At 68.9% G+C, this 113364-nt stretch carries 95 protein-coding genes, 1 tRNA gene, 2 other RNA genes and 19 pseudogenes (2 of these 117 cut by a window edge); 78 read left to right on the forward strand and 39 right to left on the reverse strand.

Annotation, left to right across the window (positions count from 1 at the left end):
- From FU658_RS03780 to FU658_RS03795, 4 genes are all read left to right on the forward strand, one after another.
- Positions 1 to 513: the end of a DUF1302 domain-containing protein gene (locus FU658_RS03780; RefSeq protein WP_187265898.1), read on the forward strand. The gene continues 1440 nt to the left of window position 1, outside the view; 513 of the gene's 1953 nt are visible here — the last part of the coding sequence; the start codon falls outside the window, past its left edge; its stop codon occupies positions 511 to 513.
- 29 nt (positions 514 to 542) lie between these two features.
- Positions 543 to 1898 (forward strand): DUF1329 domain-containing protein, encoded by a 1356-nt coding sequence (locus FU658_RS03785; RefSeq protein ID WP_147890870.1) that lies wholly within the window; start codon positions 543 to 545, stop codon positions 1896 to 1898.
- Between the two features lie 153 nt (positions 1899 to 2051).
- Positions 2052 to 3182 (forward strand): WD40/YVTN/BNR-like repeat-containing protein, encoded by a 1131-nt coding sequence (locus FU658_RS03790; RefSeq protein WP_147890871.1) that lies wholly within the window; start codon positions 2052 to 2054, stop codon positions 3180 to 3182.
- A gap of 10 nt (positions 3183 to 3192) precedes the next feature.
- Entirely contained in the window at positions 3193 to 5691 is a 2499-nt protein-coding gene (locus FU658_RS03795) for an efflux RND transporter permease subunit (RefSeq protein WP_147890872.1), read from the forward strand.
- Positions 5692 to 5754: 63 nt separating this feature from the next.
- On the opposite strand, the gene FU658_RS03800 is transcribed toward FU658_RS03795, so the two are convergent.
- From FU658_RS03800 to FU658_RS03810, 3 genes are all read right to left on the reverse strand, one after another.
- Positions 5755 to 6642 carry a DMT family transporter gene (locus FU658_RS03800; RefSeq protein ID WP_147890873.1) on the reverse strand — a complete coding sequence of 296 codons (888 nt, stop codon included), beginning with the start codon at positions 6640 to 6642 and terminating at the stop codon, positions 5755 to 5757.
- A 63-nt stretch (positions 6643 to 6705) separates the two neighbouring features.
- Positions 6706 to 7182 carry an Mpo1 family 2-hydroxy fatty acid dioxygenase gene (locus FU658_RS03805; RefSeq protein ID WP_147890874.1) on the reverse strand — a complete coding sequence of 159 codons (477 nt, stop codon included), beginning with the start codon at positions 7180 to 7182 and terminating at the stop codon, positions 6706 to 6708.
- A gap of 13 nt (positions 7183 to 7195) precedes the next feature.
- The gene (locus tag FU658_RS03810) at positions 7196 to 8092 is read right to left on the reverse strand and encodes a phosphoribosylaminoimidazolesuccinocarboxamide synthase (RefSeq protein WP_187265899.1); all 897 of its coding nucleotides are present in this window, start codon (positions 8090 to 8092) and stop codon (positions 7196 to 7198) included.
- A 108-nt stretch (positions 8093 to 8200) separates the two neighbouring features.
- Here FU658_RS03810 and FU658_RS03815 point away from each other — a divergent pair, with 108 nt between their 5' ends.
- The 3 genes from FU658_RS03815 to rpe are packed head-to-tail and all read left to right on the forward strand — an operon-like array spanning position 8201 to position 9599.
- Positions 8201 to 8587: a c-type cytochrome gene (locus tag FU658_RS03815; protein ID WP_147890876.1), complete on the forward strand. Its 387-nt coding sequence runs from the start codon at positions 8201 to 8203 to the stop codon at positions 8585 to 8587.
- Positions 8587 to 8922 carry a J domain-containing protein gene (locus FU658_RS03820; protein WP_147890877.1) on the forward strand — a complete coding sequence of 112 codons (336 nt, stop codon included), beginning with the start codon at positions 8587 to 8589 and terminating at the stop codon, positions 8920 to 8922. Before FU658_RS03815 ends, FU658_RS03820 begins: the two co-directional genes overlap by 1 nt.
- Before the next feature lie 2 nt (positions 8923 to 8924).
- The gene (rpe, locus tag FU658_RS03825; protein WP_147890878.1) at positions 8925 to 9599 is read left to right on the forward strand and encodes a ribulose-phosphate 3-epimerase; all 675 of its coding nucleotides are present in this window, start codon (positions 8925 to 8927) and stop codon (positions 9597 to 9599) included.
- Between the two features lie 33 nt (positions 9600 to 9632).
- Here the strand turns inward: rpe and FU658_RS03830 are convergent, their stop codons facing one another.
- Both FU658_RS03830 and FU658_RS15020 read right to left on the reverse strand, forming a co-directional pair.
- Positions 9633 to 9839 (reverse strand): hypothetical protein, encoded by a 207-nt coding sequence (locus tag FU658_RS03830; protein WP_147890879.1) that lies wholly within the window; start codon positions 9837 to 9839, stop codon positions 9633 to 9635.
- 20 nt (positions 9840 to 9859) lie between these two features.
- Entirely contained in the window at positions 9860 to 9988 is a 129-nt protein-coding gene (locus FU658_RS15020) for a hypothetical protein (protein ID WP_255505393.1), read from the reverse strand.
- A gap of 392 nt (positions 9989 to 10380) precedes the next feature.
- Here FU658_RS15020 and FU658_RS03835 point away from each other — a divergent pair, with 392 nt between their 5' ends.
- The 8 genes and pseudogenes from FU658_RS03835 to trpC all read left to right on the forward strand — a co-directional run bounded on the left by FU658_RS03835 (position 10381) and on the right by trpC (position 19194).
- Entirely contained in the window at positions 10381 to 10857 is a 477-nt protein-coding gene (locus FU658_RS03835) for a response regulator transcription factor (protein WP_255505394.1), read from the forward strand.
- Positions 10821 to 11069, forward strand: a complete 249-nt coding sequence (locus FU658_RS15025; protein WP_255505395.1) for a winged helix-turn-helix domain-containing protein — start codon at positions 10821 to 10823, stop codon at positions 11067 to 11069. Before FU658_RS03835 ends, FU658_RS15025 begins: the two co-directional genes overlap by 37 nt.
- Positions 11070 to 11118: 49 nt before the next feature.
- A complete protein-coding gene (locus FU658_RS03840; protein ID WP_147890880.1) occupies positions 11119 to 13158 on the forward strand; it encodes an ATP-binding protein in 2040 nt (679 codons plus the stop codon).
- Between the two features lie 159 nt (positions 13159 to 13317).
- Positions 13318 to 14807, forward strand: a pseudogene (gene trpE, locus FU658_RS03845) (anthranilate synthase component I).
- Between the two features lie 99 nt (positions 14808 to 14906).
- Positions 14907 to 16646 carry a sensor domain-containing diguanylate cyclase gene (locus tag FU658_RS03850; protein WP_147890881.1) on the forward strand — a complete coding sequence of 580 codons (1740 nt, stop codon included), beginning with the start codon at positions 14907 to 14909 and terminating at the stop codon, positions 16644 to 16646.
- Between the two features lie 88 nt (positions 16647 to 16734).
- Positions 16735 to 17313 (forward strand): anthranilate synthase component II, encoded by a 579-nt coding sequence (locus tag FU658_RS03855; protein ID WP_147890882.1) that lies wholly within the window; start codon positions 16735 to 16737, stop codon positions 17311 to 17313.
- Between the two features lie 38 nt (positions 17314 to 17351).
- Positions 17352 to 18401, forward strand: a complete 1050-nt coding sequence (trpD, locus tag FU658_RS03860) for an anthranilate phosphoribosyltransferase (RefSeq protein WP_147890883.1) — start codon at positions 17352 to 17354, stop codon at positions 18399 to 18401.
- 4 nt (positions 18402 to 18405) lie between these two features.
- On the forward strand, positions 18406 to 19194 hold the full coding sequence (gene trpC / locus FU658_RS03865; protein ID WP_147890884.1) for an indole-3-glycerol phosphate synthase TrpC: 789 nt from the start codon (positions 18406 to 18408) through the stop codon (positions 19192 to 19194).
- A 6-nt stretch (positions 19195 to 19200) separates the two neighbouring features.
- Here the strand turns inward: trpC and FU658_RS15030 are convergent, their stop codons facing one another.
- Positions 19201 to 19473 carry a GNAT family N-acetyltransferase gene (locus FU658_RS15030; protein ID WP_255505396.1) on the reverse strand — a complete coding sequence of 91 codons (273 nt, stop codon included), beginning with the start codon at positions 19471 to 19473 and terminating at the stop codon, positions 19201 to 19203.
- 194 nt (positions 19474 to 19667) lie between these two features.
- On the reverse strand, positions 19668 to 20312 hold the full coding sequence (gene crp / locus FU658_RS03875; RefSeq protein WP_255505397.1) for a cAMP-activated global transcriptional regulator CRP: 645 nt from the start codon (positions 20310 to 20312) through the stop codon (positions 19668 to 19670).
- Between the two features lie 196 nt (positions 20313 to 20508).
- On the opposite strand from crp, the gene speD reads away from it, so the two are divergent.
- On the forward strand, positions 20509 to 21348 hold the full coding sequence (speD, locus tag FU658_RS03880; protein ID WP_147890886.1) for an adenosylmethionine decarboxylase: 840 nt from the start codon (positions 20509 to 20511) through the stop codon (positions 21346 to 21348).
- 74 nt (positions 21349 to 21422) lie between these two features.
- Here speD and coq7 read toward each other — a convergent pair whose 3' ends face one another.
- Together coq7 and FU658_RS03890 are read right to left on the reverse strand one after the other, a co-directional pair.
- On the reverse strand, positions 21423 to 22067 hold the full coding sequence (gene coq7 / locus FU658_RS03885) for a 2-polyprenyl-3-methyl-6-methoxy-1,4-benzoquinone monooxygenase (RefSeq protein WP_147890887.1): 645 nt from the start codon (positions 22065 to 22067) through the stop codon (positions 21423 to 21425).
- Positions 22064 to 23287, reverse strand: coding sequence for a (Fe-S)-binding protein (locus FU658_RS03890; protein WP_187265900.1), 1224 nt, complete (start codon positions 23285 to 23287; stop codon positions 22064 to 22066). Before FU658_RS03890 ends, coq7 begins: the two co-directional genes overlap by 4 nt.
- 41 nt (positions 23288 to 23328) lie before the next feature.
- Between FU658_RS03890 and rplM the strand changes: the two genes are divergently transcribed.
- From rplM to FU658_RS03905, 3 genes are all read left to right on the forward strand, one after another.
- A complete protein-coding gene (rplM, locus tag FU658_RS03895) occupies positions 23329 to 23757 on the forward strand; it encodes a 50S ribosomal protein L13 (protein ID WP_147890889.1) in 429 nt (142 codons plus the stop codon).
- A gap of 15 nt (positions 23758 to 23772) precedes the next feature.
- The gene (gene rpsI / locus FU658_RS03900; RefSeq protein ID WP_147890890.1) at positions 23773 to 24165 is read left to right on the forward strand and encodes a 30S ribosomal protein S9; all 393 of its coding nucleotides are present in this window, start codon (positions 23773 to 23775) and stop codon (positions 24163 to 24165) included.
- A gap of 54 nt (positions 24166 to 24219) precedes the next feature.
- Positions 24220 to 24293, forward strand: a tRNA-Gln gene (locus FU658_RS03905).
- A gap of 84 nt (positions 24294 to 24377) precedes the next feature.
- Here the strand turns inward: FU658_RS03905 and nqrM are convergent.
- The 8 genes and pseudogenes from nqrM to FU658_RS03945 all read right to left on the reverse strand — a co-directional run bounded on the left by nqrM (position 24378) and on the right by FU658_RS03945 (position 31555).
- The gene (gene nqrM / locus FU658_RS03910) at positions 24378 to 24599 is read right to left on the reverse strand and encodes a (Na+)-NQR maturation NqrM (RefSeq protein ID WP_147890891.1); all 222 of its coding nucleotides are present in this window, start codon (positions 24597 to 24599) and stop codon (positions 24378 to 24380) included.
- Positions 24599 to 25420: an FAD:protein FMN transferase gene (locus FU658_RS03915; protein ID WP_147890892.1), complete on the reverse strand. Its 822-nt coding sequence runs from the start codon at positions 25418 to 25420 to the stop codon at positions 24599 to 24601. Before FU658_RS03915 ends, nqrM begins: the two co-directional genes overlap by 1 nt.
- Before the next feature lie 218 nt (positions 25421 to 25638).
- Positions 25639 to 26871 (reverse strand): NADH:ubiquinone reductase (Na(+)-transporting) subunit F, encoded by a 1233-nt coding sequence (nqrF, locus tag FU658_RS03920; protein WP_147890893.1) that lies wholly within the window; start codon positions 26869 to 26871, stop codon positions 25639 to 25641.
- The gene (nqrE, locus tag FU658_RS03925; protein ID WP_147890894.1) at positions 26871 to 27491 is read right to left on the reverse strand and encodes an NADH:ubiquinone reductase (Na(+)-transporting) subunit E; all 621 of its coding nucleotides are present in this window, start codon (positions 27489 to 27491) and stop codon (positions 26871 to 26873) included. Before nqrE ends, nqrF begins: the two co-directional genes overlap by 1 nt.
- Positions 27492 to 27506: 15 nt before the next feature.
- Positions 27507 to 28174, reverse strand: a pseudogene (locus FU658_RS15935) (NADH:ubiquinone reductase (Na(+)-transporting) subunit D).
- Positions 28175 to 28184: 10 nt separating this feature from the next.
- Complete coding sequence (locus FU658_RS03935; protein WP_147890895.1) at positions 28185 to 28970, reverse strand: Na(+)-translocating NADH-quinone reductase subunit C; 786 nt, start codon at positions 28968 to 28970, stop codon at positions 28185 to 28187.
- The gene (locus tag FU658_RS03940; RefSeq protein ID WP_147890896.1) at positions 28960 to 30213 is read right to left on the reverse strand and encodes an NADH:ubiquinone reductase (Na(+)-transporting) subunit B; all 1254 of its coding nucleotides are present in this window, start codon (positions 30211 to 30213) and stop codon (positions 28960 to 28962) included. Before FU658_RS03940 ends, FU658_RS03935 begins: the two co-directional genes overlap by 11 nt.
- Position 30214: 1 nt before the next feature.
- Complete coding sequence (locus tag FU658_RS03945) at positions 30215 to 31555, reverse strand: Na(+)-translocating NADH-quinone reductase subunit A (RefSeq protein ID WP_147890897.1); 1341 nt, start codon at positions 31553 to 31555, stop codon at positions 30215 to 30217.
- Positions 31556 to 31740: 185 nt separating this feature from the next.
- On the opposite strand from FU658_RS03945, the gene FU658_RS03950 reads away from it, so the two are divergent.
- A complete protein-coding gene (locus FU658_RS03950) occupies positions 31741 to 32196 on the forward strand; it encodes a CBS domain-containing protein (protein WP_187265902.1) in 456 nt (151 codons plus the stop codon).
- A gap of 13 nt (positions 32197 to 32209) precedes the next feature.
- Positions 32210 to 32704 (forward strand): flavin reductase family protein, encoded by a 495-nt coding sequence (locus FU658_RS03955; RefSeq protein ID WP_147890899.1) that lies wholly within the window; start codon positions 32210 to 32212, stop codon positions 32702 to 32704.
- A 30-nt stretch (positions 32705 to 32734) separates the two neighbouring features.
- Here the strand turns inward: FU658_RS03955 and rpiA are convergent, their stop codons facing one another.
- The 8 genes and pseudogenes from rpiA to FU658_RS03995 all read right to left on the reverse strand — a co-directional run bounded on the left by rpiA (position 32735) and on the right by FU658_RS03995 (position 39816).
- Positions 32735 to 33391, reverse strand: coding sequence for a ribose-5-phosphate isomerase RpiA (gene rpiA / locus FU658_RS03960; protein ID WP_147890900.1), 657 nt, complete (start codon positions 33389 to 33391; stop codon positions 32735 to 32737).
- Positions 33388 to 33867 carry an EVE domain-containing protein gene (locus FU658_RS03965; RefSeq protein ID WP_147891082.1) on the reverse strand — a complete coding sequence of 160 codons (480 nt, stop codon included), beginning with the start codon at positions 33865 to 33867 and terminating at the stop codon, positions 33388 to 33390. Before FU658_RS03965 ends, rpiA begins: the two co-directional genes overlap by 4 nt.
- 57 nt (positions 33868 to 33924) lie before the next feature.
- Positions 33925 to 34446: pseudogene (locus tag FU658_RS03970) on the reverse strand (5-formyltetrahydrofolate cyclo-ligase); the annotation flags it as partial.
- 31 nt (positions 34447 to 34477) lie between these two features.
- Positions 34478 to 34664: non-coding RNA, 6S RNA (gene ssrS, locus FU658_RS03975), on the reverse strand.
- Between the two features lie 62 nt (positions 34665 to 34726).
- On the reverse strand, positions 34727 to 35026 hold the full coding sequence (locus FU658_RS03980) for a cell division protein ZapA (protein ID WP_147890901.1): 300 nt from the start codon (positions 35024 to 35026) through the stop codon (positions 34727 to 34729).
- The gene (locus FU658_RS03985; RefSeq protein WP_147890902.1) at positions 35023 to 35241 is read right to left on the reverse strand and encodes a TIGR02449 family protein; all 219 of its coding nucleotides are present in this window, start codon (positions 35239 to 35241) and stop codon (positions 35023 to 35025) included. The genes FU658_RS03980 and FU658_RS03985 overlap by 4 nt, the downstream gene beginning before the upstream one ends.
- Positions 35242 to 35311: 70 nt before the next feature.
- Positions 35312 to 37516 (reverse strand): putative bifunctional diguanylate cyclase/phosphodiesterase, encoded by a 2205-nt coding sequence (locus FU658_RS03990; protein ID WP_147890903.1) that lies wholly within the window; start codon positions 37514 to 37516, stop codon positions 35312 to 35314.
- A 62-nt stretch (positions 37517 to 37578) separates the two neighbouring features.
- Positions 37579 to 39816, reverse strand: a complete 2238-nt coding sequence (locus FU658_RS03995; protein WP_187265903.1) for a ligand-binding sensor domain-containing protein — start codon at positions 39814 to 39816, stop codon at positions 37579 to 37581.
- Positions 39817 to 40014: 198 nt separating this feature from the next.
- On the opposite strand from FU658_RS03995, the gene FU658_RS04000 reads away from it, so the two are divergent.
- Positions 40015 to 40581: a UPF0149 family protein gene (locus tag FU658_RS04000; protein ID WP_255505399.1), complete on the forward strand. Its 567-nt coding sequence runs from the start codon at positions 40015 to 40017 to the stop codon at positions 40579 to 40581.
- Positions 40582 to 40589: 8 nt separating this feature from the next.
- Positions 40590 to 41936 (forward strand): annotated as a pseudogene (locus tag FU658_RS04005) (aminopeptidase P N-terminal domain-containing protein).
- 36 nt (positions 41937 to 41972) lie between these two features.
- Here FU658_RS04005 and FU658_RS04010 read toward each other — a convergent pair.
- Positions 41973 to 42398, reverse strand: a complete 426-nt coding sequence (locus FU658_RS04010; RefSeq protein WP_147890905.1) for a DNA polymerase III subunit chi — start codon at positions 42396 to 42398, stop codon at positions 41973 to 41975.
- Between the two features lie 10 nt (positions 42399 to 42408).
- The gene (locus FU658_RS04015; protein WP_147890906.1) at positions 42409 to 43884 is read right to left on the reverse strand and encodes a leucyl aminopeptidase; all 1476 of its coding nucleotides are present in this window, start codon (positions 43882 to 43884) and stop codon (positions 42409 to 42411) included.
- 180 nt (positions 43885 to 44064) lie between these two features.
- Between FU658_RS04015 and lptF the strand changes: the two are divergent.
- Both lptF and lptG read left to right on the forward strand, forming a co-directional pair.
- Positions 44065 to 45141, forward strand: a pseudogene (gene lptF, locus FU658_RS15045) (LPS export ABC transporter permease LptF); the annotation flags it as partial.
- Between the two features lie 36 nt (positions 45142 to 45177).
- Positions 45178 to 46239 (forward strand): annotated as a pseudogene (gene lptG, locus FU658_RS15050) (LPS export ABC transporter permease LptG); the annotation flags it as partial.
- Here the strand turns inward: lptG and FU658_RS04025 are convergent.
- Positions 46236 to 46727, reverse strand: coding sequence for an RDD family protein (locus tag FU658_RS04025; RefSeq protein ID WP_147890907.1), 492 nt, complete (start codon positions 46725 to 46727; stop codon positions 46236 to 46238). The pseudogene lptG and the gene FU658_RS04025 overlap by 4 nt on opposite strands.
- A gap of 30 nt (positions 46728 to 46757) precedes the next feature.
- Here FU658_RS04025 and xerD point away from each other — a divergent pair, with 30 nt between their 5' ends.
- The 16 genes and pseudogenes from xerD to FU658_RS04105 form a co-directional block, all read left to right on the forward strand.
- A complete protein-coding gene (xerD, locus tag FU658_RS04030; RefSeq protein WP_147890908.1) occupies positions 46758 to 47714 on the forward strand; it encodes a site-specific tyrosine recombinase XerD in 957 nt (318 codons plus the stop codon).
- 223 nt (positions 47715 to 47937) lie between these two features.
- Entirely contained in the window at positions 47938 to 48636 is a 699-nt protein-coding gene (locus tag FU658_RS04035) for a DsbC family protein (RefSeq protein WP_187265905.1), read from the forward strand.
- Positions 48637 to 48764: 128 nt separating this feature from the next.
- A pseudogene (purL, locus tag FU658_RS04040) lies at positions 48765 to 52627 on the forward strand (phosphoribosylformylglycinamidine synthase).
- Between the two features lie 107 nt (positions 52628 to 52734).
- Complete coding sequence (gene gspE / locus FU658_RS04045) at positions 52735 to 54450, forward strand: type II secretion system ATPase GspE (protein ID WP_255505400.1); 1716 nt, start codon at positions 52735 to 52737, stop codon at positions 54448 to 54450.
- A 4-nt stretch (positions 54451 to 54454) separates the two neighbouring features.
- A complete protein-coding gene (locus FU658_RS04050) occupies positions 54455 to 55660 on the forward strand; it encodes a type II secretion system F family protein (RefSeq protein ID WP_147890911.1) in 1206 nt (401 codons plus the stop codon).
- A 46-nt stretch (positions 55661 to 55706) separates the two neighbouring features.
- Positions 55707 to 56087 (forward strand): type II secretion system major pseudopilin GspG, encoded by a 381-nt coding sequence (gspG, locus tag FU658_RS04055; protein WP_425477572.1) that lies wholly within the window; start codon positions 55707 to 55709, stop codon positions 56085 to 56087.
- 24 nt (positions 56088 to 56111) lie between these two features.
- Positions 56112 to 56558 carry a GspH/FimT family pseudopilin gene (locus FU658_RS04060; protein ID WP_147890913.1) on the forward strand — a complete coding sequence of 149 codons (447 nt, stop codon included), beginning with the start codon at positions 56112 to 56114 and terminating at the stop codon, positions 56556 to 56558.
- The gene (locus FU658_RS04065) at positions 56555 to 57004 is read left to right on the forward strand and encodes a type IV pilus modification PilV family protein (protein ID WP_147890914.1); all 450 of its coding nucleotides are present in this window, start codon (positions 56555 to 56557) and stop codon (positions 57002 to 57004) included. The genes FU658_RS04060 and FU658_RS04065 overlap by 4 nt, the downstream gene beginning before the upstream one ends.
- Positions 57001 to 57708, forward strand: coding sequence for a prepilin-type N-terminal cleavage/methylation domain-containing protein (locus tag FU658_RS04070; RefSeq protein ID WP_147890915.1), 708 nt, complete (start codon positions 57001 to 57003; stop codon positions 57706 to 57708). The genes FU658_RS04065 and FU658_RS04070 overlap by 4 nt, the downstream gene beginning before the upstream one ends.
- Positions 57705 to 58586, forward strand: a complete 882-nt coding sequence (locus FU658_RS04075; protein WP_147890916.1) for a type II secretion system minor pseudopilin — start codon at positions 57705 to 57707, stop codon at positions 58584 to 58586. Before FU658_RS04070 ends, FU658_RS04075 begins: the two co-directional genes overlap by 4 nt.
- A gap of 4 nt (positions 58587 to 58590) precedes the next feature.
- Positions 58591 to 59688: a PilN domain-containing protein gene (locus tag FU658_RS04080; RefSeq protein ID WP_147890917.1), complete on the forward strand. Its 1098-nt coding sequence runs from the start codon at positions 58591 to 58593 to the stop codon at positions 59686 to 59688.
- On the forward strand, positions 59688 to 60287 hold the full coding sequence (gene gspM / locus FU658_RS04085) for a type II secretion system protein GspM (RefSeq protein ID WP_147890918.1): 600 nt from the start codon (positions 59688 to 59690) through the stop codon (positions 60285 to 60287). The genes FU658_RS04080 and gspM overlap by 1 nt, the downstream gene beginning before the upstream one ends.
- Entirely contained in the window at positions 60287 to 61141 is an 855-nt protein-coding gene (locus tag FU658_RS04090; protein ID WP_147890919.1) for a hypothetical protein, read from the forward strand. The genes gspM and FU658_RS04090 overlap by 1 nt, the downstream gene beginning before the upstream one ends.
- A 5-nt stretch (positions 61142 to 61146) precedes the next feature.
- Positions 61147 to 63331 (forward strand): annotated as a pseudogene (gene gspD, locus FU658_RS04095) (type II secretion system secretin GspD).
- On the forward strand, positions 63315 to 64154 hold the full coding sequence (locus FU658_RS04100; protein WP_147890920.1) for a glycosyltransferase: 840 nt from the start codon (positions 63315 to 63317) through the stop codon (positions 64152 to 64154). Before gspD ends, FU658_RS04100 begins: the two are co-directional and overlap by 17 nt.
- Positions 64151 to 64956 (forward strand): annotated as a pseudogene (locus FU658_RS04105) (glycosyltransferase family 2 protein); the annotation flags it as partial. The gene FU658_RS04100 and the pseudogene FU658_RS04105, both read left to right, overlap by 4 nt.
- 68 nt (positions 64957 to 65024) lie before the next feature.
- On the opposite strand, the gene pyrF reads toward FU658_RS04105, so the two are convergent.
- Together pyrF and ettA are read right to left on the reverse strand one after the other, a co-directional pair.
- Positions 65025 to 65843 (reverse strand): orotidine-5'-phosphate decarboxylase, encoded by an 819-nt coding sequence (pyrF, locus tag FU658_RS04110; protein WP_147891084.1) that lies wholly within the window; start codon positions 65841 to 65843, stop codon positions 65025 to 65027.
- 53 nt (positions 65844 to 65896) lie between these two features.
- A complete protein-coding gene (gene ettA / locus FU658_RS04115; RefSeq protein WP_147890921.1) occupies positions 65897 to 67558 on the reverse strand; it encodes an energy-dependent translational throttle protein EttA in 1662 nt (553 codons plus the stop codon).
- A gap of 208 nt (positions 67559 to 67766) precedes the next feature.
- On the opposite strand from ettA, the gene creD reads away from it, so the two are divergent.
- The 10 genes and pseudogenes from creD to FU658_RS04165 all read left to right on the forward strand — a co-directional run bounded on the left by creD (position 67767) and on the right by FU658_RS04165 (position 76330).
- Positions 67767 to 69092 carry a cell envelope integrity protein CreD gene (creD, locus tag FU658_RS04120; protein WP_187265906.1) on the forward strand — a complete coding sequence of 442 codons (1326 nt, stop codon included), beginning with the start codon at positions 67767 to 67769 and terminating at the stop codon, positions 69090 to 69092.
- 70 nt (positions 69093 to 69162) lie between these two features.
- Complete coding sequence (gene glyA, locus FU658_RS04125; protein WP_147890923.1) at positions 69163 to 70413, forward strand: serine hydroxymethyltransferase; 1251 nt, start codon at positions 69163 to 69165, stop codon at positions 70411 to 70413.
- A gap of 10 nt (positions 70414 to 70423) precedes the next feature.
- Positions 70424 to 70975 (forward strand): transcriptional regulator NrdR, encoded by a 552-nt coding sequence (gene nrdR, locus FU658_RS04130; RefSeq protein ID WP_147890924.1) that lies wholly within the window; start codon positions 70424 to 70426, stop codon positions 70973 to 70975.
- 47 nt (positions 70976 to 71022) lie between these two features.
- Positions 71023 to 72101 (forward strand): annotated as a pseudogene (gene ribD, locus FU658_RS04135) (bifunctional diaminohydroxyphosphoribosylaminopyrimidine deaminase/5-amino-6-(5-phosphoribosylamino)uracil reductase RibD).
- A 17-nt stretch (positions 72102 to 72118) separates the two neighbouring features.
- The gene (locus tag FU658_RS04140; protein WP_147890925.1) at positions 72119 to 72736 is read left to right on the forward strand and encodes a riboflavin synthase; all 618 of its coding nucleotides are present in this window, start codon (positions 72119 to 72121) and stop codon (positions 72734 to 72736) included.
- Positions 72733 to 73837 (forward strand): annotated as a pseudogene (gene ribB / locus FU658_RS04145) (3,4-dihydroxy-2-butanone-4-phosphate synthase). Before FU658_RS04140 ends, ribB begins: the two are co-directional and overlap by 4 nt.
- Before the next feature lie 30 nt (positions 73838 to 73867).
- The gene (gene ribH, locus FU658_RS04150) at positions 73868 to 74362 is read left to right on the forward strand and encodes a 6,7-dimethyl-8-ribityllumazine synthase (RefSeq protein ID WP_147890926.1); all 495 of its coding nucleotides are present in this window, start codon (positions 73868 to 73870) and stop codon (positions 74360 to 74362) included.
- A complete protein-coding gene (gene nusB / locus FU658_RS04155; RefSeq protein WP_147890927.1) occupies positions 74359 to 74820 on the forward strand; it encodes a transcription antitermination factor NusB in 462 nt (153 codons plus the stop codon). The genes ribH and nusB overlap by 4 nt, the downstream gene beginning before the upstream one ends.
- 6 nt (positions 74821 to 74826) lie before the next feature.
- Positions 74827 to 75809, forward strand: a pseudogene (gene thiL / locus FU658_RS04160) (thiamine-phosphate kinase).
- Positions 75806 to 76330: a phosphatidylglycerophosphatase A family protein gene (locus FU658_RS04165; RefSeq protein ID WP_147890928.1), complete on the forward strand. Its 525-nt coding sequence runs from the start codon at positions 75806 to 75808 to the stop codon at positions 76328 to 76330. The pseudogene thiL and the gene FU658_RS04165 overlap by 4 nt, the downstream one beginning before the upstream one ends.
- Before the next feature lie 16 nt (positions 76331 to 76346).
- On the opposite strand, the gene FU658_RS04170 is transcribed toward FU658_RS04165, so the two are convergent.
- The 4 genes and pseudogenes from FU658_RS04170 to FU658_RS04180 all read right to left on the reverse strand — a co-directional run.
- The gene (locus tag FU658_RS04170) at positions 76347 to 77756 is read right to left on the reverse strand and encodes an FAD-binding oxidoreductase (RefSeq protein ID WP_425477573.1); all 1410 of its coding nucleotides are present in this window, start codon (positions 77754 to 77756) and stop codon (positions 76347 to 76349) included.
- A gap of 12 nt (positions 77757 to 77768) precedes the next feature.
- Entirely contained in the window at positions 77769 to 78146 is a 378-nt protein-coding gene (locus FU658_RS04175) for a YraN family protein (RefSeq protein WP_147890929.1), read from the reverse strand.
- Entirely contained in the window at positions 78133 to 78558 is a 426-nt protein-coding gene (locus FU658_RS15940; protein WP_425477581.1) for a penicillin-binding protein activator, read from the reverse strand. Before FU658_RS15940 ends, FU658_RS04175 begins: the two co-directional genes overlap by 14 nt.
- A 59-nt stretch (positions 78559 to 78617) precedes the next feature.
- Positions 78618 to 79829 (reverse strand): annotated as a pseudogene (locus tag FU658_RS04180) (penicillin-binding protein activator); the annotation flags it as partial.
- Between FU658_RS04180 and rsmI the strand changes: the two are divergent.
- The 18 genes and pseudogenes from rsmI to lpxC all read left to right on the forward strand — a co-directional run bounded on the left by rsmI (position 79785) and on the right by lpxC (position 98085).
- Positions 79785 to 80626: pseudogene (rsmI, locus tag FU658_RS04185) on the forward strand (16S rRNA (cytidine(1402)-2'-O)-methyltransferase). The pseudogenes FU658_RS04180 and rsmI overlap by 45 nt on opposite strands.
- Positions 80627 to 80702: 76 nt before the next feature.
- An RNA gene (rnpB, locus tag FU658_RS04190) (RNase P RNA component class A) lies at positions 80703 to 81061 on the forward strand.
- 365 nt (positions 81062 to 81426) lie between these two features.
- Positions 81427 to 81873 carry a division/cell wall cluster transcriptional repressor MraZ gene (mraZ, locus tag FU658_RS04195; protein ID WP_147890931.1) on the forward strand — a complete coding sequence of 149 codons (447 nt, stop codon included), beginning with the start codon at positions 81427 to 81429 and terminating at the stop codon, positions 81871 to 81873.
- Between the two features lie 14 nt (positions 81874 to 81887).
- Entirely contained in the window at positions 81888 to 82820 is a 933-nt protein-coding gene (gene rsmH / locus FU658_RS04200; RefSeq protein WP_147890932.1) for a 16S rRNA (cytosine(1402)-N(4))-methyltransferase RsmH, read from the forward strand.
- A 41-nt stretch (positions 82821 to 82861) separates the two neighbouring features.
- Entirely contained in the window at positions 82862 to 83086 is a 225-nt protein-coding gene (gene ftsL, locus FU658_RS04205) for a cell division protein FtsL (protein WP_484476958.1), read from the forward strand.
- Positions 83083 to 84856 (forward strand): annotated as a pseudogene (locus tag FU658_RS16155) (peptidoglycan D,D-transpeptidase FtsI family protein). Before ftsL ends, FU658_RS16155 begins: the two are co-directional and overlap by 4 nt.
- A complete protein-coding gene (locus tag FU658_RS04215; RefSeq protein ID WP_147890933.1) occupies positions 84853 to 86328 on the forward strand; it encodes a UDP-N-acetylmuramoyl-L-alanyl-D-glutamate--2,6-diaminopimelate ligase in 1476 nt (491 codons plus the stop codon). The pseudogene FU658_RS16155 and the gene FU658_RS04215 overlap by 4 nt, the downstream one beginning before the upstream one ends.
- A complete protein-coding gene (locus FU658_RS04220) occupies positions 86325 to 87704 on the forward strand; it encodes a UDP-N-acetylmuramoyl-tripeptide--D-alanyl-D-alanine ligase (RefSeq protein ID WP_147890934.1) in 1380 nt (459 codons plus the stop codon). The genes FU658_RS04215 and FU658_RS04220 overlap by 4 nt, the downstream gene beginning before the upstream one ends.
- Entirely contained in the window at positions 87694 to 88779 is a 1086-nt protein-coding gene (gene mraY, locus FU658_RS04225) for a phospho-N-acetylmuramoyl-pentapeptide-transferase (RefSeq protein ID WP_147890935.1), read from the forward strand. Before FU658_RS04220 ends, mraY begins: the two co-directional genes overlap by 11 nt.
- A gap of 1 nt (position 88780) precedes the next feature.
- Positions 88781 to 90094 (forward strand): putative lipid II flippase FtsW, encoded by a 1314-nt coding sequence (ftsW, locus tag FU658_RS04230; RefSeq protein WP_147890936.1) that lies wholly within the window; start codon positions 88781 to 88783, stop codon positions 90092 to 90094.
- A pseudogene (murG, locus tag FU658_RS04235) lies at positions 90091 to 91163 on the forward strand (undecaprenyldiphospho-muramoylpentapeptide beta-N-acetylglucosaminyltransferase). The gene ftsW and the pseudogene murG overlap by 4 nt, the downstream one beginning before the upstream one ends.
- Positions 91160 to 92596 carry a UDP-N-acetylmuramate--L-alanine ligase gene (murC, locus tag FU658_RS04240; RefSeq protein ID WP_147890937.1) on the forward strand — a complete coding sequence of 479 codons (1437 nt, stop codon included), beginning with the start codon at positions 91160 to 91162 and terminating at the stop codon, positions 92594 to 92596. The pseudogene murG and the gene murC overlap by 4 nt, the downstream one beginning before the upstream one ends.
- A 59-nt stretch (positions 92597 to 92655) precedes the next feature.
- A complete protein-coding gene (locus tag FU658_RS04245; protein ID WP_147891087.1) occupies positions 92656 to 93549 on the forward strand; it encodes a D-alanine--D-alanine ligase in 894 nt (297 codons plus the stop codon).
- On the forward strand, positions 93546 to 94301 hold the full coding sequence (locus tag FU658_RS04250) for a cell division protein FtsQ/DivIB (RefSeq protein WP_147890938.1): 756 nt from the start codon (positions 93546 to 93548) through the stop codon (positions 94299 to 94301). The genes FU658_RS04245 and FU658_RS04250 overlap by 4 nt, the downstream gene beginning before the upstream one ends.
- Positions 94298 to 95533, forward strand: coding sequence for a cell division protein FtsA (gene ftsA, locus FU658_RS04255; RefSeq protein WP_147890939.1), 1236 nt, complete (start codon positions 94298 to 94300; stop codon positions 95531 to 95533). The genes FU658_RS04250 and ftsA overlap by 4 nt, the downstream gene beginning before the upstream one ends.
- Positions 95534 to 95755: 222 nt before the next feature.
- Positions 95756 to 96122: pseudogene (locus FU658_RS15790) on the forward strand (cell division protein FtsZ); the annotation flags it as partial.
- A gap of 255 nt (positions 96123 to 96377) precedes the next feature.
- Positions 96378 to 96884: a hypothetical protein gene (locus tag FU658_RS15795; protein WP_343195870.1), complete on the forward strand. Its 507-nt coding sequence runs from the start codon at positions 96378 to 96380 to the stop codon at positions 96882 to 96884.
- A gap of 289 nt (positions 96885 to 97173) precedes the next feature.
- Positions 97174 to 98085 (forward strand): UDP-3-O-acyl-N-acetylglucosamine deacetylase, encoded by a 912-nt coding sequence (lpxC, locus tag FU658_RS04265; RefSeq protein ID WP_147890940.1) that lies wholly within the window; start codon positions 97174 to 97176, stop codon positions 98083 to 98085.
- Between the two features lie 249 nt (positions 98086 to 98334).
- On the opposite strand, the gene FU658_RS04270 is transcribed toward lpxC, so the two are convergent.
- A complete protein-coding gene (locus FU658_RS04270; RefSeq protein WP_321167728.1) occupies positions 98335 to 98928 on the reverse strand; it encodes a DciA family protein in 594 nt (197 codons plus the stop codon).
- On the opposite strand from FU658_RS04270, the gene FU658_RS04275 reads away from it, so the two are divergent.
- The 4 genes and pseudogenes from FU658_RS04275 to FU658_RS15715 all read left to right on the forward strand — a co-directional run bounded on the left by FU658_RS04275 (position 98915) and on the right by FU658_RS15715 (position 103770).
- Positions 98915 to 99835: a M23 family metallopeptidase gene (locus FU658_RS04275; protein WP_147890941.1), complete on the forward strand. Its 921-nt coding sequence runs from the start codon at positions 98915 to 98917 to the stop codon at positions 99833 to 99835. The genes FU658_RS04270 and FU658_RS04275 overlap by 14 nt on opposite strands.
- A gap of 221 nt (positions 99836 to 100056) precedes the next feature.
- Positions 100057 to 102810 carry a preprotein translocase subunit SecA gene (gene secA, locus FU658_RS04280; RefSeq protein ID WP_147890942.1) on the forward strand — a complete coding sequence of 918 codons (2754 nt, stop codon included), beginning with the start codon at positions 100057 to 100059 and terminating at the stop codon, positions 102808 to 102810.
- A gap of 68 nt (positions 102811 to 102878) precedes the next feature.
- Positions 102879 to 103130: pseudogene (locus FU658_RS15710) on the forward strand (NUDIX domain-containing protein); the annotation flags it as partial.
- A gap of 172 nt (positions 103131 to 103302) precedes the next feature.
- Positions 103303 to 103770, forward strand: a complete 468-nt coding sequence (locus FU658_RS15715; protein WP_321167729.1) for a thiamine phosphate synthase — start codon at positions 103303 to 103305, stop codon at positions 103768 to 103770.
- 13 nt (positions 103771 to 103783) lie between these two features.
- Here the strand turns inward: FU658_RS15715 and coaE are convergent, their stop codons facing one another.
- The gene (coaE, locus tag FU658_RS04290) at positions 103784 to 104413 is read right to left on the reverse strand and encodes a dephospho-CoA kinase (protein WP_147890943.1); all 630 of its coding nucleotides are present in this window, start codon (positions 104411 to 104413) and stop codon (positions 103784 to 103786) included.
- Between the two features lie 137 nt (positions 104414 to 104550).
- On the opposite strand from coaE, the gene FU658_RS04295 reads away from it, so the two are divergent.
- Positions 104551 to 106260 (forward strand): GGDEF domain-containing protein, encoded by a 1710-nt coding sequence (locus tag FU658_RS04295; RefSeq protein ID WP_147890944.1) that lies wholly within the window; start codon positions 104551 to 104553, stop codon positions 106258 to 106260.
- On the opposite strand, the gene FU658_RS04300 is transcribed toward FU658_RS04295, so the two are convergent.
- The 3 genes and pseudogenes from FU658_RS04300 to pilB form a co-directional block, all read right to left on the reverse strand.
- Positions 106233 to 107114, reverse strand: a complete 882-nt coding sequence (locus tag FU658_RS04300) for a prepilin peptidase (protein ID WP_255505425.1) — start codon at positions 107112 to 107114, stop codon at positions 106233 to 106235. The genes FU658_RS04295 and FU658_RS04300 overlap by 28 nt on opposite strands.
- Before the next feature lie 22 nt (positions 107115 to 107136).
- Positions 107137 to 108402, reverse strand: a complete 1266-nt coding sequence (locus FU658_RS04305) for a type II secretion system F family protein (protein WP_147890945.1) — start codon at positions 108400 to 108402, stop codon at positions 107137 to 107139.
- A gap of 3 nt (positions 108403 to 108405) precedes the next feature.
- Positions 108406 to 110126: pseudogene (gene pilB / locus FU658_RS04310) on the reverse strand (type IV-A pilus assembly ATPase PilB).
- A 132-nt stretch (positions 110127 to 110258) separates the two neighbouring features.
- Here pilB and FU658_RS04315 point away from each other — a divergent pair.
- The 4 genes from FU658_RS04315 to FU658_RS04330 form a co-directional block, all read left to right on the forward strand.
- Positions 110259 to 111116, forward strand: a complete 858-nt coding sequence (locus tag FU658_RS04315) for a glycosyltransferase family 2 protein (protein WP_147890946.1) — start codon at positions 110259 to 110261, stop codon at positions 111114 to 111116.
- An 18-nt stretch (positions 111117 to 111134) separates the two neighbouring features.
- Positions 111135 to 111878, forward strand: coding sequence for a class I SAM-dependent methyltransferase (locus FU658_RS04320; protein ID WP_187265908.1), 744 nt, complete (start codon positions 111135 to 111137; stop codon positions 111876 to 111878).
- Positions 111871 to 112638 (forward strand): class I SAM-dependent methyltransferase, encoded by a 768-nt coding sequence (locus tag FU658_RS04325; protein WP_147890948.1) that lies wholly within the window; start codon positions 111871 to 111873, stop codon positions 112636 to 112638. The genes FU658_RS04320 and FU658_RS04325 overlap by 8 nt, the downstream gene beginning before the upstream one ends.
- Positions 112639 to 112717: 79 nt before the next feature.
- A protein-coding gene (locus tag FU658_RS04330) for a hypothetical protein (protein WP_147890949.1) crosses the window boundary here: on the forward strand, positions 112718 to 113364 show its 5' portion. 256 nt of this gene lie beyond the right edge of the window; 647 of the gene's 903 nt are visible here — the first part of the coding sequence; its start codon is at positions 112718 to 112720; its stop codon lies beyond the right edge, outside the window.

Raw genomic sequence — 113364 nt, forward strand, 5'->3', positions numbered from 1 at the left:
ACCCAGGTGCAGAACACGTTCACCAAGCTGTTCGGGCCGGGCAACTTCATGCGTGCCAGCCAGATCGCGACCGTCCTCGAGGTGGGTGCGACCAAGGTGTGGGACCTCCCCGACCAGAGCGTGCTGCGCTACGAAGGCGAGGGTACCGACACCGGCGGTGGTCCAGACTTCACCTCCGGCGGCCTGCGCAACCCGGTCACGCAGGTGGGCGGCTTCCCGACCAGCTTCTCCTGGGGCTATCGCGTGGCGGCGCGCGCCGACTACAACAATGCGTTCGGCACCCCGTTCGTGGTCTCGCCACGCATCGCGTTCAACCACGACGTGAACGGAATCACACCGGGGCCGGGCGGGAACTTCCTGGAGGGGCGGAAGTCTGGAACGATAGGTGTCGAGGCGACCTACCTCAACCGTTGGGGCTTCGACCTGAGCTACACCGTGTTCACCGGTGGCAAGCCGTTCAACCAGATCCACGACCGCGACTTCGCATCGTTCCTGGTCCGTTACTCGTTCTGACCCACGCTGAGCTTCGGAGGGATTCACACATGTACAACCTGAAAAAGACCGCGATCGCGGTCCTGATAGGTGCCGGGGTCTTCGCTGTGGGCGCGCCGCTCGCAGTGGCGGACTCCAGCCGCCTCGGCAACGACCTCACGCCGGTCGGCGCCGAGCGGGCCGGCAATGCCGATGGCACCATCCCCGCGTGGGATGGTGGCATCACCCAGCCGCCGTCGGGCTACCGCGTGGGCCAGTTCCATCCGGACCCGTTCGCAAACGACCAAGTGCGCTTCCAGATCACCCCGCAGAACTATCGCGAGCATGCCGACAAGCTCAGCGAAGGCCAGAAGGGGATGTTCGAGCGCTACGACACGTATCGCATGGACGTCTACCCGACCCGTCGCTCGGCCTCGTTCCCGGAGCGCACCTACGAGTTCACCAAGCGCTATGCCGACCAGTGCCAGCTGGTGGCCAACGGCGAGGGCGTGGCGAACTGTGCCGAGGGCATCCCGTTCCCGATCCCGAGCAACGGCCAGGAAGTGATCTGGAACCACAAGCTCAAGTACAAGGGCGTGGCAATCCAGCGTTACTCCAACCAGGCGGCGGTGACCGCCAGCGGGCAGTTCAACATGGTCCGCCTGCGCGAGGAGCTGCTGGGCCTGTACTACCGCCCGGGGGCGACGTCGGAAAGCATCAACAACATCCTCCTGTATTTCTACCAGGAGGTGCTGGGTCCGGCGCGTCTGGCCGGCCAGGTGTTGCTGGTGCACGAGACGATGAACTCCTCGGAGTCCCCGCGCCAGGCGTGGGTGTACAACCCGGGCCAGCGTCGCGTGCGCCGTGCACCCAACGTCGCCTACGACAACCCGGGCACCGCGTCGGACGGTCTGCGCACCAATGACATGACCGACATGTTCAACGGCGCCCTGGACCGTTTCGACTGGGAGCTGGTGGGCAAGCGCGAGATGTACGTGCCCTACAACGCCTACAAGGCCCACGGCCCGCAGGTCAGCCCGCGTGACCTGATCCAGCGCGGCCACCTCAACCCCGACTACATGCGCTACGAACTGCACCGCGTGTGGGTGGTCGATGCCACGTTGAAGTCGGGCGCGCGTCACATCAACAGCCGTCGCACGTTCTACGTCGACGAGGACAGCTGGCAGATCCTGATGATCGACCACTACGACGGCCAGGGGAACCTGTGGCGTCATTCCGAGGCGGCGGTCATCAACTACTACGAGATGCCGACGATCATGCCGACCCTCGAGACCCACTACGACCTGCGCAGCGGTCGCTACATCGTGGGCCTGGTCGACAACGACGAGTCGCCGTTCGACTTCGGCTTCCAGACCTCGCCGGAGAACTTCTCGCCGCAGAACCTTCGCAACCGCGGCGTGCGCTGATGCATCCGGACCGGCCGCCCGGGGGGCGGCGTCCTTTTCCAAGAACGAGATTTGTCGCGGCGGCCTGAGCTGGTGCCTGCGTCCGCTGCGACGGGGAGTGAGGCTCGATGCCCAAGGCCGCTTTGACGCCGGTCCTCAGAAGGACTGCTTGCCATGCTCTGCATGGCCGTGACCGCCACCGCGGCGCATGCCCGGCAACCCGATGACTTCGGCGAGGGCGTGGCGAAGGACGACCCGGCGCTGCTCGATGCAGAGCTGATGCCGAGGGCGGCGCAGAGCCTGCTGCTCGACATCGTCGATGGCGGCGGCCTTTTCGTCGCCGTGGGCGAGCGCGGGCACGTGCTGCACTCCTCCGACGGCATCGAGTGGACCCAGGCCGAGCACGTGCCGACGCGCAGTACGCTGACGGCCGTGGCCCATGTGGACGGGCGCTACTGGGCGGTCGGCCACGACGGCGTCATCCTGCATGCGCCGTCGGGCCCTTCGCACTGGGAGCGCCAGCGGGCCGAACCCCTGGTCATCGGTGGCTTCGATCCCGAGGCCGGCGTGCCCCTGCTCGACGTGCTGTTCCTGGACACCGGGCGCGGCTTCGCGATCGGCGCGTTCAGCCTGCTGCTGGAGACCACCGATGGTGGTGCGAGCTGGACCAGCCGCTTCCTGTCCGAAGAGGCCGAAGACATCGGTGGTGACATCGCGGCCGGGGCACCGGTCGACGAGGAAGACCCGGGCTCGGACGAGGACGATTTCATCGTCGACGACGATGACGATTGGAACTTCTCCGCCGACGACCTGATGCTCGATGCCGAGGACGATCCGCATCTGAATGCGATCGTGCGCACCGGCAGCGGAGCGCTGATGATCGCCGCCGAGCGCGGCACGATGTTCCGTTCGCGCGACGAGGGCCAAAGCTGGGAGAGGTTCCGCCTGCCCTACGAGGGTTCGATGTTCGGCGTGCTGTCCTGGGAGGACGACCACGTCATGGTGCTGGGGCTGCGCGGGAACGTGTTCGAGAGTTTCGACCTGGGTGACAGCTGGCAACGCGTCGACACCGGTACCGAGGCCAGCCTGATGGGCGGACTGGCACTGCCCGGCGGCGGTGCGCTGCTCGTGGGCAATGAGGGCAGGATGCTGTGGCGCCCGTCGGGCGACCAGCCCTTCACCGCGCTGACGTACACCAACGAGGAGGGCGAGACGCCGGTACTGGCGGCCCCCGCCGCCCGCGACGATGGCAGCTTCATCCTGGTCGGCGAGCGCGGTGTCGACCGCACCCGACGCCTGGACTGACGGAGACACCATGGAACACCAACGCCAGGGCCAGGGCCCCTTCCAGCGGATTGCCGGGACGATCGTGTTCGGCAACCGGATGCTCGTGCTGATCGTCTTCGCGCTGTTGACCGCGGTGATGTTGTTCTTCGCGAGCCAGTTGCGCGTCGATGCGGGGTTCAAGAAGCAGATCCCGCTCGAGCATGAGTACATGCAGACATTCCTGGACTACGAGCAGGAGTTCGGCGGTGCCAACCGCGTGCTCATCGCCGTGGTCAAGCGCGAAGGCGACATGTTCGACCAGTCGTTCTTCCAGGTGTTCGAGAACGTCTCGCGCGACGTGATCAACATCAGCGAGGTGGACGACGCCCGTACCCGCTCCCTGTTCACCCCCAACGTCCGCTTCGTCGAGGTCGTCGAGGACGGTTTCGCCGGCGGCAACGTGATCCCCGACACCTTTGCGCCGAACCTGCCCGGTGTGGAGCTGACCGAGGACGATTTCGACACGGTCCGCAGCAACATCGTCAAGGCCAACATCCTGGGCCGGCTGGTCGCGCGCGACTGGTCGGGGGCGATGATCTGGGCCGACCTGATTCCCGAGGATTCGGTCCCGGGAGGCCTGGACTACCAGAAGGTGGCCGGCGAGCTCGAGGCGATCCGCCAGCAGTACGAGGATGACGAGCACACCATCCACATCATCGGTTTCGCCAAGGTGGTGGGCGACATCGCCGACGGCGCGCGCTCGGTGGTCGTGTTCTTCGCCGTCACGGTGCTGCTGACCTTCCTGCTGCTGTGGGGATACACGCGGTCGGCGCGGCACGCGGCGATCGGCATCTTCGCGGCGGTCATCGCGGTGATCTGGACGCTGGGCACGCTGCGCATGCTCGGCTTCGGCATCGACCCGATGAACATCCTGACGCCGTTCCTGGTGTTCGCGATCGGCGTCTCGCACGGCGTCCAGATGATCAACGCCTGGATCAACGAACGGCTGTTTGGCGGCGAGATCATCGATGCCAGCCATGCCGGCGAAGGACGGGACAAGCTCAGCGCCGCGAAGGGCGCCTTCGCGAAACTGTTGCTCCCGGGTTCGGTGGCGCTGGCCTCGGACATCGTCGGCTTCCTGACCATCCTGCTGATCCCGATCCAGATCATCCGCGAGCTGGCGATCACCGCGTCCATCGGCGTGGCCTTGATCATCCTGACCAACCTGGTGCTGTTGCCGGTGCTGCTGTCCTTCATCGACTTCGCCCACCCGGCGCGCTCGCGCGAAAAGGCGCTGTTGCGGATCGGCCACTTCGATCGTTTCTGGCACTTCCTGACCCGCATCTCGCAGCCGGGGCCGGCCCTGATCGCGATCGTGATCGCTCTGGCGCTGGGTGGTTTCGGCGCGATCTACGGCCAGAAGATGACCGTGGGCGATTCCGAGGCTGGCGTGCCGGAGCTGCGGCCTGAAGCGCGCTTCAACCAGGACGCCGAGGCCATCACCGAACGCTTCGCCCTGGGCGTGGATTCGATCACGATCGTCGCCGAGGCGCGCCCGGACGCGTGCACGCTGAGCTATCCGGCGATGGAGCTGATCGACCGGCTCGGCTGGCACCTGCGCAACGTCGAGGGCGTCCAGCAGGTGCTGCACCTGCCGATGGCGGCAAAGATCGTCAACGCCGGCTGGAACGACGGCTCGATCCGCTGGCGGGTGCTGCCGCGCAACCCGGACAACCTGCGCGTGGCGACCCAGGGCTTCGAGACCGACTCGGGCCTGCTCAATGCCGACTGTTCGGCGATCCCGGTGACCGCGTTCCTGGCCGACCACAAGGCCGAGACGATCACCCGGGTGGTCGATGCGGTGAAGGAGTTCCGCGATGCCAACGAGGCCTGGTATCCCGGCGTGAACCTGCGAGAGCAGTTGGCCGAACAGGCCGCCGAAGAGGGACAGTTCTTCGAATCCGACGCGGTCAACCTGCGACTGGCCACCGGCAACGCGGGCGTGATGGCGGCCACCAACGAGCGCGTGAGTGCGGCGCGCTGGCCGATGATGGGCTACGTATACGGTGCCGTGGTGCTGCTTTGCCTGCTGGCGTTCCGCTCCGGTGGCGCGACGTTGGCGATCATCGTGCCGCTGGTCGTCGTTTCGCTGCTCGCCAATGCACTGATGGCCTTCATGAGCATCGGCCTGAAGGTCAACACGCTGCCGGTGGCGGCGCTGGGAGTCGGCATCGGCGTGGATTACGCGATCTACATCTACAGCCGCATGAAGGAGTTCCTCGATCGCGGCATGAGCCTGACCGAGTCCTACTTCCGCGCGCTGAAGCTCACCGGTACCGCAGTGATCTTCACCGGCCTGACCCTGGCGGTCGGCGTGGGCACGTGGATCTTCTCGGCACTGCAGTTCCAGGCCGACATGGGCGTGTTGCTGAGCTTCTTCTTCCTGATGAACATGGTCGGCGCGATCATCCTGCTGCCAGCGCTGCTGCGCTGGCTGGTTCGCCCCAAGCGGATCGGCGCGCACGCCCACGATGCACCGCCGCACTAACGCTTCCATCGCGTGATTCCGCACGGGCCCTTCGGGGCCCGTGTGCGTTCCGGGGCGATGGGTTCATGCGTCCTCGGCAGGTGGCAGCGGACGCGCCTTGGCGCGGGCGCGCATGGCGACGAACAACACGCCGCCAAGCACCAGCGCACCGCCCAGGTACAGGCGCGGCCCTGGCCGGTCGCCCCAGAAGGCGATGCCCAGCCCCACCGCCATGACCGGCGCCAGCAGCAGCCATGGCGTCACGTCGGCCACCTTGTGGCGAAGCAGCAGGCGGTAGTACAGGCCGTGGCCCAGCAGCGACGACAGCAGGGCGGAATAGGCCACGCCACCCCAGCCGATCCAACTGGCCCCGTCGAAGGCCGCGCGTGCGCCGGGTTCGAACATGAAGCCGATCAACAGCAGTGGCCCGACGCCCAGGACCGCCGTCCAGCCCTGCAGGCTGAACAGGCTTTGGCCGACCAGCCCGCGCATCAGCACCGTGCCGACCGCCAGGAACGCCGCGGCAGCGAGCATGACCACCAGCGATGCGGGCGCCTGGAGCACCAGTGGATCCAGTCCGAGGACCAGGATCCCGGCGAAACTGGCGCCGATGCCCGCCGCCGTGCGCCAGCCAAAGCGTTCGCCCAGCGCGAACCACGCCAGCAGCGCGGCCATCGGCACGTAGCTCTGCATGACGATGGCGGGGGAGGCCAGGTTGCCGGCCAGCTGGAGCCCCCAGAAGCTGAAGCCGAAATGCAGCACGCCCATGACCAGTGCGATCGCGACCAGGCGTGGCCATTGCCCGGGCGCGGCCGGCTTCAGGAAGGGCACCAGGATCACGGCCAGCAGCGCCATGCGCAGTCCGGTGAACAGGAACGGCGGGAACTCCCGCAGCGAGTAGGCCGACGTCAGGAAGTTACCCGCCCAGACCACGCAGATGAGGAGCAGGATGGCGATGTCGCGCGCGGGCATGGGCGGTGGTCCGGAAGCAGGATCGCGGCAGCCTGTCCGCGGGAGCCCTGGGCGGGGCGGGTGCTACCAGCGGATGCGCAGGACCCTGAACAGCTTGGAGAGGGTCCACAGTGGACCAATCAGCAGGTACTGCAGGTCGGTCAGGAAGCTGGGCCGGCGGCCCTCGAACATGTGGCCGATGAACTGGCCGATCCAGGCCACGACGAACACGCCCAGTGCCATCCACAGCAGCCACATTCCCAGCAGCTCGAACAGCGCATGGGTGAGAAGCCCCAGGACGATGTAGGCCACCAGCATGCCCAGGCCGAGCGGACGGCTCAGCCGCCAGTAGTACAGCAGGCTCAGGAACATCGCCATCCCGGCCCAAAAGCCCGGCCGCCCAAGCATCGACGGCACCGGGATGGTCCACAGCACCGCCAGCACCGACCATACGATCAGGGGGACGCACACCAGGTGGATGACCTGGTTGACCGGGTCGCGATGGTCCCCGGAATAGCTGCCCAGCCAGCGATCGATCGGTCGGGGGTGTGTCGTGTCCATGCGCTCTCCGGGCTCAGTCGAGGCTGATGTCGGCCAGGCGTCGCAGCGCCTCGGCGTACTTGCGGCGCGTGCCCTGGATCACCTCGCCGGGCAGCGAGGGCCCCGGCGCGGTCTTGTCCCAGTCCAGCGTCTCGAGATAGTCGCGCACATACTGCTTGTCGAAGCTCGGCGGGCTGGTGTCCAGGCGCCACTCGTCGGCGGGCCAGAAACGCGAGGAGTCGGGCGTGAGCAGCTCGTCCATGACCCGCAGCTGGCCGTCCGCATCGAGGCCGAACTCCAGCTTGGTGTCGGCGATGAGGATTCCACGTGTCGCGGCATATTGCGCGGCGAAGCGGTAGATGGCCAGCGTCGCGGTGCGCACGCGATCGGCCAGGTCCTGGCCGATGAGTCCGACGACATGGTCGAAGCTGACGTTCTCGTCGTGGTCGCCCACCGACGCCTTGGTCGACGGGGTGAAGATCGGCTGCGGCAACTGCTGCGCCTGGCGCAGCCCCGGCGCCAGCCGGATGCCGCACAGTTCGCCGGTGGCCTGGTAGTCCTTCCAGCCCGAACCGATCAGGAACCCGCGGGCGATCGCCTCGACCGGCAGCGGCTTCAGGCGCATCGCCACGACGGATCGATTCACGTACAGGGCGGGATCGACGCCTTCGGGCAGCACCGATTCGACCGGTTCGCCGGTCAGGTGGTTGGGCAGCAGGTGCCGGGTCTTGTCGAACCAGAAGTTCGACATCTGGCACAGCATTTCGCCCTTGCCGGGGATCGGGTCGGGCAGCACCACGTCGAAGGCCGACAGCCTGTCGGTGGCCACCATCAGCAGCCGTTCGCCGGGTAGTGCGTAGACGTCGCGGACCTTTCCGCGGTGCAGCAGTTCCAGGCCGGGAAGGTTCGAAGTGTGCAGCACGGTCGACAATTCAGCGCTCCGGAAGGCGTGTCCGGGGCATTGTAGCGGGCCGGATGCCCCTGCTTCACGGGCGCCCGCTAAACTGTGGGGATGAAAACAACGATTGCAGCGGTCGCAATGGCCGCATCCGTGCTGGCGGGGTGTTCCGCCCCGGTGCCCGGCGACACATCCAGCAGCCCCGCGCTGGCCGCCGAGCGACCCGCCAAGCTGGGCCTGTGCATGGGCTGCCATGGCGAGTCGGGCATCAGCCGGATCCCGGGGACGCCCCACATCGCCGGCCAGGACGAAGCCTACATGCGGCGTTCGCTGACCCACTATCGCGACAACCGCCGCCAGGGCGGTGCGATGAATGCCGCGGCGGGCAGCCTGTCGGATGGCGACATCCGCGAACTGGCGGCCTGGTACGCCCGCTATCCGTGGCTGGGCCAGGGCCATGACGAGGCCGACAGCGGTGGGCCCGCGGCGCCGGCCACCGAGAACGACACCGCCGGAGGAGACGCCTGATGCGCTGGTATGGAAAAGTGCTGGGCTTCATTGCCGGCTGGCTGTTGATGCGCCACCCGGCGGGGGGCCTGATCGGTCTGGCGATCGGCCATGCCTTCGACGCGGGCTGGTTCTTCCGCAAGGGACCCGACCCCTACAAGGAGCTGGGCGTGAGCGAGACCGCCAGCGACGCCGAGGTCGAGCGCGCCTACCGGCGCCTGATCACGCAATACCATCCCGATCGACTCGAGGGGGTGGCCGAGGAACTGCGCAAGCAGGCCCAGGAGCGCGCCAGCAGCATCAACCGCGCCTACGAAACGATCCAGAAAGAACGCCGCAAGCCGAGCAAGGACTGAGCATGTCGAACTGCATCATCGCCCCCTCCATCCTCTCCGCCGACTTCGCCCGCCTGGGGGAGGAGGTCGGCAAGGTCCTCGCCGACGGCGCCGACTGGGTGCATTTCGACGTCATGGACAATCATTACGTGCCCAACCTGACGATCGGGCCGATGGTCTGCGAGGCGCTGCGCAAGTACGGCATCACCGCACCGATCGACGTGCACCTGATGGTCCGCCCCGTCGACCGCATCATCCCCGACTTCGCCCGGGCCGGTGCCAGCCTGATCAGCTTCCACCCCGAAGCCAGCGAGCACGTGCACCGCACGATCCAGCTGATCAAGTCCGAGGGCTGCCAGGCCGGCCTCGTGCTCAACCCCGGGACGCCGCTGGACGTGCTCGACTGGGTGCTCGATGAACTCGACCTGGTGCTGCTCATGTCGGTCAACCCGGGTTTCGGCGGCCAGGCGTTCATCCCGTCGACGCTGGAAAAGCTGCGGGAGGTGCGCAAGCGCATCGATGCCAGCGGCCGTCCGATCCGGCTCGAAGTGGACGGTGGCGTCAAGGCCGACAACATCGGAGAGATCGCCGCCGCGGGAGCCGACACCTTCGTCGCGGGCTCGGCGATCTTCAACGCCCCCGACTACGCCGAAGTGATCTCGCGGATGCGTTCGGCCGTCGAGGCCGCGCGCAGCTGATCGGCAGCCGCCGGGACAGGACCCGGCGAGGCGTCAGATCGGAGCCCACTCCGGGGCCGCTGCATCGGGGCGACGGGTGGGCACCGCCGGCGTGGGCCTGTGGGTGCCCGGACCCGGTGCGGCCAGGGCGTGGCGGAAGTCCATGCGCTGCAGCCCCAGATGGACCGAGCGTGGCCGGGGCTGTTCGAAGCAGTCCGGCCGGGCCTGGGCGTCGGGAAGCTGGTCGGGGATGAGGATCATGGTGTTCTCCTTGGCGTGGGTCAGCGCCTCGCCGGCGCCAGGTGCAGCAGCAGTCCGATTGCGGTGTAGGCCATCGCGACACACAGTCTCAGGCCGAGGTTGGCGGGCCTGGTGTCGACGCGACGTGCACTTGCGGTGTGCTCGTTCATCATTCGTTCTCCCTCGGGACCCGGGTCCGGTCCCGGCCTGCCACCCGTGTGCCGCAATCGACGGGAACAGTGTGGCGCCGGGCCGTTTCACTTCCGCGACCCGAGCCATCGGCCGGGGGCGCGACGCCTTCGCGGGGCGGCCTGCAAAAACCGAATCGCACCGCCCGGGTCACCCGCTCATGGGGAGGCGTGGGGTTCGGCGGGCGGACGGGCAATGCGTCGGTGTGCTTCATCTGGATTCCCTGGATGACGCCGCCGGGAGGGCGGCTTCAGTGCCATTGCACCGTGCGGCAGGGTGCGTGGCGTGGCGATCCGGGGCACCGCGGCGACGACTTGTGGCCGTTGTCGGGCAATCGATTGCCTGGCCCGGGTCGGCTGCCTATGCTCGGCCCATGACCAGAACCGTTGCGATCGTGGAAGATGAGCCCGACCTGCGCGAGAACTACGCCCAGGCCCTGCGCCGGTACGGCCACGCCGTGCTGGCCTTCGCCGACCGGCCCAGTGCGCGGGATGCCTTTTCCTTGCGGCTTCCCGACCTGGTGATCATCGACATCGGCCTGGGTGACGAGCCCGAGGGCGGCTTCGAACTGTGCCGCGAGCTGCGGGCGCGCTCGGCCACGCTGCCGATCCTGTTCCTGACCGCACGCGATTCCGACCTCGACGTGATCTCGGGCCTGAGGCTCGGTGCCGACGACTACCTGGGCAAGGACATCAGCCTGCCGCAGCTCACCGCACGGGTGCAGGCGCTGTTCCGGCGCCTGGAGGCGATGCGAGCGCGACTTCGCGGGAGCAGGTGTTCGAACTCCGTGGCACGCGCCTGGAGCTCGAGCGCATGCGCGTGGCCCGGCTCGGGCATGACGTGCCGCTGACGGTGACCGAGTTCTGGATGGTGCATGCGCTGCTGCGTCATCCGGGCCACGTGAAATCACGCGAGCAGCTCATGCGCGAGGCACAGGTGGTCGTCGACGACGCAACGGTGACATCGCACGTGAAGCGGATCCGCCGCAAGTTCGAGCAGGTCGACCCGGCGTTCGACGAGATCGATACGGTCCACGGCGCCGGATACCGGTGGCGGCCCTGAAGGCCGCTCCGGTGCTGGACCGGGCCCGCCCGGGCCCGGAGGCGGGCCGATGAGGTTGCGCGCGAAGCTGTTGCTGGTGTCCCTGTCCCTGCTGGTGCTGCCGGTCACGGGCTGGCTTTTCGTGCGCCAGATGGAGGGGCTGATGCGCGCGGGCGAGGCCCAGGCCCTGTCGGCCTCCGCCGAAGCACTGTCGCGCGCGGTCGCCCAGCGGCCCGATGGCCTGCCCCCGGCCGGTCCGGCCCTGTTCGTCCAGTCGATGCCGTCGGCACCGCGACTCGACGGCCATGCCGACGGGGCCTGGCGGGCCCTGCTGCTGCCGGCCTACCGCTTCGCCGGCGCCGGAGGCCAGCTCGACGACAGCGTGCCCGACGCATTGCAACTCACCCTGGGGCGCCACGAGGACCAGCTTTACCTGTTTGCGAGGGTGGCCGACGGCGACAGGCAACCGGCCGAGGCGCACTGGCCCATTGCCGGGCAACGCGATCACCTGCTGCTGGACGTGCACGGTCCCCAGGGCCGCGTATCGCTGCGCATCGCCAATGTCGGCAGTGGGCCGGTGAACCTGGTCGATGGCGGCGGCGGCCCCCCGCCATTGCGGGTGGAGGGTTTCTGGCGCGAGACGGCCGAGGGCTACGTCGTGGAAATGGCATTGCCGCAAGGCTACGCGCCACAGGCGCTGGCCCTGCGCGTGGTGGATGCGGGTTCCGACGGAACCTTGCGCCAATGGGGCATGGGTGGGGATGTCGCCCGGACCTGGCCGCTGCTCGCCGACCGACCGGGATTGTCGGCGCCACTGGCGGAACTGCTTGCCCCGGGCGTGCGTGGCCGGATCGTCGACTCCGCCGGATGGGTGATGGCGCAGGCGGGCGACCCGATGCTGCCGGAGGGCGCTCGCGAGGTGCCCTGGTGGCGGCGTCATCTCTATCGCATCCTTCTGAGCTCGGCCGACGCCTCCCGCGATCCCGTCGCCGATGCCTCGCCGCGCAGCGCTCCAGATGAAGTGCGTGAGGCCCTGGCCGGACGAGCCTCGAGCACCTGGCGACGCGATGCCACCGGAGAGCGCCAGTGGCTGTCCGTGGCGGTGCCGCTCCGCCGGGAAGGGGAGTCGCAGGCGCGCGGTGCACTGGTGCTGGAGCGCGAGAACCCGAGCGTGCTGTTGCTCGCCGACCAGGCACTCCTGCGCCTGCTGGGCTTGAGCCTGCTCGCCTTCGTTGGCTCGGCGGGGGTGATCTTCCTCTTCGCCGGGCGACTGAGCTGGCGCATCCGGCGACTGCGCGACGTGGCGGAAACCGCCCTGGACCGGGATGGCCGCGTCAGCGCGCGGGGCGCACGCGAGCTGCGTTCGGAGAGCCGCGACGAAGTGGGCGACCTGGCCAGGAGCTTCGCGCGCCTGCTGGACGAGGTGGCCGGCTACGGCGACTACCTGCAGGGCCTGGCGGGCAAGCTGTCGCACGAGATCAACACGCCGCTGGCCATCGTGCGCGGATCGCTGGACAACATCGATGCGGCGCAGTTGCCCGAGGCCGACCGCGCCTGCGTCGCGCGCGCGCGCAGCGGGGTCGACCGGTTGGGCACGCTGGTGCGGCAGATGAGCGAGGCGACGCGCATCGAGCGCGCGGTCGGTGATGCCGACGCCGAGCTCGTCGACGTGGGTGCACTGGTGCGTGATTGCGCCGAGGGCTACCGCGCGCTGCTCGAACCCCGGGCACTGCAGGTCAGCGTGCCCACGTCGCCGCTGCCGATGCGCGTGGCCCCGGACCTGGTCGCGCAGGCGCTCGACAAGCTGGTGGACAATGCGCGCGGGTTCACCCCCGAAGACGGCTGGGTGCGCATCAGCCTGGAACCGGTGCCCGGCGGCGTGTGCCTGGCCGTGGCGAACCAGGGGCCGCCGCTGCCCGGGCGCATGCATGGCAAGTTGTTCGACTCGCTGGTCAGCGTACGCGAGGGCCGTGGCGAGGGCAGCCACCTGGGGCTGGGCCTGTACGTGGTCCGCCTGGTGGCGGCGCTTCATCGCGGTCGCGCCGAGGCCTCCAACCTGCGCGGGGGAGAAGGCGTGGAGTTCCGCATGATCCTGCAGGAGCTGGTGTAGCCCGCGCCGGGTCGGGGTCGTCCCTGACCCCTCGTTTCTTCCCTGCCCATGCGCGGTTCCCGGAGGACGGGTGCAGTATCGCGCCGGGATGTGACAGTCGTTCGTACGCGCCTGCTGGCATACTCGGGGGCTCGCCGCACCCACCCCAGGACGACTCGCGTGATCGATGCCGAACGCTTCGGGCAGTTCGCCCACCAGGGCTACAACCGCATTCCGGTGGTGCGGGAGGTGCTGTCCGACCTCGACACGCCCCTGTCGGTCTACCTGAAACTGGCCGATGGCCCGAACGCCTACCTGTTCGAGTCGGTCGAGGGGGGCGAGACCTGGGGCCGCTACTCGATCATCGGCTTGCCGGCCAGCCGCAGCTACAGCTTCCGCGGCCACGTGCTGGAAGTGCGGGACTGCGGGGAGCTCGTCGAACGGCGCCAGGTGGCCGATCCGCTGGGCGAGGTCGAGAAGATCCGCGCCGAGTACCGCGTCCCGGTCATCCCGGGCCTGCCGGACTTCACCGGCGGGCTGGTGGGTTACTTCGGCTTCGAAAGCATCGGCTACGTCGAGCCGCGGCTGGCGGGTGACGCGCCGGGTCAGGCGGCCAAGCCCGACCAGCTCGGCACACCCGACATCCTGCTGCTGCTCAGCGAGGAAGTGGCGGTGTTCGACAACCTCAAGGGGCGGCTGTACCTGGTGGTGCACGCCGACCCGGAGCAGCCGCGCGCATGGGCGCGCGCCCAGCGCCGACTCGATGCGCTGGTCCATCGCCTGCGCCAGGGCGGGGTCGGCTATCCGGAGCTGCTCTCGCCGCAACGGGTGGGCGAGGAGGACTTCGTCTCCGGCTTCACCCGCGAGGGCTTCATCGCCGCGGTCGAGAGGAGCAAGGAGTACATCCGCGCCGGCGATGTGTTCCAGGTCGTGCTCAGCCAGCGCATGAGCCTGCCGTTCCTGGCCCGGCCGGTCGATGTCTACCGTGCCCTGCGCGCGCTCAATCCGTCGCCCTACATGTTCTTCATGGATTTCGGCGACACCCAGGTGGTCGGCTCCTCGCCGGAAATCCTGGTTCGCCAGAAGGCGGGCAAGGTGACGGTGCGGCCGATCGCCGGGACCCGCCCGCGCGGCGACACCCCGGAGGCCGATGTCGCGCTCGAGGCCGAGCTGCTGGCCGACCCCAAGGAGCGCGCCGAACACCTGATGCTGATCGACCTGGGGCGCAACGACGTCGGCCGGGTCAGCACGCCGGGCACCGTCGAGGTCGGCGAGCGTTTCGTCATCGAGCGCTACAGCCACGTCATGCACATCGTCAGCGAGGTCACCGGCAACCTGCAGCCCGGACTGAGCTATGCCGACGTGCTCAAGGCGACGTTCCCGGCCGCACCGTGAGCGGTGCGCCGAAGATCCGTGCACTGGAAATCATCCGCGAGCTCGAGCCGATCAAGCGCAACATCTACTCGGGAGCCGTGGGCTACATCGGCTTCAACGGCGATGCGGACACGGCGATCGCCATCCGCACGGCGGTGATCCAGGACGGGCGCCTGCATGTGCAGGCCGGTGCCGGCATCGTCCACGATTCCGACCCTCTCAAGGAGTGGGAGGAAACGATGAACAAGGGGCGCGCGCTGTTCCGGGCGGTGGCCGAGGCCGCCGGCGGGTTGTAGGTCGGCCACGGCCTGCCGTTCAGCTTTCGATGGCCGCCCATCGGCGGGCTTGCTAGCCTGCGGCGAGGAGTGTTCCGCCTCCTTATCGGGAGACTTGGCATGGAGCCACAGGGCAATCGAAACCGCTATGCGCCGGGCCTGCGCTTCTGGCTCGGCCTGAGCTACGGCGGGCTGGCCGTGATGCTGGTGCTCGTGGTCAGCGTGCTGGTCGAGCGCATGGCCGCCCGGCACCTCCAGGAAGGCGTGGCCGCGACATTGTCGCTGTCGGCCGCGGACCTCTCCGGCAGGCTTGAAGATGGCCTGCGCGAGCGGCTCGACGACATGCGGGCGCTGTCGGTGCTGCCATTGTTCGACCTGCAGGCGATCGACCCGGGTGCGCTCCAGGAGCATTTCCAGCAACTCGCGCGCAGCTTCCCGGACTACGCGTGGATTGGACTGGTCGATGCCCAGGGTCGCGTCGTGGTGGCCAAGGACGGGCTTCTCGAAGGCGTGGATGTCTCCGGCCGACCCTGGTTCGCCGGCGCGTTGCAGGGCCCCTACCTGGGCGATCTGCACGAAGCCGTGCTGCTGGAGCAGTTGTTGCAGGCACACGACGACGAACCGCTGCGTTTCCTGGACGTTGCGGCCCCGGTGCGCAATCCCTCCGGCGACGTGGACGGGGTCGTCGCCGCGCACCTATCATGGGCCTGGGCGCGACGCCTGGCACGGCAGCTGGATCCGACGCTGCTGGGGCTGGACGGCGCCGAGCTGATCGTCATGTCCGCCGAGGGCGTGGTGATCCTGGGTCCAGGGGACATGGCGGGGCGCCACCTGCCGGTCGCGCTGGAGCACGTGAGCCGCGACCGGAACGACGGCTGGTTCAGGGCGCACTGGAGCGATGGCGGGGAATACATCACTGGCTTCGCCAGGCCTTCCGGCGCCATCGAGGACATGGGGCTGGGTTGGATCACGCTGGTGCGACAGCCGGTCGGCGAGGCACTGGCACCCCTGCGGGAGCTTCGCAGCACCGTGGCGGTGCTGGCGATCGTCCTCGGCTTGCTTGGCGTGGGCGCAGCGGTGATCCTCGGGCGCTGGATCGGCCGGCCACTGCGGGAGCTCGCCCGCGAGGCGCGCCGGATCCGCGAGCGCAGGGGTGGGGCGGTGCTGGCCGACCCCGGCGGCTACCGCGAGGCGCGCGACCTGGCCCGGAGCCTGCAGCAACTGGTCGGCGACCTGACCGGCCGCGAAGCGGAACTGCTGCGGCTCGCCGAAACCCTCGAGCAACGCGTTTCCGAACGCACCGCCGAGCTGAGCTCGCTCAACGTGCAGCTCGAGGCGATGGCCTTGAGCGATTCGCTGACCGGCCTTGCCAACCGCCGCCGCTTCAACGACGAACTCGACGAGGCGGTGCAGCGGGCCACCGAACAGGGCCTGCCCCTGTCGCTGCTGATCCTGGACGTGGACCATTTCAAGGTGGTCAACGATGCCCATGGCCACCCCGCGGGCGACGTGGTCTTGCGTTGGCTGGCCGAAGTGGCGACCAGCCAGGTGCGCGGCACGGACTTGCTGGCACGCACCGGCGGCGAAGAGTTCGCGGTGCTGGCCATCGACACGCCAGGGGACGAGGCGGTCGCCCTGGCCGAAAGGCTCAGGGCCGCGATCCAGGAACGGGGCCCGGTCAGCGTGGGCCGCGTCGCCATCCCGTTGACGGTCAGCGTCGGCGTCGCTTCGATCGAATACCTTGCCGACGAGATGCTGCTGATGGATCCCGCCACGATCGCCGCCAAGCTGGTGGCGGACGCCGACGGGGCGCTGTATCGGGCCAAGCAGCGCGGCCGCAACCGCGTGCAGAACGCCTGAGTCCCGGCACGGGTGCCCGCTCCTCCTCGCGGGGGCCGCTATACTCGCCCGTTGCCCGCCCCGCGCTGACCAGGCCCCGGATGCAGCCATGCTGCTGATGATCGACAACTACGACAGTTTCACGTTCAACCTCGTTCAGTACTTCGGCGAGCTCGGGCAGGAGGTGCACGTGATCCGCAACGACGACCTCGACGTCGCCGGGATCCGCGCACTGGGCCCCCGGCGCATCGTCATCTCGCCCGGGCCGTGCACGCCCAACGAAGCCGGCGTGTCGGTCGACGTGGTGCGCGAACTGGGCCGCGACATCCCGCTGCTGGGCGTGTGCCTGGGCCACCAGAGCATCGGCCAGGCCTTCGGTGGCGAGGTCGTGCGTGCGAAGCGGATCATGCACGGCAAGACGTCGATGCTCAGGCATTCCGGCACCAGCGTCTTCGCCGGGCTTCCCGACCCGTTCGAAGCCACCCGCTACCACTCGCTTGTGGTGCGCCGCGAAAGCCTGCCGGACTGCCTGGAGGTGACCGCATGGACCGAGGGCGAGGACGGGGGGTTCGACGAGATCATGGGCCTGCGCCACCGCGAGCTGCCGATCCACGGGGTGCAGTTCCATCCCGAATCGATCCTCACCCAGCACGGGCATGCCCTGCTGCAGAATTTCCTCGACAGCTGACCTGACGCCGGGTCGCCGCCGCGCCCAAGGAGCCCATCATGCCCATCACGCCCCAGGAAGCGCTTCAGCGCACGATCGAACACCGCGAGATCTTCCATGACGAGATGGTCGAGTTGATGCGAATGATCATGCGCGGCGAGGTGTCGCCGGTCATGAGCGCGGCGATCCTGACCGGGCTGCGGGTGAAGAAGGAGACGATCGGCGAGATCGCCGGTGCCGCCCAGGTGATGCGCGAGTTCTCCGCCCGCGTGGAGGTGCCCGACAGCGAGCACTTCGTCGACATCGTCGGCACCGGTGGTGATGGCGCGCACAGCTTCAACATCTCCACCGCATCGATGTTCGTCGTCGCCGCGGCCGGGGCCAAGGTCGCCAAGCACGGCAATCGCAGCGTGTCCTCGAAGTCGGGAAGTGCCGACGTGCTCGAGGCGCTGGGCGCGGCGATCGAACTGCAACCCGACCAGGTGGCCGAGTGCATCGCCGAGACCGGCCTGGGTTTCATGTACGCGCCGATCCACCATCCGGCGATGAAGAACATCGCCCCGGTCCGCCGCGAGATGGGCGTGCGCACGATCTTCAACATCCTCGGGCCGCTGACCAATCCCGCGGCCGCACCGAACATCCTGATGGGCGTGTTCCACCCCGACCTGGTCGGTATCCAGGTGCGCGCGCTGCGCAAGCTCGGGGCCAAACGCGCGCTGGTGGTATGGGGACGCGACGGCATGGACGAGATCTCGCTGGGCGCGGCCACGCTGGTCGGCGAACTGCGTGACGGGGAAGTGCGCGAGTACGAGATCCACCCGGAGGACTTCGGCATCCAGATGGCTGCCAGCCGCAATCTCGAAGTGGCCGACGCCGAGCAGTCGCGGCGGATGTTGATCCAGGCGCTGGACAACGTCGAGGGGCTGCCGCGCGAGATCGTCGCGCTCAACGCCGGTGCCGCGTTGTACGTGGCCGGCCGCGCCGATACGATCGCGACGGGCATCGAGCTGGCACGCGCCACGCTGGCCTCGGGCGCGGCCCTGGCGAAGATGGAGGAGTTCGTGGGCGTCACCCGGCAACTGGCCGGGCAACCGGTCGGCGGGGGCTGAGCAGGTGTCGGACATCCTGGAGAAGATCGTGGCGCGCAAGCGCGAGGAAGTGGCCGAGCGCAGCACCCGCGTGCCCCTTGCCGACCTCGAACGGAAGCTCGAAGGCGCACCGTTGGTGCGTGGATTCACCCGGGCCCTGCTCTCACGCATATCGTCCGGCGATCCCGCGGTCATCGCCGAAATAAAGAAGGCCAGCCCCTCCAAGGGCGTCATCCGACCGGATTTCCGGCCGGGAGACATCGCCCGCAGCTATGCCGCTGGCGGTGCCGCCTGCCTCTCGGTGCTGACCGATGTCGATTTCTTCCAGGGCGCCGACGCCTACCTGGCCGAGGCCAGGGCCGCCTGCGAGCTTCCCGTGCTGCGCAAGGACTTCACCGTCGACCCCTACCAGGTGGTCGAGGCGCGGGTGCTCGGTGCGGACTGCATCCTGCTGATCGTCGCCGCGCTCGACGATCCGGCGCTGGCCCGGCTCTCGCACCTCGCCATGGAGCTGGGCATGGACGTGCTGGTCGAGGTCCATGACATCGACGAGCTCGAACGCGCGCTGCAGCTGGCGGTGCCGCTGGTCGGGATCAACAACCGCAACCTGCGTACCTTCGAGGTGTCGCTGGACACCACGCTGTCGATGAAGGCCGCGGTACCGCCGGACCGCCTGCTGGTCACCGAAAGCGGCATCGTCACGCCCGCGGACGTGGCGCGCATGCGCGGGGAAGGCGTGAACGCCTTCCTGGTGGGCGAGAGCTTCATGCGCGCGCCGGACCCGGGCACGGAACTGCGACGCCTGTTCGGCTGATGCGGCTCAGGCGTCGCCGAAGCGCTTGACCAGGCGCACCGAGCCGTCCTCGAAGCCGCACTCACGGTAGAGCTTGTGGGCATCCTTGCGATGCCCGGCGCTGGACACCTCGATGCGCGTCGCGCCCGCCGTCCGGGCACGGCGCTCGGCCTCGCCCACCAGCCAGCGGCCCAGGCCGCGGCCGCGGCAGTGGTCGCCACGACCAGCGCGGAGATCCGGCAGCTGGCCCGGCCCAGCGGCAGCGAGTACATGAAGTCCAGCGCCAACAGCCCGCAGCAACGACCCTGCACCTCCAGCAGCAGGAGCTCGTGGCCGGGGTGGTCCTCGAGGTGGGCGATGCGGTCGCCGGCGTCGTCCAGGGAGCAGGGATAGCCCAGCTCGCCCAGCAGGTCCGCCACCATCGCGGCGTCCACCAGCTCCGCCGGCCGCAGCAGCGGCTGGTCCGGATCCGGCGGAAACACCGTGGCCATCGCTCAGCGCGTGCCGTAGATGACGATCGTCTTGCCGCGGGCGTGCAGGACGCCCTGTTCCATGAGCTGCTTGAGCACGCGGCCGGCCATCTCCCGCGAGCAGCCCACGATCCGCGCCAGTTCCTGTCGCGACACCTTGATCTGGGTCCCGTCGGGATGGGTCATCGCGTCGGGTTCCTCGCAAAGGTCCAGCAGCGTGCGCACGATGCGGCCGGTCACGTCGAGGAAGGCCAGGCGGCTGGCCTTGCGGCTGGTGTCGAGCAGGCGCTTGGACAGCTGCGCGCCGATCGCATAGAGGATCTTCGGGCATTCAGCCGCCAACGTGCCCTGGAACAGGCTGTGCAGGCGGTCGAAGCTGATCTCGGCAAGCTCGCAGGCGGTCCGGGTGCGCAGCAGGACCTCGCGGCGCTCGGCGCGCACGAACAGGCCCATTTCACCGATGAAATCGCCGGCGTTCACGTAGCCCAGCACCAGCTCGCGGCCGTCGGACTCCTCGCTGATGATGCTCAGCGAGCCATTGATCACGTAATACAGCGTGCCGGTGGGGTCGCCCGGGCGGAAGATCTCCGATCGCGAGGGGTGGCGGCGGCGGTGGCAGTGGGCCAGGAAGCGGTCGATGGTCGGACGGTCCAGGGTCAGGCCAGTCATCGGCGGTTCCTGGTGCAGCGGCGCATTGGCCATCTGAAGCAGTGTCGGCATCGTGGCGAACCCACTATTCGGTTGAACCGCAGCTTAGGCCCTAGTGGGCTTTCGGGCAATCTGTGACCGGTAGAGGTGGTTGCCGGCGCCGGAATGGACGATAATCCCGCTCTTGTCTTCTTTTCCCGCCCCGGGGGTAGCCACGGTGGTCAAGCCGATCCCGCGTTTGAAGCTGCAGGGCTTCAACAACCTGACGAAAGCCCTGAGCTTCAACATCTACGACATCTGTTATGCGGTCAGCGATGACCAGCGCCAGCGCTACATCGAGTACATCGATGAGGCCTACAACGCCGATCGCCTCACCGACATACTCACCGAGGTCGCGCACATCATCGGCGCCAACATCCTCAACGTGGCCCGCCAGGACTACGACCCGCAGGGTGCGTCGGTGACGATCCTGATTTCCGAAGAGCCGATCATCGACAAGAAGCAGGCCGGAAAGGAAGTGCTGTCGGGCGCGGTGCGCGAGCACGAGGATGCCCAGGACGAGGCACGCGACGCCAGCGTCGTGGCCCACCTCGACAAGAGCCACATCACCGTCCACACGTACCCGGAAACGCATCCGCACAACGGCATCGCGACCTTCCGCGCCGACATCGACGTGGCCACCTGCGGCGTGATCTCGCCACTGAAGGCGCTGAACTACCTGATCGAGAGCCTCGAGTCGGACATCGTCGTGATGGACTACCGGGTCCGCGGCTTCACCCGCGACGTGAAGGGCAAGAAGCACTACATCGACCACAAGATCAACTCGATCCAGGACTACCTCTCGCGCCAGATCAAGAAGCGCTACGAGATGTTCGACGTCAACGTCTACCAGGAAAACATCTTCCACACGAAGATGCATGTGAAGGACTTCGACCTCGACACCTACCTGTTCGAGGAGAAGGCGAAGAACCTCAGCTTCAAGGAGCGCATGCGCATCGAGCAGCAGCTCAAGCGCGAGATCGAGGAGCTCTTCCACGGCCGCAACCTGGTCGACTGAGTCGACGGCAGGGTCGTTTCGCATCAGGGGCCGGCATTGCGCCGGCCTTTTGCGTTTGGCGATCGGACCCGCGGCTACAGCCGGTAGGCAACGGCCTTCATCACCGCCGAGGCCAGTGCCATGACCTGGGGAATCGGGCGGGGCAGCACCCGGGCACCGGCCTGCTCGGCATGGTCGGCGTGGCGGGCCTCGTCCTCCTTCATGACCCTGAGGATCGCCCGGCTGCGTTCGTCGCCGGCAGGCAGCGTTTCCAGGTGGTGGTCCAGATGGGCCTCGACCTGGCGCTCGGTTTCCACCACGAAGCCCAGGTTCCAGCCGTCTCCGCGCAGGCCCGCGGCCAGCCCGATGCCGTAGGCACCGGCGTACCACAGCGGGTTGAACAGGCTGGGACGGCTGTCGAGCTCGCGCAGGCGGTCCGCACACCAGGCCAGATGGTCGGTTTCCTCGGCGGCGGCTGCCATCAGGTGGGCTTTCGTGTCCGGATCGCGGGCAACGGCGGCCTGGCCGAAATACAGGGCCTGGGCGCAGACCTCGCCAACATGGTTGATGCGCATCAGGCCGGCCGCGTGGCGGCGACCCGGGTCATCGAGCTCCGCGGCCGGCACGCCGGCGCCGGGATTGGGCCGCTGCGCGGCCGGGTCGCCCAGCGCGGTGGTCAGGGCGTGCCCGGCCTCGATCAGCACCCGGTCGATCAGCGTGTATCGGCGTTGCGTATTCATTGCAGGTGCTCGGCAAGGAATTCCAGGGGGTGTCGCACCGGCACCGGGCTGGCGTTGCCCAGGTGCAGGCGGCAGCCGACATTGGCCGACAACAGTGTATCCGCGCCGCTGGAATCCAGCGCGGCCAGCAGTGGCTCGCGGAATCCGGCTGCGCGTCCGGGGTCGGTGACCATCTGCACGCCCGCCGCGCCACAACAGGCGGGGTCGAGAAGGACCACGTCGAGTTCCGGTATGCGCTGCAGCAGGGCGCGCAGTGCGGCGACGCTGCCGTCCACCCGCTGCTGGGTGCATGGCAGGTGCAGCGCCACGCGCCGGCGCGCGGGACGGAATGCCAGTTCCGGCGCCACCCGGGCCAGCAGCACGAAGGGATCCTCCGCATGCGCCGGGCTGCCCTCCAGGGACCGGGCAAGCGCGTGCTGGCAGCCGCTGGCCGTCGCACAGACCGTGTCCGACCGGGCGAAGGCCGACCGGTTGCCGGCGGCCAGGCGCGTGGCGGTGGCCAGGTCCCCGGCGTGGGCATGCAGCGCACCGCAACAGGTCTGGCCGCCGGGTTCGACCGTTGCGATGCCCGCGGCATCGAGCAGGCGGGACAGCGCCAGGCGCGCTGGTTCGTCGTATGGCCGGCCCACGCAGCCGCCAAACAGGGACACCGACGCGGAGGGGGAGGGGCCGGTGGGGCGTGGGGTCGCAGGCGCGGTCCGTGCCGGTGGCGCCGGCAGGGGTCGCAGCCGGGCGGGCAGGGCCGGGTGGAGCCTCCGGTAGAGTCCGAGCAGCGGGGCCAGCCACCGTGGGCGCGCGGCCAGCCATTCAACCAGGAACTGCCGCGGCGACGGGCGCCGTCGTTCGCGCTGCAGCGCGCGCCCGGCCACCAGGAGCTCCCCGTAACGCACTCCAGCCGGGCAGGCCGACTCGCAGGCGCGGCAGCCCAGGCAATGGTCGAGGTGGGCATCGGTGGCCGCCGAGGCGGCCAGTTGCCCGCTGGCGAGCCCACGCCAGAGCGCGATGCGGCCACGCGGTGACTCCGCCTCGTTGCGGTCGTGCTGGTATGTGGGGCAGTGGGGCAGGCATAATCCGCACTGCACGCAGCGATCGGCCAGGGCCAGCAGCCCGTCCGGGCGGCCCGGAGCCTTGGAGTCAGGGTTGGGGGCGACAGCCATCGCCAGCGATGCTAGCATGCCGGGCTCGGCGGGCTTGCAGTCCCCCTGGCGGCGGGATATCATTCCGCTTCTCATTTGTCGCAATTTTCCGTTTCGGAACTCTTATGAAGACTTTCAGCGCCAAGCCGGAAACCGTGCAGCGCGACTGGTACGTGGTTGATGCGGAGGGCAAGACCCTCGGTCGCCTGTGCTCGGAGCTCGCGCGCCGTCTCCGCGGCAAGCACAAGCCGGTGTACACCCCGCACGTCGATACCGGTGACTACCTCGTGGTCATCAACGCAGAGAAGATTGCCGTCACCGGCAACAAGCTGCGCGACAAGATGTACCACCGGTTCACCGGCTACATCGGCAACCTCAAGACCGAGTCGCTCGGCCAGATGCTCGAGAAGCACCCCGAGCGTGTGATCGAGATCGGTGTGAAGGGCATGCTGCCGAAGAATCCGCTCGGTCGCGCCATGTACCGCAAGCTCAAGGTCTACAAGGGCTCCGAGCACCCGCACATCGCCCAGCAGCCGCAGCCGCTGGACATCTAAGCAACGGAATTGACTATGGCTTCGCAGCAGTTCTACGGCACCGGCCGTCGCAAGTCCTCCACCGCGCGCGTGTTCCTGCGCAACGGCGGCGGTCAGATCTCTGTCAATGGTCGCCCGCTGGAGGAGTTCTTCGGCCGCGAGACCTCCCGGATGATCGTCCGTCAGCCGCTTGAGCTGACCGAGATGACCGAGAAGTTCGACATCAAGGTCACGGTCGAGGGCGGTGGCAACACCGGCCAGGCCGGCGCCATCCGCCTGGGCATCTCCCGCGCGCTGGTGGAGTACGACGAAAACCTGAAGACGGACCTGCGTCGCGCCGGCTTCATGACCCGCGATGCCCGCGAGGTCGAGCGCAAGAAGGTCGGTCTCCACAAGGCCCGCCGCGCCACCCAGTTCTCGAAGCGCTGATCGCGCTTCTCCGCGCCACGCCGGTCAGAGACCGTGGCGCGTAGGGACACCATTAGGGGAATCGTCTAATGGTAGGACAACGGACTCTGACTCCGTCAATCTAGGTTCGAATCCTAGTTCCCCTGCCACATTGAAAAACCCCGCCATTGGCGGGGTTTTTTTTGTGCTGCCGCTTTGCAGTCCTGCCGGGCGGCGGGGGCGCCCGGCTCCGGCTAGCGGCGCTCGTTGCGCGCGCCGTCGTCGGGCAGGCTCTCGCCCTTGGCACAGGCTTCGCCGGCCTTGCGGCCGCACATGCCGCAGTCGCCCGTCACGCCGACCGAGCCCAGGCCGCCACAGGAACCCTGCACCGGCTTGCGGCCCATCATCACGCCGATGGTCATGCCGGCGAACAGCAGTCCCACCAGGACGATCGCGGCCAGGAAAGTCATCAACATCAGTTGCCGAACTCCTCGAGATAGGGGGCGAAGGCCGGCGTCATCCGTTCCTGGACGCCGTCTTCAGTATTCACCAACCACAGTACCGCCAGGCCCCGCTCGCGGGCAAATGCCATGCCTTCCTCTTCGTTCAGCACCGTGAGCACCGTGGCCAGGCCGTCCGCCATCGCGCAGCGTTCGTGCAGCACCGTGACCGAGACGATGTCGTGGGTGATCGGCCAGCCCGTGCGCGGATCGATGGTGTGCGAGTAGGTGCGGCCCTGGTCGCGGAAATAGTTGCGGTAGCTCCCCGACGTGGCCAGCGCCATGTCGCCGGGTTCGATGACGCTGTGGATCGCGCGCTCACCCGGCTGCGGCCGCTCCACCGCAATCCGCCAGCCCCGGCCGTCGGGCCGGGTGCCGAGGGTGCGCAGGTCTCCACCGATATCGACGACGAACCCGGAGACGCCACGCGCGACGAGGTGGTCGGCGATGCGGTCGACCGCGTGGCCCTTCGCGATCGCGGAAAAGTCGAGGTACATGCCCCCTGTCTGTTCCAGCACGCCCTCGACCGCGTCGTAGTGCAGCTTTTCCCAGCCGATGCGGGCCCGCGCGGCGGCGATATCGTCCCCGGCCGGCGGTTCGCTGCGATCGCCCTCCGGTCCGAAGCCCCACAGGTTCACCAGCGGGCCCACGGTGGGGTCGAAAGCGCCGCCCGAATCCTCGGCCAGGGCCAGCGAATCGAGCAGCACGATGTCGAAGTCATGGGGCAGTTCGAAGCGGGTGCCCGCTTCGGCACGGTTGAAGCGGGAGATCAGCGCATCCTCGCGGTAGGTGCTCATCTCGGCATTGATCGTTTCAAGGATCGCCTCGATCTCGCCGCGCAGCTCCCGGACGTCTACCTGTTCGGGGGGGGGAGGCGAGGCGCACCGACCAGGTGGTGCCCATCGTCGGACCACCCAGCGTGATGGGCTCGGGCGGCCGGCTGCAGGCCGCCACCAGCAAAACGACAAGGCCGGCGAGGAGGCCGGCCCTGTGGGCAATGCGGATGCGCGGCACGTCAGCCACCGAAATCATCGAGCAGGATGTTCTCCGGCTCCACGCCGAGGTCTTCCAGCATCCGGATCACCGCGGCGTTCATCATCGGTGGACCGCACAGGTAGTACTCGCAGTCCTCCGGTGCGGGATGGTCCTTGAGGTAGTTCTCGTAGGCCACCTTGTGGATGAATCCGGTATAGCCCTCCCAGTTGTCCTCCGGCTGCGGGTCGGACAAGGCCAGGTGCCACTCGAAGTTGTCGTGCTGCTCGGCCAGTTCGTCGAAGTCTTCGACGTAGAAGGCCTCGCGCAGCGAACGCGCGCCGTACCAGAAGGTGATCTTGCGCTTGGAGTTCAGGCGACGCAGCTGGTCGAAGATGTGCGATCGCAGCGGTGCCATGCCGGCGCCACCACCGATGAAGACCATCTCCGCCTCAGTGTCCTTGGCGAAGAACTCGCCGAACGGCCCGAACACCGTGACCTTGTCGCCGGGCTTGAGGTTGAAGACGTAGCTGGAGACGACGCCGGGCGGCACGTTCTGGGTCTTGGGCGGCGGCGCGGCGATGCGGATGTTGAACTTCAGGACACCCTTTTCCTCGGGGTAGTTCGCCATCGAGTAGGCGCGGATCGTCTCCTCCGCATCGTTCTTCAATTCCAGGTTGAACATCTTGAAGTGGTCCCAGTCCCCGCGGTACTCCTCGGGAATGTCGAAGTCGCTGAACTTCGCATGGAACTTGGGCACCTCGATCTGCATGAAGCCACCGGCGCGGAAGTCGACGTCCACGCCCTCGGGCAGCTTCAACACCAGCTCCTTGATGAAGGTGGCGACGTTCTCGTTGGACACCACGGTGCACTCGAGCTTCTTGACCCCGAAGAACTCCTCGGGCACCTCGATCTTCATGTCCTGCTTGACCGAGACCTGGCACGACAGGCGCCAGCCTTCGCGGATCTCCCGGCGCGAGAGCTTCTCCGCCTCGGTCGGCAGCGCGTCGCCACCGCCCTCGAGCACGACGCACTTGCACTGGCCGCAGGTGCCGCCGCCGCCGCAGGCCGAGGACAGGAACACGCCCTGCTCGGCGAGCGCGCCGAGCAGCTTGCGGCCACCCGTCGTCTCGATGCGCTTCTCGGGGTCGTCGTTGACGTCGATGGTGATCTTGCCGGTGCTCACCAGCTTGGAGCGCGCGAACAGGATGACCAGCACCAGCACCAGCACGGTGACGGTGAACATGCCCACGCCGAACAGGATCTCGAAGGCCATTACAGCTGCACTCCGGCGAAGGACATGAAGCCCAGCGACATCAGGCCGACCACGACGAAGACGATTCCGAGGCCCTTGAGGCCTTCCGGCACGTCGGAATACTTGAGCTTCTCGCGGATCGCGGCCAGCAACACGATGGCCAGGGCCCAGCCGACGCCGGCACCGACGCCGAACACCACCGACTCACCGAAGTCGTAGTGGCGCTCGACCATGAACAGGCTGGCGCCGAGGATCGCGCAGTTCACCGTGATCAGCGGCAGGAAGATGCCCAGCGCGTTGTAGAGCGCTGGAACGTACTTGTCCAGGACCATCTCCAGGATCTGCACCAGCGCGGCGATGATGCCGATGTAGCTGAGCAGGCCGAGGAAGCGCAGGTCGAGCTGCTGCAGCGCCGGGATGCCGGTCCAGGCCAGCGCACCCTCGTCGAGCAGGTTGTGCAGCACCAGGTTGTTCAGTGGCACGGTCAGCGCCAGCACGACGGTGACGGCGATGCCCAGGCCGAGCGCGGTCATGACCTTCTTGGAGATCGCCAGGAAGGTGCACATTCCCAGGAAGAAGGCGAGGGCCATGTTCTCGACGAACACGGCGCGTATGAAAAGGCTGAGGTAATGTTCGAACACGTGGCGCTCCCGGCCTCAGAATGCTTCGCTGGTGCGTGAATTGGGCTTGATGACGAACTCGTCGGGCTCGACCTGTTCGGTGCGCCATACGCGCAGCACCCAGATGAAGCCGCCGATCAGGAAGAACGCGCTGGGCGGCAGCAGCATCAGGCCGTTGGGCAGGTACCAGCCGCCTTCGGTCGTGGTCTGCAGCACCTGCCAGCCGAGGATGCTGCCCGAGCCGAACAGCTCGCGGCAGAAGCCCACGAACACCAGCACCACCGAGTAGCCGATCGCGTTGCCCAGGCCGTCCAGCGCCGAGAGCACCGGCGGCTGCTGCATCGCGAACGCTCGGCACGACCCATGACGATGCAGTTGGTGATGATCAGGCCGACGAACACCGACAGCTCGCGGCTGAGCTGGTAGGCGTAGGCCTGCAGCACCTGGTCGACCACGATCACCAGCGAGGTGATGATCGTCATCTGCACGATGATGCGGATGTTCGACGGGATCACCCGCCGGATCGTGGACACGAACAGGTTCGAGAACGTGATGACGAAGGCCACGGCCAGGCACATCGTCAGCGTCGTATCGAGCTTGGTCGTGATCGCCAGCGCCGAACAGATGCCGAGGATCTGCAGCGCGATCGGGTTGTTGCTGAAGATCGGCTCGAACAGTACGTCTTTTTTCGTGAGCGTTGCCATATTCGTCTCCTCAGCCCTGTCCCGCCTGATCGAACTCACCGGCGTCGATGCGGTCGCGCAACTGGTCCAGGAAGGGGCCGAAGCCCTCCTCGCCCATCCAGAAGCGCATCAGGTTGTTGACCCCGCGAGCGGTCAGCGTGGCCCCCGAGAGGCCGTCGATCTGGTGGTCCGAACCCGCTGGCGCCTGGCCCTTGAGCACCTCGATGGCCAGGTTGCCGCCCTCGTCGAAGAGTTCCTTGCCTTCCCAGCTCGCCAGCCAGCGCGGGTTCTCGATTTCGCCTCCCAGGCCCGGCGTCTCGCCGTGCTCGTAGAAGCGCAGGCCGGAAATCGTGTCCAGGTCGCGCTCCAGGGCGATGAATCCGTACATCGTCGACCACAGTCCGTAGCCGTGGACGGGAAGGACCACGCTTTGCAGTCGCCCGTCCTCGCCCCGCGCCAGGTAGACCTCGGCCACCAGGGCCTGGCGGCGGATGCCGGCCGGGTCATGCTCCAGCGCGCGGCTTTGTTCCGGGTCGCGCGATGCCTGCTGCTGGTCGTAGCTCTGGTCGCGTTCGACGAACTCGCCGGTTTGCAGATCGACGAAGCGGCGCTCGATGCGCTCGAACACGGCCGACACATCGGTGCCGGGCTCGTACATTCCGGCGGTCTGCAGGATATTCACCTGCCGGAACTGCATCCGGTTGGCCTCCTGCGCCGGGCGCAGCGTGACGGCGGCCGTGGAGACCACCACCGCACACACAAGGCAGACACCGAAGGCCACCCTCAGGGTATTGCCGATCGATTCGTTAACCGCCATGGCTGCCCTCCCGCAGGCGCCGCATGCGCCGGCCGATGTTGGCGCGCATCACGAAGAAGTCGATCAGGGGCGCGCACAGGTTTCCGAACAGGATCGCCAGCATGACGCCTTCCGGGAATGCCGGATTGACGACCCGGATCAGCACCACCATCACGCCGATCAAGATGCCGAAGATCCACTTGCCGGTATTGGTCATCGAGGCCGAGACCGGGTCGGTGGCCATGTAGACCATACCGAATGCGAAGCCGCCCAGTGTGAGGTGCCAGTACCAGGGCATCGCGAACATCGGGTTGGTCTCGCTGCCGACCCAGTTGAACAGCGTCGCCAGCGCGGCCATGCCCAGCAGCATCGACAGCATGATGCGCCACGACGCGATCTTGGTGACCAGCAGCACGAAGGCGCCCAGCGCGATCATCAGCGTGGAGGTCTCGCCGATCGAGCCCTGGATGCCGCCCAGGGCGGTCTGCATCCAGGTCAGGTCCATCTGCTGCCCGATCGCGGCATTGGCCGTCAGGCCGACGCTGTAGTCCAGGCCGCCATCGGCGGCGAGCGCCAGCGCGGTGGCACCGGTGAAGTTGTCCACCGCCGTCCACACGTCGCCCGACAGCTGCGCCGGATAGGCAAAGAACAGGAACGCGCGGCCGACCAGGGCCGGGTTGAGGAAGTTCTTGCCGGTGCCGCCGAAGATCTCCTTGCCGACCACGACGCCGAACGAGATGCCAAGGAACACCTGCCACAGCGGGATCGTGGGCGGCAGGATCAGCGTGAACAGGATGCCGGTGACGAAGAAGCCCTCGTTCACCTCGTGCCCGCGCTTCCACGCGAACAGGCCTTCCCAGATGAACCCGCCGATGTACACCACGATGAAGATCGGGATGTAGTACACGGCGCCATGAAGGAAATTGGACCACCACGAGGCGGGGTCGAACCCGGCCCACTGCGCGACCAGGTCGGTGCGCCAGCCGGGGATCGCGCTGTAGCCGAAGTCGGCGATCTGCAGGTTGGCCTGGTAGCCGACGTTGACCATGCCGAAGATCAGCGCCGGCAACGCCGCGAACCACACCGTCATCATGACCCGCTTGAGGTCGATGCCGTCGCGCACGTGCGCGGTGGTCTTGGTCGTGTCCGACGGGCTGTAGAGCATCGTGTCGAACATTTCGTAGAACACGTAGAAACGTTCGAAGCGGCCGCCCTTGTGGAAGTGCGGCGAAATGCGTGAGTCGATGAAGGCGCGCAGTCCCACCTCAGCCCTCCTTCTCGATGCGGTCGAGGTTGTCGCGCAGGATCGGGCCGTACTCGTACTTGCCCACGCACACGTAGGTGCACAGCGCGAGGTCTTCCTCGACCAGCTCCAGCGCGCCCAGCGCCTGGGCCATCTCGGTGTCGCCCACCACCAGCGAGCGCAGCAGCTGGGTCGGCAGGATGTCCAGCGGCATCACGGTTTCGTACTGGCCCAGCGGCACCATCGCGCGTTCACTTCCGTTGGTGGTGGTGGTGAAACCGAAGCGCTTCCACGGCATCAGCTTCGACAGGTAGATGTTGAGCACCGAGTGGCGCTCCAGTCCCGGGGACAGGTAGCCGAACATCGGGCGGTCGTTGCCCTCGCGCAGCACGCTGACCTGGTTGGCCAGCCGTCCGAGGTAGCCGGTCGGGCCCTCGGCCTGGTGTCCGTTGAACACCGAGCCGGAAATGATGCGGTTCTCGCCGCCCTTCATCTGGCCGGCGGTGAGCTCGTCGAGGCAGGCACCGACGCGGGTGCGCAGCAGCCGTGGCTGCTCGACCTGCGGGCCGGCCAGTGCGACCACGCGGTCGCTGTACAGGCGGCCGGTCCTGAACAGGTGGCCGACCGCGATGACGTCCTGGTAGCCCATCACCCAGGCCGTGCGCTTGGCGTCTACCGGCGACAGGAAATGGATGTGGGTGCTGGGGTTGCCGGCGGGGTGCGGCCCGGCGAAGGCCTCCTCGCGGATGCGGCCCCTGGCGAAGGAGGGTAGCTCGGAGCCGTCGGCCCGGCAGACCCAGACCGTGCCGTCGGTCAGGTGGCCGAGCACCTCCAGGCCGTCGCGGAACGCATCGAGCTGATCGCCGATGACCACGTCCGGATCGGGGGCCAGCGGCTGCGTGTCGATGGCCGGAACGAAGATCGCGTGCGGGGCGCTGCCCGGTGCCGGCACCTTGCCGAACGGGCGCGTGCGCAGCGCGGTCCACTCTCCGGATTCCACCAGCAGCGCCTGCACCTTGTCGCGATCGAGGCCGGAGAGGCCGTCGACGCGGTTTTCGAAGCTCTGCTCGGCGTCGCCGTCGATCTCGATGACCACGGACTGCATGAAACGCTTCCGGCCACGGTTGACCGCCGTGACGGTGCCGGCTGCCGGCGCGGTATAGCGCACGCCGGGCGTCTTCTTGTCCTCGAAGATGAGCTGGCCGCGGCTGACCCGGTCACCCGGCTTCACGTGCAGGGTGGGGCGCATGCCGGGATAGTCGGCGCCAAGAGTGGCCACGGAGCGAACCCGGGGGCCGTCAGTGATCTCCTGGCGCGGCGCGCCGTCGATCGGAAGGTCGAGACCCCGCTTGATCCTGATCATGGTCCAGCCAGCAACTCCCCTGAAGGTGGTTCGGATACGGGAACGGAAAACTTCGTGACTTTATCATGAAGGCCGCGGACCCCGTGAGGTCGGATCGCGCGCCGGGCGCCCCGGGCTCCGGCCGCGACGACCCGGCCGAAAGGGGTATGCTGATGGCCACTGCTGTTGCTGGAGGGAAGGCATCGATGGAGACCATTCTTCACACCGTGCTGCAGGAAAAGGAGGCCTTGATGGCCGAGCGGGGCAGCGTGCTCTACCGGGTCTCGCCCGAGGATTCGATCGGCGAGGCCGTGCGCCTGATGAACGAGGCGAACGTCGGCTGCGTCCTGGTCATGGAGGGTGAGCAGCTGGTCGGGATCTTCAGCGAGCGCGACGTCATGCGCCTGTTCACCGAGAACGAGCCCGGCCTGACCGACCGACCGGTCAGGGACCGCATGACCAGCAAGCCGATCACGGTGCCGCCGTCGCTGAGCGTCGAGAAGGCCCTGCTGGAGTGCACCGACCGGCGCGTGCGCCATCTGCCGGTGGTCGAGGAGGGCCAGCTGCTGGGGCTGCTGTCGATCGGCGACCTGGTGCGCTTCGTGGTCAAGGACAAGGAAGGCGTCATTTCCGAGCTGATGGACTACATCCACGGTCCGTGAGCAGGGGCTGCGCTTGAGCATTTCCGGGCTCCCCCCCGACGAGGGGCGGGCATTGCGCGACGCGCTGGGGGACTGGGCCACCGGTGTCGCCGTCGCGACCACGCTCGACCCGGCCGGGCAACCGGTCGGCATGACGGTCAACAGCTTCGCGGCGGTTTCGCTGCAGCCACCGCTGGTGCTGTGGAGTGCCCGCCACGGGGTGCCGCCGTTCGACGCCTTCGAGTTGGCCGACCATTTCGCGATCCATGTGCTGTCGGACCGGCAGCAACCGCTGTCGGACCGCTTCGCCCGGGTCGGGGGCGACAAGTTCGCCGGCCTGGACTGGCAGCCCGGACACGCCGGCCTGCCACTGCTCGATGGCGCGCTGGCGCGCTTCCAGTGCCGGGTCGCCCACCGCTACCCCGGGGGCGACCACCTGATCCTGGTCGGCGAGGTGCTCGACATCGCGCGTGGCGCGGGTGCGCCATTGCTGTTCCAGGGCGGCGCCTACCGCACGCTCGCCCGCTGAGCCACGCGGCCCGGCACCCGTCGCCGGGCCTCAGCCCTGGCGGACGTTGGCCCCGACGATCACCACGTCGGCCGCGCGCGCGGCGAACAGGCCGACGCAGACCACGCCGGCCAGCTGGTTGAGCTCGCGCTCCAGCGCCACCGGGTCGGTGATCGACCAGTTGTGCACGTCCAGGATCACGTTGCCGTTGTCGGTGGTGAACCCGTCGCGCCACACGGGTTGACCGCCGCGGGCGACGATCTCGCGTGCCACGTAGCTGCGCGCCATCGGGATCACCTCGATCGGCAGCGGGAAGCGGCCCAGGACGTCGACCTCCTTGCTCGGGTCGACGATGCACACGAAGCGCCTGCTGGCCGCGGCGATGATCTTCTCGCGCGTCAGCGCGCCGCCGCCGCCCTTGATCAGCCGGCCATGCGGGTCGCACTCGTCGGCACCGTCCACGTACAGCGGCAGGGTGCCGGCATGGTTGAGGTCGAACACCTCGATTCCCGCCTTCTCGAGAAGGCGCGTGCTCTGTTCGGAGCTCGAGACCGCCCCCTTGATGCGCGACTTCATGTCCGCCAGGCCCTCGATGAAGAAGGCGACGGTCGAACCGGTGCCGACACCCACGATGCTGCCGTCCTCGACGAACTCCAGCGCCTTGAGCGCGGAGAGCCGCTTGCCTTCGTTGCGGGGGTCTTGGCTCATCGTTTGCTCCTCTTGGATTTTGGCTTGAGCGCCAGGATGCGCTTGTAGTGGCGCTCGGCCACCGGCATGACCGACAGGCGGTTGCCCCGGCGTACCAGCGCGAACTCATCGAGCTCGTCGGCGATCGACTTGATCTCCTCCAGTGAAACCACGTCGTCGAACTTCTCCACGAAGCTCACGTCGACCATCATCCAGCGCGGTTCCTCCCGCGTGGCCTTCGGGTCGTGGTAGTCGCTCCTGGGGTCGAACTGGGTCGGGTCGGGGTAGGCCGTGGAGGCCACCTCGGCGATGCCCGCCACCCCGGGCACCTTGGTGTTGGAGTGGTAGAAGAGGATCCGGTCACCCGGCTTCATGCCGTCGCGCATGAAATTGCGCGCCTGGTAGTTGCGCACGCCCGTCCACGGCTCGGTGCCGACGCGCTCGAGGTCGTGGATCGAGAACTCGTCGGGTTCGGACTTCATCAGCCAGTAACGCATGCACTCACTCCAGCCGCCGCGCGGCGCGCAGTCGATCAGTTCGGATTCGGTGGCCACCAGGTCCATCGGCACGTCCCAGGCCTGGGCCTGGATCGCATCGAGCTCCTGCATCGCGTAGCCCACGCCGACCAGCAGGGGCGGGGCGGGTGCGTGCTTGCGGAAGGCGAAGCTGCGGTCGTAGTAGCCGCCGCCGGTGCCCAGGCGATGCCCGGCACGGTCGAAGCCGACCAATGGCGCCAGCACGACACCCATGTCCTCGGGGGCCAGGCAGGACGACGGGGCCAGGTCGGGCTCGGGAATGCCGAAGCGGTTCGCGACCAGCGCGTCGCCCGCCCGCCAGGGTGCGAACAGCAGCCGCTTGCCGTCCACCAGTCGGGGCAGGCACCACACCACGCCGTCGGCCAGGCGCGGCATCACCGCGTGCAGCGGTATCTCGCCGTCCATCGCCCAGTAGCCCGCCACGTGGCCGCGGCGGGAGAGTTCGGGAAGCGCGGCCAGTTGCCGGGCCAGTCCTTCGGCGGCGGCGATGCGCTCGCGTGCGCCCAGGGCCTGCCGGGCGGCCTTCAACTCGCGGCGCATGGCACTCCCGCGCTGACCAGGGAAAAAGAAAGCATCCTCCGCCTTTACCGATGCCTACGAAACGACCTTGATCCCGAGGATCAGGTGGGGGCGTCGATCCTCGCGTCAGGCTTTCCGCTCGGTGGCGGACATGCACACGGCGATGGACTTCAACCCCCGGGGTCGTATTAAGGGACAAGGCGAATGTTAGCGTACGCTGTCGCGTAAGGCAGAGGACGCAGGGGAAGTATAGCGTCGGGGCCTTGATGCAAGGTGAAGCAGGTCGCCCGCGGACCCGGGTTCAGCGTGCGGATTCCGACTCCAGGAGGCCGTCGAGCTTGCGATTGAGCTCGGCCAGGCCGCGACGCAACTCGCGGTCGCGCTCGCCGTCCGTGCTGCGGTTGTCCAGCAGCTCGGAAGCCAGGTTCAGGGCGGCCAGCACGGCGATGCGGTCGATCCCGGCCATGCGGTTGTTGCCTCGGATCTCGCGCATGCGCGCGTCCAGCAGCTTCGCTGCCGCAAGCAGGCCGTCGCGCTCCTCCGGCGGGCAGCCCACCAGGTATTCACGGTCCAGGATGCGGACGCTGACCGGCTCGCTCACGCGTTGTGCTCCATCGACTTGAGGCGGTTGATCATCGCCTCCACCCGCGAGCGGGCCTGTTCGTTCTTGGCCAGCAGCTGGGCGCGCTCGACCATCAGCTGCTCCTGGCTGTGGCGAAGGCTGCGGTTCTCGTCGCCAAGTCGACGGCACAGGGCCACCAGGCGCTCGATGCGCTCGGTCAGGGCCTGCAATTGCTCGATGCTGTCGTCGTTCATGGCTGGCGCTGAAGATAGGCCCGTCCCACGGGCCGGTCAACAACCGGCTGGGTCGCTGCGGGGTTGGCGTTCATGGCATCACCTCGGGAACGATGGATGGCTGCCAGGTGCGCATGAACGCCAGGCAGTGGTGGCTGTCGAGCGGCGGCGAGAGCCAGTAGCCCTGGATCTCGTCGCAGCCCTGTTCGCGCAGGTAGTCCATCTGGGCCTGGGTCTCCACGCCCTCGGCGACCACATTGAGGCCCAGTGAATGCGCCATCGTGATGACGGTGGCGGTGATCGCCTCGTCGTCGGGGTCGCGGGTCAGGTCGCCGACGAACTCCTTGTCGATCTTCAGCGTGTCGATCGGCAGGCGCTTGAGGTAGACGAGCGAGGAGTAGCCGGTGCCGAAATCGTCGATCGCGATCGACACGCCGATGTCGCGCAGGTGGTTAAGCACCGCGGTGGTCTGCTCGGCATTGGCCATGACCATGCTTTCGGTGACCTCCAGCTCGATGCGCTCGGCGGGCACGTCGGCCTCGATGAGCACCCGCTCCAGCACTTCGGGCAGGTTGCCACGCAGCAGTTGCAGCACCGACACATTCACCGCCATCGCCACGTCCACCAGGCCATTGCGGCGCCAGCGGCGCAGGGTCAGGCAGGCTTCGCGCAGCACCCATTCACCGATCTTGAGGATCAGGCCGGTTTCCTCGGCCAGCGGGATGAACACATCCGGCGGCACCTCGCCGATGTCGGCGCTGTGCCAGCGCAGCAGCGCCTCCACGCCGGTGATCTTTCCATCGGTCAACGACAGGCGCGGCTGGTAGAGCAGGCGGAACTCGCCGCGGTCGAGCGCACGGCGCAGCGCGGCAGCCATCAGCGCCCGCTTGCGCGTCTCCGCGTCCATCTCCTCGGTGTAGATCTGGAACGTGTTGCGGCCGATCGACTTGGCCTGGTACATCGCGGTGTCGGCGAACTTCAACAGGTCGGTCGGCACCAGCGCGTGGTCGGGGTAGAGGCTGATGCCGATTGACGGGCTGATCGTCACGTCATGGCGGTCATCGATATCCAGCGGCTCGGCGAACGCGGCGAGGATCTCGCGCGCGACCCGGTCGACCATCGCCAGGCTGTCGACGTCCTCAAGGACGACGGTGAACTCGTCGCCACTCAGGCGCGCCACGGTGTCCTGCGAGCTCACCGTCGCCAGCAGGCGCGAGGCCGTGGCCTTTAGGATGCGATCGCCGGCGGCGTGGCCCAGCGAGTCGTTGATGTCCTTGAACCGGTCCAGGTCGAGGAAGAGCACGGCCACGCGGGTGTCCTGCCGGCGCGCCCGCACGATCGCCCGCGCCAGCCGCTCCGACAGCAGCGCGCGGTTGGGCAGGCCGGTCAGCGTGTCGTAGTTGGCGAGGTAGCGCAGCTCCTGCTCGGCGCGCTTCTTGTCGGTCACGTCGGTCACGACGATGACGAAATGGCTGCGCTCGCCGAATTCGTCGCGCACTTCGGAGCATTCCAGCCAGCCCAGGAACTCCTCGCCGTCCTTTCTCTTCTGCCACATCTCGCCGGCCCAGTGGCCCGTGTCGAGCATGATCCGGCGCACCTTGTCGTAGAACGTGCCGTCATGCTGGGCGCTGTCGAGCAGGCTGGCATCCGCCCCGGTGACCTCCTCGGCCGCATAGCCGGTGATGCGCGAGAAGGCCGGATTGACGGAGACGAACTTGAAGTCGAGGTCGACGACGCCGACCGCCTCGGCCATCGAACGGATGACCTCGCTGGCGATGCGGCGGTCGTGTTCGGCATCACGGCGTGCGGTGATGTCGTGCGCGGTCCCGGCGATGCGCAACGGATGCCCTTCGGCGTCGCGCTCGACCACCTTGCCGCGCGAGCGAACCCACAGCCAGCCACCCTCGGCGCTGCGGATGCGGTGCTCGGACTCGAAGGCCTCGCTCTCGCCGAGGATGTGGTCCTGGAGGATCTTCTGCACCCGGGGCAGGTCGTCGGCGTGGATCGCCTGGCTGCGCCATGCATTGGTCGACAACGGCGAGGTGCCGCCCCAGCTGAACAACTGCTCCCCGCCCATGCGGTAGATCGTGTTGTCGCTGATGCTCCAGTCCCAGAACTCGTCGCCGGAGCCCCACAGCGCCAGCTTCAGGCGCTCGTCGCGCTCGCGGATCTCGGCCAGCAGCACCTTCTCCTGCCGCCGCCGGTGCCGCACCAGCTGCCAAGCGCCCCAGCCAGCCAGGCCCAGCAACAACAGGTAGATGATCTGTGCCGCCGGCGTCGCCCACCATGGGGGCATCACCCGCAGCGGGAGCTGCAGGGAATGCGGACTCCAGACGCCGTCACGGTTCGTGGCCTCGGCTACGAAGCGGTAGTCGCCACGGCGCAGGTTGGTGTAGGTGGCCTCGGCCGCCCGGATGTCTCGATCCAGTCGTCGTCGAAGCCCTCCAGGCGGTAGCGGTAGCGCACGGCCCCGGGCGAGGCGAAGTCCAACGCGCCGAACTGCAGCCGCAGCATGCGCGCCTGCAAGGGCAGTTCCAGGCGATCCGGCGGCACCAGCCCGACCACGTTCTCCGCGGCGCTGCCAAAGCGCGCACCCAGCAGCCGCACCTCGGGCAGGTAGTCGCTGTCCTGCAGGCCGGTCGGGTCGAACAGGTTCAGGCCCCGGATTCCGCCCAGCATCACCCGGCCGTCGTCGAGCAGCAGTTGCGCCCCGCCATTGAACTCAAGGTCCTGCAGGCCATCGCGCATGTCGAACTGCCGGAAGCGCCGGGTCTGCGGATCGAAGGACAGGATGCCTTCGTTGGTGCCCAGCCACAGCACGCCGTCTTCATCCTCCACGAGGTTGAAGACGGTGAATCCACGCTCGTCGTCGCCATCGATGCGGACGAACCGCTCGAAGCCCGGGCTGCCGTCATCGCGCTGGTAGAGGCGGTTGAGGCCGCTGTGCGTGCCGACCCAGAGCGTGCCGTCCCGGGCCTGCAGCAGCGCCCGTACCCGGTCGCCGGAGAGGCTGGCCGGGTCGCCGGGCTCGTTGGCCAGGCGCATCACGTGGCCCGAGCCGGGCTCGAGCAGGTTCAGGCCCGCGTTGGTGCAGACCCAGACCCGGCCGTCATCCAGCTCGAGCACGCAGTGCACGAGGTCGTCGCTGAGCGAGTACGGGTCGGTGGGATCATGCCGGAACTGGCGCACTCGATCGCTTTCGGGGTCAAAGTGCAGGAGGCCGGCAGTGGAGGTGCCGATCCACAGCCCGCCGTCGGCGGCGGGATCGGCGCGCCGCAGGGCGGGCATGCCGCCGCCCGCGCCATCGAACGCCAATTCGACCCGGCGCGCCGAGCGCTCGGGCACGTCGAGGTGGAACAGGCCCTGGTGGGCACTGACCCACAGGTGCTCGTCGCCATCGGGCACCAGGCCCAGCACACGCAGCGCCTGCTGGTCGTAGGGCGGGTCGAGCTGCGAGACGATCGGGGCGCTGAAGTCTTCGAACTCGCCGGTGTCCAGCGTCACGCGCTTGAGGCCGTCGCTGTCGGTGCCCACCCACACCTGCTCCGGGGCGGCCTGCAGCAGTACCCGGGCGCTGTTGCCGTAGACCCAGGTGCGCTGTGTATCCAGGTCGGCGAGGTAGTGGAAGCGTGCGCCGTCCGGGTCGGCCACCGACGTGCCTCGGATCTGGCCGCCGGCCCACAACAGGCCGCTGCGGTCGATCAGCAGGGCATTGATGACATCCTCCGGCAGCGACGCCGGGATGCCCGGGACTTCCTCCACATGGCGGGTCTGCCCGCTGCCGGGGTCCAGCCGGACCAGGCCGTTCCCGGGAAAGCTCAGCCACAGCCGGCCGCGCCTGTCTTCGACCATCGCGCGAAGCGCCAGCCCGGGTTCCCGCCCCAGGCGGTCGCGATGGCGATAGACCAGTTCGTGGCGGCCGTCGGCATCGAGTCGATACAGGGCATCGCCTCCCAGCCACACCGTGCCGTCAGCCGACACCAGCAGGGAGGCCCCGCCAGGTGCCCCGGCCACGCGCTGTGGTTCGCCGCCGCCGGGGAGGCGGTACAGGCCGGCGGTCGTCGCCACCCAGCCATCCCCGTCGGCATCGAACACGATGTCGCGCGCCGTCTCGCCGGGTGCAAGCTCCAGCACGGCGCTGCCCACGTCGGAGCCGTCGTCGAAGCGCTCCACCCCGGCATGGCTGGCCACCCACACGGCCCCGTCGTGGTGCCGAAGGGCACGCACGTACTGGTGGCGCTCGTCATGCGCGAAGGCGGTGCTCGGCATGCGGAGGGCCGTGCCGGTGGCCAGGTCGAGGCGGGCGAGGTGGCCGGTGTTGGTGCCAACCCACAGTTCGCCCTCGCGCCCTTCCGCCAGGGCAGTGACGAAGCTGTCGGGCAGGCTTCCGGGGTCGTCGGACAGGTGGCGGAAAAGGCGCACGCCCTGGCCGTCGTAGCGGTGCAGGCCGCCCTGGGTGCCGATCCACACGTATCCGTCGCGATCCTGGATCATCGCGGTCACGGTGTTCTGCAGCAGTCCGCGTTCCACGGCCAGCGGCTCGAAATAGAAGTCGCGGCGTGCGGAGTCCGCGGTCGGAGACGCGCACGCGAGCACTGCGCCAACCGACAGCGTCCAGAACCAGCTTGCCCGCCCCCGTCCCGATGCTGCAATGCTCGCGGCTGTCACCGCTAGGCGCTCCGATGGGACTCGTATGATGCGGTCAGTGTAGGCACGGCCATAGCAGGCCCACAAGCCTGAGGAGTGGCGTCGGTTGCTACAATTCCGACCCCAGACTCGAAAGAGGCGAACCCGGTGAGTGATGTTCACGGCCAGATCCAGGATCTTCCAGCCCACGAGGCGGTAGCCGAGGACGTGCGGCGCAAGGGGCTGGGCGTCGATGCCAGCGAGTTGCATGGGCTGCTGGCCGGCTACGTGTGTGGCGGCGGGCAAGTGACCGGGAGCGACTGGCTGGGTACGGTGATGCTGGACGAGCAGGCCCCGCGGCCGGCAGAGGGCGAGGCGCTCGACACGGTGTTCAAGGCGACGACGGGTCAGCTTGCGGACGCGGATTTCGGCTTCGCCCTGCTGTTGCCCCACGAGTCGCAGTCGCTGGAACAGCGCGCGGCCGGCCTGCTGGGCTGGTGCCGCGGGTTCCTGGGTGGCTTCGGCCTCGCGGCCGGCGCCAAGCCACCGCTGTCGGAGGAGTCCGCCGAGGCGCTGGAGGACTTGGGCAAGATCGCCGGCTCCCAGCTCAGCTACGACGACCCGGAGGGCGATGAGCAGGCGCTCGAGGAAGTGGCCGAGTTCGTCCGGGTCGCCGCGCTGCTGCTGCATGGCGACTGCGTGCTGGGTCCGGCCCGGCGCCGTCGCCTGCATTGAATCTGCGCATGGCCACCCGTCCCCAGCGTCCCCCGGCCCCGATCCGTGGCAGCGAGTTCGCCCGCCGGCGGCGCCAGCTCATGCGCATGGCCGGGGACGACGCGATCATGGTGCTGCCCGCCGCGCCGGAGCGGGTGCGCAGCAACGACACGTTCCACCCGTACCGCCAGGACAGCGATTTCTGGTACCTCTCCGGCTTCCCCGAACCCGAGGCGGTGCTGGTGCTGGTGCCGGGTCGCGAGCACGGCGAAAGCCTCCTGTTCTGCCGCGAGCGCGACCCGGAGCGCGAACTGTGGGATGGCGTGCGCGCCGGCACCGAGGGGGCGGTCGCCGACTTCGGCATGGACGACGCCTACCCCTACGAGGACCTCGACGACATCCTGCCGGGCCTGCTCGAGGGGCGCGGCAAGGTCTACTACCACTTCGGCCGCGACGTCGAGTTCGACCTCAAGCTGATCGGCTGGGTCAAGCGCGTGCGCGAGCAGGTGCGGCGCGGTGCCGAGCCGCCGCACGAGTTCCTCGAACTGGGGCACCTGCTGCACGAATCACGCTTGTTCAAGAGCGCCGCGGAGCTGCGCCAGATGCGCCATGCCGCTGCCGTGTCGGCACGCGCACACATCGCGGCCATGCGCGCGGTGCGGCCGGGCATGCACGAGTACGAGCTCGAGGCCGAGTTGCAGTACGAGTTCCGGCGCCACGGCGGGCGCGCGGCCTACGCGCCGATCGTCGGTGCCGGTGCGAACGCCTGCATCCTGCACCATGTCGACAACGACGGCGATCCGCGACGGCGACCTCGTGCTCATCGATGCCGGTGTCGAGCACCAGGGCTATGCGGCAGACATCAGCCGCACGTTCCCGGCCAACGGCGCTTCGGCCGCGAGCAGCGCCAGCTGCACGACCTGGTCTGCCAGGCCCAGCGTGCGGCGCTGGAGCATGCCGTGCCGGGTGCGCCATGGATCGCCACGCACGAGGCGGCGGTGACCACGCTGACCGAGGGCCTGCTGCGGCTGGGCCTGCTCAAGGGCAAGCTGGAGAAGCACCTCAAGGACGGCAGCTACCGGCGCTTCTACATGCACAAGACCGGCCATTGGCTGGGCCTGGACGTGCACGATGTCGGTGACTACCGCATCGACGGCGAGTACCGCGAGCTCGAGCCCGGCATGGTCTTCACGGTGGAACCGGGCCTGTACATCGCTCCGGGCAGCCCGGGCGTGGCGGCGAAGTGGCAGGGCATCGGCATCCGCATCGAGGACGACGTGGTGGTCACCGCGGACGGGCACGAAGTGCTCAGCGACGGCGTGCCCCGGGATGCCGAGGCGATCGAGGCGCTGATGGCCGGGGACGACGCGCGCTGAGGGTGCCGTGGGTGCCGGCGCATCCGCCGGCGTCGCCTACATGTCGTGCTTGTTGAGCTCGAAACCGCGTGAGAGGTACTCGCGCCAACGCGCGCGCAGCGGTTCGCGCGCCGACGGGTCGGCCGGCACCACCTCGAGTACCCGCTCGTAGCTGCCCGGCGCCACTTCGTCGCGCAGGTTGAGCACCAGCGGGCGCGAGGCGGCATCCACGTCCGGCGGCACGATCAGCACCGCGGCCTCCTCCTCGTCCTCTTCCATTCCCGCGATCTGGTGGGGAACGTAGGCGTTCTCGTCGAACGCCCACAACAGGTCGTCCAGCGCCTCGGCCTGGCCCGTGTCGCGGGCCAGCACCAACATCGGCTGGCCCGTGTCGCAGGCCTTGCGCGCCAGTTCGCACACCAGCCGCAACGGCTCCTCGCGGAAGCGCGGCTTGGAGATCAGGTAGAAATCCGCGCGCGGCATCGGCAGTCGCTTACTTCGCGCGCTCGCCCAGCCACTGGCTCAGCAGGCCGACCGGGCGACCGGTGGCCAGCCCCTTGCGACCCATCTCCCAGGCGCTGCCGGCGATGTCCAGGTGGGCCCAGCGCTGCCCCTCGGTGAAGCGCGAGAGGAAGCAGCCGGCGGTGACGGTGCCGGCCCAGCGGCCGCCGATGTTGGCCATGTCGGCGAAGCCCGAATCCAGCATCGGCTGGTACTCGTCCCACAGCGGCAGGCGCCAGGCGCGGTCGAAGACCTGCTCGCCGGCGGCCAGCAGCTCGTCGGCCAGGTCGTCGTGCTTGCTCATCAGGCCCGAGGCGTGCTGGCCCAGCGCCACCACGCAGGCGCCGGTCAGCGTCGCCACGTCGACGATCGCCTTGGGCTCGAACTTCTGCGCGTAGGTCAGTGCGTCGCACAGGATCAGCCGGCCCTCGGCATCGGTGTTGAGCACCTCGATGGTCTTGCCCGACATCGAAGTGATGACATCCGACGGCCGGTAGGCATCGCCGTCGCACATGTTCTCGACCGCGGCCACCACGGTGACCAGGTTGATCGGCAGCTTGCGCTTGACCGTGGCCAGGAACGCGCCCATCACGGTGGCGGCGCCGCACATGTCGAACTTCATCTCCTCCACGCCGCCGGCGACCTTCAGGTTGATGCCGCCGGAATCGAAGGTGATGCCCTTGCCGACCAGCACGTAGGGCTTGGCGTCGCCGGCGCCGGTGTAGCTGAGCACGACGATCTTCGGCGGGTTGGCCGAGCCGCGCGAAACCGCCAGCAGCGCGCCCATGCCCAGCTTCTCCATGTCCTCGCGCTCGAGCACCTCGCAGCTGACGCTGGGGTTCTCCGCCGCCAGGCGCTGGCCCTCCTCGCCGAGGAAGGTCGGGTTGCAGATGTTCGGCGGCAGGTTGCCCAGTTCGCGGGCGAAGGCCACGCCCAGCGCGATGCCGATGCCGTCGTCGAGTGCCGCCTGGTGGCTGGTTTCACCGAGCACGCTGACCTGCGCCAGCTTGGAGCCGTTGTTCTTGTCCGAACGCGTCGCGGTGTAGCGGTAGCTGGCGTGGTCGGCGGCGACCACCGCCTGGGTGATGGACCAGGCGGCGTCCTGGCCCTTCACCGCCACTTCGCCCAGCGTGAGCAGGGCCGATGTGGCTGCGGTCTGGCCGGCCACCTTGACCGATTCGATGACCGCCTTGCGGAAGGCGCCGGCATCGAATTTGGCCGCCTCGCCCAGGCCCACCACCAGTACCCGCGCGCTCTTCACGCCCGGCAGGCCGTGCAGCAGGCCGGTCTTGCCGATCTTGCCGCTGAGATCGCCCCCTTCGAGCAGCGCCGCGAGGCGTCCTTCGCTGGCCTCGTCGATCGCCCGGGCCGAGGGCGTCAGGGACTTGTCGGCGTAGGCGCCGACGATGACGAGGTCGTGGCTGGCCTGGGCGGGGGAAGACTGGTTCAGGTCGAATTCGAGGGGCATGGCTTGGTATTCCGTATCATTCACATGGCGTGCCATTCCGGCACGATCGATCCGCGGCGGCATTCGCGCTTCAAGCGCGGCCCGGGGGAAGCCAGGGGAGGGCCCATGGCGACCCGTGGCGCGCGGTACAACCTGCGGAGTCTAAAGCAAGCCGCCATGAGCTTCATGTCTGCAACCCGACTGGCCCGGATCGAGCGCTACCTGTGGCGCGAGTTCCTGGGCGCCTTCATCGCGACGTTCGTCGTGCTGATGCTGGTGAGCTTCGGCGGCATCGTGGTCGACCTGCTCAGCGAGATCAGCCGTGGCCACATGCCGGCCGGCCTGCTCGTCTCGCAGCTGGGCCTGCGCGTGGTGATCTTCGCCCCGCTGATCCTGCCCCTGGCGCTGTTCCTCGGCCTGCTGATCGGCATCGGGCGGCTGTACCGCGACTCGGAGATGGCGGTGCTGTTCTCGGTCGGCGTGGGGCCGCGCCAGCTGCTGCGGCCGGTCGCGCTGCTGGCCGTGCCGGTGGTGCTGGTCATCGCGCTGGTGTCGCTGTGGGCCGGGCCATTGGCGGAGCGCCGCTCGCAGGCGATGATCGCCGAAGCCAACCGCTCGCTGCTGGTGGCGGGGCTGGAGGCGGGGCGCTTCATCGAGATCCCGGGGGGTGGCGTGCTCTACGTCGGCGACCTCTCGGCGGACGGGACCCGTTTCGGGCGCATGTTCCTCCATTCCGAGGACGCCGACGGCTCGGTCAACGTGATCACCGCCCGCGAGGGCGAGCTCTTCTTCGACGGCGACCTCGACCGCTACATCCGGCTGGACGACGGTTTCCGCGTGGAAGGGATGCCCGGCGGTGCCGAGTTCCGGCTGATGCGTTTCCAGCGCAATGAGATCCAGGCGCCCGACCGGGCGCAGACGCTCGACGCCGACGACGTCCGGCTGGCGCCCAGCGGGGTGTTGCTGCGCAATCGCGACGCGGAGACGCGGGCCGAGCTGCACTGGCGGCTGGCCTCGCCGCTGCTGGCGGCCTTGCTGGCGATCGCGGCGATCCCGCTGGCTCGCACCGAACCCCGGCAGCCGCGCTACGGGCAACTGATGCTGGCCCTGCTGGGTTACCTGCTCTACACCAACCTGATGCTGATCGGACGTTCGTGGCTGGGCGACGGCCTGGTGCCCGCCTGGGCCGGGTTGTGGTGGGTGCACCTGCCGGTCCTGGCCCTGGTGTCGTGGCTGCTGATGAGCGATGGACGCCTGCCGCGGCCACGGGGGGGCGCGGGCATGAGGCGGGCGATCCGGATCTCCGACCTCTACATCGCCCGTGCCGTGGTCATCGGCGTGATGGCGGCGTGGGCGGTACTGCTGATGCTCGACGTGGTGCTGGCCTTTGCCGCGGAGCTGGGGCGCACCGGCGGGGGCTACACGGCGACCCATGCAGTGATCTACACGCTGTACTCGATCCCGAGGCGGCTGTATGCGTTGTTCCCGTCCGCGGCCGTGGTCGGTTCGCTGATCGGCCTGGGCGGCCTGGCGGCCACCTCGGAGCTCACCGCATTGCGGGCCGCGGGGCTGTCGCGGCTGCGCCTGTGCCTGGGTGCGGCCGCGGCGATCGCCGTGCTGACCGCCTCGATGGTGCTCGTCGGCGAAACCGCCGGCCCGATCGGAGAGCAGCGCGCCCAGGCCCTGTCCGCTTCGGCGCGTTCGGACGACATGATCATCGCCAGCTACTCGGGCATCTGGGTGCGCGAGGGCAGCGTGTTCATCAATGTCGGGCAGGGGCTGGCGCGGGGCAGTGGTGCCGATGCCTTCGTGGAACTGAGCAACCTGCGCATGTACGACTTCGACCCCGAGGGGCGGCTGCGCTCGGTCGCCGTCGCCGAGGCTGCCGAATACCGTGCCGAGGGCTGGATGCTCAGCGGCGTGCGCCGAACCCGGTTCGGCGAGCGTTCCGCGGAGCTCGAGGTGGTGGCCCAGGAGCGCTGGAACACCACGCTCGACGCGGAGGTGCTGGCGGCGAGCGTGGTCAGGCCGCGCTACATGACCACCGCGCAGCTGGGCTCGATGGTCGCCTACCTGCGCGCGAACGAATCCGACCCGGGCGAGTTCGCGGTGGCCTATTGGGCGCGCTGGTTCTATCCGGTCAACGTGCTGGCGCTGTGCTTGGCGGCGATGCCGTTCGCATTCGGGCAGTTGCGCTCGGGCGGTTTCGGCAAGCGCCTGTTCGCCGGCATCGTGTTCGGCCTGGCCTTCTTCCTGCTCGACCGCCTGGCCATCAACCTCGCGCAGGTCTATGGCATCGACCTGCGTGCCGCCCACCTGATCGCGCCGGTCAGCGTGCTGGGCGTGTCCTGGCTGCTGTTCTACCGAAGACGCTAGCCCGGCCCCGGCCTGGTCGGCTTGCCCGGCTTGGGGCGTTGCAGCACCCAGGTTCCTGCGGCGATGTCGTGCCAGCCCCGGCGTCGCCGGTCGACCAGGCACCACAGCAGCCCCAGCCCGGCGGCGGCCAGGCCCAGCGTGGCCACGGCGAAGCGAAGCCATAGCCGGCCCCAGCCCACCCGCTGGCCCTGCCCGTCGCGCACCTGCAGCCGCCATGGCCGCATGCCCAGGGTGTGGCCGCCGCCATGCCAGGAAACGACCGCGTAGGCACCGGTGGCCAGCCAGGTCGCCAGGAACGTGAGCGCGGCGGCCGGCGTGCCCGGTGCGATGCGCTCCCCGCCGTTCACCGCGTAGGCGGCGGCACTCACGGCGATCCAGATCGCCATGACCGGCAGGGCGTCGTAGGTCAGCGCCAACAGGCGCCAGCCCAGGTGGGCCGGTCGCGCGAGGAAGCCGGCAGGGGTCGGTGGCAGGGGTCGGTCGGTCATCGCGAAAGCATAGCGGCTAAGCTGGCAGGCATGCCGCAGGACCCTTCCGTCACCCGCCGCCGCCTGGACGCCCGGTCGATGCCGCCCGTTCCCGAGGCCGCGGACATGCAGATCCGCGAGTTCCTCGAGCGCGCCTGGGCCGAGTCGGGCCTGGCGCGGCAAACGCTCGACAGCTATCGCCGCGACCTGGAGGGCCTGGCGCGCTGGCTGGGACCATCCTCGGACGGATTGTCAGGGGTCACGACGGGGACGCTGTTCGACTATCTCGCACGCCGCACCGGCCAGGGCTACTCCGCGCGCAGCAACGCGCGGCTGGTGTCGGCCCTGCGCGCCTTCTACGCCCAGCTGCTGCGCCTGGGCCACATCGCCAGCGACCCCTGCGTGGGGCTGACCCAGCCCAAGTTGCCGCGGTCGCTGCCCAAGGCGTTGTCGGAGAGCGAAGTCGAAGCGCTGCTGCGTGCCCCGGACGTCGGGACCGCGCAGGGCTTGCGCGACCGCGCGATGCTGGAGCTGATGTATGCCACCGGCCTGCGCGTGAGCGAGCTGGTCTCGATTCCGGCCACGGCGATCAACCTGCGCCAGGGCGTCCTGCGGGTCAGCGGCAAGGGGGGAAAGGAGCGCCTGGTGCCCTTGGGCGAGGAGGCGCAGCACTGGGTCGAGCGCTACCTGGCGCAGGCGCGCCAGCTGCTGGCCGGGGGCAAGCCGCGGCAGGCGCTGTTCCTGACCGCGCGCGGCGAGGCACCGAGCCGCCAGCAGTTCTGGCAGGTCGTGAAACGCTGCGCGGCCGGTGCCGGCATCGATCCCGGCCGGGTCAGCCCACACGGCTTGCGCCACAGCTTCGCCACGCACCTGCTCAACCACGGTGCCGACCTGCGCGCGCTGCAGATGTTGCTGGGCCACAGCTCCCTGTCCACCACCCAGATCTACACGCTGGTGGCCCGCGAGGCGCTCAAGCGCATGCACGAGAAGCACCACCCGCGCGGCTGAGGCGCGCCTGGCGGGGCACCTCGACCGGGCGGGTTGGATCGGTGTGGCATCATCGGGAACCCTTGCGCGGGTCCCGGGTCACACCGCCCGCACACACCGTCCGAATCCGAGGAAACCCCATGTTGCGCAGTTCGTTAGTCCTGTTGATGGCCGCCATTCCGTTGGCGCGTGTGCTTCCGAGACCAGCCAGGGAGCCGGCAGCGGCGTTGCAGCCCCGGCGGTGGTGACCGCCAGCGTGGCCAGCAGCCTGTCCTCGGCCGACGAGGCCCGCATCCGGCAGGCACTGGGCGAACTGGTGCCCAACGTGAGCATCGAGGAAATCAACGAGACCCGCCTCCCCGAGCTTTACGAAGTCTTCGTCGGTGGCCAGGTGCTCTACATCAGCCGCGACGGCAACACCCTGGTGCAGGGTGCGATGTACGACATCCCCAGCCGCACCGACCTGTCCGAGCGCAGCAAGGCGCGGCGTCGCGTGCCCCTGCTGGATTCGGTCGGACCCGAGGGCCGGATCATCTTCGGCGACGAGGATGCCGCCCACCGCGTCACCGTGTTCACCGACATCGACTGCGGCTACTGCCGGCGCATGCACGAGGAGATCGCCCAGTACAACGCGCTGGGCATTGCGGTCGAATACCTGTTCTTCCCGCGCGGTGGCCCGAACACGGAGGCCTGGGGCAAGTCGGTGTCGGTGTGGTGCGCCGATGACCAGCTCGACGCGATGACCCGCGCCAAGGCCGGGGAGGCCGTGCCCGAGCGCAGCTGCGAGAACCCGGTGGCCGACGACTACGAGCTGGGCCGCAAGGTCGGCGTGGAGGGCACCCCGGCGGTCTACAACACCGATGGCATCCAGGTCGGTGGTTACCTGCCGCCGCAGCAGATGCTGCAGCGCCTGGAAATGCTCAAGGCCAACAGCGGGTCCTGATCGCAACGGACCCGCCGGGCAGCCTGCCCCCGGGTCCACGGCCTGCCTGCCAGCCCACGGGTGCAGGCACGGCCTGGGGCGATCGGCTATCATTTGCGCCCCGCCTGCCACCTCCAGATGTGCCGGAAATGATCGTCCTCGAGGGCCGTCCGGCCCTGTCCGCTTTTCGTCTCGAGCGCCTCCAGACCCGTCTGGGCGCGCACTTCCCCGGCTTGCGCATCGAGCAGGCGCGCCACGTGTTCCTGGTCGAACCCGTCACCGGCGCGTCGCCCGACCGGGATCGGCTGGCGCGCATCCTCGATGCGGTCGGCACCGACTCGCCCGCTGACGTGCCGGGAAGCGTGATCGTGCTGCCCCGCCTGGGCACCCACTCGCCCTGGGCCACCAAGGCCACCGAGATCGTGCAGGGCGCGGGCCTGGCGGTCCAGCGCGTCGAGCGCGGGCTGTGGTTCACGCTTTCCCCGGCCGGATCGACCGACATCGAGGCGGTGGCCGCCTCCGGGCTGCTGCACGACCCGATGACCCAGTCCCTGGTGGCCCAGTTGTCGGCGGCTTCCGCGCTGTTCGAGGTGCCGCCGCGCGGCGACCTGCAGCGCATCGCGCTCGAGGCGCTCGATGCCGCCAATGCGCGCCTCGGCCTGGCACTGTCCGAAGAGGAACTGGGCTACCTGCGGGAGCAATACGGCGCACTGGGCCGCCAGCCCAGCGATGCCGAGCTGATGATGTTCGCGCAGGCGAATTCCGAGCATTGCCGGCACAAGATCTTCAATGCCGACTTCCGCATCGACGGCGAAGACCAGCCCCGGTCGCTGTTCAAGATGATCCGCAACACCCATGCGGTGACGCCGGAGTACACGCTGACCGCCTATGCCGACAACGCAGCGGTCGTGGAAGGCTTCGCCGGACGCCGCTTCCGGCCCGGCAGCGACGGCGTCTACCGCGCCGAGGACCGCGTCGCGAGTGCGTTCGCGATCAAGGTCGAAACCCACAACCACCCGACCGCGATCTCGCCGTTTCCCGGCGCGGCCACCGGCTCGGGCGGCGAGATCCGCGACGAGGGCGCCACCGGGCGCGGCGGCAAGCCCAAGGCCGGATTGACCGGCTTTTCCGTCAGCCACCTGCGCATCCCGGGGCTGCACCAGCCCTGGGAGCACGCCCGCCCCCTGAACCCGCGGATGGCCTCGGCGCTGGAGATCATGGTCGAGGGTCCGATCGGTGCGGCGGCGTTCAACAACGAGTTCGGTCGCCCGGCGCTGGCGGGATACTTCCGCAGCTTCGAGCTGGCCACCGGCACGCCCGGCACGTGGCGGGGCTACGACAAGCCGATCATGCTGGCCGGCGGGCTGGGTGCGATCGACCGCATCCAGGTCGAGAAGCTCACGCTGTCGCCGGGTGACGCGGTGGTGGTGCTGGGCGGCCCGGCGATGCTGATCGGACTGGGCGGCGGTGCGGCGAGCTCCGTCGACGCCGGCCACAGCGATGCCGGGCTCGACTTCGCCTCGGTGCAGCGTGAAAACCCCGAGATGCAGCGGCGCTGCCAGGAAGTGATCGACCGCTGCGTCGGACTGGGGACGGACAACCCCATCGTCACCGCGCACGACGTCGGCGCCGGTGGGCTGTCCAATGCCATTCCGGAACTGCTGCATGACTCCGGCGTCGGCGGCATCATCGACCTCGACCGCGTGCCCAGCGACGACCCGTCGCTGTCGCCGATGCAGCTGTGGTGCAACGAGTCCCAGGAGCGTTACGTGCTGGGCGTGTCGCGCGCGCGCATCGCCGACTTCCAGGCGCTGTGCGAGCGTGAGCGTTGCCCGTTCGCCGTCGTCGGCCATGCCACCGGGGAAGAGCGCCTGGTCGTGGGCCACGGCGCGAACACCGAATCGGTCCAGGCCGGGGGCGACTGGGCCATCGACATCCCGATGGGCCTGCTGTTCGGCAGCGCGCCGAAGATGCTGCGCGACGTGTCCTCGCAGGCACCGGCGGCGTGGCCACGGCTCGACGCCGGGACGCTGGATCTGCGCGAGGCCGGCTTGCGGGTCCTCTCGCACCCCACCGTGGCGGCAAAGAACTTCCTGGTCACGATCGGCGACCGCAGTGTCGGTGGGTTGTGCGCACGCGACCAGATGGTCGGCCCGTGGCAGCTGCCGCTGGCCGACTGTGCGATCACGCTGACCGATTTCGAGGGGGTGTCCGGCGAGGCGATGGCGATCGGCGAGCGCACGCCGCTGGCGCTGATCGACGCCGCGGCCTCGGCACGCATGGCCGTCGGCGAGGCGATCACCAACCTGCTTGCCGCGCCGCTGGAGACGTTCGAGGAGATCAAGCTGTCGGCGAACTGGATGGCGGCCGCCGGACCCGACGAGGACGCTGCGCTGTACGCCGCCGTCAAGGCGGTTGGCATGGAGCTTTGCCCGGCACTGGGCCTGAGCATCCCGGTGGGCAAGGACTCGCTGTCGATGCGCGCCCAGTGGCAGGCCGAGGAGGGCCCGCAGGCGGTCGTTTCGCCGGTGTCGCTGGTGGTGTCGGCGTTCTCGCGCGTCGCCGACGTGCGTCGCGAGCTGACCCCGGTGCTGCAGCGCGACGCCGGTGCGGGCGTGTGGCTGGTCGGCCTCGATGCCGGGGCCCGGCGCCTCGGGGGTTCGATCCTGGCCCAATGCAGCGAGGCCTTCGGAGGCGATGCCCCGGACCTCGACGACCCGCAGGCGCTCAAGGCGCTGTTCGCGCTCGTGCGCGCGCCCGTGAGGCGGGGTTGCTGGTGGCGTACCACGACCGCAGCGACGGTGGCGCGTTCGCCGCCCTGTGCGAGATGGCCTTCGCCGGCCACGTCGGACTGGACGTGACGATCGATGCAGGTGCCGACCTGGCCGCCACGCTGTTCAACGAAGAGCTTGGCGTCGTGGTGCAGGTGGCGGCGGGACGCGAAGACGAGTTCGAGGCGCTGGCCGGGCGACATGGCCTCGCGGACGCCTCGCAGCGCATCGCCGAGGTACGCCGCGATGACGCGGTCCGCGTGTTGCACGGTGGGGCCGTGGCGGCCGGGTGGGGTTGGCAGGAGCTGTTCGATGCGTGGTGGTCTACCACGCACGCCATCCAGCGCCTGCGCGACGAGCCCGGCAGTGCCGATGCCGAGCGCGACGCGGCGCGCAGCTTCGACGCCCCGGGCCTCGTGCCGACGCTGGGCTTCGATGCGGCCGAGGATGTCGCCGCGCCGTTCATCGGAACCGGGGCTCGCCCACGCGTGGCGGTACTGCGCGAACAGGGCGTCAATGGCCAGGTGGAAATGGCGGCCGCCTTCACACGTGCCGGGTTCGAGGCAGTCGACGTGCACATGTCCGACCTGGTCGCCGGCCGGGTTGCGCTCGACGCCTTCCAGGGCCTCGCCGCCTGCGGCGGGTTCAGTTACGGCGACGTGTTGGGCGCCGGTCGGGGCTGGGCCACGTCGATCCTCGAGCGCGAGGCGGTGCGGGCACAGTTCGCGGCCTTCTTCGAGCGCGAGGACAGCTTCAGCCTCGGCGTGTGCAACGGCTGCCAGATGCTCAGCCAGCTCAAGGCGCTGATCCCCGGTGCACAGCACTGGCCGCAGTTCCTTCGCAACCGTTCCGAACAGTACGAGGCCCGCCTGGCGATGCTCGAGATCCTCGACTCGCCGTCCCTGTTCTTCGACGGCATGGCCGGCTCCCGGATCCCGGTGGCCGTGGCGCATGGCGAGGGGCGCGCGAGCTTTGCCAGCGACGGCGACCGCAAGGCGGTCCTCGCCGCGGCGCGTTATGTCGACGGCCATGGCGCGGCGACCGAGGCGTATCCGGCGAATCCGAACGGATCCCCGGAGGGGCTCACGGCCTTCACCAGCAGCGATGGCCGCGCCACGATCCTGATGCCACACCCGGAGCGCGTGTTCCGCAGCGTCCAGATGAGCTGGCGGCCGGCGCCGTGGGGCGAGGATTCGCCGTGGATGCGGATGTTCCGCAACGCCAGGGCCGCAGTGGGCTGAACCGAGGGGTGCACCGACTCGTGGGGCCGCGTGGTTTGCCGGGCCGCGAAATGCAACACTTCACGTTTGCTACAGTCCTCCCCCTGTGATCCGGGCTGGTGAAAACCGTGAAAGTTGCCGTCGAAGAACTCGCCCCTGCGGACGCGAACGAGCGCATCGCCGCCGAACTCGTGGCGCGTGGTCGCCTCAAGGAGGCCGACCTGGGGCGGGCGCGCAAGCTTCACGAGGAGTCCGGTGGCAACCTGCCGTCGCTGCTGGTGCGCCTGGGGCTGGTGTCGGAACGTGATTTCGCCGAGGCCGCCTCGGTGGTGCTGCAGTTGCCGCTGGTCAGCGCGAAGGACCTTCCCGAGTCGGCCCCGACCGAGGTGCAGGTTTCGTTCAGGTTTTTGAAACAGCACCACGTGTGTCCGGTGGGCGAGGGCGAGGCCCACGTCGACCTGCTGATGGCCGATCCGCAGGACACCTATCCGATGGAGGCGGTGGGCCTGGCCACCGGGCGCGAGGTGCGGCCGATGATCGGCCTGCGCGCCGAGGTCGACGACCTGATCGAGCGCTACTACGGCCAGGGCCGCTCGGCGATGGGCACGATCATCGAGAGCGTGGACTCCGAGGGCGGCGCCGACGAGGACGACGTCGAGCACCTGCGCGACCTGGCCTCCGAGGCCCCGGTCATCCGCCTGGTGAACCTGGTGATCCAGCGCGCGGTCGAGCTGCGCGCGTCGGACATCCACATCGAGCCGTTCGAGAACCGCCTCAAGGTGCGCTACCGCGTCGACGGCGTGCTCGAGGACGGCGAGAGCCCGCCGGCCAACCTGACCGCGGCGGTGATCAGCCGCATCAAGATCATGGCCAAGCTCAACATCGCCGAGCGCCGGCTGCCGCAGGACGGACGCATCATGGTCCGGGTGCAGGGCAAGGAGCTCGACCTGCGCGTGAGCACCGTGCCGACCGCGCACGGCGAGTCGGTCGTGATGCGCCTGCTCGATCGCGAGTCGGTGGTGTTCGACTTCCAGACGCTGGGCTTCACCGACGAATTCCTGCCCAAGTTCATCGACGTGCTGGAGCGGCCCCACGGCATCCTGCTGGTCACCGGCCCCACCGGCTCGGGCAAGACCACGACGCTGTACACCGCGCTGTCGAAGATCAACACCGCCGACGTGAAGATCATCACCGTCGAGGATCCCATCGAGTACCAGATCGAGGGCATCAACCAGATCCAGGCCAAACCGCAGATCGGGCTGGACTTCGCCAATGCGCTGCGCGCGATCGTGCGCCAGGATCCCGACGTCATCATGATCGGCGAGATGCGCGACCTGGAAACCGCGCGCATCGCGATCCAGTCGGCCCTGACCGGCCACCTGGTGCTGTCGACGCTGCACACCAACAACGCCGCCGGCGGCATCACCCGCCTGCTCGACATGGGCGTGGAGGACTACCTGCTGACCTCCACGGTCAACGGCATCCTGGCCCAGCGCCTGGTGCGCAAGCTCGAACCCACCCACGCCGAGCGCTACGAGGCGATGCCGGAGGTGGTCGAGGAATTCAACCTGCGGCGCTTCCAGCCGGAGGGGCCGATCCATCTGTATCGCCCGAAGCCGTCCGAACTCACGCCGACGGGCTATCTGGGACGAACCACGATCAACGAATTCCTGGTCATGACCGACCGCCTGCGGCGCCTGGTCATGCAGCGCGCGGGCATGGGCGAACTCGAGCAGGCCTCCCGCGACGAGGGCATGTTGACGATGTACGAGGACGGCATGCGCAAGGCGATCTCGGGCCTGACGACCATCGAGGAAGTGCTGCGCGTGACCCAGGAGGCCTGAGGCGGTGGCGATGTTCCGCTACAAGGCGCTCAGTGCCGCCGGCGAGCCGATCAACGGGCAGATGGAGGCCGGCACGCCCGACGAGGTGATCCTGAAGCTGCAGGAGGCCGGGCACCTGCCGATCGAGGCGCGCCCGGCCGACGAGGTCCAGGTCGGGGCCGGGCTGGGGCAGCTGCTCGCGCGTCGCGAACTCAACGACAAGCAGGTCCTGCAGTTCACCCAGCAGCTGGCCACGCTGCTCAACGCGGGCCAGCCGCTGGACCGGTCGCTGGGCATCCTCCTGGACCTGCCGGAGACCCCGCAGGCCCGGCGCCTGGTCGCCCGCGTCCGCGAGGGCGTGCGCGGCGGTGCCTCGCTGTCGGCGACGCTGGAGCAGCAGCACGGCGTGTTCTCGCGCCTGTACGTGAACATGGTGCGTGCCGGCGAAGTCGGCGGAAACCTCAACGACACGCTGACCCGCCTCGCCGACTACCTCGAGCGCAGCCAGGGGCTCAAGAGCCGGGTCATCAACGCGCTGATCTATCCGGTGATCCTGGTGGTCATGATCACCGGCGCGATGCTGTTCCTGCTGGGCTACGTGGTGCCGCAGTTCGAGGACATGTACGCCGGACTCGGCGTAGACCTGCCGTGGTACACGCAGATCATCCTGGCCGTGGGTGGTGTCGTGCGCGACTGGTGGTGGCTGATCGTCGGTGGCATCGCCGGCGTGGTGTTCTACCTGAACAGACGCTTCCAGCAACCGGCCGCGCGCCTGCAGCTCGACACCTGGCTGCTCAGGCTGCGCCTGGTGAGTCGACTGGAAATGGCTCGTTTCGCTCGCACCCTTGGAACGCTGCTGACCAATGGCGTGCCACTGTTGCAGTCGCTGTCGATTGCGCGCAACGTGCTGGGGAACCGCGTGCTTGCCGCCGCGGTCGAAACCGCCTCGGAGGAGGTGAAGACCGGAGGCGGCCTGGCACACGCCCTGTCCAAGCACCCCGGCTTTCCGCGCCTGGCCATACAGATGATCCAGGTGGGCGAGGAATCCGGGGAGCTCGACACGATGCTGCTGAAGGTCGCCCACACCTTCGACACCGAAACCGGGCATGCGATCGACCGCATGCTCACCGCGCTGGTGCCGGTGCTGACCGTCGTGATGGCCATCCTGGTCGGCGCCGTGATCCTCGCCATCCTCACCCCGATCTACGATCTCACTTCCGCCATAGGTTGATTCCATGCGATTCCAGGCAGCTCCCGGTTCCGCCCGTGCGAAGGGCATGAGCCTCATCGAAATCATCATCGTCATCGTCCTCATCGGCACCGTGCTGGTGGTCGTCGGGCAGCGCGTGTTCGGTTCGCAGGACCGCGCCAACGTGCGCCTGGCCGAGGTCCAGCTGCAGAACATCGGCAACAACATCGACCAGTTCCAGATGGACGTCGGCCGCCTGCCCAACGACCTCGACGAACTGCGCAACAATCCCGGCGAGGGCCGCTGGCTTGGCCCCTACGTGCGCGAGCAGGACCTGACCGACCCCTGGAACAACCCGATCCAGTTCCAGACGCCCGGCGAGACCGGTCGCTACGCGCTGATCAGCTACGGTGCCGACGGCCGCCCGGGTGGCGAAAGCGTCAACGCCGACATCCGTTTCGAGCCCTGAGCGGGCCGGAGGCCGGAGAATCCCATGCGCCCGCGCGGCATGACCCTGATCGAGATGGTGGTCGTGGTCATGCTGGTCGCGGCGATGAGCGCCGCGCTGGCGGTGTCGATCGGCGGCGGTGGCGAGGGCCGCCAGCTGCGCGAGGCGGCACGCGAGTTGACCGCCCAGCTGCAGTACACCCGCGGCGTGGCAATGCTGCAGGGCGAGCCCCAGGTCTTCGAAGTGGACGTGGACGCGCGCGCCTGGCGGGCACCCGGGAACCGCGCCGGGACATTGCCGCGCGGCCTTGAGGTCGCGGTGCTCAGCGCCCGGGGCGAGTCCACCGATGCGGACACCGCAGGCATCCGGTTCTTTCCCGACGGCTCCTCGACCGGCGGGGTGGTGCGCCTGGGCAGCGGCGAGGCGCAGTGGCGTGTCGAAGTCGCCTGGCTCACCGGCAGCGTGACGCTGGGCCGTGGTGACCCGCCATGAAGACCGCGCGCGGCTTCAGCCTGATCGAGGTGCTGGTGGCCTTCGTGCTGCTGGCCGGGGGCGTGGGCCTGCTGATCGCCATCCTCGCCGGCGGCATGAACCAGGTGCGCTGGGCACAGGGCCAGAGCGAGGCGGTCCAGGTCGCACGCTCGGCACTGGACACTATGGGCACCGTCGACCCGATCGAGCCGGGCCGCTTCACCGGCGAAGCCGTCGACGGGCGCTACCAGTGGGCGTTGCTGGTGGAACCCTACGCCGACCTCCCGGCAGGGGCCCCCGGTGCCTTCGACGACCTGCAGGCGGCCGTGCAGCCCGCGATGGTCTACCGGCTGGAGCTGGAGCTGCGCTGGGACGGCGGCGGGCCGCGGGAGCGCCTGCGGATGAGCACGTTGCGCAGCGTCAACGCGCCGTTGCAGCCCGATGACGCCGGGGACTGGCTGCCATGAGGCGGGCGAACGGCTTCACGCTGATGGAGGTCCTGCTGGCCACGGCGCTGCTGGCGGCGGGCATGGCTCTTGCGTTCACCACGCTGCGCACGGCCACCGGGTCGGTGGCCCGTGCCGAGCAGCTGGCCGCACATACCGAGCAGACGCGCTCGGCGCAGCGCTTCGTGCGGCGCCAGGTGTCCCTGGCCCTTCCGCTGGTGTACGAGCGCAACGAGCGCACCGGGCTGGCGCGGCAGCTGTGGGGCGAGCCGGGCCGGTTGCTGTTCGTGGGCAACATGCCCGGGCACCTGTCCCGGGGTGGGCCGCACCTGCAGATGCTGGCGCTGGTCCCCGACGACGACCGCGGCCGCGAGGGCTATCGGCTGGAGTTCAGCTACCGGCTGCTGATCGGCGAGGTCGTGGTCGAGCCCGAGGATGCACGGCCCCCGGTGATCCTGGTCGACGGCATCGCCGATGCATCGTTCGAGTTCCGCGGCATGCTGGCCGATGGCGAGATGAGCGACTGGGAGCCGGGCTGGGACATGGCGATGCAACTGCCCAGGCTGGTGCGCCTGGACCTGCGCTTCATCGATGAGCGGCGTTTCTGGCCACCGCTGGCCATGGCGCTGAACCTGACCGAATCGGCGCGTTTCCAGGACGAGCTGATCCCGGGGCCCACCCGCACGGTCCCCGACCCGGGCCAGCGGCCGCGGAGGCCCCGGTGAACCGGGGTCGCGGGGTCGCGCTGGTGCTGGTGCTGTGGGTGCTGGTGCTGCTCACGGCATTGCTGTCGAGCTTTGCGATCGTCGCCCGCTCCGAAGCGCAGATGGCGCGGCAGCTGCGCGATGCCACCCAGGCCACCTACGCGGCCGAGGCCGGGGTCGAACTGGCCCTGCTGCGGGTGGCCGACACCGACCCGGACTGGCGCTGGATCCCCGACGGACGGCCCTACGAAGCCGAGTTCGACGGGGCGCGACTGCAGGTCGAGGTGTTGGACGAGACCGCCAAGCTGGACCTGAACCTGGCCGACCCGGCCACGTTGACGCGTTTCTTCCTTGGCATCGGGCTCAACGAGGACGACGCCATGCGTGCCGCGGATGTGATCGTCGATTTCCGCGACGCCGACGACCTGACCCAGCCCATGGGCGCCGAGGCCGAGGACTACCGGGCGGCGGGACTGCCCTACGGCCCGAAGAACGCGCCGTTCGAGCGGGTCGAGGAACTCCAGCAGGTGCTGGGCATGACCCCGGAGCTCTTCCAGCGTTCCGCGCCCCATCTCACCGTGCACACCGGTTCGATGCCCAATCCGGCCTTTGCCTCGGCGCCGGTACTGGCTGCTCTGGGTTTCGATCCGGGCGAGGTCGAGGGCATGATCGAGGAGCGCGCGGCGCTCGGCGAGCTCGGCCGGGGCCTGCCCAGCATGCCCGATCCATCCGGGCTCATGGTTGGCAGTGGCAGTGGAACGTATAGTATCCGCAGCGTGGCCTGGCTGCCCGACGGCGCCAAGGCCGAACTCAACGTGACCCTCCGGGTCGCTCCAGTGGGCGTACCCGGACCAGCCTTTGTGCTGTTGAGTCGACACGAAGGCGAGGCATATCAGTAAACCGATGCAATTCAACGCCACCCTGGAACAGCTTCAGGCCCGCTACGCGCGCAGCCGGGGCCCCGTGTTTTTCGCCTGGTGGTCGCGCCAGCTGGCCGGCTTCGTGCCCGTGCGCTGGCGCCGCCTGCTCGGGCAGGGCGAGGCGCGCGTGCTGTTCCGGGCCAGCGAGGAGGAGATCGACCTCGTTTCGGCCGCCGGCGACACGCTGGCGCTCAAGCTGAGGGTACGCCCGGACCAGGCGGGCGAACTCGAGGACGCGCTGCAGCGCGCCGAGGACAAGCGCCCGCGCTGGCTGTTGCTGGATGCCAGCCAGGTCCTGCAACGCCGCATCGGCCTTCCCCTGGCGGCGGCACCGCGCCTGCGCGAGCTGCTGGCCCACGAGGTGGATCGCCAGACGCCGTTCCGGGCCGACCAGGTGGCCTTCGACTGCCGCGTCCTCACGCGCGATGCCGAGGCGGGCAAGCTGGAGGCCGAGCTGGTGGTCGTGCCGCTGGCCCGGCTGGAGTCGATCATTTCCCGGCTGGGGCCGCTGGGCTCCTCGCTGGCCGGCGTCGATGTCGAGGCCGAGGGACGCCCACTGGGCCTCAACCTGTTGCCGCTCAACCGCCGTCGGCAGGCGCGCGACCACATGCTGTGGGTCCACGTGGGCCTGGTCGCGGTGGTGCTGGCGGGGGTGTGGTTCACGCTCTGGCAGACCCTGGAGAACCGGCGCGAGGCCGTCGCCGAGTTGCGCGAGGTCGTCGAACAGCGCCAGAACGAGGCGCGCCGCGCGGCGGCGCTGCGCGAACAGCTCGATGCGGCGGCCGGCGGGGCCACCTTCCTGGCCGGCCTGCGCGAGAACCGGCCGCGCGTGCTGGCGGTGATCGATGACGTCAGTCGACGCCTTCCCGACGGCACCTGGCTGGAGCGCCTGACGATCAACCAGGGGCGGGTCGTGCTTCAGGGCCTGAGCAACGAGGCCTCGGGCACGATTGCCTGGCTGCAGGAGTCGCCCTACCTTGGCGAGCCCGCGTTCTCGGGGGCCGTGCAGCCCGATGCGCGCAGCGGTGCGCAGCGCTTCACGCTGACCGCCGAACTGACCACGCCGGGGGACGCCCCGTGATGCGGCCGAGCTTCGATCGCGAACGCTGGGCGGCGCTGGGCCTGCTGGCGCTGGCCCTGCTGCTGGGCTACCTGGTGGCGGTGCACTGGTGGTGGACGGTGCCCCAGCAGCAGTTGCGCGCCGAGCTGATCGACCTGCGCGACCAGGAACTGCGCCTGCGCATGCACGCCAGCCAGGTGGAGCAGGTGCAGCAGCGCCTGGCAAGCCTGCGCGAAATGCAGGCCGGCGATCCCGGTTTCCTCGCCGAGCCCTCGCAGCAACTGGCGACCGCCGGCCTGGTGCAGCAGCTGGAGTCGGTGGTCCGCGGCGTGGGTTCCAGCGACCGCTGCCAGCTGGCCGGCACCACGCCGGTACAGAGCCGCGTGCAGGAACGCTATCCCCGGGTCGTCGTCCAGGTGCGGCTGCGCTGTGGCATGGAGGAGCTCGCCACCGTGCTCGGAAGGCTCGAGGCCGGGCGGCCCGAGTTGTTCATCGACAATCTCGTCGTGCGTTCGCTGCGCGTGGCGCAGCGCCGCGGCATCGACACCTCGCGCGATGCGGGACTGGACGTGAGCTTCGAGCTCTACGGCTACCTGCACCGTGCCGAAGGGGGGCGCTGATGCCTGCCCGGCTGACCCCGTTCACGCTGCTGCTGCTGACCCTGGCCGGATGGGCGCTGGTCTCGGCGGTGGTGGCCCTCGCTGGCCTGGGTGGGCGATACGGCCTGCACCCGGACGACCCCGCGCTGGTGCCGCCGTTGCCCGATACCCGCCAGGTCGACGACCAGGCGGTGTTCGACTACACCGTGTTGACCGAGGCGAGTGAACGGCCGCTGTTCAGCGTGGACCGGCGTCCGGCCCCGGTGAACCTGGCCGAGGGCGAGGCCGTCGACGATACGGCGGACCTGACCGTCACCAGCATCATCCTGACCCCGCAGCTGCAGGCCGCCCTGGTGCGCCGGAACGGCAGCGAGGACACGCAACGCGTGCGCGTCGGCGAGGACGTGCCGGGCAGCCCCGGATGGCGGCTGCTGGAGCTGCAGCCCCGCCTGGCGGTGTTCGACGGCCCCGATGGGCGCGTCGACCTGGAACTGCGGGTGTTCGATGGCCAGGGTGGCGAGGCCCCGACACGGGTCGCGACGCCGAACGTGACGCGTGCCGAGGAGACCTCGCGCCGCGCGGCACTGCAGCAGCGGGTGCGCGAGGCGCGCGAGCGTGCCGCGGCCCGCGGGGAGTCCGACGCGGATGGCGCCAGCCCGGTCGGGTCCGTCCAGGCCGAGGGCACCCCGACGGGGGCCGAACGCGGGGCGGCGGAACAACAGGGCGGCGAAGCGGCGCGGCGCGAGCAGCGGCAGGACGCGCCGCAGCAGGAGATGACGCCGGAGGAGCAGGCCGAAGCGATACGTCAACGCATCGAGGAACGACGCGAGCAGTTGCGCCAACGGGCGCGACGCTCCACGGATGAACTAGAGTGAAGCCCATGATTTCCAATGTCCCGAATGTCTCCAAGGTCCGCCTGGGCCTCGTGGCCGCCGTCCTGGCCACGATGGCCGGATGCGCGACCACGCCACCTTCGCCGGTCATCCAGCGCAGCTCCCCCGAGGAGGCGGCGATGCAGACCCGCCCGATCGTCCAGGAGGAGCGCCTGGGGGGAGTCACCGAGGCACCGTCCCCGGAGGTCGACCCGCTGCGCATGTCGCGGCCCGGCACCGGCCAGCTGATCAACCGCAGCGCGGCGTCGCAGCCACCGCCGGGCCTGGGGGCCCGGGGCGATGCGACGTTCAACTTCGAGGGCGATTCGCTGCATGCCGTCATCAAGGTGATCCTTGGCGACCTGCTCGAGCAGAACTACGTCATCGCACCGGGCGTGCAGGGCACGGTGACGGTCAGCACCCCGCGTCCGGTCAATCCGCAGCAGGCCCTGTCCCTGCTGGAGAACGTCCTGGCCTGGAACAACGCCAGGATGATCTGGTCGGATGGGCGCTACAACATCGTGCCGGCAGACCAGGCCGTGGCCGGGCAGGTGGCGCCGCGCACCGGCACCGCCGCCAGCGCGCGTGGCTACGAGGTGCGGGCCGTGCCGCTGCAGTTCATCTCCGCGGCCGAGATGGAGAAGCTGCTGGGCCCGTATGCGCGCACCGACTCGATCCTCAGCGTCGATCCCGCGCGCAACATGATCACGATCGGCGGCACCAGCGCCGAGCTCGCCAACTACATGCGCACCATCGAAATCTTCGATGTGGACTGGCTCGAGGGTATGTCGGTGGGCGTGTTCCCGCTGCAGTCGAGCAACGCGGAAGACCTGGTGCAACAGCTCGAGGGCGTGTTCGGCGCCGAGAGCGAGACCCCGGTGGCCGGCATGTACCGGTTCATGCCGCTGACCGGGGTCAACGCGGTCATGGTCATCACGCCGCAGCCGAAATACCTGCGGGACATCGAGCAGTGGATCCAGCGCATCGACACCGGCGGCCAGGCCGCGGGCATCTATGTCTACGAGGTCAAGCACTCCAAGGCGGTCGAACTCGCCGAGCAGCTCTCGGCCGCGTTCGGCGCGACCAACCGCTCGGTGTTCAGCAGACCGACCGCATGAGCCTGGCGCCCGGCCTGGACGCCAGCGAGCGCGGTACCGGCCTGGGTGGAGGCCAGCAGTCGCGGGGCCAGCAGCGACGCCAGCAGCAGGGCGGTGCCCTCGGCGGCGGCGGTTTCGGCGGGGCGTTCGGTGGCGGCAACGACAACGGCGTGACCATCACCGCCATCGAGGAGAACAACGCGCTGATCGTGCGCGCCACCGCCGGCGAGTGGGAGTCCATCCGCCGCGCCATCGATCGCCTCGACGTGATGCCGCTGCAGGTCCACATCGAAGCCCAGATCATCGAGGTCAAGCTGAGCGGCAATCTGCGCTACGGCGTGAGCTGGTTCTTCAACAATTCCATCGCCGACCCCGGCCTGCGTGCCGAGCGCGCGGGATGACCGGCACCCAGCCGATCGGCGGCACGATCGGTCCGGAGGGCATGAGCTGGCTGGCCCTGCGCCCGAACTCGCTGGCGGTGGTCGACCTGCTTGATTCGGTGTCCGACGTGCGCGTGCTGTCGGCCCCGTCGCTGATGGTGCGCAACAACGCCGAGGCCGAGCTGCAGGCCGGACGCCAGATCCCGGTGGCCAGCACGATCATCAGCCCGATCACCGGCGGTGGCACCGACACCGCCAACACCGTCGTGCAGTTCCGCCAGACCGGCGTGAACCTGCGCGTGCGGCCGCGGGTGTCGACCAATGGCATGGTGTTCATGGAGATCGTCCAGGAAGTCAGCACCCCGGCAGCGGGTGTCCCGACCGTGGGCGGCAATCCCAGCGTCGACCGTCGCAACCTCAGCACAGAGGTCGCGGTGCAGAGCGGCGAGACGATCATGCTCGCCGGCCTGATCAACGACGAGAGCATCACCGGCAGTTCCGGCGTGCCGGGCCTGTCGCGCTTGCCGATCATCGGCGGACTGTTCGGCCAGCAGCGCCAGGCGAGCGATCGCGAGGAAATCGTCATCCTGATCACCCCGACGGTGATCCGCGACCCGCAGGAGGCGCGTCGCCTGACCGACGAGTACGGCCGCCGTTTCCGTGCCCTGGAGCCGATGCGCACCGAAGGCAGCCTGCACGGTGGCGGCGAGCGCTGAGGCCGGCGCCCCCGCCCTGGCCTTGCTGGGGGCGGGTGCTGGCCTGGATGCCACGCTGGCCGCGCTCGACGGTGGGCCTGCCGGCTGGCGGGTGCTGCTGTGCACGCTGGGCTCGCCCGCCGACCAGGCGCTGGTGGAGGCCTGGCAGGCGCGGGGCGGACGCCACGTCGAGCACGTTCCCGTGCCCCTCGATGCCACCCCGGCACAGCGGCTCGCCGCATTGCTGGGTGCCGCCGGCGGTGACGTGATCGTGCTGGCGCCGGGCTCCGTGCCGGCTCCGGGCAGCCTGGAGGGCCTGGCGCGCGCGCTACGCGCTGGCGGGGGCGTGGCCAGCGCCACGCCGTGGAGCAACGATGGCGAGCTGGCGGCCTTTCCCAGGATCGGCGAGCGGCACCCGGTTCCCGAAGACCTGGGCGCGGTCGCGGCGCTGCTCGACCGGGGCCAGGCCGAGGAGACCATCCCGCTGGGGGGCTGCCACGCCGTCGCCCTGTCGGGGCGCGGACTGGCCGCGGTCGGTGGGCCCGACGACGCAAGCTACTTCAGCAGCTATGCCGCCCTGGTGGACCTGTTCCTGCGCCAGGCCGCATTCGGTTGGCACCACGTCCTGGCGGCACGCTGCTACATCGGCGCCCGGCTCGAGCAGGGGCCGGGCATGGGCGACATGCACCAGCTCACCGCGCGCTATCCCGACTACGGCCGCCAGGTGGCCGAGTTCCTGATGCGCGACCCGCTGCGCGAGCTGCGCGCCGAACTTGCCGCCGCGCCGGCAAAAGGCACAATGCGGCAAGCACCGCCGTCGCCGCAGGGGGACCTGTTCGGATGAGCGCCCAGGGAGACATCGCCGCCGTCGTCGTCAGCCACCAGAGCGCCAGCACGATCGGTGATTGCGTGTCGCGGCTGCTGGTATGCGCCGGCGTGGGCGCGGTGATCGTGGTCGACAACGACTCCCGCGATGGCACGGTCGAGATCGTGCGCACGTTGCTGCACGCCGACCCGCGCCTGATGCTGTTGGAGAATGCCGACAACCCGGGCTTCGGCACCGCCTGCAACCAGGGCGCGGCACGCACCGACCTGCCTTGGCTGGCACTGGTGAACCCCGACTGCCTGCTCGAGCCCGGTGACCTGCAGCGCCTGCTGGCCCACGCCCGCGCCCGGCCGGACACCGGGCTGCTGGGCGCGGCGCTGGTCGACGAGCGCGGCGAGCAGACCCCGCCTCGCACCGCCGCGACGCCAGCCTCGGCCGGCTGCTTGCCGGTCGTGGCCATCGCGGCAGCCTGTGGATCACGCCCGATCCGGCGCTGACGCTGCAGCCGGTGGAGGCGGTGTCGGGTGCGCTGATGCTGATGCCGCGGGCGCTGTACCAGGTGCTGGGGGGCTTCGACGAGGGCTACCGCCTGCATGCCGAGGACCTCGACCTGTGTCGCCGCGTGCGCCAGACCGGCCATGGCGTGTACGTGGCCAACGACGTGCGCGTGCTGCACCTGCGCGGGGTCTCCAGCCGTCACCGCCCGGTGTGGGTGGAGTGGCACAAGCACCGGGGCCTGTGGCGCTACCTCGGCAAGTTCGAGCTCGGACAGGCTGCCGTGCATCGGCGGCTGCTGGGCTGGCTCGTCGTCTGGGGGCACTTCCTGCTGGCCGCGCGCTGGCCTGGCGTCGGGCTCGCGCCGGCTGAAGGTCCGGCCAGCGGCGCTGCTCAGCGTGGCCGGTGCCGGTTGATCAGGTCGCGCAGCCCGGTCGCCGCCGCGCGCGCGGCTTCGGCGAAGTCCTCGCCCTGGCTGGCGTAGAGGATCGCCCGCGAGGACGAGACCAGCAGGCCGGTGCCATCGGCGGTCGCCGCATGGCGCACCACGTCGGCCGCGTCGCCGCCCTGGGCGCCCACGCCGGGCACCAGGAACGGCATGTCGCCGACGATCGCCCGCACCTCGGCCAGTTGCCGCGGCCACGTCGCCCCGACCACCAGCAGGCAGTTGCCGTTGGCATTCCACTGCGTCGCCACGCGCGCGGCCACCTGCTGGTACAGGGGGATGCCGTCGACCTCGAGGTCCTGCAGCTCGCCGGCACCGGGGTTGGAGGTGCGGCACAGCACCACCACGCCGCGGTCGGCACGCGCCAGGAACGGCTCGGCGGAATCACGGCCCATGTACGGGTTCACGGTGACCGCGTCGGCGCCGTAGCGGTCGAAGGCCTCGCGGGCGTAGTGCCCGGCGGTGGAGCCGATGTCGCCGCGCTTGGCGTCCAGGATCACCGGCACGCCCGGGTGGGCGTCGTGGATGTGCGCGATCAGCCGCTGCAGCGCATCCTCGGCACCGAGGGCTGCGAAATGCGCGATCTGCGGCTTGAACGCGCAGGCCAGGTCGGCGGTCGCATCGACGATCGCGCGACAGAACGCGAACACGGCATCCGGGTCGCCCTGCAGATGGGCCGGGAACTTTGCCGGCTCCGGATCCAGGCCCACGCAAACCAGCGTGTCGGCGTCGGTCCAGCGCTGTCGCAGCTGCTGCATGAAGCCCATCGTCTTCCCCTCGTGCATGCGAAAACCCCCGCCGGTGGGCGGGGGCGGTCGGGTTACTTGAGCGCCTTGTAGCGCAGGCGGTGCGGCTTGGCACCTTCCTCGCCGAGGCGGCGCTTCTTGTCTTCCTCGTACTCGCGGTAGTTGCCCGGGAAGAACTCCACGTGGCTGTCGCCCTCGAAGGCCAGGATGTGCGTGGCGATGCGGTCCAGGAACCAGCGGTCATGGCTGATCACCATGACGCAGCCGGGGAACTCCAGCAGGCCGTCCTCCAGCGCGCGCAGCGTCTCGACGTCGAGGTCGTTGGACGGCTCGTCGAGCAGCAGCACGTTGCCGCCCTGCAGCAGGGTCTTGGCCAGGTGCAGGCGGCCGCGCTCGCCGCCCGACAGCGTGCCGACCAGCTTCTGCTGGTCCTGGCCCTTGAAGTTGAAGCGGCCGATGTAGGCGCGCGACTGGATCTCGACGCCGTTGATGTTGAGGATGTCGGAGCCGCCGGAGACCTCCTGGAACACGTTGTGGTCGCCCTCGAGCTTCTCGCGGCTCTGGTCGACATAGGCCAGCTTCACGGTCGGGCCGATGTTGACCTCGCCCGAATCCGGCTGCTCCTTGCCGATGATCATCTTGAACAGCGTCGACTTGCCGGCGCCGTTGGGGCCGATGATGCCGACGATCGCGCCCGGCGGCACGATGAAGCTCAGGTCGTCGATCAGCAGGCGGTCGCCGAAGCTCTTGGTGACGTTCTTGAACTCGATGACGTTGTTGCCCAGGCGCTCGCCGGGCGGGATGAAGATCTCGTTGGTCTCCTGGCGCTTCTGGTATTCGACCGACTGCAGCTCCTCGAGCCGGTTCAGTCGTGCCTTGCCCTTGGAGCGCCCGCCCTTGGCGTTCTGCCGCGCCCACTCCAGTTCCTTGGCGATCGCCTTCTGGCGCGCCTTCTCCGAGGATTCCTCCTGCTTGAGGCGCTCGCCCTTCTGCACCAGCCACTCGGAGTAGTTGCCCTTCCACGGGATGCCGCGACCGCGGTCGAGCTCGAGGATCCACTCCGCGGCGTTGTCGAGGAAGTAGCGGTCATGGGTGACCGCCACGACGGTGCCGGCGTAGCGCGCCAGGAACTGCTCCAGCCATTCCACCGACTCCGCGTCGAGGTGGTTGGTGGGTTCGTCGAGCAGCAGCATGTCGGGCTTGGACAGCAGCAGGCGGCACAGCGCCACGCGACGCTTCTCGCCGCCCGACAGCGGCCCGATCTTGGCGTCCCACGGCGGCAGGCGCAGCGCATCGGCGGCCACTTCGAGCTGCTGTTCGACCAGGTGCGCGTCGCCGGAGGCAAGGATCGCCTCCAGGCGCTCCTGCTGCTTGGCCAGCGCGTCGAAGTCGGCGCCTTCCTCGGCATAGGCGGCGTAGACCTTGTCCAGCTCGGCCTGCGCCTGCAGCACCTCGCCGACGCCTTCCTCGACCGCTTCGCGCACGGTCTGCTCCGGGTCCAGGCGCGGTTCCTGCTCCAGGTAGCCGACCTTGATCCCGGCCTGTGCACGCGCCTCGCCCTGGAAGTCGGTGTCCACGCCGGCCATGATCCGCAGCACGGTCGACTTGCCGGCACCGTTGAGGCCCAGCAGGCCGATCTTGGCGCCCGGGAAGAAGGACAGCGAGATGTCCTTGATGATCTGCTTCTTCGGCGGAACGACCTTGCTGACGCCGTTCATGGTGTAGATGTATTGCATGGGGGGACCCTTTGAGAAGCGTGACGATGCCCACCGGCCCGGGAGGGGCTGCGGCGTGCGTCGATCGGTGATCAGCCCGCGATTATCGCCGATGCGCCATCGGCTTGCACCCGTGCCCTGGTAATGCCAGAACCCGCCCCGGCGATGCCGCATGACCGCGGTGGAATGCTCGGCGACGCGCCCGGCCGGCGCCCCGGGGAGTGCGGCGATGCGTTCAGGAGTCGGAGTCAGGTTGGGCCTGGTGGGCCTGGTGATGCTGGTGTTGATGGTCCCGATGACGATGCTGCGGGGGCTTGTGGCCGAGCGGCAGGCGCGCGCCGCGGAGGTGGCCACGGAGATCGCGGAGGCCAGCAGCCATGCCCAGAGGTTGCTCGGACCGATGTTGCTGGTCGAATACGAGGAGCGGCGCCTGCACGTGCGCACCGTGACCGAGGGCGGTGTCGAGCGCGAGGTCAGCGAGGTGAAGACCGAACGCCGCCGCGAGCTGGTGCTGCCCGACCGGCTGCGGGTGGACAACGAACTGCAGACCGAACGCCGTGGCCGCTCGCTGTTCTCCACCCTGCTGGTCCATGCCGTCACCGACCTCCAGGCCGCCTTCACCCTGCCGTCCACGCCGCCGCCCGACACCCGCCCACTGCGCCTGTGGCTGGTCATGGGGCTGGGGGACAACCGCGGTCTGGGCAGCCTGGAGGTCAGCGTGGGCGGTCGCACGCATGCGCCCCAGCCGGGAACCGGCGTGGGCTGGCTGGAGCAGGGCGTCCACGTGCCGTTGCCGCTGGACCTGTTGCAGCAGCGCCGCCTGGAGGTGGCCGCGAACATGACGCTCAGCGGTACCGGCTCGATGCACTGGCTGCCGGCGGGCAGCGAGACCGAGGTGCACGCGCACGGGAGCTGGCCGCACCCGGGCTTCACCGGTGACCGCTTGCCGGTCTCGCCCAGCGTGGCCGCCGACGGGTTCCGCGCGAAATGGAGCGTCTCGCGCCTGGCCAGCCAGGCCCAGCAGGCGATCGTGCGCTGCGGTGCCGACGCGCCGCACTGCCCCGCGGCGCTGGATGCGAGCTTCGGCGTGCGCCTGGTGGAGCCTGTCGACCGCAACCTGATGACCGAGCGCGCGATGAAGTACGCGCTGCTGGTGCTCGCACTGGTGCTGGGTGCGGTGTTCGTGCTGGAGGTCACCCAGCGGCGCGCGGTGCACCCGGTCCAGTACGGCCTGACCGGCCTGGCGCTGGCGATGTTCTTCCTGCTGCTGCTTTCCCTGTCGGAGCACATCGGCTTCGGTGCAGCCTATCTCGTCGCCGCCGGGGCCAGCACCGCGCTCATCTCCGCCTACCTGTCGGCCCTGCAGCAAGGCCGCGCCGGCAGGTGGATCGTGCCGCTTGCGCTAGGCGCCCTCTACGGCCTGCTCTACGGCCTGCTGCAGTCCGAGGACTATGCGCTGCTGATGGGCTCGATCGCCCTGTTCGGGCTGCTGGCGGCGCTGATGCTCGCCACGCGCCATCTCGACTGGAGCCGGGTGGGGGCCACGACGCCATGAGAGTGGCCGCAAACCCGCGCGGACGTTACACTTTCGGGCTACCCGAGCGCCCGTCTGGAGTCCCCCTCGAATGTTCCCGAAAGACTGCACGATCACTGGATACGACCCTGAGCTGGCCGAGGCCATCGCCAACGAGCTGCAGCGCCAGGAGGATCACGTCGAGCTGATCGCCTCGGAGAACTACGCCAGCCCGCGCGTGCTCCAGGCCCAGGGCAGCGTGCTGACCAACAAGTACGCCGAGGGCTACCCGGGCAAGCGCTACTACGGCGGCTGCGAGCACGTGGACGTGGCCGAGAGGCTGGCGATCGAGCGGGCGAAGCAGCTGTTCGGCGCCGACTACGCCAACGTGCAGCCGCATTCGGGTTCGCAGGCCAACCAGGCGGTGTACCTGGCGCTGCTGCAGCCGGGCGACACGATCCTGGGCATGAGCCTGGCCCACGGCGGCCACCTCACCCATGGTGCCAAGGTGAACTTCAGCGGCAAGCTGTTCAACGCGGTGCAGTACGGCGTCGACGAGAACGGCCTGGTCGACTACGACGAAGTGCAGCGCCTGGCCGAGGAGCACCGTCCGAAGATGCTGGTCGGCGGCTTCTCGGCCTATTCGCAGGTGATGGACTGGGAGCGCATGGCCGCGATCGCGAAGTCGGTCGGTGCGATCTTCTTCGTCGACATGGCGCACGTGGCCGGGCTGGTCGCCGCCGGCGTCTACCCGAACCCGGTGCCGCACGCCGACGTGTGCACCTCGACGACCCACAAGACCCTGCGTGGCCCGCGCGGCGGCATCATCGTGTGCAAGGCCAACGAGGCCTACGAGAAGAAGTTCCAGTCGCTGGTGTTCCCGGGCATCCAGGGTGGGCCGCTGATGCACGTGATCGCCGCCAAGGCGGTCGCGTTCAAGGAGGCGCTGGAGCCGGAGTTCAAGACCTACCAGGCGCAGGTGGTCAAGAACGCGCAGGCGATGGCGAAGACCCTGATCGGGCGCGGCTACAGGATCGTGTCCGGTGGTACCGAGAACCACCTGTTCCTGGTCGACCTGATCGACAAGGACCTCACAGGGAAGGATGCCGAGGCTGCCCTCGGCGCCGCCCACATCACGGTCAACAAGAACGCCGTGCCCAACGACCCGCGCTCGCCCTTCGTCACCTCGGGCCTGCGCCTGGGCACGCCGGCGGTCACCACGCGCGGCTATGGCGAGAAGGAATGCGTCGATCTGGCCCACTGGATCGCCGACGTGCTCGATGCGCCCACCGACACGGGCGCCATCGCCCGCGTGCGCGAGGCGGTCACCGCCCAGTGCCGCGCCTTCCCGGTCTACGGCTGACCCCACCGGAATGCATTGCCCGTTCTGCCAGCACGAAGACACCCGCGTGGTCGATTCGCGGCTGACCGAGGACGGCACGACCGTGCGTCGTCGGCGCGAGTGCCCGGCCTGCGGGGAGCGCTTCTCGACCTTCGAGACGGCGGAGATCAAGCTGCCGGCGGTGGTGAAGGGCGATGGCCGGCGCGAGGCCTTCGACGAGGGCAAGCTGCGCGTGAGCTTCGAGCGCGCGCTGCAGAAGCGGCCGGTGTCGGCTGACAAGGTGGACGACGCGGTGCGTGCGATCGTGCACGAGCTGCGGGTCAGCGCCGAGCGCGAGGTGCCGTCGATGCAGGTGGGTGAGCTGGTCATGCGCGAGCTCAAGAAGCTCGACCAGGTCGCCTTCGTGCGCTTCGCCTCGGTCTACCGCCGTTTCGAGGACGTGCAGGCCTTCCGCGAGGAGGTCGAGCGCCTGGAGCGCGACCTGCCCGGGCTCGATGGCCTGCAGCTGCCGCTGCTCGACGAGGTCAAGGACGCCCAGCGCCAGGACACCTCCACGCGCAGCGGCGGCGAGAAGCGCAAGTGAGCCCGGCCCAGGGGGCGCCGGCGTTCAGCGCCGGCGACGCCGCGATGATGGCGCGGGCCCTGCAGCTGGCCGAACACGGCCGCTACACCACGCGGCCCAACCCGCTGGTGGGTTGCGTGATTGCCCGCGATGGCGTGGTGCTGGGCGAGGGCTGGCATTCGCGGGCCGGTGAAGCCCACGCCGAGGTCAATGCGCTGCGCGAAGCGGGTGAAACCGCCCATGGCGCCACCGCCTACGTGACGCTGGAACCCTGCGCCCACCATGGACGCACGCCTCCGTGTGCCGATGCGCTGGTGCGCGCGGGCATCACCCGGGTCGTCGCCGCCAGCCAGGACCCGTTCCACAAGGTGTCCGGACAGGGCTTCGCGATGCTGCGCGCGGCCGGCGTGACGGTCGACGTGGGCCTGATGGAGGCCCAGGCGCGCGCGCTCAACCGCAGTTTCTTCTCGCGCGTCGAGCGCGGCCGCCCCTGGCTGCGGGTCAAGCTGGCGATGAGCCTGGACGGCCGCACCGCGCTGGCCAGCGGCGAAAGCCTGTGGATCACGTCGGAGGCCTCGCGCATCGACGTGCAGCGCTGGCGGGCGCGCTCCGGCGCGATCCTGACCGGGCTGGGCACCGTGCTGGCCGACGACCCGCGCCTGACCGTGCGCCTGCCCGAGGACGAGGTGGCGGACATGCCGCCGCCGCTGCGCGTCGTGCTCGACACGCGCGGGCGGATGCCGTCGGCTGCGCGTCTGGTGACCGATGGCGCCGCACCGACGCTGGCCGTGCATGCCGATGATTTCGTTCCCGCCTACGACGACCACGTCGAGGCGTTCCCGGTCCGCCGCGTCGCGCCCACCTCGACCTGCACGCCGTGGTCTCGCAGCTGGCCCAGCGCGGCATCAACGAGATCCAGGTCGAGGCCGGCGCCACGCTTTCGGGCGCGCTGCTGGCCGCCGGCCTGGTCGATGAACTTCTCGTCTACGTCGCCCCGGTGCTGCTGGGCGACACCGGCCGGCCGCTGCTGTCGGGCATCTCGCCGGCCACGATGGCCGATCGGATCGGCCTGGAGCTGCTTGAATCGCGCCAGGTCGGCCCCGATCTCCGTCTGATGCTGCGGCCCCGCGAGCGCAGCGAACCCTGATCCGGTCTGGAGCCCCCATGTTCACAGGACTCATCGAAGCCGTCGGCCGCCTGCGCCAGCGCGAACCCGTCGGAGGCGACGTGCGCCTGGTCGTGGACATGGCCGGCCTGCCGCGGGAGGGGCTGGCCCTGGGCGAGAGCATCGCGGTGTCGGGCGTGTGCCTGACCGTGGTCGAGCTCGATACCGACAGCTTCGCCGCGGATGTGTCGAATGAAACCCTGTCGCGCACCACGCTGGGTGCGCTGGCCGACGGTGCCCCGGTGAACCTGGAGCGCGCGCTGCGCGCCGATGCCCGGCTGGGCGGTCACCTCGTGTCGGGCCACGTCGACGGCGTCGGCGAGGTGGTGTCGGTCGAGGAGGACGCGCGCTCGCAGCGCTGGCGCTTCCGTGCCCCGGGCACCCTGATGCGCTACATCGCCGAGAAGGGGTCGGTCTGCATCGATGGCACCAGCCTGACGGTGAATGCCGTCGGGGCCGACACCTTCGACGTGAACCTGGTGCCGCACACCGTGTCGCACACCGCCTTTTCCGCCGCCGGTCCCGGCCAGGCGGTCAACCTCGAGGTCGACCTGGTCGCCCGCTACGTCGAGCGCCTGCTCGCCCACCGCGGCGATGCCGCTGGAGAAACCGCATGAGCTTCGCCCCCGTCCCCGAACTGCTCGAGGAGATCCGCGCCGGCCGCATGGTCGTCATCGTCGACGACGAGGACCGCGAGAACGAGGGCGACCTGATCATGGCCGCCGAGCTGGTCAAGCCCTCCGACATCAACTTCATGGTCACCCATGCCCGCGGCCTGGTGTGCCTGTCGCTGACCCGCGAGCGCTGCCAGCAGCTGGGCCTGGCGCCGATGGTCAGCGACAACCGCTCCCAGCACCACACCAACTTCACCGTATCGATCGAGGCCGCCGAGGGCGTCACCACCGGTATTTCCGCCTACGACCGGGCGCACACGGTGCGCACCGCGGTGCGGCCGGACGCCGGCCCGGACGACCTCGCCCAGCCGGGCCACATCTTCCCGTTGATGGCGCAGCCCGGCGGCGTGCTGACCCGCGCCGGCCACACCGAGGCGCGCCGACCTGGCCCTTCTGGCCGGCCTGGAGCCCGCCGGCGTGCTGGTGGAGGTGCTCAACGACGACGGCAGCATGGCGCGCCGGCCGCAGCTGGAGGCGTTCGCGAAGCAGCACGGCCTTAAGATCGGCTCGATCGAGGACCTGATCGCCCACCGCCTGGCCACCGAACACACCGTGGAGCGCATCGACGAGCGCGAGATCGACACCGAGTTCGGCCCGTTCCGGTTGCTGACCTGGCGCGACCGCATCGCCCACGACCTGCACTTCGCCCTGGTGCGCGGCACGCCCGACGCCAGCCGCCCGGTGCTGACCCGGGTGCACGTGAAGAACCCGCTGTCGGACGTGCTGCACTGGCGGCGGGGTGACTTCGGCGTCGCGATCACCGACGCGCTGCGCATGATCGACGAGGCCGGGGAGGGCGTGCTGGTGGTGCTGGCCGAGCCGGTCGACCCCAAGCGACTGCTGGCCCGCCTGCGCCAGCAAGCCGAGCCCGCCGCGGGCAAGGCCAGTTCCGCGGAATGGCGTCGCAACGGGGCCGGCGCGCAGATCCTGGCCGACCTGGGCCTGAAGCAGCTGCGCGTGATCGGGACGCCGCGGCGCCAGATCGGCCTGGCCGGGTACGGCCTGGAAGTGGTCGATTACGTCGACCCGGCGGCCCCGCGCTAAACTGCCCCTTCCCCAGAGTCCAGACTGCCCATGACCCATTACGAAGGTGAGCTGCGCGTCACCGCCGGTGATCGCTTCGCGATCCTCGCCGCGCGCTGGAACCCCCGCATCACCGACGCGCTGGTGGAAGCCGCGCGCAAGACCTTCGCCGACAACGGCGTGGACCCGTCCGACGTGGACGTGGTGCGGGTGCCGGGCACCTGGGAGCTTCCTGCCGCCGCCGCCACGATCGCCGCCGCCGGCGCCCACGTGGCGATCGTCGCGCTGGGCTGCGTGGTGCGTGGCGACACCCGCCACTACGAGCACGTCGCCGACGAGTGCGCCCGCGGCCTGATGCAGGTGTCGATCGACCACTGCCTGCCGGTGTGCAACGGCGTGCTGGCCGTCGAACAGCACGAGGACGCCGAGGCCCGCGCCGGTGGCAGCCACGGCAACAAGGGCGAGGAGGCGGCGCTGGCCGCGATGGAGATGGCGAACCTGCTGCCGCGACTGGTGGAGGCCGCGCAAGCGGAGGCCGCGCGATGAGCACACGCAAGAGCGATGGCATCGACTTCGCCGCGCGCTCGCGCTCGCGCCGCCGCGCGCTGCAGGCGATCTACGCCTGGCAGATGTCGGGCACGCCGCTGGCGCGCCTGCTCGAGGAGTTCGCCCACGAGCAGGACATGAACGTCGCCGACGCGGCCTACTTCGAAGACCTGGTCACCGGCGTGGTGCGCGGCGCGAAGGCGCTCGACGAGGCCCTGTCGGGCTTCCTCGACCGCGGCATCGACCAGGTCGACCCGATCGAGCGCGGCGTGCTGCGCATTGCCGCCTACGAGATGCTGCACCGCCCCGACGTGCCCTACCGCGTGGTCATCAACGAAGCGATCGAGACCACCAAGCGCTTCGGTGCCGACCACGGCCACAGCTACATCAATGGCGTGCTCGACAAGGCCGCCGCGCAGTGGCGTGCGGTCGAGGCGGAAGCGGCGCGCAAGGGATGAGCCGGCGTGACCGCGTCGGGTGAGTTCGACCTGATCGCGCGCATCCGCGAGCGCTGCCCGCAGCGCGAGGATGTTCGCCTGGGCATCGGCGACGATGCCGCGCTGCTGCAGCCGCCGATGGGCGAGCTGCTGGCGATCACCTCCGACACGCTGAATTCCGGCGTGCATTTCCCGACCAGCACCGACGCCGAGGCGGTCGGTCACAAGGCCCTGGCGGCGAACCTCAGCGACCTGGCCGCGATGGGCGCCCGCCCGTTGTGGTGCACCTTGTCGCTGTGCCTGCCCGACTCCGACCCGGACTGGCTGGATCGCTTCCTCGACGGTTTCCTGGTGCTGGCGCAATCCCACGGCATCGCGCTGGTGGGAGGCGACACGACCCGGGGTCCGCTGTCGATTTCGGTTACCGCGATCGGCTCGGTGCGGGACGGCCAGGCGCTGCGGCGCGATGGCGCCCGTGCCGGCGACGACGTGTGGCTGACCGGTACGGTCGGTGATGCCGCGGCCGGCCTGCTGCTGGTGAGCAATCCCGACACGCTGGGCCAACCCGATGACGTCGCCTTCCTGCGCGGCCGGCTGGATCGTCCCACCCCCCGGGTGGCCGCCGGGATCGCGCTGCGTGGTCTGGCCAGCGCGGCGATCGACGTGTCCGACGGCGTGCTGGCCGACCTGGGGCATGTGCTGGAGGCCAGCGGCCTCGCGCCGAATTGAAGCTTGAAGCGGTGCCGGCATCACCCGCGCTGGCGGCTTGCGTGCCCGTGCCCGGGCGCCACGTATTGCAACTCACCGGCGGTGACGATTACGAACTGTGCTTCACCGCCGACCGCCAACAGCGCGACCAGGTGGTCGCCACGCTGGCAGCACTGGATGTGGCCGTGACCCGGATCGGAACCTGTACCGAGGCCCGCGGCCTGCGGGTGTTCGACGCCGGCGGCGAGGCCTGGCAGCCGCCCACCACCGGCTATCGCCACTTCGACGGACCGGCCGGATGAGCGAGCCCACCGCAGCTGCCGGTGCCACGGCATACCAGCCGCTCAACGCGCGCACGATGCTGGTCCACCCGCTGGGCTGGCTGGCCACCGGCGCAGGCTCCGGCTTGTCGCCCAGGGCCCCGGGCACCGCCGGTTCGATCGCCGGCCTGCTGCCGTGGCTGCTGCTGGCGCAACTGCCGCCGCTGGCCTACCTCGCCGTCACCGCGCTGGTGTTCGTGCTGGGTACGTGGTCGGCGAACTGGGTCATCGCACGCACCGGCGTGCAGGATCCGGGGGCCGTCGTCGTCGACGAGTGGGTCGGCCTGTGGCTGGCGCTGTTCCTGGTGCCGGCCGGCTGGGCCTGGGTGCTGGCCGGCTTCGTCCTGTTCCGCCTCTTCGACATCCTCAAGCCCTGGCCGTGTTCCTGGGCCGACCGCCGCCTCAAGGGTGGAATGGGCGTCATGATCGACGACGTGTTCGCCGGGCTGTACGCACTGGCGCTGCTGCAGGCGGCGTCCTGGGTGCTGGCGCGCGCCGCGTAGCTGCGCTCGGAGCGGCTCAGGTCGGTGGCAGCAGCTTGCCGGGGTTCATGATGCCCTGAGGGTCGAACTGCGCCTTCACCGCGCGCATCATCGCCAGCGTCGGCGCGTCGACCGCACGGCCCATGAAGTCGCGCTTGGCCAGGCCGATGCCGTGTTCGCCCGACAGCGTGCCGTCCAGCGACAGCACTGCGTCGAACACGCCATGCATCGCGGCCTCGGCCCGGCGGCTTTCGTCCGCGTCGGCGGGGTCGTAGAGGATGTTGGTGTGCAGGTTGCCGTTGCCGGCGTGGCCGAAGCACACAATGGTCAGCCCATGCCGTCGCGACAGCGCCCGTACCGCCTCGACCAGTGCGGGGATGCGCGAGACCGGCACGACCACGTCCTCGTTGATCTTGCCCGGCGCGATCGTGCGCAGGGCCGGTGACAGCGCCTTGCGTGCGGCCCACAGCTTCAGGCGCGCGGCTTCGTCGGGCGCGTCGTCGATGCCGATCGCACCGGGACCATCGGCAGCGCGGCGCAGCGCGGCGACAGCGTGGGGAAGGGTGTCCGGGTCGCCGTCGGCCTCGATCATCAGCAGCGCGCCGGCGGCGGGAATGTCGGCACCACCGACTTCGCGGGCCAGGCGCACGCAGTCGCCGTCCATGAACTCCAGCATCGACGGCACCACCGGCTGCGCCATCAGCCGCGCCACCGCGGCGGCGGCGGATTCGACGCTGTCGTAGAGCGCGCGCAGTGCCTGGCGGGCGCGGGGTTTCGGGCTCAGCTTCAGCGTCGCCTCCACCACCAGGCCCAGCGTGCCCTCCGAGCCGATGACGAAGCGGGTGAAGTCGTAGCCGGTGCTGGCCTTGGTGGTGTTGCCGCCACAGCGGATCAGCTCGCCGTTGCCGGCCACCAGCGCCAGGCCCAGCACGTTGTCGCGGGTCGCTCCGTATTTCACCGCCGCCGGCCCGCCGGCATTCGTGGCGATGTTGCCGCCGATCGTGCAGTACGGGGCCGAGGTCGGGTCGGGCGGCCAGAAGAAGCCGTGCTCGGCGGCCGCCTCCTGCAGCCGGCCATTGAGCAGGCCGGGTTCCACCACCGCCAGCCGGTCCTCGGGTGCCAGCCGCAGCAGCCGGTCCATGCGCTCGAAGCTGACCACCAGGCCGCCCCCGGACGGCACGCTGGCACCAGTGGTGTTGGTGCCGCGGCCACGTGCAACCACGGGCATGCGCGCGTCGCGGCAGGCGGCCACCAGGGCCTGCACCTGGGCCACTTCGCGCGGCAGCGCGACGGCGGCGGGCATCGCCTGGCGGCGCGAGTTGTCGTAGCCGTAGGCCAGGCATTCGCCCGGGTCGGTCAGCAGCGCCTGCCCGCCCAGCGCATCGCGAAGCCGGGTGGCCAGTCGCGGGTCCAGGGTGCGGGTGTCGCCAGGGCCATCGTGAGCCACGTGCACCTCCGCCTACAGGTCGTCGAGCCGGAACGCATCGCGGATCCATTCGATCACCGGTGCGTCGTCACTGCCAGTCACCGACACCACGTCGAAGCGGCAGGGCCGTTGCGACAGCGTCGGGTTGCGCAGCAGCCAGGCCTGGGCGGCCCGCGCCAGCTTGCGCATCTTGCGCCAGTCGACCGAGTCGGCGCCGTCGCCGAAATCGCTGCGGGCGCGGTAGCGCACCTCGGTGAACGCGACCGTGTCGCCATCGGCCATGACCAGGTCGAGTTCGCCGACCTTGAAGTGGGCATTGGCTTCGATCAGTCGCAGGCCACGGGCTTCCAGGTACGTGCGCGCGGCGGCCTCGAAGGCCGCGCCGCGCGCACGGGTGTCACTCGCCGCCAACGTCCTGCGGCATCAGCTGGCCATCCAGCGCCGGCCGCGGGCGGCCGCCGGAGAACACGCCCCAGCCGGGGCTGCGCAGCACGTTGCCGAAGCCGTCGAGGCGCAGCTCGCCGGTGGCGCCGTTGAGCCAGGCACCGGAGGATCGCGAAAGGTGTTCCAGGTAGCCCGACAGCCGATAGGCGTCGAAGCCGAAGGCGAACAGGCGGGCACCACCGCCGCGGGCGCTCTCCAGGTCGCGGCCGACCTGGTCGACATTGGGCAGCTCCGAGAAGCGGCCCAGCGCCCACGGTGCCTCGGGGAACTCGATGCCGTCCAGCTCGCGGTCCTGGCGCGGGTCGCCGGTGCCGATGAGGATCTGCGACGTCGCCGCGATCGGGCGCGGCGGGTAGCCGGCCACCGCCAGTTGCGGCACCAACAGCCGCGCGTCGGCGCGCGCAGCGCCAGGAACAGCGCGTCGTGGACATCGGGGCCGCCGGCTTGCTGCTGGGCGAGCTGCAGCGCCCGGCTGTAGTCGGGCGAGCTGTCGTCGATGCGGGCCTCGGCCAGGATCACGCCGCCGCGCTCCTGGAAGCGCACCTTGAACGCATCCAGTGCACGACGGGCACTGTCATCGGTGCCGGTGACGGTGATGATGCGGTTCAGTCCACGCTGCAGCAGGCGTTCGGCCGCGGCAAGGCCTTCCTCTTCGGGGTTGAGGGCGAAGCTCGCGCTGCCCGGCGGGCCGGGTTCGCTGGCACGGTTGAGCGCCAGCACCGGCACGTTGAGGCCGTCCTGGCGGAACAGCGCACTCACTTCGTCGCGCGACAGCGGGCCCAGGATCTGGTCGGCCCCTTCGGAGGTGGCCAGCTGGTAGGCATCCACGCTGCCGGCGGCGCTGCCGGCGGTGTCGTAGAAGACCACTTCCGGGCGTCGACGCTGCTCGCGGTAGTGCGCGGCCAGGATGCCGTCGCGCACCGACCGGCTGGCGGTCTCCATCTGCCCGCTCATCGGCAGCAGCACGGCCAGCCGCATCGGTGGCCGGTAACCGTCGTGGTCGGCCGGTGGCCGCAGTGCCAACGCCTCGCCCGGGAAGTCATGGCGGTCGTAGGCGCGTGGCAGCGGTAGCCCGCGCGAGCTCAGGGCGCGGCCCGCGAACGGGTACATGACGTGGCCATCGGGCAGCATCGCGGCGTTGGCCGACAGCTCGCCATCGGGCACGCGGGCCAGCAGGCGGTCGATCTCGGCGCGGTTGTCGGCCTGGGCCTGTCGGGTCAGGGACGCATCCAGCAGGGCCAGCTGGCGGGCGGCCTCGAAGTACTCGCCCTCGGTGGCCAGGGCCTCGGCGCGCAGCCGACCCCAGCGCTCGCGCTCGCGCGCATCCACGGCGGCCTGTTCGCTGCCCAGCAGCGCCAGCGCGGTGGCGGCCTCGCCATCGCGCAGGGCCTGCTCGGCACGGTCGATCTGCTCACCGGCCACGGCCGTGGCGCCGGGCGCGCGTACCACCTGGACCTGGGCACAGGCGGCAAGCAACACGAGGGAGAGGGCGAGTGCCGAAACTCGGATCATCGGGCGCGGTTCCTGAAAGTGCATGCGCCTGCGATCATACCCGCTCCGCTCGCAATGCCCGAACCGACCGGGCGCGACGTTCAGGGCGCGAACATGGTCGCAGCATCCCCGGAAACTCCGAACGCGGGCACCCTTCATGTGGTGGCCACGCCGATCGGCAACCTGGCCGACATCTCCGCGCGCGCGCTGCAGGTGCTGGCCGGGGTCGATGCGATCTGCGCGGAGGACACCCGCCACACCCGGCAGTTGCTGTCCCACCACCGCATCGAGCGCCCGCTGGTGGCGCTGCACGAACACAACGAGGCCGTCCAGGCCGAGGCGCTGGTCGAGCGGCTGCGGAAGGGGGAGTCGCTGGCGCTGGTGTCGGATGCCGGCACCCCGCTGATCAGCGACCCCGGCTTCCGGCTGGTGCGCGCCGCGCGCGAAGCGGGGCTGCGCGTGAGCCCGGTGCCGGGCCCCAGTGCGGTCATCGCCGCGCTGTCGGTGGCCGGCCTGCCCAGCGACCGCTTCTGCTTCGAGGGCTTCCTGCCGGCCAAGCCGGCCGCGCGCGCGAGCGCCTCTCGCGACTGGCCGCCGAGCCCCGCACGCTGGTGTTCTATGAAAGCGCCCATCGCATCGAGGCCTGCCTGGCCGACATGGTCGCCGTGTTCGGCGAAACGCGCCGCGCCGCGATCGCGCGCGAGCTGACCAAGCTGTTCGAAACCGTCCTCGACGGCACGCTGGCGACGCTGGCCGAGCGGGTGGCCACGGACGCCGACCAGCGCAAGGGCGAGTTCGTCGTCATCCTCGAAGGTGTTGGCGACGAGGCCGAGGGACGGCTGGCCGAGGGCCGGCGGCTCTACGCGAAGCTTTGCGAGCACCTGGCCCCGTCGCAGGCCGCGCGGCTGGCGGCGGAGCTGTCCGGCGCGCCGCGAAAGGCGCTCTACCAGGGCTGAGCATGCCCGACGCAACGGTCCTGGTTCGGTCGCTGGCGCCCCCGGCGTTCAGCGCGACCGGGTACACTTCCCGTGCGGAGTCGGCCAGGCAATCGCGTCACCCCTTCGGGGGTGCCGAGGAAAGTCCGGGCTCCACAGGGCAGGGTGCCAGGTAACGCCTGGGCGGCGCGAGCCGACGGAAAGTGCAGCAGAGAACAGACCGCCGAACGGCATCGCAAGGTGCGCGTGGTAAGGGTGAAACGGTGCGGTAAGAGCGCACCGCCTGCGGGGCCAACGCCGCAGGGCACGGCAAACCCCACCCGGAGCAAGGCCAAATAGGGGTGCTATGGTGCGGCCCGCACTGCACCCGGGTAGGCTGCTTGAGGCCTGCAGCAATGCAGCGTCCAGACGAATGATTGCCCACGACAGAACCCGGCTTATCGGCCGGCTCCGCACCTGCTTCCACCCGACGCCCCTGCGTTTCGCGCAGGGGCGTCGGCATGTGGGGCGGGTGGGGGCGCGACGGGGCATGCCGGGCGGGGCGCGCGCAATGCCGCGGCCGGGTCGCCGGTTCCGGCGCAGTGAAGCTGAACCACCCGGTGGCCTGGTCACGAAATAATCAATCTGGAATTCCTGCGGTAAATCAGTGGATACCAAACGCTTCTTGAACCAGCTTGTTAAGATTGCCGTAAGCCACTGACGGCAAAAGTGATTTCGCCCCTCAAAACCGCTTGACGCAACGCTCACGGCAGGACTAAGGTGGGTCAGCGGGGGAAAACCGGGAATTTCGTGGTTTTCTCAGGAAACTCAGGGCAGGGCGAATGTTCCAGGGCGAAACGGCCATCACGATCGACGACAAGGGCAGGCTGGCGATTCCGACCAGCTACCGCGAGCTCGTCGTGCGTGAGTGCGGCAACCGCCTGGTCATCACCTACAACCCCTACGAGCACGGCTGCCTGTGGCTTTACCCGCAGGCGCAGTGGGAAAAGGTGCGCGACCAGGTCAACGCCCTGCCGTCGGCCAAGCGCGTTCACCGCAACCTGCAGCTGAAGCTGGTCGGTGCCGCCACCGCGGTCGAGCCCGACGGCAACGGCCGCATCCTGCTGCCTGCCAGTCATCGGCATGCGGCCGCGCTGGAAAAGAAAGCGGTGTTGCTGGGCATGGGCACCAAGTTCGAACTCTGGAGCGAGCAGGCTCACCTCGCGCAGATCCGTCAGACCATCGGGGAAGACGAGATCAGCGACGACATGCTCGACCTCAGGCTGTAAGGGGACGGCCCGGGATGCGCACCGGCGCACACGACCCGAGCCATCTCCCGGTGATGTTCAAGCAGGTGCTGGACGGCCTGCAGGTGACCAGGGATGGACGGTATCTGGATGGCACGTTCGGCCGTGGCGGCCACGCGCGGGGCGTGCTGGAGCAACTGGGGCCAGCGGGGCAACTGCTCGTGATGGACAAGGATCCCGAAGCGATCGCTTTCGCCGAACGCCAGTTCGGTGGCGATCCGCGCGTGCGGATCTTCCGCGGCAGTTTCGCCGACCTGGCCAACTGGGACGCCACCGCCGAGGGCCTGGACGGCGTGATGCTGGACCTGGGCGTGTCCTCGCCGCAGCTCGACGTGGCCGAGCGTGGCTTCAGCTTCGGCAAGGACGGCCCGCTGGACATGCGCATGGATCCCGACACCGGCGAGAGTGCCGCGCAGTGGCTGGCGCACGCGTCCGAGCGCGAGATCGCCGACGTGCTGTGGACCCTCGGCGAGGAGCGCCAGAGCCGCCGCATCGCCCGCGCCATCGTCAACCGCCGCGGCGAGCAGCCCTTCGAGCGCACCGCCGACCTGGCCGGCCTCATCGCCGCGATCGTCGGCCGCGGCGACGGCCATACCCACCCGGCCACGCGCAGCTTCCAGGCCATCCGCATCCACATCAACCGCGAGCTCGAGGACCTCGAGCGCGGGCTGGCCGCCGCACACGACCGTCTCAAGCCCGGTGGCCGCCTGGCGGTCATCAGCTTCCATTCGCTGGAAGACCGCATCGTCAAGCGCTTCATCCTCGGCCGCGCCAAGCCGCCGCCGGCGAACCGCCGGCTGCCCGAAGCCGGGGTGTTCGTACCGACGCTGCGCGAGGTCGGCAAGGCGCAGCGTGCCGAGGCCGGGGAAACGTCGAGCAACCCGCGCGCCCGCTCGGCGGTGCTGCGCATCGCGGAGAAGCTGCCGTGAGCTTCCGCCTCTTCTTCCTGGTGGTGCTGGTGGCGGCGACGATGGCCAGCGCGATCGCCGTGGTGCATGCGCGCCACGAGCATCGCCTGCAGTTCATCGAGCTGACCCGCCTTGAGCGCGAACGCGACGAGCTCGACATCGAGTTCGGCCGCCTGCAACTCGAGCAGGCCACCTGGGCCGACACCGCCCGCATCGAGGAGGTGGCGCGCAACCGGCTGAAGATGGTCACGCCCGAAGGCGATGCCCTGATCGTGGTGCGGCCATGAGGACGCGCAACCGCCAGTACAACGTCCGCGGCCGGACCCTGTTCGTCGGCCTGGCGATGGCGCTGGCCTCGTCGATGCTGGTGGCGCGCGCGGGCTACCTGCAGCTGGTCAACAACGACTTCCTGCAGCAGCAGGGCGACGCGCGCTTCGTGCGGCAGATCCCGATCCCCGTCTCGCGCGGCATGATCACCGACCGCAACGGCGAGCCGCTGGCGGTGTCCTCGCCGGTCGAGTCGATCTGGGCCAATCCGCGCGAGCTGCTGCTGCACCCGCAGCGCCTGCCGGAGCTGGCGCAGGCGCTGGGGACGCCGCTGGCGCCGATGACCGAGCGCATCCAGGCGCGCGCCGAGCGCGAGTTCGTCTACCTGCGCCGGCACATGAATCCCGACGACGCCGAGGAGATCATCGAGCTGGGCATCCCGGGCGTGTTCAGCCAGCGCGAGTTCCGCCGCTTCTACCCGCTGGGCGACGTCATGGCCCACGTGCTGGGCTTCACCAACATCGACGAGCACGGCCAGGAAGGCCTGGAGCTGGCCTTCGACGAATGGCTCACCGGCACCCCGGGCGCCAAGCGCATCATCCGCGACCGCCGCGGGCGGATCGTCGAGAACGTCGACCTGGTGCGCGCCGCCGAGCCCGGTCGCGAGCTGAACCTGTCGATCGACCGCCGCATCCAGTACCTGGCCCATCGCGAACTCAACGCCGCGCTGCTCCAGCACGACGCCAGTGCCGGATCGGTGGTGGTGCTCGACGTGCACAACGGCGAGATCCTGGCGATGGTCAACGCGCCGTCGTACAACCCGAACGCCCGCCACACCGCCGAGCGCGGCAGCATGCGCAACCGCGCGGTCACCGACGTGCTCGAGCCGGGTTCGGTGATCAAGGCCATGACCGTGGCCGCGGCCCTGGAGACCGGCCGGGTGCATCCGGACACGGTGATCCCGACCAGCCCGGGCTACATGACCGTCCACCGCCATACCGTGCGCGACATCCGCAACTTCGGCACGCTCACCACCACCGGCCTGTTGACCAAGAGCTCCAACGTGGCCTCGGTGAAGCTGGCCCAGGACATGCCGCCGGAGCACCTGTTCGACGTGCTCAACCGCTTCGGTTTCGGCCAGGCCACCGGTTCGGGCTTCCCGGGCGAATCCGCCGGCGTGCTGCCCACGGTGCGCAGCTGGGGGCCGGTGGAGCGCGCCACGATCGCATTCGGCTACGGCGTCTCGGCCACGCCGCTGCAGCTGGCGCAGGCCTATGCCGCGATCGGCAATGGCGGCCACCTGGTCACCCCGACCTTCGTGCGCGGTGCCCCCGCCGCAGTCGCGCCGGGCACTGGATCCGCACGTCGCGCAGCAGCTGATGGACATGCTGGAGACGGTGACCGGTCCCGAGGGCAGCGCCACCCGCGCCCGGGTCGTGGGCTACCGCGTGGCAGGCAAGACCGGCACCTCGCGCAAGGCCAGCGTCGGCGGCTACCAGCGCCGCTACCTCAGCCTGTTCGCCGGCCTGGTGCCGGCCAGCAACCCGCGCCTGGCCATGGTCGTGGTGATCGACGACCCGAAGGGCAGCGGCTACTACGGCGGCCTGGTCGCCGCGCCGGTGTTCGCCGGCGTCATGGAAGGAGCGCTGCGCTTGCTCGACGTGCCGCCGGATGCCTCCGAACAGTGGTACGCGCAGCTGCCGCCGGTCATCGCGCCGGTGCATGACGATGGTGCGCCGGCCGAGGCCGAGTCCGTGCCCGGGCCGCTGTCGACGGGAGGCCTGCAATGAGCCGCGTGAGCCTGGCCGACCTGCTCGACGGCATGGCGATGGTGCCGGGTGCGGAGCACATCGAGGTCTCGGGCCTGTCGCTGGACAGCCGGCAGGTGCAGCCGGGCGACCTGTTCATCGCCTTGTCCGGAGCCAGCGCGCACGGCTTGTCCCACGCCGCTGCCGCCTTGGAGCGCGGCGCGGTGGCGGTCCTGTTCGAACCCCCCCAGCCCGAGGGTGTCGCGTTGCCGGGGAACAGCTGGGCGGTGCCCGGCCTGCGCTCCCTGCTGGGCACGCTGGCCTCGCGCTTCTTCGGTGACGCTTCGCGCGCGCTCGAAGTGGTCGGCGTGACCGGCACCAACGGCAAGACCTCCACCGTGCAGTTGCTGAGCCAGGCGCTGAACCTGGGCGGCGCCACGGCCGGCAGCATCGGTACGCTGGGCGCCGGCCTGCACGGGCAGGTGGTGGCGGGCGAGCGCACCACGCCCGACGTGCTGGCGGTGCACCGGCTGCTGGCGCAGATGCGCGATGCCGGGGCCACCCACGTGGCGATGGAGGTGTCCTCGCACGCGCTCGACCAGGGCCGCGTGGATGGCGTGGCGTTCCGGGTGGCGGTGTTCACCAACCTCAGCCGCGACCACCTCGACTACCACGGCGACATGGAGGCCTACGCGGCCGCCAAGTCGCTGCTGTTCCACACCCCGGGCCTGCAGGCGGCCGTGGTGAACCTGGACGACGATACCGGCCGCCGGATCCACGCCGGCCTGCCGGATGCGCTGCAACGCATCGGCGTCAGCTCGCACGGCCAGCCCGAGGCGGTGCTGCGTGCGGAGCGGGTGCAGCCCGACAACGCCGGGATCGGTTTCGACCTGGTCGAGGGCGAGGAGGCCGAGCGCATCCAGTCGCCCCTGCTCGGCCGCTTCAACGTCGACAACCTGCTGGCGGTGGCGGGCGTGCTGCGCGCGCTGGGCCACGACCTGCACCAGACGGCGCTGCTGATCAACCAGCTGCAGCCGGTGCACGGCCGGATGACCCGCCTGGGTGGCAGCGGCGGCCAGCCGCTGGTGGTGGTCGACTACGCCCATACCCCGGATGCGCTGGAGCAGGCCCTAGGCGCGCTGCGCGACCACGCGGTCGGCGTTCTGGTCTGCGTGTTCGGCTGTGGCGGCGAGCGCGACCGCGGCAAGCGCCCGGAGATGGCCGCCGTGGCCGAGCGCCTGGCCGACCGCGTGTTCGTGACCGACGACAATCCGCGCAACGAGGACGGCGACCGCATCGTCGAGGAGATCATGGCCGGGTTCTCCGACCCGGCGCGGGTGCGCATCGAGCGCGATCGCGGCCGCGCCATCGCGCAGGCGATCGCCGAAGCCGCTGCCGATGACATCGTGCTGGTCGCCGGCAAGGGCCACGAGCCCTACCAGGAAGTGGGTGGCCAGCGGCTGGGTTTCGACGACGCCGAAGTGGCGCAACGCGTGCTGGAGGGTCGGGCATGAGGCCGGTGATGCTCTCGCAGGTGGCGCAGTGGTGCGAGGGTCGCCTGCTGGGCGAGGATCGCGAGATCACGTCGGTGGGCACGGACAGCCGCCAGGCCTGCCCCGGCATGCTGTTCGTCGCGCTGCGTGGCGCGCGCGTCGATGGCCACGAGCACGCCGCCGATGCGGTGGCGGCCGGCGCCAGTGCGCTGCTGGTGCAGCGGCGCCTCGACTGCGACGCCTCCCAGGTGCTGTGCGCCGACACCGAGTCCGCGCTGGGCGACCTGGCCGCCGGCATCGCGCAGGGACGCCCGGCGCGCACGCTGGCGATCACCGGCAGCAATGGCAAGACCGGCGTGAAGACGCTCACGGCCGCCATTCTGTCCGGCGTCGCTCCCACCTATGCGAACCCGGGCAACCGCAACAACGAGATCGGCCTGCCCCTGGCGGTCATCGATGCCCCCGAGGACGCCGCCTTCGCGATCTACGAGATGGGCGCGGGCAAGCCCGGCGACATCGCCTACCTCACTGCCATCGCCAGGCCCGATATCGCCCTCGTGAACAACATCGGCCCGGCGCATCTTGAGCGCATGGGTACGCTGCTGGCCATCGCTGAAACCAAGGGCGCGATCTACGAGGCGCTGCCGGCCGACGGCATCGCCGTGATCAACGCCGACGACGCGTTCGCGGAACTGTTCGGCGAGCGTGCCGCCGGCCGTCGCCAGGTGCGATTCGGCATGGAAGGCAGCGCCGACGTGCGTGCGCTCGACCTGCAGCTGGGCTCGCAGGGCGCGCGCTTCCGCCTGCACACGCCCGACGGCGAGGCCGAGGTCGAGCTGCCGCTGCCCGGCCAGCACAACGTGCTCAATGCGCTCGCCGCCGCCTCGCTGGCCTGGGCCGCCGGGGCCACGCCGGCGCAGATCGCCGCCGGCCTGGCCGGTGCGCAGCCGGTGGCCGGGCGCCAGGTGGTGCATCGCATCGGCGAGGACATCCGCCTGGTCGACGACAGCTACAACGCCAACCCTGCATCGGTCGCCGCGGCGATCGACACGCTGGCCGGTGGCGGCGGCGAAGGCTGGCTGGTGCTGGGCGACATGGGCGAACTGGGCCCCGCGGCGGAGATGCTGCACGCCGAGGTCGGCGACCGCGCACGTCGCGCCGGGCTCAGCCACGTCTACACCGTCGGCACGCTCAGTCGTGCCGCCAGCCGCGCCTTCGGCGACGGCGGCGAACACTTCGCCAGCCACGAGGCACTCATCGACGCACTTCGCCGGCGGTTGGCACCGGGCGTGCGCTGCGTCGTCAAGGGCTCGCGCTCGGCAGGCATGGAGCGGGTCGTGAAGGCCCTGTTGGACGACGCCGGCACCCAGGGGGAGGAGTCCGGACATGTTGCTTGAACTCGCCATGTGGCTGCAGGGCTTCCATCCCGGCTTCGGGATCTTCGGCTACATCACCTTCCGCGGCATCCTCAGCGCCCTGACCGCGATGCTGCTCTCGCTGTGGCTGGGTCCGCCGGTGATCCGCTGGTTGGCCGCGCTCAAGTCCGGTGGCCAGCCGATCCGCCAGGACGGCCCGCAGACGCACTTCAAGAAGGCCGGCACGCCGACCATGGGCGGCGCGCTGATCCTGCTGGCGGTGGTGCTGTCCACGCTGCTCTGGGGCGACCTGTCCAACCGCTACGTCTGGGTCATGGTCGGCGTGCTGCTGTCGTTCGGCCTGATCGGCTGGCTGGACGACTGGATCAAGATCGTCCGCCGCGACCCGAACGGCCTGAAGTCGCGCCACAAGTACGCGCTGCAGTCGCTGTTCGGCCTGATGGCGGCCGTGTTCCTGTTCCACACCGCCGACGTGCCGGCGGCCACCACCTTCTACCTGCCGCTGCTCAAGGACGTCGCGATTCCGCTGGGCGCCTGGTTCATCGTGGTCGCCTACTTCTGGATCGTCGGCTTCTCCAACGCGGTCAACCTGACCGACGGACTGGACGGCCTGGCGATCATGCCCACCGTGCTGGTGGCCTGTGCGCTGGGCGTGTTCGCCTACGCTTCGGGCAACGCGGTGTTCTCGGCCTACCTGCAGATCCCGCAGGTGCCGGGGGCGGGCGAGCTGGTCATCGTCGCCGCCGCGATCGCCGGCGCCGGGCTGGGCTTCCTGTGGTTCAACACCTACCCGGCGATGGTGTTCATGGGCGACATCGGCGCGCTGGCGCTGGGTGCCGCGCTGGGTGCGATGGCGGTCATCGTGCGCCAGGAGCTGGTGCTGGTGATCATGGGTGGCATCTTCGTCATCGAGACGCTCTCGGTGATGCTGCAGGTCGCCTCGTTCAAGCTCACGGGGAAGCGCATCTTCCGGATGGCGCCGATCCACCACCACTTCGAGCTCAAGGGCTGGCCGGAGCCGCGCGTCATCGTGCGCTTCTGGATCATCTCGGTGATGCTCGTGCTGGTCGGCCTGGCCACGTTGAAGGTGCGCTGAGATGGCCGACGGCAGCCAGTACACCCGCCCGGAAGGACAGGCCCAGCGCCTGGAGAAGATCCAGGGCCGTTACGACGGCTGGACGATCTTCGCCGCGCTGGCGCTGGCCTGCATCGGCGTGGTCATGGTCGCCTCGAGCTCGATCGCAGTGGCCGAGGGCCATGGCGTCGGGCAGTTCCACTACCTCACGCGCCACCTGGTGTTCCTGGCGGCGGGACTGGGCATGGCCTTCGTGGTCATGCGCACCGAGCTCAAGCGGGTCGAGTCCCACGCCCAGCTGCTGCCGGTGGTGTGCGTGGTGCTGCTGCTGCTGGTGTACGTCCCCGGCCTGGGCCACGAGGTCAACGGCGCACGGCGCTGGATCAACCTGCGGGTCTCCAACTTCCAGGTGGTCGAGGCGGTGAAGATCCTGCTGATCGTCTGGATGGCCAGCTACCTCAAGCGCTTCGCCGAGGCGGTGCAGATGACCTGGAGCGGCATGCTCAAGCCGCTGGGCATCGCCGGCGTCATGGTGGTGCTGCTGCTGATGCAGCCCGACTTCGGCTCGGCGATGCTGATCTGCGCGGTGGTCGGCGGCATGCTGCTGCTGGGCGGCGCGAGCATCCCGCGCATGGTCGCCCCGGTCATGCTGGCGGTGCCGGCCATCGGCCTGCTGGCAGTGTCGGAAAGCTACCGCGTGCGCCGCCTGACCAGCTTCATGAACCCCTGGGAGGATCCGTTCAAGGACGGCTTCCAGCTGACCCAGGCGCTGATCGCGATCGGCCGCGGCGAGTGGTTCGGCGTCGGCCTCGGCGGCAGCGTGCAGAAGCTGTTCTACCTGCCCGAGGCGCACACCGATTTCATCCTGGCGGTGATCGCCGAGGAGCTGGGCTTCATCGGCGTGGTCGCGATCATCGCGCTGTTCGCGCTGCTGACCTGGCGCGCGTTCTCGATCGGCCTGCGCGCGGTAGAGATGCGCCGCCTGTTCTCCGGCTTCATCGCGTTCGGCATCGGCCTCTACATCAGCCTGCAGGCCTTCGTGTCGATCGGCGTGAACCTGGGCCTGCTGCCGACCAAAGGCCTGACCCTGCCGCTGATCTCCTCGGGCGGATCCAGCGTCCTGATGACCTGCGTCTCCCTGGCCCTGTTGCTGCGCGTGGGCTATGAACTCGACCGCGCCGAGCGCCAGGTGGCACGTGCCCGCGGCGAACTGGCCGCAGAGGACGAGGTTCCGGCAGCCGCGCCGCCGCGCGACGCCGATGCCGACGCCGATGCGCTGCGCCCGCGTCGTGGTGGTCGCGTGCGCGTGGCGCCGACGCTGGGAGCGCAGGCATGAGCGCGCCGGTGATGATCATGGCCGGCGGCACCGGTGGGCACATCTTCCCGGGCCTGGCCGTGGCCCGTGCGCTGCAGGCACGCGACGTGCCCGTGGTCTGGCTGGGCTCGGCAGGGGGCATGGAGACCCGGCTGGTGGCCGAAGCCGGCATCGATATCGACACGATCAGCATCGCGGGCCTGCGCGGGAAGGGTGCGGCCACGCTGCTGCTGGCCCCATTCAAGCTGGTGCGCGCCGTGTTGCAGTCGCTGGGCGTGCTGCGCCGGCGGCGCCCGCGCGCGGTGATCAGCTTCGGCGGCTTCGCCGCAGGCCCGGGTGGCCTGGCCGCGTGGCTGCTGCGCCGTCCGCTGCTGGTGCACGAACAGAACGCCGCCCCGGGCATGACCAACCGGGTGCTCGCTCGTCTGGCGCGGCGGGTGCTGGCGGGGTTTCCCGACAGCTTTCCCGGCGTGGAACACGTCACGGTCGGCAACCCGGTGCGTGCCGAGATCGCTGCCTTGCCGGCGCCGGAGGAGCGGCTGTCCGGGCGCTCGGACCGGCCCGGGTGCTGGTGCTGGGCGGCAGCCAGGGCGCGCGCGCACTGAACCTCGGCGTGCCCGCCGCGATCGCCGCGCTGCCGCCGCAGGCGCGCCCGCAACTTCGCCACCAGTGCGGCCGCAGCGGCGAGCAGGCCACCCGCAGCGCCTACGAGGAAGCCGGTGTCGAGGCTTCGGTGGAGCCGTTCATCGCCGACATGGCGCAGGCCTATGCCTGGGCCGACCTGGTGGTGTGCCGCGCGGGTGCATCGACGATCGCGGAGCTCTCCGCGGCCGGCCTGGGCAGCGTGCTCGTGCCGTTCCCGCACGCCACCGACGACCACCAGACGCGCAACGCCGACTACCTCGTCGCCCGGGGTGCCGCCCATCTGGTGCCGGAGGGCGAGGGCTTCGTGCAGCGCCTGTCCGCCGCGCTGCAGGCCCCGCTGGCCGATGCCGCTGCCCGGCTGCGCATGGCGCAGGCCGCGCGCTCGGCGGCCTTCGACGATGCCGCGGGCCACGTGGCCGGGCATTGCCTGGAGGTGGCGCGATGATCCGGCGCCTGCTCAGCGGTGGCGACCTGGCCGAGCGCTTCCCGCGCGTGCACTTCGTCGGCATCGGTGGCGTCGGCATGAGCGGCATCGCCGAGGTGATGCTGACGCTGGGCTACAAGGTGTCGGGCTCGGACCGTGCCGAAAACGCGGTGACCAGGCGCCTGGTCGAGCTGGGCGCCGTGGTCCACCAGGGCCATGGCGCGACGAACGTGCAGGACGCCGACGTGGTGGTGGTGTCTTCGGCGATCCGTGCCGACAACCCGGAGCTGGCCGAGGCGCGCGAACGCCGCATCCCGGTGGTGCCGCGCGCGGAGATGCTGGCCGAACTGATGCGCTTCCGACGCGGCATCGCGGTGGCCGGCACCCATGGCAAGACCACCACCACCAGCCTGACCGCGGCGGTGCTGAGCGAAGCCGGGCTGGATCCCACCTTCGTGATCGGCGGCCAGCTGTTGTCGGCCGGCGCGAATGCGCGGCTGGGCAAGGGCCAGTGGCTGGTGGCCGAGGCAGACGAGAGCGATGGCAGCTTCCTGCGCCTGAATCCGCAGATCGCGGTGGTCACCAACATCGAGGCCGACCACCTGGAGAACTACGGCGGCGACTTCCAGCGTGTGCGCGACGCCTTTAACGAGTTCCTGCACCGGCTGCCGTTCTACGGGCTGGCGGTGCTGTGCGTGGACGACCCGGAAGTGGCGGCGCTGGTGGAAGTGGTGCCGCGCCACGTCATGAGCTACGGCTTCAGCGAAGGCGCCGACGTGCGCGCCAGCGACGTGCGCCAGGACGGCGGCCGGATGCATTTCACGCTGACGCTGCCGCAGTGCGACCCGCACCAGGTCACGCTGAACATGCCCGGCGCACACAACGTGCTCAACGCGCTGGCCGCCGCCGCAGTGGGCTGGCAGCTCGGTGCCTCGCCGGAGGGCATCGCCCGGGCGCTGGCCAACTTCACCGGCATCGGGCGGCGCTTCAACCAGATCGGCGAGATCGACTTCGACGGCCGTACCGCGCTGGTCGTCGACGACTACGGCCACCATCCCAGCGAACTGGCGGCGGTGTTCGCCGCGGCGCGCGGTGGCTGGCCGGAACGGCGCCTGGTGGTGGCGTTCCAGCCGCACCGCTACAGCCGCACCCTGGAACTGTTCGACGACTTCGCCGCCGTGCTCTCGGATGCCGATGCGGTGGTGCTGACCGAGGTCTACGCCGCCGGGGAAACCCCGATCCCGAACGCCGACTCGCGGGCGCTGGCCCGGGCGATCCGTGCCCGCGGCCGCATCGACCCGGTGGTGGTCGGCCCGGCGCGCGAGACGCTGCTGCCGGTGCTGGCCGATGTGCTGCACGAGGGCGACCTGCTGCTGGTGATGGGTGCGGGCGACATCGGCCGCGTGGCCGAGCAGCTGCGCCTGCATGGATACACGAAGGAGACTGCCCGGTGACCGGTTTTGCACCCCTGCGAAAGAGCGATCCCGCCGTGTTCGGTCGCGTCGCGGTACTGATGGGCGGCACATCCGCCGAGCGCGACGTGTCGCTCAATTCCGGCCGTGGCGTGCTGGCGGCACTGCGCGCGCGCGGCATCGACGCGCAGGCCGTCGATGGGGTGCCGGCGCTGGTCGAGGCGATCCGCGAAGGCCGGGTGGACCGCGTGTTCAACGTGCTGCACGGCAGCCATGGTGGCGGTGAAGACGGGGTTTTGCAGGGCCTGCTGGAGGCGCTCGGCGTACCGTGCACCGGCTCGGGCGTGCTGGGCTCGGCGCTGAGCATGGACAAGATCCGCTCCAAGCAGGTGTGGCAGGCGATCGGCCTGCCGACGCCGGGCTACGTGCGCCTGCAGCCGGGCGACGACATCCACGATGCGGCGAAGCGGCTGGGCCTGCCGGTCATCGTCAAGCCGGCCTGCGAGGGCTCCAGCGTCGGCATCACCCGCGTGCTGCGCCCGGCCGATCTCGAGGATGCCGTGGCACTGGGCCGCCGCTATCCCGGCGAGCTGCTGATGGAGCAGCTCATCGAAGGCGGCGAGTTCACCGTCGGGGTGGTCGGCGACGTCGCGCTGCCCAGCATCGAGATCCGGCCGAAGAAGGGCTGGTACGACTACGAGGCCAAGTACACGCCCGGCAACACCGAATACCTCTGCCCCGGCCTGGACGGCGAGGCCGAGCAGGGCATGCGCGACCTGGCGCTCGAGGCCTTCCGCGCACTCGACTGCAGCGGCTGGGGCCGGGTCGACTTCATGCGCGATGGACAGGGCCGCAACTGGCTGCTTGAAGTGAACACCGCGCCGGGCATGACCGCCACCTCGCTGGTGCCCAAGGCGGCCGCCGCGATGGGCGTGCCCTATGAAGAGCTGTGCTGGCGGGTACTGGAATCGACCCTGGCGGAGGGCACCCGATGAACGCCGCCGTCCGCCTGGTCGCCTGGATCCTCGCCGTGGTGCTGGTGACGCTGCCGATCGTGGCGGTGCTCAATGGCTGGATCGCCGCGGAGCGCTGGCCGATGCACCGGCTGCAGGTGACCGGCGAGTTCCAGCAGGTGCCCGACGCGGCGATCCGCGAGGCGGTGCTTCCGCACGTGGGCGGCGGTTTCTTCGCCGTGCGCCTGTCGGACGTGCGCTCGGCGGTCGCCGCACTGCCGTGGGTCAAGGAGGTCGAGGTGCGCAAGCGCTGGCCCGACCTGCTCGAGGTGGCCATCGTCGAGCACCGTGCCTTCGCCCGCTGGGGCGGGGATCGGCTGCTCTCGGACCGCGGTGAGCTGTTCGAAGTCGACCCGGGCCTGATGCCGACCGGCCTGCCGGAGCTGGTGGGGCCCGACACCCAGGTGGGCGAGGTCGTGGCCCTCTACCAGCAGTCGATCGAGCGCTTCCGCCCCACCGGCGTGCGCGTGCGCGGCGTCAGCCTGAGCGCCCGCGGCGGCTGGGACATCGTGCTGGCCGACGGCACCGAAGTGGTGCTGGGCCGCAACGACCCCGAGCGCCGGCTGGCCCGCTTCGCGCGCCTGTTGCCGCAACTCAGGGCAGGCGAGGAACGCACCCTGGTGCGCGCCGACCTCCGCTACACCAACGGCTTCGCCCTGGTCTGGGCCGAGCCCGAAGCCGGCGCCACCCCCGGCACCAGCGTGATGAACATTGCAGGACACCCCCGTACATGAACCGAAAAGGCGACAAGTCCCTCATCGTCGGCCTCGACATCGGCACCTCCAAGGTCGTGGCGCTGGTCGGCGAATACAGCCCCGGCCAGGCGATCGAGGTGATCGGCATCGGCAGCCATGAATCGCGCGGCCTCAAGCGCGGCGTCGTGGTCGACATCGAATCCACGGTCAGCTCGATCCAGCGCGCCATCGAGGAGGCCGAGCTGATGGCCGGCTGCGAGATCCGCTCCGTGTACGCCAGCCTGTCCGGCAGCCACACCCAGTGCCGCAACTCGCCCGGCATCGTGCCGATCACCAGCGGCGAGGTCACCTATTCCGACCTCGAGCGGGTGCTCGAGGCGGCCAAGGCGGTGGCGGTGCCGGCCGACCAGAAGATCCTGCACGCGATCCCGCAGGAATACATCGTCGACAACTCGCAGGAAGGCATCCGCAACCCGGTGGGCATGTCCGGCGTGCGCCTTGAAGTGCGCGCCCACCTGATCACCGGCGCCCAGTCGGCGGCGCAGAACATCTCCAAGTGCGTGCAGCGCTGCGGCCTGCAGGTCGACGACCTGATCCTGAGCTCGCTGGCCTCCAGCGCCACCGTACTGACCAGCGACGAAAAGGAACTGGGCGTGGTGCTGGTCGACATCGGCGCCGGCACCACCGACATCGCGGTGTTCGTGCAGGGCGCGATCCGCCACAGCGCCTCGCTGCCGATCGCCGGCGACCAGGTGACCAACGACATCGCCCACCTGCTGCGCACGCCGACGCCCGAGGCCGAGCAGATCAAGGTGCGCTACGCCTGCGCGCTGGCCCAGCTGGCCACCGCGGAGGAGTCCATCCAGGTGCCCAGCGTCGGCGACCGGCCGCCGCGGCGGCTGGCCCGCCAGGCGCTGGCCGAGGCGGTGCAGAACCGCTACGAGGAAATCTTCGAGATGGTCCAGGCCGAGCTGCGCCGCTCCGGTTTCGAGGAGCTGGTGCGCGCCGGCCTGGTGCTGACCGGGGGCTCGGCAAAGATGGAAGGCGTGGTCGAGCTGGCCGAGGAAATGCTGCACATGCCGGTGCGGGTGGGGATTCCCCAGCACGTCACCGGCCTGGGCGAAGTGGTGGGCAACCCGGTGCATGCCACCGGCGTGGGCCTGCTGCTTTGGGGTTCACAGATCGAACATCCGCGCAGGCCGGTCCTGCCCCCCGGGAAGGTGGGCACGTTCTGGCAGAAGTTGCGCAATTGGTACCGCGGCGAGTTCTAGCGGTATGGGGCAGGACCCGGGCCAATGGGGTGGCCCGGTTCAGCGGCAAAGCGGCGAACAACAAAAGCAAATGCGCCGAAGCGACATCGAAAACCAACGCACTGGAAGCAAAACCGGAGGATTGAGGACATGGCACAGTACGAACTGATCGAAAAAGTAGCCCCCAACGCGGTCATCAAGGTGATCGGCGTGGGCGGTGGCGGCGGCAACGCCGTCGCGCACATGGTCGCCAGCGCGGTCGAGGGGGTGGAGTTCATCACCGCCAACACCGATGCCCAGGCGATCGAGAAGTGCGGTGCGAAGCTGCAGCTGCAGCTGGGCACGCACGTCACCAAGGGCCTGGGTGCCGGCGCAACCCCGAAGTGGGTCGGCAGGCCGCGCTCGAGGACCGCGAGCGCATCATGGAGGCGCTGGAAGGCGCGGACATGGTGTTCATCACCGCCGGCATGGGCGGCGCACCGGCACCGGTGCGGCACCCGTGGTGGCGCAGATCGCCAAGGAAATGGGCATCCTGACCGTGGCGGTCGTCACCAAGCCGTTCCCGTTCGAGGGCCGGCGCCGCATGCAGGTCGCGCTCAAGGGCATCGAGGAGCTCAGCGCGCACTGCGATTCGCTGATCACCGTGCCCAACGAGAAGCTGATCACCGTGCTGGGCCGTGACGCGACGATGATCCAGGCCTTCCGTGCCGCCAACGACGTGCTGCAGGGCGCCGTGCAGGGCATCGCCGACCTGATCGTGCGTCCGGGCCTGATCAACGTCGACTTCGCCGACGTGCGTACGGTCATGGCCGAGATGGGCATGGCGATGATGGGCAGCGGCACCGCCCGGGGCGAGGACCGCGCGATGGTCGCCGCCGAGGCCGCGGTCTCCAACCCGTTGCTCGACGACATCAACCTGGCCGGTGCCAACGGCATCCTGGTCAACATCACCGCCGGTCCGGACTTCACCATGCGCGAGTTCGACGAAGTCGGCCGCACGGTGGAGGAGTACGCCAGCGAGGATGCGACCGTGGTCATTGGCACCGTGCTCGACCCGGACATGGCCGACGAGGTGCGCGTCACCGTCGTGGCCACCGGCCTGGCCCAGCAGGCGGTGCGTGCACCGGTGCGTGGCAATGGCGAGCGTGAGATCCAGCGCACGCCGGTGAAGCTGGTGCGCAATGCGACCACCGGCGCGGTGGACTACGAGGCCTCGGGCATGTCGGTGCCGAACACGGCGCAGTCGCTGCGCGGGCAGGGAAGCAGCCACGCCTCGGGCCGCGGCGAGTCGGCACCGGCACCGTCGGAGTCCGGCGGTTCCGACCACAGCTACCTGGACATCCCGGCTTTCCTGCGGCGCCAGGCCGACTGAAGCGGGACCCCAGTGCGTTTGCCCCGTCCCGCGTCCTCCGCGCGGGGCGGGGACTTTCCTGCGAATGCTGCGGGAAGCCGGCGTTTTCGCCGGAGTTTGGCGAACATGGTCCGTATGTCTCCGAACGACGGTCTGCAGGGTGTCGATGACTCCCGGTTAAGCCGTTTATCGATAGTCTGTACAGCCCGTGTTTCGACTCCGTGTCGCTGACGTGTTAAATTTGCGTTTAGCGACCCGCGTGGTAGTCTGCGAAGGCGACCGTCGCGTTCGAGTGTGGAGAACGCTTCCCATGATCAAACAGCGCACCCTGAAGAATGTCATCCGCGCCACTGGCGTCGGCATTCATTCCGGTGAAAAAGTCTTCATGACGCTCCGCCCCGCGGCCGTCGATACCGGCATCGTGTTCCGCCGCGTCGACCTGCCCGAGCCGGTGGAGATCCGTGCCTGCGCCGAGAATGTCGGCGACACCAGCATGTCGACCACCCTCACCGAGGGCGAGGTCCGCGTGGCCACCGTCGAGCACCTGCTTTCGGCGATCGCCGGCCTGGGCATCGACAATGCCTATGTCGACCTGACCGCGCCGGAAGTGCCGATCATGGACGGCTCCGCCGGCCCCTACGTGTTCCTGCTGCAGTCGGCGGGCATCGAGGAGCAGGCCAAGGCGAAGAAGTTCATCCGCATCAAGAAGACCGTCATCGTCGAGGACGGCGACAAGTGGGCCCGCTTCGATCCGTTCGAGGGCTTCAAGGTCGGCTTCGAGATCGATTTCCGCCATCCGGTGTTCCAGCGCTCCTCGTCCCGGGCCGAGATCGACTTCTCGACCACGTCGTTCGTGAAGGAAGTCTCGCGCGCCCGCACCTTCGGCTTCATGAAGGACATCGAGATGCTGCGCGAGCGCAACCTCGTGCTGGGCGGCTCGATGGACAACGCGATCGTGCTCGACGACTACCGCGTGCTCAACGAGGACGGCCTGCGCTACGAGGACGAGTTCGTGAAGCACAAGATCCTCGACGCGATCGGCGACCTCTACCTGCTCGGCCACAGCCTGATCGGCGCCTTCTACGGCCACAAGTCCGGGCACCAGCTCAACAACATGCTTCTGCGCAAGCTCATCGCCCAGACCGATGCCTGGGAAGAGGTCACCTTCGACGACGAGCGCGACGCCCCGATCTCCTACGCCCACCCGGCCCAGGCGATCTGATTCCACCCCAATCGAGTTCACCGACGGCGGCCCTAGGGCCGCGTCGGCGTTTGTGGCACCAGGAAATCGCTTGGGATTTCCTATGGAATCTTGCGGGACATACCGACGTCACGCGCCCTTCATGTCGGCCAGCATGGCCTAGGGCATTGATTTTAAAAGGCCTGCTACTGCGATGGTCAGAAAATGACCAGAACGTAACGTGATCCGGGTCACAAACAGGTCAGTTCCTGCACATGCCATTCACACGATTTAACGACATCGTCGTTTCGATGGGCTATAAACGTGCGTCGCCGTTGATCGGGCAACCGGGAACAGGCGGCCAGTGGGAAGGGGAACCCGCTGGACAAGAACGCGCAGGATGCGATCAGGGCACGGAGGCCAGTGCAAGCAACTTTTCCCGGAGACCGGGGTCTTTGACCGCCTCCGCTGCCGAGCGCAAGCAGGCACGGGCGTGGTCGGATAGGGGGCGGGATGGCGCGTCGGCCTTGGGGCCGGGTGGCATCGCGGAAACTTCACCAGGAGCTCGCTGGCAGGGATGTCCAGGTCGCGCGCGGTAGCCAGGATGGCGTCCGCATACAGGCGCAGCTTGGCCTTCCATACCGGCGAGTTCACTAGAAACACCAGCGTGCCATCGCGAACATTTCCCAGTCGGCAGTGAGGGGCAAGTTCCGGTGGCAGGGCCAGGCGCAGGGTCTGGTCGATGGTGCCCAACCAAAGGGCGCGGTCGACCACACCACCCAGGCCCGCTTCGCGGGCCACCTCCAGAGGTGGCCGGGGGCGGTCGGGGGCGCCGGCAGCGCGGGTGTTATGAGGAGCAGTTCGTTTGAGCATGAATGTCATCATCGTATCGAAGTTTCTGAAGTCACCGAAGAAGTTGTGCCTGGCCGAGCCGCGAACCGCGGCCGCCGCGCTCGCAGCCGTAGGCCTGGCCCTGCTGGTGGCCTTCGGGGTCGGATTCGCCACCCGTGGTGCCAGTGGCGCGGCGATGGCGGAAGTGGAGAAACTGCGCGAGAACCTCGCCAGCCAGAACCTGGAACTCGCCCAGGCCCGTGAAGAGGCCCAGGTAGAGATCAATGCCCTGGCCGCGCGCCTGGCCGAGCTCCAGGCCCAGTCCACCCGCCTCAATGCCCTCGGCGAGCGCCTCACGCGCATCGGCAAGCTCGAGGACGGCGAGTTCGACTTCGACACCGTCCCGCCGCTGGGTGGTGGCGACGGCGAGGTGGGCCACGCCGTGCCGATGTTCGACCTGACCGGCCGCCTGGATGGCGTGGCGGCCGAACTGCAGCGTTCCGGCCACCAGCTGGAGCTGCTCGAAGCGCTGATGCTCGACCGCGACGTCGACCTCAACCTGATGCCCTCGGGCCTGCCGGTGGCCAGCGGCTACGCCAGCTCCAGCTTTGGCGCGCGCCTGCACCCCATCACCGGCCTGGCGCACCAGCACCGCGGCATCGACTTCGCCGGCCCGCGCGGCACGCCCGTGCTGGCGGTCGCCGATGGCGTGGTCATCTTCTCCGGCCGCGACGGCGGCTATGGCAACAAGGTCATGGTCGACCACGGCAGCGGTTACACCACGCTGTATGCCCACAACCACCGCAACCTGGTGAAGGTGGGCGACCGCGTGCGCTCCGGCGACAAGATCGCCGAGATGGGCCGCACCGGCAGCGCCACCGGCAACCACGTGCATTTCGAAGTGTGGCGCAACGGCGTGGCGGTCAACCCGCGCCAGTACCTGCAGCGCGCACGCGGCTGACACCGCGCGCCCGGCCTGCGGGCTGAGGGGTGGAATGCGGCAGGGCCGTGCCCCCCGACCGGATTCCACCCCTTTTCGTTTCCGCAGCGCTCGCCGTGAAGTCCCCCGTCGACATGGCTTGAAGCACGCCGGCGTGTCCCCACGTTAGAATGTCGGGCTGCTGCTTCAAGCGGCCCCTTCGTGCGCCGCTGGCGCCTGGCCCACCCGCAACCGGTCAATCCATGCTCAACAGCCTTCTTACCCGCGTTTTCGGCAGCCGCAACGAGCGGCTGGTTCGCCAGTACCAGAAGTCGGTCCAGCGCATCAATGCGCTCGAGGCGGAGATGGAGAAGCTCTCCGACGACGAGCTCAAGGCCAAGACCCCGGAGTTCCAGCAACGCCTGGCCGACGGCAAGACGACGCTGGACAGCCTGTTGCCGGAAGCCTTCGCGGTTTGCCGCGAGGCCGCGCGCCGCGCGCTGGGCATGCGCCACTACGACGTCCAGCTCATCGGCGGCATGGTGCTGCACAACGGCAAGATCGCCGAGATGCGCACCGGCGAGGGCAAGACCCTGGTCGCCACGCTGCCGGTCTACCTCAACGCACTGGCCGGCAAGGGCGTGCACGTGGTCACCGTCAACGACTACCTGGCCAAGCGCGACGCCGCCTGGATGGGGCGCCTGTACACCTGGCTGGGCCTGAGCGTGGGCGTGGTCTATCCGGGCATGCCGCACACCGACAAGAAAGAGGCCTACGCGGCCGACATCACCTACGGCACCAACAACGAGTACGGCTTCGACTACCTGCGCGACAACATGGCGCTGCGCAAGGAAGACCGCAACCAGCGCAGCCTGAACTTCGCGATCGTCGACGAGGTCGACTCGATCCTGATCGACGAGGCGCGCACCCCGCTGATCATCTCCGGGCCCGCCGACGAGACCGCCGACCTGTACGTGCAGGTCAATCGCATCGTGCCGCAGTTCACCCGCCAGGCCGAGGAGAACGCCGAGGGCGACTTCTGGGTCGACGAGAAGGGCAAGCAGGTCCACCTGTCCGAGGAGGGAATGGAGAAGGCCGAGATGCTGCTGCGCGAGGCCGGCATGCTCAAGGAGGGCGAGAGCCTCTACGACAGCCAGAACATCCCGGTCGTGCACCACCTGGGCGCCGCGCTGCGCGCGCACGCGATCTACCAGCGCGACGTGGACTACATCGTGCGCGACGGCGAAGTGGTCATCGTCGACGAGTTCACCGGCCGCACGCTGCCGGGCCGCCGCTGGTCGGACGGCCTGCACCAGGCGGTCGAGGCGAAGGAGGGCGTGCCGATCCAGCGCGAGAACCAGACCCTCGCCTCGATCACCTTCCAGAACTACTTCCGCATGTACGGCAAGCTGGCCGGCATGACCGGCACCGCCGACACCGAGGCCTTCGAGTTCAACTCGATCTACGGCCTGGAAGTCGTGGTGATCCCGACCAACCGGCCGATGGTGCGCAAGGACCAGCCCGACCTGGTGTTCCTCAACAAGATGGCCAAGTTCAAGGCCGTCGTCGCCGACATCAAGGAAGCCCACGCCAAGGGCCAGCCGGTGCTGGTGGGCACCACGTCGATCGAGACGTCGGAGCTGCTGTCGAAGATCCTGGTGCAGGACGGCATCGAGCACGAGGTGCTCAATGCCAAGCAGCATGACCGCGAGGCGCAGATCGTCGCCCAGGCCGGCCGCCCGGGCGCGGTGACGATCGCCACCAACATGGCCGGCCGCGGCACCGACATCGTGCTGGGCGGCAACTGGGAGGCCGAGCTCGAGGCGATGGGCGAGGAGGTCACCGACGCCCACAAGGCCGAGGCCAAGGCCGCCTGGCAGGTGCGCCACGACCAGGTGCTCGAATCCGGTGGCCTGCACATCATCGGCACCGAGCGGCACGAGTCGCGCCGCATCGACAACCAGCTGCGTGGCCGCTCCGGCCGCCAGGGCGACCCGGGTTCCACCCGCTTCTTCCTGTCGCTGGAAGACAACCTGATGCGCATCTTCGCCTCGGACTGGGTCCAGAAGGCGATGCGCATGATGGGCATGAAGGAAGACGAGGTCATCGAGTCGGGCATGGTCTCCAAGCAGATCGAGAAGGCCCAGCGCAAGGTCGAGGCGCACAACTTCGACGTGCGCAAGAACCTGCTGGACTTCGACGACGTCGCCAACGACCAGCGCAAGGTGATCTACCAGCAGCGCAACGAGCTGCTGGAGACCGAAACGATCCACGATGCCATCGAGGGCATCCGCCACGACGTGTTCGCCGGCGTGGTGTACCAGTACGTGCCGCAGGGTTCGATCGACGACCAGTGGGACCTCGACGGCCTGCAGCGCACGCTGGCCGACGACTTCGGCCTGCAGCTCGACCTGGCCAAGCTGGTCGAGGACACCGAGGAACTGGATGCGGAGGGCATCGCCCGCCACGTCGTCCATGCCGCCGACGACATGTTCCAGGCGCGCGAGGAAGCCGTGGGCGCCGAGACGATGCACGGCGTGGAGCGTCACATCATGCTGCAGGTGCTCGACCAGTGCTGGAAGGAGCACCTGGCGCGCATGGACTACATGCGCCAGGGCATCCACCTGCGCGGTTACGCGCAGAAGCAGCCCAAGCAGGAATACAAGCGCGAGAGCTTCGAGCTGTTCACCGAGATGCTGGAGAAGGTGAAGCGCGAAGTGACGATGTTCCTGGCCCGCGTGCGCATCCGCTCCGAGGAGGAGATGCGCCAGCTGGAGGAGGAGGAGCGTCGCCGCGCCGAGGCCGCCGCCGCGCGCATGCAGTTCAAGCACCCCGACACCGGCACCTACAGCGCCGATGAAGAGGCCGAGGAAGTCGAGCGCCAGCGCGCCTCGCTGGCCGCCGGTGGCGCCAGCGCCGGCACGATGGTGCGCGAGGAGCCCAAGGTGGGGCGCAACGACCCATGCCCCTGCGGCTCGGGCAAGAAGTACAAGCAGTGCCACGGGAAGCTGAACTAGTTCCGCCCACCCATGTCGTTGCCGCGGTCCTCGTCGACGACGAGGGCCGCGTTCTGCTGGGCAAGCGCATGGAAGGCCGCGACCTGGCCGGCGCCTGGGAGTTTCCCGGCGGCAAGGTCGACCCGGGGGAGACCCCACTCGGCGCCCTGGCCCGCGAGCTCGACGAGGAGCTCGGGATCGACATCGACCGCCGCAGCTGCAGCGAGCTGATCGCGGTCCCGTTCGCCTACGCCCACAAGCGCATCGTGCTGGACGTCTACCGGGTGGCCGCGTTCGACGGCACCCCGCGCGGGCGCGAGAAGCAGGCGCTGGCCTGGGTGCCGCCGGCCGCGCTGGACGCCTATTCGATGCCGGCCGCGGACCGGCCGGTCGTGGCGGCGCTGCGGCAGCCCGACCGCTACCTGATCACGCCCGAGGCGTCCGCGTCGGACCTGGAAGCGCCGAGGACTACCTGGAGCGCCTCTCGCGTTCGCTGGCCGCCGGCCCGGGCGGGTGCAGCTGCGGGCCCGCGGCGACGATGCCGCGGCGCTGGCGCGCCTGGCCGATGCGGTGGCCGGCCTGTGCCGCGAGTCCGGCAGTGCCCTGCTGATCAACAGCGCGCTGCCCGGTGCGGTGGGCCTGGCACGTCGGCTCGGTGCCGGGCTGCACCTGACCGCGCGCGACCTGGCCACCGACGCCATCCCCGGGGCAGGGGAGCTGCCGCTGGCCGCCTCCTGCCACGATGCCCGGGAGCTCGCCCTGGCCGAGTCGCGGGGCGTCGGCTTTGCCGTGCTCGGGCCGGTGCAGCCCACCCGCAGCCACCCGCAGGCCGCGCCAATGGGGTGGGAGGGCTTCGCCCGGCTGCGTGAAACGTGTTCGCTGCCGATCTATGCGCTGGGTGGGCTGGCGCCCAGCCAGCTCGGGCAGGCACGCCGCCATGGCGCCCAGGGCATCGCCGGGATCAGCGGCTTCCAGGCCTGAGGCCGGCAGGAGGTCAGCGCGCCGGTTCGCCCGCGGTGGCGGCCAGCTGCAGGTAGCGCTGGTGCAGCTGCATCACGGCCATGTCCAGATCGCCCAGTGCACCACTGTTCTCGATCACGTCGTCGGCGATCGCCAGTCGCTGCTCGCGGCTGGCCTGGGCGTCCAGCATGCGCTGCGCCAATGCGGCGTCGATGCCGTCGCGCTCGAGCAGCCTCGCCACCTGCACCTCGCGCGGCACATCCACCACCAGCACCCGCGCCAGCCAGGGATAGGCCTCCTGGCCCCCGCCTTCGGCCAGCAGCGGGATGTCGGCGACCGCGTAGGGGGAGGGGGCGGCTTCGCAGCTTGCGCGCATCGCCGCGCGGATGCGCGGATGCAGTATCGCTTCGAGGTCGCGCCGGGCGCTGGCGTCGGCGAACACCCGCGCCCGCATCCGGGCCCGGTCCAGGCGGCCGGCGGCGTCCAGCACCTCGGGGCCGAAGCGGGCCACCACCTCGTCGAGCGCCGGCTGCCCGGGCATCACCAGCGCATGGGCGAGCGCATCGGCGTCGGCGACGGTGACCCCCAGGGCATTGAACCGGCGCGCCACCTGCGTCTTGCCCGAAGCCACGCCGCCGGTCAGCGCGATGGTGATCGCGGCCATGCTAGAAAAATTCCAGTGTCATTCGCGTCCATGTTGCCTCAACGTAGCGCCTAGTGTCGCCCGGTGCGGCAGCGCCCGCTTGGCCCGCTTCATGCAAGCCAGCTCGCGGAACGTTCGTGGTTCAAGGGGTGGTGGACATGCGCGCAGGCCCCAGGGGGCGCCTGATCTGGATCACGCTGGGATGGCTGGGGGCAGTGATGCTCCTGGGCGTCGGCGTATGGCTGTTCCCGGTGGAGGGCCAGGGGCCGCGCGGAGGCGTGCTGGCGCTGGAGGCGGCCTCGGGCGTGAACGCCAGCCCGATGGATTGTGCCGCGCTGGAGCAACGGGCCATCGATCGCGACTGGCCGCTGGTGCGGCGCGAAGCGCCGGCGGCGGGTTGGTCGCGCCAACCGCTGGCGGTCGCAGTGTGGGGATTACCGACACTCAGTGCCGCGGTGCGTCAGGGCGACCTGCTCACCTGCGGCACGCTGCGCGACGCCCGCCAGCGCGACCCCCGCTTCACGGCAGGCGTCGGCGCGGTGCTGCATCCGGCCGCCGGTAGCATGGACGCGGTCGAGGTGCGGGTGGCGCCGTCCTATTCGATGCTGTGGCCCGCCGTGGTCCACATCGGCGATCCGGTCGACGCGCTGCGCGCCGACCGGCTGCGCTGGATGCTGCGCACCGGCGTGGTGGCCGCCCTGCTGGTGCTGCTGGCGTCAACGCTGCTGGCCTTCGGGTCGACGCGGCCCGGTTCGCTGATGGTGTTCATGGCCGCCACCACCGGCTTCCTGGTGTGGTCGCTGGAGATCTCCGCCCTGGCCGGCTATCCGCAGCGTTGGCTGGCTCCCCAGGGCCTGCACTTCCTGCTGGTGGTGGCCCTGCCACTGCCGATCGTCGCGGGCTTCGCGCACAGCCTGTTGATCCAGGCCAACGTGGAGCGCCACCACGCCCTCGCCGAACGCTTCAGCCTGGGTTTCCTGCTGGCTTCGCTGCTGACCCTGCCGTTGCTGGCGGTGCTGCCGAGAACCGCCATCGCCAACAGCGTGGCGGCCATCGAGATCCTGTTGCTGATCGTCGCCATGGTGCTGCTGGTGTGTGCGGTGACGATCTGGCGCAACCGGCGCGACGCCATCACCCTGGCGCTGGCCGTGGTGCCCTTCGCGCTGGTGACGATCGGCTCGCTGGCGGGCTCCAGCACCGTGCAATTGTGGAAGATCGAGCTGGTGCTGCTGTGCGGTGCCTGGCTGGCCATCGTGTCGCACCTGGTGGCGGCCCGCCGCCAGTCGCGGGTGAACCGCGACCTGGAGCTGATGAAGCACCTGGCCAGCACCGACGACCTGACCGGCCTGCCCAACCGCCGCGCCGTGCTGGCGGCGCTCGACGTGGAATTCGCCCGCGCGCGCAGCCGCGGCGACGAGGCGGGCCTGCCGATCGCGGTGCTGGATCTCGACCATTTCAAGCGCATCAACGACAGCCTCGGCCACCCGATCGGCGACCGCTGCCTGGTGCACTTCGCACGCAGCGTGCAGCCGCTGATCCGCCGCGGTGACATGATCGGCCGCACCGGCGGCGAGGAGTTCGTGCTGCTGTTGCCGGGCGCCTCGCTGGAGGAGGCCGCGCGCATCCTGGCGAAGATCCGCCAGACCCTTGCGCACTCCGCCGACATCGGCGGCCATCCGATCGCGCTGCACTTCAGTGCCGGGCTGACCGATGCGGCCAGCCATCCGAATCCCGAAACCGCGCTGCAGGTGGCCGATCGGCTGCTGTACCGCGCCAAGGACGAGGGCAGGGAGCGGATCGTGTGCGACCAGCTGCTGCCCGATTCGCTGACAAGCGGCCCTCAGGCCATGCCCACCCAGCGCGCGTAGCTGCCCAGCAGGTCGAACTGCAGCACCAGGACGATCCAGCCGGCGATGGCCAGGTAGGGGCCAAACGGGATCGGCGTGGCCTTGTCGCGGCCCTTGATCATCAGCCAGGCGCTGCCGATGACCGCACCCACCACCGAGCTGATCAGCACGATCGGCAGCACGGCGCCGACGCCGCACCAGGCGCCCAGCGCTGCCAGCAGCTTGAAGTCGCCGTAGCCCATGCCTTCCTTGCCGGTGAGCAGCTTGAAGGCCCAGTACACGCTCCACAGGCTCAGGTAGCCGACGGCCGCACCCAGGATGGCCGACACGGGGGGCACGAACAGTCCGCCCGGCACCACCACCGACAACAGCAGGCCCAGCCACAGCAGCGGCAGTGTCAGCTGGTCGGGCAGCAGCGTGGTGCGCAGGTCGATGCCAGACATGGCCACCAGTAACCCGGTGAACACGATGGCCGCACCCGCCTGCCAGGTCCAGCCGAACTGCCACACGCAGATGGCGAACAGCAGACCGGTCAGCAACTCCACCACCGGGTACTGCGCCGAAATACGCATGCCGCAGCCACGGCAGCGGCCGCGCAGCAGCAGCCAGCTGAGCACCGGGACGTTTTCCCAAGCAGCCAACTGGTGTCCGCAACCAGGGCAGTGCGAGCGCTGCACAACGATTCCCGGCGGCTTCGGATCGGCCTCGGCCGACAGCTCGGGCAGTTCCAGCAGTTCACGGCAATCACGCCGCCACTGCCACTCCAGCCGCGGCGGCATGCGCAGGATCACCACGTTCAGGAAGCTGCCGACCAGCAGTCCGAAGGCGAGCGCAGAGAGAGCGGCCAGCACAGGGCTGGCCTGCAGGATGACAATCAAACCCACGAAGCGTGCCGGGTCAGACGGTGGCGGCGAGCTTGAAGATCGGCAGGTACATGCCGATCACCATCGAGCCGACCAGCACGCCGATGATCACCATGACGAACGGCTCCAGCAGGCTGGCCAGCGCATCGACCTTGTTCTCGACCTCTTCCTCGTAGAACTCGGCGACCTTGAACAGCATCGTGTCCAGCGCGCCGGCCTCCTCACCGATGGCGACCATCTGCGTGACCATGTGCGGGAAGAGGTTCACCTGGGCCATGGCCAGGTGCATCTGGTAGCCCACCGCGATGTCATCGCGGATCTTGAGCACCGCGTCCTCGTAGACGATGTTGCCGGTGGCACCGGCCACTGTTTCCAACGCCTCGACCAAGGGCACGCCGGACTTGAACGTCAGAGCGAGTGTGCGCGCGAAGCGGGCGATAGCGGCCTCGTGCATGATGTTGCCGATCACCGGGACTTTCAGAATCGCGCGGTCGACCAGCCTCTGCAATGCTGTTGATCGTCGATAGGCAAAGCCCAGTCCGACAAACGTGCCTATTGCGACCAGAAGCATCATCCACCAGTAGGCGACCATGAACTCTGACAGGTTGACGAGCATGCGGGTAAACGCCGGGAGGTCGGCTCCGAACCCGGCAAACGTCGCCTCGAACTGTGGCACAACAAAGATAAGGAGAATCGCACTAACGAGAACAGCGACCGCAATAATGGCGATCGGGTAAAACAAGGCCTTTTTGATCTTCGCCTTCAGGGACTCGGTGCGCTCCTTGTAGCTCGCGACAGTATCCAAGACGGTGTCCAACACACCCGCCCCCTCGCCAGCTCGCACGAGGTTCTGGAACAGGCTGTCGAACTGGACGGGATACTTGGCAAGCGCGTCTGAGAAGGGACTGCCTCCCGATATTTCGGCGCCGATGTCGTCAAGCATCGCCTTCATGCGCGGATTCTTCTGGCCGTTGGCCAGAATCTCGATGGCGGTGACGATGGGCACGCCCGACTGCATCATCGTGGCGATTTGACGGCTGAAGTTGGCGATGTCGCGGGAGGTGATCTTGCTACCGGCCTTGCCAAACAGCGGCTTGGGTTTCGGCTTCACCAGAGTCGGATTGATGCCTTGCTGGCGTAGCTGTGCCTTGAGGAGGTTGGCGTTTTTCGCGGACGTCTCCCCCTTCATTTTTTGGCCGCGCTTGTCCGTCCCGCTCCAGACGAACAACTCCATCTCGCTCTTTCGCGCGGTGCTCTTGGGGGTATTAGGCTTCACAGCCCGGGATGCAGTTACGGCCATGGCTTAATCCTTGGTCACGCGGTTCAGTTCGGCAAGGCCAGTGACGCCCTGCTTCACCTTGTAAAGGGCTGATCGACGGAGGTCGTTGATTCCGGAACGCTCGGCAGCTCGGCAATCTGCATCGCGTTCCCCCCCTCCAGTACGATCTTCTGGATTTCCTCACTCATCGGCATCACCTGATAGATGCCCACCCGGCCCCGGTATCCACCGTTGCACTGGTCGCAGCCCACGGGCTCATACACCTTGAAGCCGGCGTTGATCTCGTCTTGGGTGAAGCCCTCGGCCAACAGTGCGGCATCCGGTATTTCAGCAGCTTTCTTGCAGTGGTTGCACAGCCTGCGCGCGAGCCGCTGCGCGATGACAAGCGTCACCGACGAAGTAATGTTGTAGGGCGCGATGCCCATGTTCATCAGGCGGCTGATGGTTTGCGGGGCGTCGTTGGTATGCAGTGTCGACAGGACCAAGTGGCCCGTCTGGGCGGCCTTGATTGCGATTTCCGCTGTTTCCAGATCTCGGATCTCGCCGACCATTACCACGTCCGGGTCCTGACGAAGGAAGCTGCGGAGCGCGCCCGCGAAGGTCATGCCCTTCTTGGGGTTGATCTGAACCTGGTTGATGCCCGGAACACGGATCTCGACCGGATCCTCTGCTGTTGAAATGTTCCGCTCATCGGTGTTGAGGATGTTCAGCCCGGTATACAAGGAAACGGTCTTGCCCGAGCCGGTTGGTCCCGTCACCAGGATCATGCCGTACGGCTTCTCGAGTGCCTCCAGGTAAAGCTGTTTCTGGTCGTCCTCGTAACCTAGCGCATCGATGCCCATCTTCGCGGCACCGCCATCGAGCACACGGAGCACCACTTTCTCGCCAAACAACATCGGGCAGGTGGATACCCGGAAGTCCATCTGCTTCGTCTTGGAGATATTGAGCTTGATGCGACCGTCCTGCGGGACGCGCTTCTCGGCGATGTCCAGCTGCGACATCACCTTGAGGCGCGCCGCAATTCGGGTGTTCAATTTCTGCGGTACTTTGGCGACAGTCTTCAACACCCCGTCGAGGCGGGTACGCACCCGGTAGTCGATTTCGTACGGTTCGAAGTGGATGTCGGAGGCGCCGCGCTTGATCGCATCCAGCAGCATCTTGTTTACGAAGCGCACCACGGGCGTGTCGTCGCCCTTGACGTCGGCACCACCGGCATCATCATCCGTGCCCGCCTCGACCTCCAGACTGTCGAGGCCTTCTTCATCAAGGCCCGCATCGTCGAGGGCATCCACCTGGCTGAGGGCTGTTTCGATGATGCGGCGCAACTGATCCTCATCGATGAGGATCGCCTCGACGCTCAGGTTGGCGTGGAACTTGATCTCGTCCAATGCGTGGGTCTGGGTAGGGTCCGAGATCCCTACGAACAGCCGTCCCCCACGCTTGAAGAGGGGCAGGGCCTGATGCTTCGTGATCAGCTCTTCCTTGACTAGCTTTGTCGGTGCTTGCTGCAGGTCGAGGGAAGAGGCATCAAAGACTGGGATGCCAAACTCGATCGAGTTCGCCCCGGCCACCTGCGCGGCGGTCACCAGCTTCTTCGACTGCAGCCACTGGACGATCGGCTGCTTCGCGGCTTGCGCGTCTGTCATCGCCTTGCGTGCATCGGGCTCGGTCAACGCACCGTCCAGCACCAGGCGACGAGCGATGCCAGTGATGCCAACGAGATTGGCCGTGGCTGCAACGTTCATATGAACCTCCCCTCCCGGCAGGCCGGGTCAAGGCGACTTTAACCCAAAATCGGCCCTTGGCTACACCGCCGGGACCCATGTGCCCGAGCGGCTTCCGATGTCGTACCCTTCCCGGCAGAGAGGGGAGGATGAATGAACATCTCGATAGTGATCCCTGCGAAGAACGAGGAGGGTGGTCTGAGCCGCTTGCTCCCGGTTCTCAGGGAAAAGTTCCAGGCCGCCGAGGTGATCGTCGTCAACGACGGATCCACCGACCGGACCTCCGAGGTCGCCGCCTCCTTTGGTGCGCGGGTCCTCGATAACCCCTACTCCATGGGAAACGGGGCCGCGATAAAGCAAGGGGCACGAGAGGCTTCTGGGGATGTGATCGTTTTCATGGATGGGGATGGCCAGCACGACCCCTGTGACATACCACGCTTGCTTGAAGAGCTTAAGGCGGGGTACCTCATGGTTGTCGGCTCGAGAGATCGCCACGGCCAAGCCAGCTTTGGGCGGCGGCTCGCCAATGGTTTTTACAATCGGCTGGCAAGCTGGATGACAGGATTTGCAGTCGACGATCTTACGTCAGGGTTTCGCGCAGTTCGGCGGCTGGAGTTCCTGGAGTTCCTCCATCTCCTTCCTAACGGTTTCAGTTATCCCACAACCAGTACGATGGCTTTTTTCCGCAGCGCCTATCCGGTTGCCTACGTCCCGGTCAATGTATCTCGGCGGGTGGGCACCCAGAGTCATATTCGGCCGATCAAGGACGGAGTTCGTTTCCTCCTGATCATCTTCAAGATTGCCACCTTGTACTCGCCGCTAAAGTTGTTTGTCCCAGTAGCTGCAGTCTTTTTTCTCACGGGTTTAGGTTACTACCTGTACACGTACATTACCGCCGAACGCTTTACAAATATGAGTCTTCTTTTATTCAGTGCTGCCGTCATAGTTTTTCTGATAGGGCTGGTCTCCGAGCAGATTACGTCGCTGGTTTACAGTCGTTCCCGGAGCTGAGGAATGCCCTCGCCGCGAATGCGCTTTCTTGCAAAGATGCTTCGTTCCACGCCGCTGCATCCGCAATGGCTGATCCGGCGGGAGCGACTGGTATTTGAAAAGGAGCTGCGCGAGTTGAGTGGATTAACCCTCGACGTCGGGTGTGGTGATCGATGGCTTGCCTCGCACTTGCCAAGAAACTGTCAGTATGTTGGCGTAGATTATCCGGCAACCGGAAAAACGCTTTATAATTCCAAGCCGGAAATTTATGCAGATGCGTCTTTGTTGCCTTTTCCTGACGAAACGTTCGACTGTTTGCTTATGTTTGAAGTCCTCGAGCACTTCAGGAAGCCTGGGGCAGCTCTGGCGGAGGCTGCGCGCGTGTTGGCTCGACGGGGCACGCTCGTGCTGTCCGTGCCATTTATCTACCCGCTGCATGATGAGCCCTATGACTTCCAGCGCTTTACCATTCACGGACTAGTGCGTGATCTTGACGAGGCCGGATTCACCGATGTGAGTATGTCTCGCCGCCTCAATGCGATTGAAACAGCGGCTCTCACGGGGGCAATTGCGTTAGCGTCCTCTGTGGTCATCGCCCTTAAACAGCGATCCCCGACCTTGGTGCTAGCGCCTGCGCTTCTACTTTCGATACCAGTGCTGAATCTTCTGGGTCGTATTTTCGGAATTTTGATGCCTGACTGGCCGGCGTTAACCAACGGCTATGTAATTCGAGCAAGTCGAAAGCACTTAGGCAGTCAGGACAGAGGCGGCGATAATGGATGAGCGTGGCTACCAGCTTGAATATTCGGTCATAAACGAGAAGATGCATTCTAGGGTCGAACGTCAGCGAAAGGCCGAGACAATGCGCCTGGTTCTCTCGTCAGCGATCGGCGAGCGCTGGGTGGACGCGGACGTATTGAACTTGGGATGTTCCACCGGACTGATCGACGCCCATCTCGCCCCCCATGTTCGCTCCGTCACCGGTGTAGACATCGACGAGCCAGGAATCAATGCCGCCAAGGCGCAAGCTAGCGAGCCGAACGTCACGTTTCAGGTTGGCGACGCAATGAATCTTCAGTTCCCAGAAGAGAGCTTCGATGTCGTGATCTGTTCTCAGGTCTATGAACACGTGCCGTCGGCGGTGCAGATGATGGCTGAGATTGATCGAGTACTTCGCCCTGGTGGGGTCTGCTATTTCGCAGCGACCAATCGATGGGCGGTAATGGAACGGCATCACTTCCTTCCCTTCCTGTCTTGGCTGCCGTCAGGGTTGGCGGACCGATACCTCCGTGTTGCGGGCAAGGGCGAACGCTACTATGAGCGTCATCTCGGTGTCGCTGGCCTCCGTCGGATCACGCACGCGTTCAGGGTCGAGGACTGGACCGGAAGAATACTCTTGGAACCGGAGTCATTTGCAGCGGAGTATATGTTCCCCTCCAAGGCGTCCCGTGCAGCAGCTCGCGTAATGTACAGGCTAGCCTACCGGCTGTTCCCCGGCTTTATTTGGCTGCTCTGGAAGCGCCAATCCAACACGGCACCCTGACCCGATGGGTTTTTCGAGTGGGTTGGCCGCGCTGATGCGATGGTCGAGAAGTCGGTCACTTTCCAGAACGGTTGTGGCAGTGACCGTTACGGCAGCTGCGCTGGGTGGCGTAGTCATCCTTTGGTGGGAGGCATGGGGGGACGTAGGCGTCATTCTGGCCTCCGTTGACACGGTAGATCTGGCGCTGGCTCTCGCGTTCACCATGGCCTCGATCTGGCTGGTTTTCTTGGCCTACGTCGTTCTCGTAAGACGCGCGCTAAGTACTGTGGTGGCCATTGATCATCTGGCACACCTCTACTTCACTGCTCAATTGCTCAAGCACCTTCCGGGACGAATCTGGGGTATTGGGTATCAGGCTTTGGCCGGAAGCCAGTTGGTCCGCCCAAGCCTCTGGGTGGCAGCGAGCCTGGTTCATTTGGGTGCGGCGATTGCGATGGTCGTTTGGGTGGCGGCTATCGTCCTCGTTTGGAGTAATTCGGTCCTGGGTTCGGTGTTGATCGCAGGAGCCGGCATTGCAATGTTCTTGCTGGTGCGATTCGTTTTCAGCGCGCGGCCGCTGAAGCGACTCGTCCAGCGCTCCACAAGAATCCCATGGCTCGGCGACATCCCCGTCGTCGTGGGTGCTGCCGGTGCGGGGGGGTGGATGAGCGCCTTCATGCTTCTTTTAGCCGGGACTTTGGGTACTTACGTATCCTGGGTTTTTCTCGCCTCTGCCAGTGGATTTCC

It is taken from the genome of Alkalisalibacterium limincola (assembly GCF_008017755.1).
Taxonomy (GTDB): domain Bacteria; phylum Pseudomonadota; class Gammaproteobacteria; order Xanthomonadales; family Xanthomonadaceae; genus Alkalisalibacterium; species Alkalisalibacterium limincola.

Bases quoted from the DNA above. Each gene is read 5' to 3' on its own strand.
- FU658_RS03785 (WP_147890870.1), top strand. From the start codon at position 543: ATGTACAACCTGAAAAAGACCGCGATCGCGGTCCTGATAGGTGCCGGG.
- FU658_RS03790 (WP_147890871.1), top strand. From the start codon at position 2,052: ATGCTCTGCATGGCCGTGACCGCCACCGCGGCGCATGCCCGGCAACCC.
- FU658_RS03795 (WP_147890872.1), top strand. From the start codon at position 3,193: ATGGAACACCAACGCCAGGGCCAGGGCCCCTTCCAGCGGATTGCCGGG.
- FU658_RS03800 (WP_147890873.1), bottom strand. From the start codon at position 6,642: ATGCCCGCGCGCGACATCGCCATCCTGCTCCTCATCTGCGTGGTCTGG.
- FU658_RS03805 (WP_147890874.1), bottom strand. From the start codon at position 7,182: ATGGACACGACACACCCCCGACCGATCGATCGCTGGCTGGGCAGCTAT.
- FU658_RS03815 (WP_147890876.1), top strand. From the start codon at position 8,201: ATGGCCGCATCCGTGCTGGCGGGGTGTTCCGCCCCGGTGCCCGGCGAC.
- FU658_RS03820 (WP_147890877.1), top strand. From the start codon at position 8,587: ATGCGCTGGTATGGAAAAGTGCTGGGCTTCATTGCCGGCTGGCTGTTG.
- rpe (WP_147890878.1), top strand. From the start codon at position 8,925: ATGTCGAACTGCATCATCGCCCCCTCCATCCTCTCCGCCGACTTCGCC.
- FU658_RS03830 (WP_147890879.1), bottom strand. From the start codon at position 9,839: ATGATCCTCATCCCCGACCAGCTTCCCGACGCCCAGGCCCGGCCGGAC.
- FU658_RS15020 (WP_255505393.1), bottom strand. From the start codon at position 9,988: ATGAACGAGCACACCGCAAGTGCACGTCGCGTCGACACCAGGCCCGCC.
- FU658_RS03835 (WP_255505394.1), top strand. From the start codon at position 10,381: ATGACCAGAACCGTTGCGATCGTGGAAGATGAGCCCGACCTGCGCGAG.
- FU658_RS15025 (WP_255505395.1), top strand. From the start codon at position 10,821: ATGCGCGTGGCCCGGCTCGGGCATGACGTGCCGCTGACGGTGACCGAG.
- FU658_RS03840 (WP_147890880.1), top strand. From the start codon at position 11,119: ATGAGGTTGCGCGCGAAGCTGTTGCTGGTGTCCCTGTCCCTGCTGGTG.
- FU658_RS03850 (WP_147890881.1), top strand. From the start codon at position 14,907: ATGGAGCCACAGGGCAATCGAAACCGCTATGCGCCGGGCCTGCGCTTC.
- FU658_RS03855 (WP_147890882.1), top strand. From the start codon at position 16,735: ATGCTGCTGATGATCGACAACTACGACAGTTTCACGTTCAACCTCGTT.
- trpD (WP_147890883.1), top strand. From the start codon at position 17,352: ATGCCCATCACGCCCCAGGAAGCGCTTCAGCGCACGATCGAACACCGC.
- crp (WP_255505397.1), bottom strand. From the start codon at position 20,312: ATGACTGGCCTGACCCTGGACCGTCCGACCATCGACCGCTTCCTGGCC.
- coq7 (WP_147890887.1), bottom strand. From the start codon at position 22,067: ATGAATACGCAACGCCGATACACGCTGATCGACCGGGTGCTGATCGAG.
- FU658_RS03890 (WP_187265900.1), bottom strand. From the start codon at position 23,287: ATGATATCCCGCCGCCAGGGGGACTGCAAGCCCGCCGAGCCCGGCATG.
- rplM (WP_147890889.1), top strand. From the start codon at position 23,329: ATGAAGACTTTCAGCGCCAAGCCGGAAACCGTGCAGCGCGACTGGTAC.
- rpsI (WP_147890890.1), top strand. From the start codon at position 23,773: ATGGCTTCGCAGCAGTTCTACGGCACCGGCCGTCGCAAGTCCTCCACC.
- nqrM (WP_147890891.1), bottom strand. From the start codon at position 24,599: ATGTTGATGACTTTCCTGGCCGCGATCGTCCTGGTGGGACTGCTGTTC.
- FU658_RS03915 (WP_147890892.1), bottom strand. From the start codon at position 25,420: ATGAGCACCTACCGCGAGGATGCGCTGATCTCCCGCTTCAACCGTGCC.
- nqrF (WP_147890893.1), bottom strand. From the start codon at position 26,871: ATGGCCTTCGAGATCCTGTTCGGCGTGGGCATGTTCACCGTCACCGTG.
- FU658_RS03935 (WP_147890895.1), bottom strand. From the start codon at position 28,970: ATGGCGGTTAACGAATCGATCGGCAATACCCTGAGGGTGGCCTTCGGT.
- FU658_RS03945 (WP_147890897.1), bottom strand. From the start codon at position 31,555: ATGATCAGGATCAAGCGGGGTCTCGACCTTCCGATCGACGGCGCGCCG.
- FU658_RS03950 (WP_187265902.1), top strand. From the start codon at position 31,741: ATGGAGACCATTCTTCACACCGTGCTGCAGGAAAAGGAGGCCTTGATG.
- rpiA (WP_147890900.1), bottom strand. From the start codon at position 33,391: ATGAGCCAAGACCCCCGCAACGAAGGCAAGCGGCTCTCCGCGCTCAAG.
- FU658_RS03965 (WP_147891082.1), bottom strand. From the start codon at position 33,867: ATGCGTTACTGGCTGATGAAGTCCGAACCCGACGAGTTCTCGATCCAC.
- FU658_RS03985 (WP_147890902.1), bottom strand. From the start codon at position 35,241: ATGAACGACGACAGCATCGAGCAATTGCAGGCCCTGACCGAGCGCATC.
- FU658_RS03990 (WP_147890903.1), bottom strand. From the start codon at position 37,516: ATGCCCCCATGGTGGGCGACGCCGGCGGCACAGATCATCTACCTGTTG.
- FU658_RS04010 (WP_147890905.1), bottom strand. From the start codon at position 42,398: ATGCCGCGCGCGGATTTCTACCTGATCTCCAAGCCGCGCTTCCGCGAG.
- FU658_RS04015 (WP_147890906.1), bottom strand. From the start codon at position 43,884: ATGCCCCTCGAATTCGACCTGAACCAGTCTTCCCCCGCCCAGGCCAGC.
- FU658_RS04025 (WP_147890907.1), bottom strand. From the start codon at position 46,727: ATGACCGACCGACCCCTGCCACCGACCCCTGCCGGCTTCCTCGCGCGA.
- xerD (WP_147890908.1), top strand. From the start codon at position 46,758: ATGCCGCAGGACCCTTCCGTCACCCGCCGCCGCCTGGACGCCCGGTCG.
- gspG (WP_425477572.1), top strand. From the start codon at position 55,707: ATGAGCCTCATCGAAATCATCATCGTCATCGTCCTCATCGGCACCGTG.
- FU658_RS04060 (WP_147890913.1), top strand. From the start codon at position 56,112: ATGCGCCCGCGCGGCATGACCCTGATCGAGATGGTGGTCGTGGTCATG.
- FU658_RS04065 (WP_147890914.1), top strand. From the start codon at position 56,555: ATGAAGACCGCGCGCGGCTTCAGCCTGATCGAGGTGCTGGTGGCCTTC.
- FU658_RS04070 (WP_147890915.1), top strand. From the start codon at position 57,001: ATGAGGCGGGCGAACGGCTTCACGCTGATGGAGGTCCTGCTGGCCACG.
- FU658_RS04080 (WP_147890917.1), top strand. From the start codon at position 58,591: ATGCAATTCAACGCCACCCTGGAACAGCTTCAGGCCCGCTACGCGCGC.
- gspM (WP_147890918.1), top strand. From the start codon at position 59,688: ATGCGGCCGAGCTTCGATCGCGAACGCTGGGCGGCGCTGGGCCTGCTG.
- FU658_RS04090 (WP_147890919.1), top strand. From the start codon at position 60,287: ATGCCTGCCCGGCTGACCCCGTTCACGCTGCTGCTGCTGACCCTGGCC.
- pyrF (WP_147891084.1), bottom strand. From the start codon at position 65,843: ATGGGCTTCATGCAGCAGCTGCGACAGCGCTGGACCGACGCCGACACG.
- ettA (WP_147890921.1), bottom strand. From the start codon at position 67,558: ATGCAATACATCTACACCATGAACGGCGTCAGCAAGGTCGTTCCGCCG.
- creD (WP_187265906.1), top strand. From the start codon at position 67,767: ATGCGTTCAGGAGTCGGAGTCAGGTTGGGCCTGGTGGGCCTGGTGATG.
- glyA (WP_147890923.1), top strand. From the start codon at position 69,163: ATGTTCCCGAAAGACTGCACGATCACTGGATACGACCCTGAGCTGGCC.
- nrdR (WP_147890924.1), top strand. From the start codon at position 70,424: ATGCATTGCCCGTTCTGCCAGCACGAAGACACCCGCGTGGTCGATTCG.
- FU658_RS04140 (WP_147890925.1), top strand. From the start codon at position 72,119: ATGTTCACAGGACTCATCGAAGCCGTCGGCCGCCTGCGCCAGCGCGAA.
- ribH (WP_147890926.1), top strand. From the start codon at position 73,868: ATGACCCATTACGAAGGTGAGCTGCGCGTCACCGCCGGTGATCGCTTC.
- nusB (WP_147890927.1), top strand. From the start codon at position 74,359: ATGAGCACACGCAAGAGCGATGGCATCGACTTCGCCGCGCGCTCGCGC.
- FU658_RS04165 (WP_147890928.1), top strand. From the start codon at position 75,806: ATGAGCGAGCCCACCGCAGCTGCCGGTGCCACGGCATACCAGCCGCTC.
- mraZ (WP_147890931.1), top strand. From the start codon at position 81,427: ATGTTCCAGGGCGAAACGGCCATCACGATCGACGACAAGGGCAGGCTG.
- rsmH (WP_147890932.1), top strand. From the start codon at position 81,888: ATGCGCACCGGCGCACACGACCCGAGCCATCTCCCGGTGATGTTCAAG.
- ftsL (WP_484476958.1), top strand. From the start codon at position 82,862: ATGGCCAGCGCGATCGCCGTGGTGCATGCGCGCCACGAGCATCGCCTG.
- FU658_RS04215 (WP_147890933.1), top strand. From the start codon at position 84,853: ATGAGCCGCGTGAGCCTGGCCGACCTGCTCGACGGCATGGCGATGGTG.
- FU658_RS04220 (WP_147890934.1), top strand. From the start codon at position 86,325: ATGAGGCCGGTGATGCTCTCGCAGGTGGCGCAGTGGTGCGAGGGTCGC.
- mraY (WP_147890935.1), top strand. From the start codon at position 87,694: ATGTTGCTTGAACTCGCCATGTGGCTGCAGGGCTTCCATCCCGGCTTC.
- ftsW (WP_147890936.1), top strand. From the start codon at position 88,781: ATGGCCGACGGCAGCCAGTACACCCGCCCGGAAGGACAGGCCCAGCGC.
- murC (WP_147890937.1), top strand. From the start codon at position 91,160: ATGATCCGGCGCCTGCTCAGCGGTGGCGACCTGGCCGAGCGCTTCCCG.
- FU658_RS04245 (WP_147891087.1), top strand. From the start codon at position 92,656: ATGGGCGGCACATCCGCCGAGCGCGACGTGTCGCTCAATTCCGGCCGT.
- FU658_RS04250 (WP_147890938.1), top strand. From the start codon at position 93,546: ATGAACGCCGCCGTCCGCCTGGTCGCCTGGATCCTCGCCGTGGTGCTG.
- ftsA (WP_147890939.1), top strand. From the start codon at position 94,298: ATGAACCGAAAAGGCGACAAGTCCCTCATCGTCGGCCTCGACATCGGC.
- FU658_RS15795 (WP_343195870.1), top strand. From the start codon at position 96,378: ATGGTCGCCGCCGAGGCCGCGGTCTCCAACCCGTTGCTCGACGACATC.
- lpxC (WP_147890940.1), top strand. From the start codon at position 97,174: ATGATCAAACAGCGCACCCTGAAGAATGTCATCCGCGCCACTGGCGTC.
- FU658_RS04275 (WP_147890941.1), top strand. From the start codon at position 98,915: ATGAATGTCATCATCGTATCGAAGTTTCTGAAGTCACCGAAGAAGTTG.
- FU658_RS04270 (WP_321167728.1), bottom strand. From the start codon at position 98,928: ATGATGACATTCATGCTCAAACGAACTGCTCCTCATAACACCCGCGCT.
- secA (WP_147890942.1), top strand. From the start codon at position 100,057: ATGCTCAACAGCCTTCTTACCCGCGTTTTCGGCAGCCGCAACGAGCGG.
- coaE (WP_147890943.1), bottom strand. From the start codon at position 104,413: ATGGCCGCGATCACCATCGCGCTGACCGGCGGCGTGGCTTCGGGCAAG.
- FU658_RS04295 (WP_147890944.1), top strand. From the start codon at position 104,551: ATGCGCGCAGGCCCCAGGGGGCGCCTGATCTGGATCACGCTGGGATGG.
- FU658_RS04305 (WP_147890945.1), bottom strand. From the start codon at position 108,402: ATGGCCGTAACTGCATCCCGGGCTGTGAAGCCTAATACCCCCAAGAGC.
- FU658_RS04315 (WP_147890946.1), top strand. From the start codon at position 110,259: ATGAACATCTCGATAGTGATCCCTGCGAAGAACGAGGAGGGTGGTCTG.
- FU658_RS04320 (WP_187265908.1), top strand. From the start codon at position 111,135: ATGCGCTTTCTTGCAAAGATGCTTCGTTCCACGCCGCTGCATCCGCAA.
- FU658_RS04325 (WP_147890948.1), top strand. From the start codon at position 111,871: ATGGATGAGCGTGGCTACCAGCTTGAATATTCGGTCATAAACGAGAAG.